Annotated in this window: 102 protein-coding genes and 6 pseudogenes (2 of these 108 cut by a window edge); 53 read left to right on the top strand and 55 right to left on the bottom strand. The window is 40.3% G+C overall.

Annotated elements, in window-relative coordinates:
- The 5 genes from ACX27_RS03305 to ACX27_RS03285 all read right to left on the bottom strand — a co-directional run.
- A protein-coding gene (locus ACX27_RS03305) for an alpha-amylase family glycosyl hydrolase (protein WP_062288384.1) crosses the window boundary here: on the bottom strand, window positions 1-614 show its 5' end (the start). Its footprint begins 1,405 nt before the window's first position; the window shows 614 of its 2,019 coding nt (coding positions 1-614); its start codon is at window positions 612-614; its stop codon lies off the left edge, out of view.
- 281 nt (window positions 615-895) lie between these two features.
- A complete protein-coding gene (locus tag ACX27_RS03300; protein ID WP_062288380.1) occupies window positions 896-2,233 on the bottom strand; it encodes an ANL family adenylate-forming protein in 1,338 nt (445 codons plus the stop codon).
- A complete protein-coding gene (locus ACX27_RS03295; protein WP_062288377.1) occupies window positions 2,233-2,568 on the bottom strand; it encodes a hypothetical protein in 336 nt (111 codons plus the stop codon). Before ACX27_RS03295 ends, ACX27_RS03300 begins: the two co-directional genes overlap by 1 nt.
- Window positions 2,552-3,682 (bottom strand): cysteine peptidase family C39 domain-containing protein, encoded by a 1,131-nt coding sequence (locus ACX27_RS03290; protein ID WP_144427389.1) that lies wholly within the window; start codon window positions 3,680-3,682, stop codon window positions 2,552-2,554. Before ACX27_RS03290 ends, ACX27_RS03295 begins: the two co-directional genes overlap by 17 nt.
- A gap of 38 nt (window positions 3,683-3,720) precedes the next feature.
- Entirely contained in the window at window positions 3,721-5,052 is a 1,332-nt protein-coding gene (locus tag ACX27_RS03285; protein ID WP_062288372.1) for an alpha/beta hydrolase, read from the bottom strand.
- 722 nt (window positions 5,053-5,774) lie between these two features.
- Here ACX27_RS03285 and ACX27_RS35610 point away from each other — a divergent pair.
- The 4 genes and pseudogenes from ACX27_RS35610 to ACX27_RS35595 all read left to right on the top strand — a co-directional run bounded on the left by ACX27_RS35610 (window position 5,775) and on the right by ACX27_RS35595 (window position 7,803).
- Window positions 5,775-6,798 (top strand): annotated as a pseudogene (locus ACX27_RS35610) (ABC transporter transmembrane domain-containing protein).
- Window positions 6,767-7,222 (top strand): ATP-binding cassette domain-containing protein, encoded by a 456-nt coding sequence (locus ACX27_RS35605; RefSeq protein WP_418006698.1) that lies wholly within the window; start codon window positions 6,767-6,769, stop codon window positions 7,220-7,222. The pseudogene ACX27_RS35610 and the gene ACX27_RS35605 overlap by 32 nt, the downstream one beginning before the upstream one ends.
- Window positions 7,209-7,391, top strand: coding sequence for an ATP-binding cassette domain-containing protein (locus ACX27_RS35600; protein ID WP_418006696.1), 183 nt, complete (start codon window positions 7,209-7,211; stop codon window positions 7,389-7,391). Before ACX27_RS35605 ends, ACX27_RS35600 begins: the two co-directional genes overlap by 14 nt.
- Before the next feature lie 130 nt (window positions 7,392-7,521).
- The gene (locus tag ACX27_RS35595) at window positions 7,522-7,803 is read left to right on the top strand and encodes a hypothetical protein (protein ID WP_418006694.1); all 282 of its coding nucleotides are present in this window, start codon (window positions 7,522-7,524) and stop codon (window positions 7,801-7,803) included.
- A gap of 185 nt (window positions 7,804-7,988) precedes the next feature.
- Here the strand turns inward: ACX27_RS35595 and ACX27_RS03270 are convergent, their stop codons facing one another.
- From ACX27_RS03270 to ACX27_RS03255, 4 genes are all read right to left on the bottom strand, one after another.
- The gene (locus ACX27_RS03270; RefSeq protein WP_062288364.1) at window positions 7,989-9,746 is read right to left on the bottom strand and encodes an NAD+ synthase; all 1,758 of its coding nucleotides are present in this window, start codon (window positions 9,744-9,746) and stop codon (window positions 7,989-7,991) included.
- Between the two features lie 106 nt (window positions 9,747-9,852).
- Window positions 9,853-10,599, bottom strand: a complete 747-nt coding sequence (locus tag ACX27_RS03265) for an NUDIX hydrolase (RefSeq protein ID WP_062288361.1) — start codon at window positions 10,597-10,599, stop codon at window positions 9,853-9,855.
- Window positions 10,560-11,159: a nicotinate-nucleotide adenylyltransferase gene (locus ACX27_RS03260; protein WP_062288359.1), complete on the bottom strand. Its 600-nt coding sequence runs from the start codon at window positions 11,157-11,159 to the stop codon at window positions 10,560-10,562. Before ACX27_RS03260 ends, ACX27_RS03265 begins: the two co-directional genes overlap by 40 nt.
- A gap of 4 nt (window positions 11,160-11,163) precedes the next feature.
- Complete coding sequence (locus tag ACX27_RS03255; protein WP_062288356.1) at window positions 11,164-12,561, bottom strand: nicotinate phosphoribosyltransferase; 1,398 nt, start codon at window positions 12,559-12,561, stop codon at window positions 11,164-11,166.
- A gap of 410 nt (window positions 12,562-12,971) precedes the next feature.
- Here ACX27_RS03255 and ACX27_RS32680 point away from each other — a divergent pair, with 410 nt between their 5' ends.
- Window positions 12,972-13,115: a hypothetical protein gene (locus ACX27_RS32680; RefSeq protein WP_162491111.1), complete on the top strand. Its 144-nt coding sequence runs from the start codon at window positions 12,972-12,974 to the stop codon at window positions 13,113-13,115.
- A gap of 205 nt (window positions 13,116-13,320) precedes the next feature.
- On the opposite strand, the gene ACX27_RS03250 is transcribed toward ACX27_RS32680, so the two are convergent.
- Together ACX27_RS03250 and ACX27_RS03245 are read right to left on the bottom strand one after the other, a co-directional pair.
- Complete coding sequence (locus ACX27_RS03250) at window positions 13,321-14,307, bottom strand: zinc-dependent alcohol dehydrogenase family protein (protein ID WP_062288353.1); 987 nt, start codon at window positions 14,305-14,307, stop codon at window positions 13,321-13,323.
- Window positions 14,308-14,408: 101 nt separating this feature from the next.
- Window positions 14,409-15,197: a dienelactone hydrolase family protein gene (locus ACX27_RS03245; protein WP_062298109.1), complete on the bottom strand. Its 789-nt coding sequence runs from the start codon at window positions 15,195-15,197 to the stop codon at window positions 14,409-14,411.
- 234 nt (window positions 15,198-15,431) lie between these two features.
- Here ACX27_RS03245 and ACX27_RS03240 point away from each other — a divergent pair, with 234 nt between their 5' ends.
- Entirely contained in the window at window positions 15,432-17,537 is a 2,106-nt protein-coding gene (locus ACX27_RS03240) for a M3 family metallopeptidase (protein ID WP_062288351.1), read from the top strand.
- Window positions 17,538-17,675: 138 nt separating this feature from the next.
- Here ACX27_RS03240 and ACX27_RS03235 read toward each other — a convergent pair whose 3' ends face one another.
- Window positions 17,676-19,394, bottom strand: a complete 1,719-nt coding sequence (locus ACX27_RS03235) for a purple acid phosphatase family protein (RefSeq protein WP_083468657.1) — start codon at window positions 19,392-19,394, stop codon at window positions 17,676-17,678.
- Window positions 19,395-19,777: 383 nt separating this feature from the next.
- On the opposite strand from ACX27_RS03235, the gene ACX27_RS03230 reads away from it, so the two are divergent.
- From ACX27_RS03230 to ACX27_RS03220, 3 genes and pseudogenes are all read left to right on the top strand, one after another.
- Window positions 19,778-23,680 carry a CHAT domain-containing protein gene (locus ACX27_RS03230; RefSeq protein WP_158507337.1) on the top strand — a complete coding sequence of 1,301 codons (3,903 nt, stop codon included), beginning with the start codon at window positions 19,778-19,780 and terminating at the stop codon, window positions 23,678-23,680.
- A gap of 411 nt (window positions 23,681-24,091) precedes the next feature.
- A pseudogene (locus ACX27_RS03225) lies at window positions 24,092-25,026 on the top strand (LysR family transcriptional regulator).
- Between the two features lie 72 nt (window positions 25,027-25,098).
- Entirely contained in the window at window positions 25,099-26,166 is a 1,068-nt protein-coding gene (locus tag ACX27_RS03220; RefSeq protein WP_062288342.1) for an anthranilate phosphoribosyltransferase family protein, read from the top strand.
- Window positions 26,167-26,410: 244 nt separating this feature from the next.
- Here ACX27_RS03220 and ACX27_RS03215 read toward each other — a convergent pair whose 3' ends face one another.
- From ACX27_RS03215 to ACX27_RS03190, 8 genes are all read right to left on the bottom strand, one after another.
- Window positions 26,411-29,158 (bottom strand): two-partner secretion domain-containing protein, encoded by a 2,748-nt coding sequence (locus ACX27_RS03215; RefSeq protein WP_062288339.1) that lies wholly within the window; start codon window positions 29,156-29,158, stop codon window positions 26,411-26,413.
- Between the two features lie 95 nt (window positions 29,159-29,253).
- Window positions 29,254-29,349 carry a PEP-CTERM sorting domain-containing protein gene (locus tag ACX27_RS35590; protein ID WP_418006831.1) on the bottom strand — a complete coding sequence of 32 codons (96 nt, stop codon included), beginning with the start codon at window positions 29,347-29,349 and terminating at the stop codon, window positions 29,254-29,256.
- Window positions 29,350-29,407: 58 nt separating this feature from the next.
- Window positions 29,408-29,776, bottom strand: coding sequence for a hypothetical protein (locus tag ACX27_RS03210; RefSeq protein WP_144427388.1), 369 nt, complete (start codon window positions 29,774-29,776; stop codon window positions 29,408-29,410).
- A 58-nt stretch (window positions 29,777-29,834) separates the two neighbouring features.
- Entirely contained in the window at window positions 29,835-30,053 is a 219-nt protein-coding gene (locus tag ACX27_RS03205; RefSeq protein WP_062288331.1) for a hypothetical protein, read from the bottom strand.
- A gap of 119 nt (window positions 30,054-30,172) precedes the next feature.
- Entirely contained in the window at window positions 30,173-30,589 is a 417-nt protein-coding gene (locus ACX27_RS34800; protein ID WP_256364399.1) for an IS1 family transposase, read from the bottom strand.
- A 27-nt stretch (window positions 30,590-30,616) separates the two neighbouring features.
- The gene (locus ACX27_RS34795) at window positions 30,617-30,892 is read right to left on the bottom strand and encodes an IS1/IS1595 family N-terminal zinc-binding domain-containing protein (protein WP_256364366.1); all 276 of its coding nucleotides are present in this window, start codon (window positions 30,890-30,892) and stop codon (window positions 30,617-30,619) included.
- A gap of 160 nt (window positions 30,893-31,052) precedes the next feature.
- Window positions 31,053-34,574 (bottom strand): WD40 domain-containing protein, encoded by a 3,522-nt coding sequence (locus ACX27_RS03195; protein WP_062288328.1) that lies wholly within the window; start codon window positions 34,572-34,574, stop codon window positions 31,053-31,055.
- 535 nt (window positions 34,575-35,109) lie between these two features.
- Window positions 35,110-37,551: an ATP-dependent Clp protease ATP-binding subunit gene (locus tag ACX27_RS03190; protein ID WP_062288323.1), complete on the bottom strand. Its 2,442-nt coding sequence runs from the start codon at window positions 37,549-37,551 to the stop codon at window positions 35,110-35,112.
- A gap of 229 nt (window positions 37,552-37,780) precedes the next feature.
- On the opposite strand from ACX27_RS03190, the gene ACX27_RS03185 reads away from it, so the two are divergent.
- The 5 genes and pseudogenes from ACX27_RS03185 to ACX27_RS35585 all read left to right on the top strand — a co-directional run.
- On the top strand, window positions 37,781-38,077 hold the full coding sequence (locus ACX27_RS03185) for a DUF3288 family protein (protein WP_062288320.1): 297 nt from the start codon (window positions 37,781-37,783) through the stop codon (window positions 38,075-38,077).
- A 203-nt stretch (window positions 38,078-38,280) separates the two neighbouring features.
- Entirely contained in the window at window positions 38,281-39,444 is a 1,164-nt protein-coding gene (locus tag ACX27_RS03180) for a restriction endonuclease (protein WP_062288317.1), read from the top strand.
- Window positions 39,445-39,795: 351 nt separating this feature from the next.
- Window positions 39,796-42,111 (top strand): heavy metal translocating P-type ATPase, encoded by a 2,316-nt coding sequence (locus ACX27_RS03175; protein ID WP_062288314.1) that lies wholly within the window; start codon window positions 39,796-39,798, stop codon window positions 42,109-42,111.
- Between the two features lie 12 nt (window positions 42,112-42,123).
- Entirely contained in the window at window positions 42,124-42,384 is a 261-nt protein-coding gene (locus tag ACX27_RS03170; RefSeq protein ID WP_062288312.1) for a hypothetical protein, read from the top strand.
- A 37-nt stretch (window positions 42,385-42,421) separates the two neighbouring features.
- Window positions 42,422-42,752: pseudogene (locus ACX27_RS35585) on the top strand (GAF domain-containing protein); the annotation flags it as partial.
- A 98-nt stretch (window positions 42,753-42,850) separates the two neighbouring features.
- On the opposite strand, the gene ACX27_RS03165 reads toward ACX27_RS35585, so the two are convergent.
- On the bottom strand, window positions 42,851-43,075 hold the full coding sequence (locus ACX27_RS03165) for an MbtH family protein (protein ID WP_062288309.1): 225 nt from the start codon (window positions 43,073-43,075) through the stop codon (window positions 42,851-42,853).
- Window positions 43,076-43,392: 317 nt separating this feature from the next.
- Between ACX27_RS03165 and ACX27_RS03160 the strand changes: the two genes are divergently transcribed.
- The 3 genes from ACX27_RS03160 to ACX27_RS03150 all read left to right on the top strand — a co-directional run bounded on the left by ACX27_RS03160 (window position 43,393) and on the right by ACX27_RS03150 (window position 46,238).
- A complete protein-coding gene (locus tag ACX27_RS03160) occupies window positions 43,393-43,917 on the top strand; it encodes a DNA methyltransferase (RefSeq protein ID WP_062288306.1) in 525 nt (174 codons plus the stop codon).
- Window positions 43,883-45,106: a site-specific DNA-methyltransferase gene (locus ACX27_RS03155; RefSeq protein WP_062288303.1), complete on the top strand. Its 1,224-nt coding sequence runs from the start codon at window positions 43,883-43,885 to the stop codon at window positions 45,104-45,106. Before ACX27_RS03160 ends, ACX27_RS03155 begins: the two co-directional genes overlap by 35 nt.
- Before the next feature lie 151 nt (window positions 45,107-45,257).
- Window positions 45,258-46,238 carry a hypothetical protein gene (locus ACX27_RS03150; RefSeq protein WP_062288300.1) on the top strand — a complete coding sequence of 327 codons (981 nt, stop codon included), beginning with the start codon at window positions 45,258-45,260 and terminating at the stop codon, window positions 46,236-46,238.
- A gap of 61 nt (window positions 46,239-46,299) precedes the next feature.
- On the opposite strand, the gene ACX27_RS03145 is transcribed toward ACX27_RS03150, so the two are convergent.
- Together ACX27_RS03145 and ACX27_RS35580 are read right to left on the bottom strand one after the other, a co-directional pair.
- A complete protein-coding gene (locus ACX27_RS03145) occupies window positions 46,300-46,524 on the bottom strand; it encodes a DUF6887 family protein (protein ID WP_062288297.1) in 225 nt (74 codons plus the stop codon).
- Complete coding sequence (locus tag ACX27_RS35580; RefSeq protein ID WP_418006690.1) at window positions 46,524-46,700, bottom strand: DUF6888 family protein; 177 nt, start codon at window positions 46,698-46,700, stop codon at window positions 46,524-46,526. Before ACX27_RS35580 ends, ACX27_RS03145 begins: the two co-directional genes overlap by 1 nt.
- Window positions 46,701-46,757: 57 nt before the next feature.
- On the opposite strand from ACX27_RS35580, the gene ACX27_RS35980 reads away from it, so the two are divergent.
- Entirely contained in the window at window positions 46,758-47,018 is a 261-nt protein-coding gene (locus ACX27_RS35980; RefSeq protein ID WP_470381958.1) for a PIN domain-containing protein, read from the top strand.
- On the opposite strand, the gene ACX27_RS31490 is transcribed toward ACX27_RS35980, so the two are convergent.
- The 12 genes from ACX27_RS31490 to ACX27_RS03090 all read right to left on the bottom strand — a co-directional run bounded on the left by ACX27_RS31490 (window position 46,929) and on the right by ACX27_RS03090 (window position 58,551).
- On the bottom strand, window positions 46,929-47,726 hold the full coding sequence (locus ACX27_RS31490; protein WP_062288294.1) for a hypothetical protein: 798 nt from the start codon (window positions 47,724-47,726) through the stop codon (window positions 46,929-46,931). The two genes, ACX27_RS35980 and ACX27_RS31490, sit on opposite strands and share 90 nt — an antisense overlap.
- A 194-nt stretch (window positions 47,727-47,920) precedes the next feature.
- A complete protein-coding gene (locus ACX27_RS03135) occupies window positions 47,921-48,148 on the bottom strand; it encodes a type II toxin-antitoxin system HicA family toxin (protein ID WP_062288291.1) in 228 nt (75 codons plus the stop codon).
- On the bottom strand, window positions 48,141-48,350 hold the full coding sequence (locus ACX27_RS03130; RefSeq protein ID WP_062288288.1) for a type II toxin-antitoxin system HicB family antitoxin: 210 nt from the start codon (window positions 48,348-48,350) through the stop codon (window positions 48,141-48,143). Before ACX27_RS03130 ends, ACX27_RS03135 begins: the two co-directional genes overlap by 8 nt.
- Before the next feature lie 65 nt (window positions 48,351-48,415).
- Entirely contained in the window at window positions 48,416-50,188 is a 1,773-nt protein-coding gene (locus ACX27_RS33275) for a 4Fe-4S dicluster domain-containing protein (RefSeq protein WP_235526476.1), read from the bottom strand.
- Window positions 50,154-52,145 carry a pyruvate:ferredoxin (flavodoxin) oxidoreductase gene (nifJ, locus tag ACX27_RS33270; protein WP_235526475.1) on the bottom strand — a complete coding sequence of 664 codons (1,992 nt, stop codon included), beginning with the start codon at window positions 52,143-52,145 and terminating at the stop codon, window positions 50,154-50,156. Before nifJ ends, ACX27_RS33275 begins: the two co-directional genes overlap by 35 nt.
- Window positions 52,146-52,624: 479 nt before the next feature.
- The gene (locus ACX27_RS03120; RefSeq protein WP_062288285.1) at window positions 52,625-53,062 is read right to left on the bottom strand and encodes a YidH family protein; all 438 of its coding nucleotides are present in this window, start codon (window positions 53,060-53,062) and stop codon (window positions 52,625-52,627) included.
- Between the two features lie 21 nt (window positions 53,063-53,083).
- Window positions 53,084-53,665, bottom strand: coding sequence for an SCO6045 C-terminal-like domain-containing protein (locus ACX27_RS03115; RefSeq protein WP_062288282.1), 582 nt, complete (start codon window positions 53,663-53,665; stop codon window positions 53,084-53,086).
- A gap of 361 nt (window positions 53,666-54,026) precedes the next feature.
- Window positions 54,027-54,872 (bottom strand): MbnB/TglH/ChrH family RiPP precursor modification enzyme, encoded by an 846-nt coding sequence (locus tag ACX27_RS03110; protein WP_062288279.1) that lies wholly within the window; start codon window positions 54,870-54,872, stop codon window positions 54,027-54,029.
- Between the two features lie 3 nt (window positions 54,873-54,875).
- Window positions 54,876-55,967, bottom strand: a complete 1,092-nt coding sequence (locus ACX27_RS03105) for a TIGR04222 domain-containing membrane protein (protein WP_235526474.1) — start codon at window positions 55,965-55,967, stop codon at window positions 54,876-54,878.
- Entirely contained in the window at window positions 55,922-56,857 is a 936-nt protein-coding gene (locus ACX27_RS03100) for a TIGR04222 domain-containing membrane protein (RefSeq protein WP_062288273.1), read from the bottom strand. Before ACX27_RS03100 ends, ACX27_RS03105 begins: the two co-directional genes overlap by 46 nt.
- 387 nt (window positions 56,858-57,244) lie before the next feature.
- A complete protein-coding gene (locus ACX27_RS35575) occupies window positions 57,245-57,604 on the bottom strand; it encodes a VOC family protein (RefSeq protein WP_418006686.1) in 360 nt (119 codons plus the stop codon).
- 155 nt (window positions 57,605-57,759) lie between these two features.
- On the bottom strand, window positions 57,760-58,551 hold the full coding sequence (locus tag ACX27_RS03090; protein WP_062288270.1) for an ion transporter: 792 nt from the start codon (window positions 58,549-58,551) through the stop codon (window positions 57,760-57,762).
- 84 nt (window positions 58,552-58,635) lie between these two features.
- Here ACX27_RS03090 and ACX27_RS03085 point away from each other — a divergent pair, with 84 nt between their 5' ends.
- Window positions 58,636-59,067, top strand: a complete 432-nt coding sequence (locus ACX27_RS03085; protein WP_062298105.1) for a nucleoside deaminase — start codon at window positions 58,636-58,638, stop codon at window positions 59,065-59,067.
- A gap of 215 nt (window positions 59,068-59,282) precedes the next feature.
- Window positions 59,283-59,411 (top strand): hypothetical protein, encoded by a 129-nt coding sequence (locus ACX27_RS34790; protein ID WP_256364380.1) that lies wholly within the window; start codon window positions 59,283-59,285, stop codon window positions 59,409-59,411.
- Window positions 59,412-59,430: 19 nt separating this feature from the next.
- On the opposite strand, the gene ACX27_RS03075 is transcribed toward ACX27_RS34790, so the two are convergent.
- Window positions 59,431-60,093, bottom strand: coding sequence for a response regulator (locus ACX27_RS03075; protein ID WP_062288267.1), 663 nt, complete (start codon window positions 60,091-60,093; stop codon window positions 59,431-59,433).
- The gene (locus ACX27_RS03070; RefSeq protein WP_062288264.1) at window positions 60,090-61,304 is read right to left on the bottom strand and encodes a sensor histidine kinase; all 1,215 of its coding nucleotides are present in this window, start codon (window positions 61,302-61,304) and stop codon (window positions 60,090-60,092) included. Before ACX27_RS03070 ends, ACX27_RS03075 begins: the two co-directional genes overlap by 4 nt.
- 220 nt (window positions 61,305-61,524) lie before the next feature.
- Between ACX27_RS03070 and ACX27_RS03065 the strand changes: the two genes are divergently transcribed.
- The 4 genes from ACX27_RS03065 (at window position 61,525) to ACX27_RS03050 (ending at window position 64,138) form a co-directional block, all read left to right on the top strand.
- Window positions 61,525-62,037, top strand: a complete 513-nt coding sequence (locus tag ACX27_RS03065) for a Spy/CpxP family protein refolding chaperone (RefSeq protein ID WP_062288262.1) — start codon at window positions 61,525-61,527, stop codon at window positions 62,035-62,037.
- Window positions 62,038-62,293: 256 nt separating this feature from the next.
- Window positions 62,294-62,926 (top strand): ubiquinone biosynthesis protein COQ4, encoded by a 633-nt coding sequence (locus ACX27_RS03060; protein ID WP_235526473.1) that lies wholly within the window; start codon window positions 62,294-62,296, stop codon window positions 62,924-62,926.
- A 169-nt stretch (window positions 62,927-63,095) separates the two neighbouring features.
- Window positions 63,096-63,377, top strand: coding sequence for a regulatory protein SipA (gene sipA, locus ACX27_RS03055; protein WP_062288259.1), 282 nt, complete (start codon window positions 63,096-63,098; stop codon window positions 63,375-63,377).
- A 203-nt stretch (window positions 63,378-63,580) separates the two neighbouring features.
- On the top strand, window positions 63,581-64,138 hold the full coding sequence (locus ACX27_RS03050; protein WP_062288255.1) for a peroxiredoxin: 558 nt from the start codon (window positions 63,581-63,583) through the stop codon (window positions 64,136-64,138).
- A gap of 222 nt (window positions 64,139-64,360) precedes the next feature.
- On the opposite strand, the gene hisA is transcribed toward ACX27_RS03050, so the two are convergent.
- From hisA to ACX27_RS03035, 3 genes are all read right to left on the bottom strand, one after another.
- Window positions 64,361-65,134 carry a 1-(5-phosphoribosyl)-5-[(5-phosphoribosylamino)methylideneamino]imidazole-4-carboxamide isomerase gene (gene hisA / locus ACX27_RS03045; RefSeq protein WP_062288252.1) on the bottom strand — a complete coding sequence of 258 codons (774 nt, stop codon included), beginning with the start codon at window positions 65,132-65,134 and terminating at the stop codon, window positions 64,361-64,363.
- 255 nt (window positions 65,135-65,389) lie between these two features.
- A complete protein-coding gene (locus tag ACX27_RS03040) occupies window positions 65,390-65,713 on the bottom strand; it encodes a DUF3593 domain-containing protein (RefSeq protein ID WP_062288249.1) in 324 nt (107 codons plus the stop codon).
- Entirely contained in the window at window positions 65,710-66,057 is a 348-nt protein-coding gene (locus tag ACX27_RS03035) for a DUF2499 domain-containing protein (protein ID WP_062298101.1), read from the bottom strand. The genes ACX27_RS03040 and ACX27_RS03035 overlap by 4 nt, the downstream gene beginning before the upstream one ends.
- A gap of 182 nt (window positions 66,058-66,239) precedes the next feature.
- On the opposite strand from ACX27_RS03035, the gene csaB reads away from it, so the two are divergent.
- From csaB to ACX27_RS03000, 7 genes and pseudogenes are all read left to right on the top strand, one after another.
- Window positions 66,240-67,277: a polysaccharide pyruvyl transferase CsaB gene (gene csaB, locus ACX27_RS03030; protein WP_062298100.1), complete on the top strand. Its 1,038-nt coding sequence runs from the start codon at window positions 66,240-66,242 to the stop codon at window positions 67,275-67,277.
- 399 nt (window positions 67,278-67,676) lie between these two features.
- On the top strand, window positions 67,677-68,477 hold the full coding sequence (locus tag ACX27_RS03025; RefSeq protein WP_062288246.1) for a PD-(D/E)XK nuclease family protein: 801 nt from the start codon (window positions 67,677-67,679) through the stop codon (window positions 68,475-68,477).
- A 107-nt stretch (window positions 68,478-68,584) separates the two neighbouring features.
- Window positions 68,585-69,220 carry a GNAT family N-acetyltransferase gene (locus ACX27_RS03020; protein WP_062288244.1) on the top strand — a complete coding sequence of 212 codons (636 nt, stop codon included), beginning with the start codon at window positions 68,585-68,587 and terminating at the stop codon, window positions 69,218-69,220.
- 48 nt (window positions 69,221-69,268) lie between these two features.
- Window positions 69,269-71,603 (top strand): annotated as a pseudogene (gene recJ, locus ACX27_RS03015) (single-stranded-DNA-specific exonuclease RecJ).
- Between the two features lie 16 nt (window positions 71,604-71,619).
- Window positions 71,620-72,054, top strand: coding sequence for a transposase (locus tag ACX27_RS03010; protein WP_158507336.1), 435 nt, complete (start codon window positions 71,620-71,622; stop codon window positions 72,052-72,054).
- On the top strand, window positions 72,047-72,274 hold the full coding sequence (locus ACX27_RS03005) for a hypothetical protein (protein WP_062288237.1): 228 nt from the start codon (window positions 72,047-72,049) through the stop codon (window positions 72,272-72,274). Before ACX27_RS03010 ends, ACX27_RS03005 begins: the two co-directional genes overlap by 8 nt.
- Before the next feature lie 86 nt (window positions 72,275-72,360).
- Window positions 72,361-73,818, top strand: a complete 1,458-nt coding sequence (locus tag ACX27_RS03000) for a protein adenylyltransferase SelO (protein WP_062288235.1) — start codon at window positions 72,361-72,363, stop codon at window positions 73,816-73,818.
- A gap of 117 nt (window positions 73,819-73,935) precedes the next feature.
- Here ACX27_RS03000 and ACX27_RS34785 read toward each other — a convergent pair whose 3' ends face one another.
- Complete coding sequence (locus ACX27_RS34785) at window positions 73,936-74,058, bottom strand: hypothetical protein (protein WP_256364379.1); 123 nt, start codon at window positions 74,056-74,058, stop codon at window positions 73,936-73,938.
- 837 nt (window positions 74,059-74,895) lie between these two features.
- On the opposite strand from ACX27_RS34785, the gene ACX27_RS02995 reads away from it, so the two are divergent.
- Complete coding sequence (locus tag ACX27_RS02995) at window positions 74,896-79,599, top strand: PAS domain S-box protein (protein WP_062288232.1); 4,704 nt, start codon at window positions 74,896-74,898, stop codon at window positions 79,597-79,599.
- Complete coding sequence (locus ACX27_RS02990; RefSeq protein WP_062288229.1) at window positions 79,596-80,579, top strand: response regulator; 984 nt, start codon at window positions 79,596-79,598, stop codon at window positions 80,577-80,579. The genes ACX27_RS02995 and ACX27_RS02990 overlap by 4 nt, the downstream gene beginning before the upstream one ends.
- A 100-nt stretch (window positions 80,580-80,679) precedes the next feature.
- Here the strand turns inward: ACX27_RS02990 and ACX27_RS02985 are convergent, their stop codons facing one another.
- Window positions 80,680-81,723 (bottom strand): glycerate kinase, encoded by a 1,044-nt coding sequence (locus ACX27_RS02985; RefSeq protein ID WP_062288226.1) that lies wholly within the window; start codon window positions 81,721-81,723, stop codon window positions 80,680-80,682.
- 37 nt (window positions 81,724-81,760) lie between these two features.
- On the bottom strand, window positions 81,761-82,093 hold the full coding sequence (locus ACX27_RS02980; RefSeq protein ID WP_062288223.1) for a DUF565 domain-containing protein: 333 nt from the start codon (window positions 82,091-82,093) through the stop codon (window positions 81,761-81,763).
- 529 nt (window positions 82,094-82,622) lie between these two features.
- Here ACX27_RS02980 and ACX27_RS02975 point away from each other — a divergent pair.
- Complete coding sequence (locus ACX27_RS02975) at window positions 82,623-83,249, top strand: hypothetical protein (RefSeq protein ID WP_062288220.1); 627 nt, start codon at window positions 82,623-82,625, stop codon at window positions 83,247-83,249.
- A gap of 193 nt (window positions 83,250-83,442) precedes the next feature.
- Complete coding sequence (locus ACX27_RS02970) at window positions 83,443-85,365, top strand: ArnT family glycosyltransferase (RefSeq protein WP_083468655.1); 1,923 nt, start codon at window positions 83,443-83,445, stop codon at window positions 85,363-85,365.
- A 359-nt stretch (window positions 85,366-85,724) separates the two neighbouring features.
- Here ACX27_RS02970 and ACX27_RS02965 read toward each other — a convergent pair whose 3' ends face one another.
- From ACX27_RS02965 to ACX27_RS34780, 4 genes are all read right to left on the bottom strand, one after another.
- Window positions 85,725-86,135, bottom strand: a complete 411-nt coding sequence (locus ACX27_RS02965) for a slr1601 family putative cell division protein (protein WP_062288217.1) — start codon at window positions 86,133-86,135, stop codon at window positions 85,725-85,727.
- A 495-nt stretch (window positions 86,136-86,630) separates the two neighbouring features.
- The gene (locus ACX27_RS02955; RefSeq protein ID WP_062288210.1) at window positions 86,631-87,074 is read right to left on the bottom strand and encodes a hypothetical protein; all 444 of its coding nucleotides are present in this window, start codon (window positions 87,072-87,074) and stop codon (window positions 86,631-86,633) included.
- A gap of 183 nt (window positions 87,075-87,257) precedes the next feature.
- The gene (locus tag ACX27_RS02950; RefSeq protein ID WP_062288206.1) at window positions 87,258-90,242 is read right to left on the bottom strand and encodes a valine--tRNA ligase; all 2,985 of its coding nucleotides are present in this window, start codon (window positions 90,240-90,242) and stop codon (window positions 87,258-87,260) included.
- Window positions 90,243-90,252: 10 nt separating this feature from the next.
- Entirely contained in the window at window positions 90,253-90,375 is a 123-nt protein-coding gene (locus ACX27_RS34780) for a hypothetical protein (RefSeq protein WP_256364378.1), read from the bottom strand.
- Window positions 90,376-90,406: 31 nt separating this feature from the next.
- Here ACX27_RS34780 and ACX27_RS02945 point away from each other — a divergent pair, with 31 nt between their 5' ends.
- From ACX27_RS02945 to ACX27_RS02925, 5 genes are read left to right on the top strand one after another with little or no spacing between them, the layout of a single operon-like run.
- Window positions 90,407-90,775 carry a GxxExxY protein gene (locus tag ACX27_RS02945; RefSeq protein ID WP_062288202.1) on the top strand — a complete coding sequence of 123 codons (369 nt, stop codon included), beginning with the start codon at window positions 90,407-90,409 and terminating at the stop codon, window positions 90,773-90,775.
- A gap of 57 nt (window positions 90,776-90,832) precedes the next feature.
- Window positions 90,833-92,095, top strand: a complete 1,263-nt coding sequence (locus ACX27_RS02940) for an MFS transporter (protein ID WP_083468654.1) — start codon at window positions 90,833-90,835, stop codon at window positions 92,093-92,095.
- Window positions 92,096-92,099: 4 nt separating this feature from the next.
- Window positions 92,100-93,089, top strand: coding sequence for an N-acetylglucosamine kinase (locus tag ACX27_RS02935; protein ID WP_062288197.1), 990 nt, complete (start codon window positions 92,100-92,102; stop codon window positions 93,087-93,089).
- Window positions 93,086-93,829, top strand: a complete 744-nt coding sequence (locus tag ACX27_RS02930) for a hypothetical protein (protein ID WP_062288194.1) — start codon at window positions 93,086-93,088, stop codon at window positions 93,827-93,829. The genes ACX27_RS02935 and ACX27_RS02930 overlap by 4 nt, the downstream gene beginning before the upstream one ends.
- Before the next feature lie 6 nt (window positions 93,830-93,835).
- Window positions 93,836-94,381, top strand: coding sequence for a DUF1349 domain-containing protein (locus tag ACX27_RS02925; protein WP_062288189.1), 546 nt, complete (start codon window positions 93,836-93,838; stop codon window positions 94,379-94,381).
- 386 nt (window positions 94,382-94,767) lie between these two features.
- On the opposite strand, the gene ACX27_RS02920 is transcribed toward ACX27_RS02925, so the two are convergent.
- From ACX27_RS02920 to ACX27_RS02910, 3 genes and pseudogenes are all read right to left on the bottom strand, one after another.
- Complete coding sequence (locus ACX27_RS02920; RefSeq protein WP_062288186.1) at window positions 94,768-95,010, bottom strand: hypothetical protein; 243 nt, start codon at window positions 95,008-95,010, stop codon at window positions 94,768-94,770.
- A 155-nt stretch (window positions 95,011-95,165) separates the two neighbouring features.
- Complete coding sequence (locus ACX27_RS02915) at window positions 95,166-95,714, bottom strand: phosphate-starvation-inducible PsiE family protein (RefSeq protein ID WP_062288183.1); 549 nt, start codon at window positions 95,712-95,714, stop codon at window positions 95,166-95,168.
- An 86-nt stretch (window positions 95,715-95,800) separates the two neighbouring features.
- Window positions 95,801-96,728 (bottom strand): annotated as a pseudogene (locus tag ACX27_RS02910) (tetratricopeptide repeat protein).
- Window positions 96,729-97,009: 281 nt separating this feature from the next.
- On the opposite strand from ACX27_RS02910, the pseudogene ACX27_RS02905 reads away from it, so the two are divergent.
- A pseudogene (locus ACX27_RS02905) lies at window positions 97,010-99,046 on the top strand (elongation factor G); the annotation flags it as partial.
- A 113-nt stretch (window positions 99,047-99,159) separates the two neighbouring features.
- On the opposite strand, the gene ACX27_RS02900 reads toward ACX27_RS02905, so the two are convergent.
- The gene (locus ACX27_RS02900) at window positions 99,160-99,669 is read right to left on the bottom strand and encodes an Imm1 family immunity protein (protein ID WP_062288178.1); all 510 of its coding nucleotides are present in this window, start codon (window positions 99,667-99,669) and stop codon (window positions 99,160-99,162) included.
- Window positions 99,670-100,276: 607 nt separating this feature from the next.
- Here ACX27_RS02900 and ACX27_RS02895 point away from each other — a divergent pair.
- A complete protein-coding gene (locus ACX27_RS02895; RefSeq protein ID WP_083468653.1) occupies window positions 100,277-101,299 on the top strand; it encodes an IS4 family transposase in 1,023 nt (340 codons plus the stop codon).
- A gap of 696 nt (window positions 101,300-101,995) precedes the next feature.
- Here the strand turns inward: ACX27_RS02895 and ACX27_RS32210 are convergent.
- Entirely contained in the window at window positions 101,996-102,718 is a 723-nt protein-coding gene (locus ACX27_RS32210) for a glutathione S-transferase family protein (RefSeq protein WP_158507335.1), read from the bottom strand.
- 104 nt (window positions 102,719-102,822) lie between these two features.
- Window positions 102,823-103,959, bottom strand: coding sequence for a cob(I)yrinic acid a,c-diamide adenosyltransferase (locus tag ACX27_RS02885; protein ID WP_062288172.1), 1,137 nt, complete (start codon window positions 103,957-103,959; stop codon window positions 102,823-102,825).
- A gap of 287 nt (window positions 103,960-104,246) precedes the next feature.
- Between ACX27_RS02885 and fraC the strand changes: the two genes are divergently transcribed.
- From fraC to ACX27_RS02865, 4 genes are all read left to right on the top strand, one after another.
- Complete coding sequence (gene fraC / locus ACX27_RS02880; RefSeq protein WP_269465095.1) at window positions 104,247-104,801, top strand: filament integrity protein FraC; 555 nt, start codon at window positions 104,247-104,249, stop codon at window positions 104,799-104,801.
- Between the two features lie 45 nt (window positions 104,802-104,846).
- Entirely contained in the window at window positions 104,847-105,878 is a 1,032-nt protein-coding gene (gene fraD / locus ACX27_RS02875) for a septal junction protein FraD (RefSeq protein ID WP_062288169.1), read from the top strand.
- 141 nt (window positions 105,879-106,019) lie between these two features.
- A complete protein-coding gene (locus ACX27_RS02870) occupies window positions 106,020-106,727 on the top strand; it encodes an ABC transporter permease (RefSeq protein WP_418006676.1) in 708 nt (235 codons plus the stop codon).
- A 191-nt stretch (window positions 106,728-106,918) separates the two neighbouring features.
- Window positions 106,919-108,238, top strand: coding sequence for a 2Fe-2S iron-sulfur cluster-binding protein (locus ACX27_RS02865; RefSeq protein WP_062288165.1), 1,320 nt, complete (start codon window positions 106,919-106,921; stop codon window positions 108,236-108,238).
- Window positions 108,239-108,334: 96 nt separating this feature from the next.
- On the opposite strand, the gene ACX27_RS02860 is transcribed toward ACX27_RS02865, so the two are convergent.
- Window positions 108,335-108,934, bottom strand: a complete 600-nt coding sequence (locus ACX27_RS02860; RefSeq protein ID WP_062288162.1) for a pentapeptide repeat-containing protein — start codon at window positions 108,932-108,934, stop codon at window positions 108,335-108,337.
- 245 nt (window positions 108,935-109,179) lie between these two features.
- Window positions 109,180-110,064 carry a carbohydrate ABC transporter permease gene (locus ACX27_RS02855; RefSeq protein ID WP_062288145.1) on the bottom strand — a complete coding sequence of 295 codons (885 nt, stop codon included), beginning with the start codon at window positions 110,062-110,064 and terminating at the stop codon, window positions 109,180-109,182.
- A 24-nt stretch (window positions 110,065-110,088) separates the two neighbouring features.
- Here ACX27_RS02855 and purN point away from each other — a divergent pair, with 24 nt between their 5' ends.
- From purN to ureC, 7 genes are all read left to right on the top strand, one after another.
- On the top strand, window positions 110,089-110,769 hold the full coding sequence (gene purN / locus ACX27_RS02850) for a phosphoribosylglycinamide formyltransferase (protein WP_062288140.1): 681 nt from the start codon (window positions 110,089-110,091) through the stop codon (window positions 110,767-110,769).
- Complete coding sequence (locus ACX27_RS02845) at window positions 110,766-111,689, top strand: urease accessory protein UreD (RefSeq protein WP_062288137.1); 924 nt, start codon at window positions 110,766-110,768, stop codon at window positions 111,687-111,689. The genes purN and ACX27_RS02845 overlap by 4 nt, the downstream gene beginning before the upstream one ends.
- A gap of 22 nt (window positions 111,690-111,711) precedes the next feature.
- Window positions 111,712-112,014, top strand: a complete 303-nt coding sequence (ureA, locus tag ACX27_RS02840) for an urease subunit gamma (RefSeq protein ID WP_062288134.1) — start codon at window positions 111,712-111,714, stop codon at window positions 112,012-112,014.
- Window positions 112,015-112,065: 51 nt separating this feature from the next.
- Complete coding sequence (locus tag ACX27_RS02835; protein WP_062288131.1) at window positions 112,066-112,851, top strand: hypothetical protein; 786 nt, start codon at window positions 112,066-112,068, stop codon at window positions 112,849-112,851.
- A 37-nt stretch (window positions 112,852-112,888) separates the two neighbouring features.
- Window positions 112,889-113,194 carry an urease subunit beta gene (locus ACX27_RS02830; RefSeq protein WP_062288128.1) on the top strand — a complete coding sequence of 102 codons (306 nt, stop codon included), beginning with the start codon at window positions 112,889-112,891 and terminating at the stop codon, window positions 113,192-113,194.
- Between the two features lie 46 nt (window positions 113,195-113,240).
- Window positions 113,241-113,915 (top strand): Coq4 family protein, encoded by a 675-nt coding sequence (locus ACX27_RS02825; RefSeq protein ID WP_062288125.1) that lies wholly within the window; start codon window positions 113,241-113,243, stop codon window positions 113,913-113,915.
- A gap of 222 nt (window positions 113,916-114,137) precedes the next feature.
- On the top strand, window positions 114,138-115,343 hold the 5' portion of the coding sequence (gene ureC, locus ACX27_RS02820) for an urease subunit alpha (protein ID WP_062288122.1). The gene runs 501 nt beyond the window's last position; 1,206 of the gene's 1,707 nt are visible here — the first part of the coding sequence; the start codon lies at window positions 114,138-114,140; its stop codon lies beyond the right edge, outside the window.

The following is a 115,343-nucleotide window of genomic DNA, read 5'->3' as shown; positions in this document are numbered from 1 at the left end:
TAATCTATCTGCTCAATAACGCCCTGAATTGTCCCACCATGACTTGCATGAGGTGATGTTGGATCGTAGTTGACCGCACTCATCCCAGCACGACTGTTGTCTGCACTGCGAGCAAATCGATCAATGATGATTGAGTAAAATAAACGTGCTTGCCAATCATTGGGACTAGATGTCATTGCTAACTTAGGTTTTGGCCCATAGAGAGGTTGATGATTCACATAGCCCAAAAACTCAGAGGGGATTTCTGTTATGGAACGGGGTGCTTCATCACATACAAATAAAAACTGCGATCGCTTACTTGTATGTTCATTACCCAAGGTATCCACATAACCTAATTTGTAGCGATATCCTCCCCCATTGATGATTGGAGGGAGGACGATTGAGAACATTTTGAAGCCATTTTCGTTCACACTTTCAGTTTGTGTTGTGATGCGATCTACATCGCAATATCCTTGACCATCATTTAACTCATAGACTATCTGACCATAGTCAGGGTTTTTAGATAAGTGAATGCCAAATCTGATACAGATTTTTTCGTTAGTTCTAAATACCCAAGTACAAGGTGCAATACTAGGGTCTAGATGTACTTCACAATATTCATCAAAATAGCGCATATAAGATTTCTATGAGTTAAAGAAGGTACGGTGGTAGACAGTTTATTTTTAGTGAAGTTATTAGTATTGGCTTAGATAGCTAATCAGTATCCACAAATTGCTACAAATGTCCAATTTTTATCACCGCAAATAAATTTTTTGTTATAAATTTCTCAAGCAAAAGAAAATATTTAATGTTATGAGAATTATTAGTAAATTTTTCACCAAGTTTGTAGATTGGTTTTTATTACTAATTGTGATTGGTTTATCTTCTGCTATTTAGATTCATTTGTCTCTAAAAACTAACGGTTTTTTTTGAAGCGATCGCTATGTAGTCTTTCCTGAACCAGTGTTATCCGCATAGGAATTTTATAGGACTCTAGCTTATCTTGACAAAAGGCTTTTAGCCTAGAGCGAAAATTCCGTAAAGTTTCATCGGTTGTCAGGCGAACCTTCGCAGTAACTATATTTCCAGTAATCGGATTTGCTTCTCCTTTGACAGACACCTCTACCACACCTTCCATAGCCTGTAAAACACTCTCTACTTCAGATGGATAGACTTTTTGTCCACCAACGTTAATCAATTCGGATTTACGTCCGAGAATCCTTAACCACTCACCGTCAATTTCCACCACATCTCCAGTCATATACCAACCATCCAAAGTAAAAGGTGCTGGAGCATTCAAGTAACCAAGCATGGCGCTTTTGGCTTTAATTTCCAGCATTCCGTTAATAATCCGGGTTTCATATCCTTCCCCCCCTACCTTGAACCAGAGAGAATCAGATGAGCGTGATTTTGAACGCATGATACCGAGTTCAGTGAGTCCGTAAGTTTGCTGAAAGCGGATGTTGGGAAAAAGCTGGTTTAATTTGTTGAGGACGCTTTGTGGCATTACTTCTGTTCCATAGGTGACAACTTCTAAGGAAGACAGATCGTATCCTTGGTGAACGCCACTCAGCAGCAGGAGTGTGAGAAAGGTGGGTGATGTGGGTAATACCTGTACTCGATGCTTGGCGATCGCATCTGCTACTTTTTCTGGAGAGCGATCCAACGGTATAACAGCACATCCTCCATTCGCCAGAACATGTAGCAAGGTATTGATACCGCCAATATGGTCAAATAGTAAAAATAGCAGTGTCTTCTGAGCAGGTCGTAGAGTTTGGAACTTCTCTATGATGAAGACGAAATCATGAATAGCAGCTTTGCTCTTACCTGTAGAACCGGATGTGAAAATGATCAGTCCTGGATGTTGGCGATCGCGCAATTGCCACAATAGCTCATGTTCGGCTTGAGTTCCAGTTTTTTCAATGCTCACGCGATCGTCTGCATCTACTTTGACGAGCCATTCTACTTCTGCTATTTGACGCAACTCAGCCCGGCTGGTTTTCATCTCTGCTGTTAATACTGCTACCACGCACTGATGCTGGAGCAATGACAATAACAAGGCGACAGCATTGGGTGAAAAATCCGCTTCTAAGGCAACAACCGCACCTTTCTCAACAATCTCTTCCTCTAAGCGTTTCTGCCAAAATTGAATCAGTTCTTTAAGTTCACCATATAGCAACGAGCGATCGCGCCAGATCAGTGCCTCAGCATCTTTGGTTTGATCGAACCTGTCTAGCAAAAATTCGATAGCCATCAGATACCCCCACAGACGGTAGCATTGTTAATACAATTAGTTATGTAATCAGTTAGTGTGCCTACAGTAGCCAATGGATTGGTGCTGCTGAGTGTAATTTCGGTAATTTTCCTAGTTAAATTAAGAGTAATTCCTAACTCTGCCTCAATATCTTGCTCAATCGTTACCAGCAATGAGGTAAGTCCTAACGAATCAATAAACCCACCCCCGGCTAGAATATTCGCCGCCTCACCTTGTTCAATTTGGATGCGACCCCAGCCTTGGGCGGTTACTTCTTCAATACAGGCTAGGACAATCTCCTGAACAGTTTCCCTCAAATCAGCTCGTTCTGGCATTTAAGATTTCCCCCACGTTTGAGTTGTTTAACCAATCTTGAATCTGAAGGTGAAACTCGTTTTCACGCTTGATCGTCCCAGCCAAAAAATTGATAAATTTGTGGATTTGCTCATCTTTGATCGCAGACTTTTTGCGGACAAGAGTGAGAAATATTCTATAAACCTCTTCCCATAAATCAATTACTACTAGCATCTCATCAGCAATTTCTGAAAGAGAAAAATTCAGATGTTGATTCATATCCTGGAGCAAATCTCTGAGATAATAGCGACTCCAACGCATATCAAAGAGACATTTTCCTAAAGATTGAAGAATTTCTCCTGTAGTGGAGTAGTAGGAATTAAAAGCTTCATAAATATAATTGCTCAAGGCTATAGATGATAAATAAATCCTACCGGGTCTAGTTCTTGTCCGTCCTTCTAAAAAGGCAGTATTGACCCGATTGAGAATTTTAATTGCTATATTCTCCAGACTTTCGTTTTGATAATCTGGGTCAATTGTCACGTTGACAATGCCATAACTAACAAGCAAGGACAAGCCTCTAGCTTTGGTAAATACATCAAACTGGATATTACCGCGCCAAAATTTTTCTAATGATTCCAGGGGAATATTACCAAAAAATTTGTTTGGTATCGGATCGTAAAGCAAAACTTCGTCAGATCCTAATCCAATCACACATACATAGTGATCGGCAATCTGAAAATCACCGCCTAAAGCAGAAGTAGTCCGTGGTTGGAGATAATTGGGATTGTGGAAATCTGGACTGTATGGCAGTTCGTAGGTAGTTCCGGAAATAATTACTGGTTGATTGCGTTGGATACGAGTCCTAATTTGAGCCAGTCCTTCTGCAAAAGAAGATACACTGGTGATTGTTAACTCAAATAAGTCTATTTCCTCTTTAAATAGCTTTTCTGTACGAGTAATGATAGGATTCGGCATTACATCAGCTGTTTGCACACTAAAGACAGGAACACTCCAAAACTCGGAATTAGCTACTATACTGAGCATACTTTTACCTGTATTGTGATGCAGATGCAAATCCACTAACGGGTACTTACACGGGTAATAATGAGGAACTTCTAACCTCAGTTCTGATGTTAGGGCAATTCGATCCATATAATTTTTCTACTATTATGAAATCTTAAAATTGCCAATTAAAACTTAGACCAGCGTTCAATCTTATACTCTATTTCTGTATCATATTGTGCTTGTAATAACCGTAATGGCATCGGTGAACCGTCCTTTTGTCGCTCAAAGTTACGCATCCCACAGCTAAAAAAATCTTTTAAGGCAAAACCTCTTGGTAAAGTATATTTACCCTCATATATATTTTTACTGGTTTGCTGTAAGGCCAATGTGCCAAAATGTATCTCTTCAACCTGTGGTGTTTCTTCTGGAACATGAGCGCGTAGATGAAGTTGTACCTGATCGGGAAGACTGGATACAACTTTGTAAGTACGGGATGTTTTTAAACCTTGAGATAAGAAGGATACTTGAGTTATACCAGGGGAAAGCCCAGTCATCCGGTTGCCCTGCTCCACAGACAGAATTTCTGGTTGCTCGATATGATAATTACCAGTGAGATCCGTATAACGTAATCCGGTGTCACACTCCACAATGGGATTGACTGTTAGCGGTTTACTTCCTATACCTAGAACGTTATCACCCTGTAATTCTACTGAGACTGTCTGACATTTTTTACCAAAAAACAGCAGCAGTGGGTTCTTCAGGCGTTTACCCCAGAAAATGTCCCGGTGAGCAGCATCCGGTTCAAGGTAGTAAAAAAAATCAGTGTTAGGTATACAACCTTGAGTTAACAGTACATCAACCAAGTCTCTTACAGGAGGGGTAAAAATTCCTTCAGCATCACCAACATCAATCCAGAGCATAAACTCTGGTTTACGCATCGGCCAAGAGTACAGCCAAGTATTAGTATCAAAGCTACGGACAGCAGGTGAAAGCATACCTACCTTGCCAAAAACATTGGAGTGGCGTTCGGCAATGTTATAACTGGCGGTTGCACCAGCACAACAACCAATCATAGCAGTGTGAGAGCGATCGCTAAAAGTTCTAAAGTTTCTATCTATAAATGGCTTCACCTCTTCCACAACAAAGCTTTCATAGGTATGACCATTTAAAGATTGATTTTTAAACAAGCCTGCATAGTGCCAGTAATCAGATTCTACAGTAGCGCGGACAGCAGCAATACCGACAACAATAATTTCATCAATTAAATCAGCATCAAGAAGTTCCTCAATTGTTTCATGCACCATCCAAGATTCACCATCTAATTTTTGTGGCTCAAATAGGTGCTGTCCATAGTGCATATAAACAACAGGATAACGCTGTATAGAATTATTTGTATAACTGGGTGGTAGATAAATATGTAAATTGCGGCTACTAGCTAAAACCTTGGAATGTAATTCAATTTTTTCTATCTTTCCCTTAATTCGTTTTTTAATGTTTTGCTGACATTCTAGGTTCATAGATTGTTGATAAATTATTGACTATTAATCATTAGTTTAAAACCATAATATTTCAGAATTTTCCTAAGAAGGCAAGGACAGTTAAGACAGTTAAGACAGTTAAGCAAAATTTTAATAAAAACTTAATAATTGTAGGCTATATATAAAAAAAAAGAATAGAAACGGGTGTGTGTAAGGATAAAATACCTTACACACAGTACACACAGTGTATTTAAATTAGTCATAGTAAAAAAGTCTTAACCCACAGACTTAAATATGATATAAAGTAAAAATCTTGGCTTCCTTAATTCTAATTACCAGCACTAGACAAGGAATTTGCTAATCAAAATGAACATTATCTTGATCTAGCAACTGCGTTGCATAGCATCAGGTTAGACTTGTGTTATTGCTCATCGTAGCAATAGTTGATGCTGGCGTTCAGACAAGTTTAGTTCGTACACAAACCAGAAAATTAACATTATATACAATTGGTGATAGTGTAGAACTGATGTTTCAGACTTCTGAAAATTCAGTATTACACAAAAAGGTCACAATTCTTAAAAAAGTAATCGCTGCCTACTGTAATTTCTAAGTTGTTATTGGCTGCTTTAAGCCACAATTACACATTAAGTAATATCAGCTAAAGAATTAGCCATAATTATAATTTTTATGGGATATTAATTAGCGATTATTTAATAATAACTGTTAAATTTAATTAGAATAAATTAGTTAATTTTTAAAATATGATGCCGCAAGTTGTTCAATTTCGCTCCTCAACAAATTCATTTTCAGGATTTTTTCAGTTTTGGGAAGATATAAAAGTGATTGTTGGGCCTTACTGGTATCCAACAAAGCCAGAGGAAAGAGCATTCGCTGATGTTATGCGTACATGGGGAATGCTAATTCTCTTAATCTTACTAATTATTGCGGTTGTAAGTGTAAATGCTTTTAATAGTTTTATTAGCCGTTACATGGTCGATGCTCTGATTCAAGATAAGGATTATTCAAAGTTCATTAATAATTTAACTATTTATGGTATCGGACTGTTTGTATTAGGATTTTTAGCAAGTTTTTCTAGTTTTATTAGAAAAAAAATCGCTATTGATTGGTACAAATGGTTAAATAACCAAATTTTAAGTAAATATTTAAGCAATCGTGCTTATTATAAAATTAACTTTAGTACAGATATTGATAACCCAGATCAACGCTTATCTCAAGAAATTGAGCCTATTGCTAGTAATGCTGTCAGTTTTTCAGCTACTTTTTTAGAAAAAATAGTAGAAATGATAATTTTTTTTAGCAGTTCTTTGGTCAATTTCTCAACCGATAGCTCTTGTCATGATTGTTTATACGTTGATAGGTAATGTAATTAGCTTATATTTAAATCAAAATTTAAACAAAATTAATCAAGAGAAAATCGCATCTAAAGGCGAATACAATTATTCTTTAACTCATATTCGGAGTCATGCTGAATCTGTAGCTTTCTTTCAAGGAGAAAAGCAAGAATTAAATATAATTGAGCGCAGATTTAATAATTTTATTAAAAAAGAGGAAAATAAAATTAATTGGGAAAGAAATCAAGAAATTTTTAACAAGGCATATCAATATGTGATTCAGTTATTTCCTCTTTTTATACTTGGGCCATTATATATTAGAGGTGAAATTGATTTTGGTATGATGGGACAAGTCGGTTTAGCTGTTAATCTTTTTGCTAATTCTTTGGGAGACTTAATAAATGAATTTGCGACTTCTGGCGGATTTTTTTAGTTATGTTGAACGTTTAAATGAGTTTTTAAATGTTATAGAAGAAGTCACTAAAAAACCAGAGAATGTAAGTACTATTAAGACGATAGAAGAAAACCACAACCGTCTAGCTTTTGAGCATTTCAGTTTACAAACACCTAACTATGAACAGCTAATTGTCAAAGATTTGTCATTGTCTGTTCAGCCTGGAGAAGGTTTGTTAATTATAGGGTCTAGTGGTCGAGGAAAAAGTTCTTTATTAAGAGCGATCGCAGGTTTGTGGAATGCAGGATCTGGCCGTATAGTACGCCCACCGCTAGAAGAAGTTTTATTCTTACCTCAACGTCCCTATATAATTCTAGGAACTTTGCGAGAACAGTTACTCTATCCACATACAGATCGTAAAGTGAGTGACACAGAACTCAAAAAAAGTTTTGCAACAAGTTAATCTACAAAACTTGCTAAATCGAGTAGAAAACTTTGATGCTGAAGTTCCTTGGGAAAATATATTATCGTTGGGAGAACAACAACGTCTGGCGTTCGCACGTCTATTGGTTACTTATCCTAGGTTCACCATATTAGATGAAGCTACAAGTGCCTTGGATTTAAAAAAATGAAGAAAGTTTATATCAACAGTTACAAGCAACAAAAACAACTTTTATTAGCGTAGGACATCGAGCAAGTTTATTTGATTATCATCAATGGGTTTTAGAACTTACACAAGATTCTAGTTGGCGACTTTTGACCGTGCAAGATTATCGCAATCAAACAACGGCTCAGAACTCCACTGAGAATACTTGTATTACTGAAAATAGTTTGCATAATAATGAATACCAAATTCAATCATTAAAATTAGCTCAACAAACTACAAGTGAAGGATTTTCTCATAAGGAAATGAGCGAACTAACCTCATACACCATTAAAACTATTAGAAGTAAAGCAAGCAAAGGAGAGAGTATTGCTGCTAACGATGGCTTTACCTACCGCTATGACAAAGATCCTCATATCCTGAAATGGATCAGAGTTTAGTCACAAGAGGTATGGGAGCAGGGAGCAAGGAGGAAGACTGATATCGTGTCCGGTAAAAGACTGAACATCAAGACCGCAGGGAGCAGGGGGAGGAAGAGTTTTGTCTTTCTGCACAGATGTGTTGAATCATAACTGATTTGCCGGACATGATATGAGACGGAGCTTTTACTCTGCTTGCTTTTCTTTTAGCCTTTGAATGGCAAGGTATTAGTAGAGACAGGTATGGCTTGATAAGCATTTTTGATGGTTACCCAGCTACTAGCAATTGGCATTCGCCAGCCTGTACCAAAGGCGCGGTCGGTAATTTTCAAGCCGGGGGGTGCTTGACGGCGCTTAAATTCGGCACGGGCAACCATTTGAATTACTCGGTCTACAATCATGGGGTCGTGGCCTGCTTCAACTATTTGGGCGGCTGATTGATGGTCATGAATGAAGCGTTGCAAGATGTCGTCTAAAACTTCATAAGCTGGGAGGGAATCTTGATCAACTTGGCCGGGTTTGAGTTCAGCACTGGGGGCTTTGGTGAGGATATTTTGGGGAATAATTTCAGTTGGGAGTGCTGAGTGCTGAGTGCTGAGTGCTGAGGGATGGGAGTTTAACCAGTGGCAAATTTTATAAACGCGGGTTTTTGGAACATCGGCGATGACTGCTAACCCGCCGTTCATGTCGCCGTAGAGGGTACAGTAACCGACGGCCATTTCTGATTTATTGCCAGTGGATAATAAGAGATAGCCAAATTTGTTAGCGATCGCCATTAATAAGTTACCGCGAATCCGCGATTGAATATTTTCTTCGGCAATGCCAAATTCTGTGCCAGCAAACAAGTCAGCAAGGCTATGATCAAAGCTTTGCATTAATTCGCCTATCGGTAAAATAGTGGTTTCAATGCCTAAATTGTTACCTAATGCCAAAGCATCACTAACAGAATGTTCGGAACTGTAAGGTGATGGCATCAGGACACCGAGAACATTTTCTTTACCTAATGCTGCTGTAGCGATCGCAGCGACTAATGCTGAATCTACGCCACCACTTAAACCTAATACTACTTTAGAAAAGCGACATTTTAAGGCATAGTCCTGCACACCCAAAACCAAAGCTTGCCAGACTTCCTCTTCTTCTGATTCGCACTCAGGTGTTAAAGAACTTAACTGTAAATCTCGTGTTTTCTTGTTAAAGTCCACATTTACTAAGTCAGTGGCAAAACCACGGGCGCGACACATAATTTCGCCTTGACCATTCAAGGCAAAACTATAACCATCGAATATTAAATCATCATTACTACCGACTTGGTTAACATAAATCATCGGCTGTTGAAAACGCACCGCGCTATGTTTCAGCATTGATTCTCGAAACTGCGGTTTGCCTACGCTGTAAGGTGAAGCAGATAAATTAACAATTAAATCTACGCCTAAAATTGCTAAGTCTGCAATAGGATTGACAGCATAACTACGTTTACCCCAAAATTCTTCATCATTCCATAAATCTTCGCAAATAGTTACGCCAATATGAATATCATCTAAAGTGAAATGATTAGGTTGTAACCCTGGTTCAAAATAGCGGTCTTCATCAAATACATCATAAGTTGGCAACAGCCGCTTATAAAAAACTTGTTTGATTTTGCCCGACTCTAATAAAGCAATACTATTAAATAAACTTTTACCGCCAGTAATATGGGATTTGGTATTTGGTTCAACAGTGCCGACTAACACAGCTAGTTCCGGTGGTAAATCTCTGGCTAATTGTTGTAATGCCGTACTCATAGCCGAGACAAAACTAGGATTTAATAATAAATCTCTGGGTGGATAACCACACAAAGAAAGTTCTGGGGTTAATAATAAACGTGCGCCTGATTTTACTGCATCTTGGGCAGATTCTAGAATCTTTTGAACGTTTCCGGGGATGTCACCAATGGTTGGATTAAGTTGAGCGATCGCAATTTTCATATTTGTCCTTTGTTCTACCCTGCGGGAAGCCGCAGAAGCGTCTATGTCATTAGTCATTTGTACTTGGTTTTTTACAAATGACTAGTGACTAATGACTAATGACTATTTAAATAAACACCAAAGGTTTATCTTTAAAGGGTGCAAAAGCTTCAGCGTCGAATTTATATAAACTAGCTGGGCGGCCTGCACCCCGTGATACCTTTACTCCGGTATCGCACAAAAAACCTAACTTGAGTAGTCGCGCCCGAAAATTAGAGTAATCAGAAAAGTTCTCGCCTAACACGGTTGTGTATAGTTGATACAAATCGTTTAAAGTAAACATTTCTGGTAAAACTTCAAAGGCGACTGGGCTGTACTCTAACTTATTTCGCAGTCGTCTATGACCGTAAGTTAGCAGTTGATTATGGTCAAAGGCTAACTGTGGCACTTGCTTGACGGGATACCAAGCAATTCCCGCGACTTTATCAGCAATTAATTCGGCTTCTTCAAATCTGACGAGGGCAAAATAACTCACTGATAAATAACGCACGCCATAACTATCGGTTGCTTCTCTGGGGTCGCGGTTTGGCCCGCCAAAGGTATACAACTGTTCTAAATAAAGATTGTTGACTCGGATTTTCTCTGCCATGATGCGATAGGCAGCATCTTCTAAAGATTCGCCTTGACGCACTAACGTCCCAGGAAGACTCCAATAATTTAAAAATGGTTCTTGCTGTCGCATGACTAAGAGAACCAAAAGTCGATTTTGAGCAGTGTCTACAGAAAAAATTACATTATCCACACCTACCTTAAAATCAGCCAAAGGTTGTTGATTTAGCGGAGTTGGAATCTTTTTGTGGTTGCGTCCTGGCATTTGTACAAATGCTGTTGATGAATATAAGCAACAATGGGAGCTATGAGTGCTTCAGTATCTCCATGCTCACGATAAGCTGTTGAGGATACATTTAAACCTGTGAGGGTAGCGATCGCAATTTTTCCTCTCAGCTTTTCGATTGCCTCTAAGCTAGATTCTTCTATCGCATATCCTGGTCGTGGCACAATCAGTAGTTGCACTTGCTGTAATAAATCTTCAATTTTATACCAGCGTGGTAGTTGATTGATCAAATCTGAACCAATAACTAAGGTGTATTCCGCTTCTTCACCCCAATGCTGTTTGGCTTTTTCCACAGTTTCTAGGGTTCGCCAGCTACTTAAATCCTGTGTCACTGCCACGTTATGCCTTGGCGCATCCATATCGGCAATTAACAACCGCAGCATCGCCGCCCGATGTTCTAATTGTGTTTGATGGGACTTAAAGGGATTATCCGCCGCCCACACTGCCACCCAATCATAACGTTCTGACAACCACCTTAAAATCTCTTGATGCCCAGCTGTTGGGGGATCGGCACTTGTACCAAATAAAGCAATTCTCATGATCTTACTTTGCGCCCTTTGCGTTCTTTGCGGTTAGTTCCTTCGTCTCTTCAGTCAACTTTTGCAACCCAGCCGAAATATCCACCGGCAAAGCCAGAGGATTTGATATCTGCCTTGTCTCTTCTGGCAAACTAGCGATTGTTATGGCGGTTCGTTGGCGAATTTCTGCCAAAGTTTCTGGCAATTGCATTCGTTCGCCTTGCTTCATGACTAATTGCAGCAAAGGTGTTTCTGATTGCGGTGTTTCTGTGATTAATCCCAACCTATCAGCTTTTACCTTGCCACCGACAAATGACCGAAAAATCTGCTTGCGTCCGGGATAAGTTACCTTACCGCTAGACTGCTTCATGACTGGAACGCCATCAATTTCTACTAGCTTGTAAACCCCGTTGACAGGCTTACCCGTTACCAGTCGCGTTCCCAAACCGTAACCATCAATTACCGTCCCAGCCCCTTTAAGTCTGGCAATTTCCCATTCATCTAAATCACCACTGGCAACAATCGGCACATTTGGTAACAGCGATCGCACTTGTTTGGATAAGCTTACCAAATCACCAGAATCCAGTCTGACTCCTGATAATTCCATTTCTCCAGCATTCACTTTTGCTGCCAACTTTTCCGCCGCCGCGATGGTATCGTAAGTATCAATTAACAAGGGCGCACCGGGAAAATAGCGATGAAATGCCGTAAAAGCTTCGGCTTCACTGCCTTCCATCGCTGACAACGCCATGACCAAGGCGTGAGCCATCGTACCACTTGGCTGTTGACCTAGTTGTAGTGCGGCTAACACATTCGAGGTAGCATCTAGCCCCCCGGCTAAAGCTGCCCGTGCCGCCCACAACGCCCCTTGGGGACTGAATGCCCGTCTTGTGCCGAACTCTAAAAGTTTGGCTTTTTCCCCAGCCACATCACGCAAACGGGCGGCTCTGGTGGCAATTAAAGTTTGATAATTGATTGTATTTAAGAGGTAAGTTTCTATTAGTTGGGCTTGCCAAAGTGGCGCTTCAATTCGCAAAAATGGCTCGTTAGGAAATACGGCTGTGCCTTCAGGAACTGCCCAAACATCACCAGTGAATTTAGCTTCAGCCAATAACGACCAAAAGCGATCGCTGGCGTGGGCGAAAATTCCCGTCGCCTGGAGTGCGGCAATTTGAGAATGAGTAAAACTTAACTTTTCTAAATATGCCAGAACTTGCTCTAAACCCATTGCAATGAGATAGCCAAAATTTTCTGGCGATCGCCTCACAAATAGCTCAAAACTAGCTTGTTTTTGTTCTAATCCTTCACCGACATAACAAGCTGCCATTGTTAGCTGATAAAGGTCGGTTAGCAAGCTGTAATCAGCCGCAGAGATTGTCAAGTCTTGGCGCTGGTAGCTGCCCAAGTCTGGGATAGTTGCCATGTAAGAGCGTCCTTACAAGAATGCTGCTTTTTTATTATGGTAGAATTTACCATAAATAATGTCAACTACTCCACGACAGAGAAGCTCTTGGCTTCATTAAATCAACATAATCACCGCAAAATAATTATATTTTATACAAATATTTAATCTTTTTTAATAGTTTATTCTTTGTAAACTAACTTCTTTAAAAGACTGATATTTCTCACACAAAAGAGCTGAATTAGGAGTTTTGTTATAATTGAAATTGCAGAGAAACTTTAAACTTTTTCGGCAACCTAAAGTATTGCAAAGCAATCTGAAAAACTATTGCATAAATTCTCAATATATTGAGAGTCTGAGCGATGAGAAAATATCGAATTAAAGTAGAGAGATAACTATCTAACTGACTCAAAAATAAGGAGTCTAAGAGTATGGCTATTTCCCAAATCATTGCCAGGATTACCGAGTATATCTCTGAAGCCGCAATGCGAATTTTTGGCCCTACAGATGATCAATATCCTAATACTGGGGTACAACCTTTTACGGGTGAACCTTATAAAAAAAGGTATGAGTGATGTTTGGTAGAAGATGAAATATTTAGATATGAGTGAGGTCAAGGCTTAAGCCACAAGCTTGAGCCTTTTTATTTGGTAGATTTCAAGAATTACGCTGGAGATTGGGTGTAGGGGTAAAAGGGTATGGGGTGTAATGGTTTTGAATAAATACACCCCTACACCCTCACACCCTTAAACCCATTCTGAACAGACAATCTTTGTTTTTTTAATCAACTACTAAAACTGCTGAACCTTCAATTTCGCCATTACGAAGGGCGTTCAAAGCTTCATTTGCTTGGGTGAGAGGAAAAGCATTCACTTCTGTTTGAATCGGAACTTTGGGTGCTAAAGCGAGAAATTCTTCGCCATCTTTGCGAGTTAAATTAGCAACAGAACGTAACATTCTTTCTTCCCAAAGAATTTCGTAAGGAAAAGAGGGAATATCACTCATGTGAATACCTGCACAAACTACAATTCCACCTTTAGCGACTGCGCGTAAAGCTGCTGGGACTAATTTACCTACAGGCGCAAAAATTATCGCTGCATCTAAAGGTTCTGGTGGTAATGTGTCGGAGTCACCAGCCCATGTTGCGCCGAGTTGCAGAGCAAATTCTTGTCCGGTGATATCTCCAGAACGAGTGAAAGCAAAAATTTGCCGACCTTGATAGCGGGCTAATTGAATTAAGATATGGGCAGATGAACCAAACCCATAAAAACCAATTTTTTCAGCATCGCCTGTCATACTGTAAGCGCGATAACCAATTAAACCACCACATAATAAAGGCGCAGCTTGTAAATCAGGAAAGGTAGAATCTAAGGCAAAGCAAAAGCGGTGATCAGCTACAGTATATTCTGCATAACCACCATCTAGGTTATAGCCAGTAAATTCAGCAAAATCGCAGAGATTTTCTCGTCCTGAGCGACAATAACGACAGCGATCGCAAGTATGACCCAACCAAGGCACTCCCACCCGTTGACCGACATAAAATTTATCAACCTTTGCCCCAATTGCCTCGATAGTGCCGACAATTTGATGTCCAGGTATTAAAGGTAATTTGGGATGAGTCAATTCTCCATCAACTATATGTAAATCTGTGCGGCAAACAGCACAAGTATGAACCCGAATCAAAACTTGTTCTGCATTGGGTTGAGGTATTGGTAACTCAGCTAAACGTAGAGGTTGATGTGGTGCATCTAAAACCATTGCACGCATAATTAAGGGAGTTGGGAGTGGGGATGATTACTCACTATATAGCTCAGGATGAAAAATTTTTCTTCTATCTCTGGCTTACAAAATTCCCACTCCCAACTTCCCTATTTACGAAAGATTTCGGCAAAAAATTGTCGCATATTTTCCCAAGAACGTCGGTCAGCAACGGGGTTATATAATGCTCCTTTTAGCTGACCTTTATTGTCTGGGTTAGTAAAGCTATGTACTGTACCACCATAAGAAATTAATTGCCAGTCTACATTTGCTTGGCGCATTTCATTTTCAAAAGCTTGGACTTGTTCTGCTGGGACAAATGGGTCATCAGCACCATGCAATACTAAAACTTTGGCTTTGATATTTTTAGCATCGTTCGGGTTTGGTGTATCGAGGTTGCCGTGAAAACTGACGACTCCGGCAATATTAGCACCACTACGGGCAAGTTCTAATACTGTACCACCGCCAAAACAATAACCGATCGCCGCAATTCGGTTAGCATCAGTGAGCGGATTTGATTGTAATACTTTTAACCCAGCTAAGGCGCGATCGCGTAACAATTTTCTATCGTTCCGATAAATGGTAGCTTGCTTACCAGACTCTTCAGGAGTCTTCGGTCTAATACCTTTACCATAAATGTCAGCTGCAAAGGCAACATAACCAAGTTTTGCTAACTGTTCTGTGCGCTGTTTGGCATAAGATTGTAGTCCATTCCATTCATGTACTACCAGAACCCCAGGACGCTTGCCTTTAATTGCGTCATCATAAGCTAGATAGCCTTGTAAAACTGTATTGCCTTGTTTATACTCAACGTTTTTGGTTTGAATTGCTGCCAATGTTTGTGTAGCAGTCAATACCACAGCCACAGGTGCAATTAATGCAGAAAGCAGTAATTTCATTTCAGGACACCCAGTAAAATAATCATCTGGGATGATTATGCCTGGAAAGTAGACAATAAATTTGTCATTAGTCATTTGTTATATTTTCCCATTGCTCCCTGCCCCCTGCCGTGTTTCCTCTTCCTATTCCCTACTCCCCAATTCGGTTATTTCGGCATTCTGGCAACGCTAAAAATCGCAGCGATCGCTACATTAGAAGTATATTGAGATATTTATCAGCATTGATACAACGCTATGAGTGCAGCCACTATTCCCCAAAATCCCTTGCTTAAAGGTACTGGCTTACCGCCATTTACTGAGATTCAAGCAGAACAAGTAATTCCAGCCTTCCAGCAGTTATTAAAAGAACTGGATGAGGAACTTGCTACCTTAGAAGCTAATGCCCAGCCAACATGGAGTGGTTTAGTCGAACCCTTAGAAAAACTTACCGAACGGCTGACTTGGAGTTGGGGTATAGTCAGTCATTTAATGGGAGTCAAGAATAGTCCCCAGCTGCGCGAAGCTTATGAAACTGTCCAACCCGAAGTGGTACAGTTCAGCAATAAACTTGGTCAAAGTCAAGTTATATACAACGCCTTTAAACAATTCCGGGCGAGTGATACCTGGGCAACCCTAGAACCAGCCCAGCAACGTATTATCGAAACTGCTATCCGGGATGCGGAATTATCGGGTGTAGGCTTATCAGGGGAAGCCAGAGATCGGTTTAATGCCATTCAAATGGAGTTAGCAGAATTATCGACAAAATTCTCTAACCATGTATTAGATGCCACCAAAGCATTTAGCTTAAACCTGATAACCAAAGCAGAAGTTGACGGCTTACCCCAAAGTTCCCTCAGTTTAGCCGCCCAAGCTGCCCGTGCGGCTGGTGAAGAAAACGCCACCCCCGAAAATGGCCCTTGGCGCATAACATTAGATTTTCCTAGCTACGGCCCTTTCATGCAGCACAGCACCCGCCGAGACTTGCGGGAACAGCTGTATAAAGCTTATGTCACCCGTGCTTCTTCGGGTGAGTTAGATAATAATCCTTTAATTGCACGAATTTTAGAGTTACGCCAAGAACTAGCCAATTTATTAGGCTACAAAAACTTTGCTGAATTAAGCCTTGCTAGTAAAATGGCTCCCAATGTTGCAGCAGTCGAAGCACTGTTAGAAGAACTGCGGAGTGCAAGCTATGATGCTGCTGTCAAAGAGTTAGCCGAACTCAAAGCTTTTGCCGCTACCAAAGGCGCAGCAGAAGCCCAAGATTTAAAACATTGGGATATTAGCTTTTGGGCAGAACGCCAACGGGAAGCAAAATTCTCCTTTACCACGGAAGAATTACGTCCTTATTTCCCCTTACCCCAAGTTTTAGACGGCTTATTTGGACTAGTGAAGCGGCTGTTTGGTGTAACTGTCACCCCTGCTGATGGACAAGCACCCGTTTGGCATGAAGATGTGAGATATTTCCAAATTGCTGACGAAACAGGTAAACCCATCGCCTACTTTTACTTAGATCCTTACAGCCGTCCTGCCGAAAAGCGTGGTGGTGCTTGGATGGATGTCTGCATTAACCGTAGTAAAATTAATGACAATGGTGCAACATCTGTGAGGTTGCCTGTAGCTTATTTGGTGTGTAACCAAACGCCGCCAGTTGATGGTAAGCCGAGTTTAATGACATTCTATGAAGTAGAGACATTATTCCACGAATTTGGTCATGGCTTACATCATATGCTGACCCAAGTTGATTACAGCAGCGCAGCCGGGGTGAATAATGTCGAGTGGGATGCTGTGGAACTACCAAGCCAATTTATGGAAAACTGGTGTTATGAACGCCCGACTTTGTTTGGTATGGCGAAGCATTATGAAACTGGTGAACCATTACCAGAGCATTATTACCAAAAACTGTTAGCCGCACGTAACTATATGAGTGGGAGTGCGACACTGCGGCAAATTCACTTCAGCACTGTGGATATAGAACTGCACGATCGCTATCTTCCTGGTGGTGATGAAACTCCCGCCCAAGTGCGCCAGCGTATAGCCAAAACTACCACAGTTTTACCACCCCTACCCGAAGATTCTTTCTTGTGTGCCTTTGGGCATATCTTTGAAGGTGGTTACGCCGCAGGTTACTACAGCTATAAATGGGCTGAGGTGCTGAGTGCGGATGCTTTCGCCGCTTTTGAGGAAGCTGGTTTAGATGATGAAGCCGCCGTTCAAGCCACTGGTAGACGCTACCGTGATACTGTGTTGGCGCTGGGCGGTAGTCAGCATCCAATGGAAATCTTCAAAGCCTTCCGGGGACGGGAACCTAGTACAGTTTCGCTGTTACGGCACAATGGTTTGCTAAATACAGCAGCTTAACAAGATTGTCTGTGGAGACTGGGTGTGAGGGTGAAAGGGTATAGGGTGTAAGGGTTTTGAAGAAGTACACCCCTATACCCCTATACCTCTACACCCTCCTCCAAACCCTTAATTTTTCGTTTTTTGCTTAAGTCCTATTTACAACCGAAATTCATCAAACTTGATCACTTCTGAATCTGGTTTGCGCGTATCAAAAAGATAGCTACTTACTTTACCTGTGCTGGTATCAAAAATACTAAAAACAGTAATATTATTACTAGCTATATAAGGCATTGGTTTACCATCTTCACCTAATATTGGTGCGATGCTGGGCATCACAGGTTCTAAACCGTTGGGGTCGCCAATGTCAACATATTTTTCTTGATAGTTGGTGGGAACTTCTCGCTTTCTTTCGCCCCAAGCAGCACCATAAGTATTACCCACATTTGAGGTTTCTAAAAAGTGCATTCCCCCAGGACTAACAAAGCGATTCCATAAATGGGAATGTCCATAAAAGACCAATTGTACATTAGCAGCTTCTAGTAAAGGGACGACATCACGGATAATATAGTCAGCGTTTTTGGGATATTTGTAACGCACAGATGTAACTTTGCCTTCCTGATTGCGATCGCTGATTTGTACCGGGTCGGTGTAAGCTGGCACTATATTATCGCCCAGGGTGTGGGGCGGGTGATGAAACATCACAACTTTGTATTTTGCTTGCTGAAATTCTGGACTGTTGAGTTCTGCTGCTAACCAATTATATTGTGTACTACCTTTGGCAATTGGCTCATAAATTATCTGCCCATAACCCCAATTTTCTGGGTTATTTAAATCTTTTTCTGCTTCTCGATATCTACCTGTATATTTTTCATCTAATTTGGGTGTGCGCCACATATTTGTGATGTATAAAACTATTAAACGCACATTACCAAAGCTAACTGCATAATATCTTTTACCGCCTGATTTACTTTCAGGTAAGCTCAATATTTCTTCGTAGGTAATTGTATTAAAAGAATTATCTATTAGTGATTTGCCACTATACAGTTTTTGAGCAACAGCACGGGGAAATGTATCATCAAATTCATCGTTTAAACTGTTTTTTCTGCCAAAACGCCCCATGACTTCATGATTACCAATGCAGCTATACATAGGTGCATGTTGAATTATTTGTCCGCCTGTGTAAGTGACTTTCACGCCATCATGCTGCATTTCGTATTGAGCATGACCTTGTAAGCCAGGAAATAAAGCATTACCCCGATTATCATCAAACCATTCCGAGGCGCGATCGCTCACATTAACTAAATCACCAGCAAACCACACTGCATCTACTCTTCCCACTGTCTCTACGACTTTTTGCAAGTTGGCGGCGGTCATCGGTTTGAGTTGATGGTCAGAAGTTAACAGGATTTTGAGTGGTGTCCCCGGTTCCGGTTTGGCTGTCAGGGTAAAAACATCACTGCTAACAGTTGCGCCGTCTTCTGTTGTACTGCTAACTCGATAATTCACCCGCACCCCTGGCGTTAATTCTGTCACCTCCGCTTCATGTCGCCAAATATCACGTTTTGTCGGTTGTTGATAAACTTGTCCGTCTTGGGTTTGCTTCCCAACTCTGGATTTTTGGTCTTCTCTAATGCGACTGAGTTTAGTTGTCGTGGCTTTAGCAGTTTGCTGCAAATTTCCCCCATAAGCCACTGTATGCTGAGTCCCGGCAAACTCAGTAAACCACACTACTCTGACTGAGTTTGCCGTTGGTAGTTGCAAAAATGGATCTGTCAACAGTTGAGGCGCTACGGTCATCATAGTTTGCCCAAAGGAATGCACGCTTACCAAGGTAAAGCATAGAACAAACAAAAGTACAGGCTGGAGAAATTTCATGATTTGTCCTAATGGGAATGTTCTGCGACAAACGCGGGTGCGTGGTAATTCACTTTGTGATTATAGATTTGTATGAGTTTATGAATTGGCGCAATTTGTGGTGATGTCAGCGAATAAACACCAGCCTGATTAATCATCTGTTTTAATTCTGCTGCCCACTGACCATAGAACCCCCGATAGTGCCTTGGGATAATTGAATTATCATTCTTATGTGGCGATATTTATTTACAAAGATGTATTGACAAAAATTACTTATTCTTGAATTGTTACAAATGATGTCAAATAACCTTATGATAAAAAACAAGTTTTTAGCTCGAAATTTGCAAAGAACTCAACAGAATGGCAAAAGAAATACATTAATTCTCTGGCTTAGGTGCAGTGTTATGAGAAGTTTAATTATATTCATCAATCTACTTTTAATATCAGAGTTTCTTGGGGTGTTTCCTTTAATTGCTTTAGCACAGTCATCATCTCAACCATCTCCTAGTACGCAACCACAGCCACCAACAGAAGCAGAACCAAAGGTACTTGTCTCAGAAGTAGTAGTAAAAGGCGCACCAGAAAATTTAGAAGATTTAGTTTACAAAACAATTAAGATTAAACCAGGTAAAACAAGTACGCGATCGCAATTACAAGAAGACATCAACGCCATTTTCGCTACAGGGTGGTTTTCTAACGTCAGAGCCGAACCAGCCGATACTCCATTAGGGGTACGTGTAACTTTTATTGTCAAAACTAACCCCGTTTTAAAAAAAGTAGAACTAACTGCTGTACCTCAAGCTTCTACCATACTATCGCCACAAGTCGTTAATAGCATTTTTAGTAAAGATTACGGTAGCACTTTAAATTTAAATAAATTGCAAAATAATATCGCGCAGTTATATAAATGGTATCAAGATAAAGGCTATATCTTGGCAAGTGTAGTTGGCCCGCCACAAGTTGATGACAATGGTGTTGTCAAACTAAAAATTGCTGAAGGGGTAATTGAAGATATTCAAGTTAAATTTTTAACAGACGACGATAAAGAAATAGATAAAGATGGTAAACCCATTGAAGGGAAGATTCCTGCAAAATTGATTATAGAAGAGTTTAATATTAAACCGGGACAAGTATTTCTAAAATCGGTAACACAGCAACAAATAAAGCATTTATTTGATTTTGGCTTATTTAAGAATGTAGAAGTTGCCTTTGAACCAGGTAAAGATAAAAACAAATTCATCGCAATTATTAAAGTTAAAGAAAATGAACTAGCCGAGAAGCTAGGTGAGAAATTTTTTGTTAATCAACAAGCTTTAAATAAAGCCCAAGCTAACAAGGATGAATTAGGAATTGCAAATGCTACCAACAATATTGCTAATATTTATGCTGACTTAAAAGAAAAAGATGACCAAAAAAAGGCTATTCCTAAATATCAAGAAGCCCTGAAGATTTTTCAGCATAAGCAAGATTTAATTGGACAAGCTAAAGTTTTGAATAACTTAGGTAATACATATAATAAAATTCAAGAATATAAACAGGCAATTGAAAATTACAATCAATCACTCATTCTGTTTCAGAAATTAAAAATGCCATTTTGGGAAGCTTTGACTTTAAATAATTTAGCTCTAAATTATCGAGAGCTAGATGAAAAAGAAATGGCGATGGAAATATATACCAAAGCACTGAAAATGTGGCAGAAGTTTAGTAAAAATCCTAGCCTAGCTAAAATTGGAGTTAACAAGACAGACGAAGATTCTAAATCAATTAAAACTAGTTCTCTATATTTTGGAATTGCTACATCTAGTACTAAAGGTACTAGTGGAATTTCAGGCGTACAAATAGGTAATAGTGAAACTTTAGAATACTTACCTCTTCCAGATGTGCGTCTTTGGGAAGCTGAAACACTTTTCAATATTAGTGGTATTTATCAAGCTTTTGCCGATTATCAACAGGCTTTGTATATTTTCAGTGATGCCGAAAAAATTTGGGGAGCTATTAATTTTGAAAAAATAGTTGACGCTCTTCAAATAGAGGATAAGAAGGATACTAAGAAGTCATCTTTGGCTTTATTAAGGACATTACCAGAACTACCAAAAATTAGGTTATATAATGAAGTAGATAAACCAGAGATAACAGCTAATAATCTTAACAATTTTATCCTAAAACTGACTTCGTTACTATCTAATATAGAACCCGAAAACAGTGATAAAATCACACAATTACTGCCAGCATTTTTACCGTTTTTTAATTCAGCTTTAACATCAGAAGAAGATGGTAGTAACAATGATAAATTTGCTGAAAATATCTGGCCGAAATTTAGACCATTACTAAAAGAATTTCTACGTGAATTTAATCAAAATCCTAAACAACCTTATGCTCAATCTATTAATAATTTATTATCTGCTGCTGATGCTTATTTTTCCAAAGATAATCAACTAAAATTAGAAGCAATAAACATACTAGAAACAGAATACCAATCTTTAGAAAAAGCTTACCCACAATTTACTCAGTTCTCTGGCTTCGTTATCTCTTACTTAGGTAAAGAAAAAGGAAAAGTTTTAACTGATGTAGGAAGAAACACTGAAGCTGTAGCAGCATACCAAAAAGCTTTGTCTGCACCACCATTTCTTGGCGTTAGCTTGAATAACGATAGACAAGAAATACTATATTTAATTGGTAAATCTTATTTAAAAAATCGTCAATATCAGCAAGCAGAAGAATTTTTTAACCAATCATTAACTGAAGCCCAAGCCAATAAAAAAAATATCCAAAAAGCTGATGTTTACTTAGGTTTATCTATGTTAGAACGCGAACGTGGCAATTTTCAGAAAGCACAAGCACAAATAGAAAAAGCAATTGCCACGGTTGAATCAGAAGGCGCTCAAATTGAGAATGCTGAACGAGAAGAAAAAGATAAACCTGTACTGAGAATAACAACATATCGGTCTTATACTAGTTTAGCTAAATATTTAGAATCAAAACAAAATTATTATGCGTTTTATGTGGATTTATTAATGAAGTTACATCAAAAAAATCCGCAAGTAGGTTATGATATTCAAGGTTTTCAAGCTAGTGAACGCTCTCATGCTCGCAGTTTATTAGCGATAATTAATAGAACAAATCAAACTTCAAGATTGGGCAAACAAAATCAAAAAGAATTAGATGTGCGAGCAGTTGAATTAGCTAAACCAGTAGAAATTAAGCAAATTCAAAAACAAATTTTAGATGATGACACCTTACTTTTAGAATATCTATTAGGAGAAGAGCATAGTTACTTATGGTTAGTTAGTAAAACTGGTGTTAGCAGTTATCAATTACCCAAGATTTCGGAAATAGAGCCTTTAGCCAGAAAATTTTATACAGCAGTTTCTTCTCCCAATCCATCATTGCGCGATCGCCAATCATCCCAACAGTTGAGTCAAATACTTTTGGGACAGGTTGCAAATCAACTAGGACAAAAACGCTTATTAATCGTGGCTGATGGCATCCTCCAATATATTCCTTTCAACGCTCTCCCTCATCCCAATTCTCCAGCAGACAAACCCGAACCTTTACTGGTTAAACATGAAATCGTTGGTTTACCCTCAGTTTCTACTCTGGCTGTGATTAGAAATAGACAAAATTCTCGCAAACCCAGTAAAAGTTTAGCTATATTTGCTGACCCAGTTTTTAGCCGCAACGATGAACGATTAAAATCGCGCTTCACCAAGTCTAACGATGAAGAACTCTATGAGCGATTAACCGGTACACGCCAAGAAGCTGACGAAATTCTGTCGTTATTTCCAAATTCGCAAAAATTGGTCAAATTCGACTTCGCAGCGAATCGTCAAGCAGCTATCAACCCAGAGATTAGTCAGTATCGCTTTGTGCATTTCGCTTCTCACGGGATTCTCGATAGCCAAAGACCAGAAAGATCGGGTATGGTCATGTCTGTAGTGAACGAAGTAGGGGATGTCCAAAGAAGCTTGTTATCTATTCCTGATACTTTTAACCTCAAATTATCTGCTGACTTGGTAGTATTAAGCGGTTGTCGTACTGGACTAGGAAAAACTGTTAAAGGCGAAGGTTTAGTCGGACTCACAGGCGGTTTGATGTATGCCGGTGGTAAAAGTGTTGTGTCTAGTTTGTGGGACGTAGCTGATGAAGGTACGGCATTGTTGATGTCCAAGTTTTACTCGGCAATACTACAAAAAGGCTTAAAACCCTCATCTGCACTGCGACAAGCCCAACTAGAGATGTGGCGAGATCCTCAATGGAATGCGCCTTATTATTGGTCTGCGTTTGTCTTTCAAGGGGAATGGAATTAAGAGACTAGGAAAAAAAGGCAAAAGTTAAAAGTTAAAAGTAAAAAGAAAGAATAGCAATACCACAAGCCTTGTAGTAATTTCTTATGGTCTGTTTATCAAGAAAGGCAGAGGGTAGAGGGCAGGAGGCAGAAGGAATGCTGTCCTCTGCCCTCTGCTGCGACCAAAGGGAGCAAGGGTTTAAAAACCCCACTGAACGAGAGTTCAGTTGCTCTAAATCAGGAGGGGTCGAATCCCCTTCTGATTTGTCCCTTCTGCCCTCTGCCTTCTGCCTTCTTCAATGAGATCACAAGCAAAAGTTAAATTTCTATTAAAATATGTCAATTGTTAGCAGATGTAGCAAACTCTACTAAATTTTGGAAGGAAAACCGTTAACTTAATGAGAGCCGTAAATGTAATTCAGGCTACATTCACATGCGACTAGAACAGTTGCAAGCTTTTTTGGCGATCGCAGACAGTGGCAGCTTCCAACAAGCCGCCCGACAATGTGGTGTTACTCAATCGACTATCAGCCGCCAAATCCAAGCGTTAGAGGCTGATTTGGGTGTGGAATTGTTTCACCGCAACACTCATGCTAAATTAACCTTGGGCGGGGAACGTTTATTACCGCGTGTCCGCAAGATTTGTCAGGAGTGGCAAGTTGCGACCCAAGAATTAGCAGATTTAATGGCGGGTAAGCAACCAGAGTTGTGCATTGCTTCGATTCATTCTCTTTGTGCTTCTTACTTACCGCCAATATTACAAAAGTTCTGCCGAGATTATCCTGAAGTCCAGTTGCGGGTAACATCTTTGGGGAGCGATCGCGCCCTGAAGGTTCTCAAAGATGGTTTAGTAGATTTAGCGATCGTGATGAATAATCGCTTTTTAACCACTGGCAGAGAAATGGTGGTGGAGGTTTTATACGATGAACCAATCGAAGTCCTCACCGCCGCCAACCATCCTCTTGCCCAATATGAACGCATCCCTTGGTCAGATTGGTGCGTTATCCCCAAGTGGTATTTAAAGATGGCTATGGAATGCAGCGGTTAGTCCAAGATAAATTTGAGCGTTTAGAAGCCACACTCCATGCAGCTTTAGAAGTAAATACCCTAGATGCGTTTCGTGGTGTAGTGCGTCAAGGTGAATTAATTGCCTTACTCCCGACTTCCGCATTAGTCGAGTCGCGTCACGACTCAACTTTAGCTGTGCGTCCTTTAGCGAATAATCCCTTAGATAATTCTGGCTTGACTCGTCGTGTTGTTATGGTCACAACCCAAGACCGCCTGCAAATTCCCCCGATTAAACATTTTTGGGAACTGGTGTTAGAAAATATTCCGCCGCAATCAAAAGAACAGCGATCGGCTTCCTGAAGTATGATTAGTCAACAGTCCATAGTCAATGGTCAATAGTTTGTACCATTGACAAATGACCCGTGACCAAATATGAGCAATATCTTCAGGGAACTACTAAAAAAGGTAGGCAGTGGTAATCACACAGGCGAAAATTTAACTCGTGCGGAAGCTGCGATCGCTACTAAAATGATTTTGCTGGGAGAAGCAACACCAGCCCAAATCGGCGCATTCTTAATTGCCCACCGCATCAAACGACCAACGGGCGAAGAGTTGGCAGGAATGTTAGATGCTTATGATGAACTAGGGCCAAAACTCCAACCGATCAACGCTACATCTCCTGTAATGGTGTTGGGAATACCTTATGATGGCAGAACGAGGACTGCACCTATTAGTCCCGTCACAGCTTTAATTCTCGCGGCGGCTGGACAGCCTGTGGTAATGCACGGTGGCGATCGCTTTCCTACCAAATATGGTTTACCTTTAATAGAAGTGTGGCAAGGTTTAGGTGTTGATTGGACTGCTTTATCTTTGCCTCAAACCCAGGCAGTCTTTGAACAAACCAAAATTGGCTTTATCTACACCCGTCATCATTTTCCCTTAACTAAAAGCATTTGGGAATACCGCGACCAACTCGGTAAACGTCCACCCTTTGCCACAATGGAATTAATTTGGTGTCCTTATGCTGGGGATGCTCATTTAATTGCTGGGTTTGTCCACCCACCGACAGAAGGAATGTTTCAAGCAGCTTTAGAGCTAAGGAAAGAGAAAAACTATACCTTAATTAAAGGGTTAGAAGGTAGTTGTGATTTACCGCGCGATCGCACTGCAATTATCGCTTTATCAGCATCCCCAGATTTAGAAAGATTATTTCTTTCACCTCACGATTACGGGTTTACCACCAAAAATGTCCCTTTAGGAACTACTGAAGAACTAATTACGCAAATTCAAGATGTTCTACTCGGAAAACCAGGGGAATTAACGCAAACAGCCTTATGGAATGGGGGATTTTATCTCTGGCGGAGTGGTATTTGTTCAGATATGCGATCAGGTATAGCCAAAACAGAAGAACTATTAACTAACGGTACAGTCGCCGCCAAACTTCAAGAACTCAGCCAAATCGTTAAGTCAGCCTCAGAGAATACCTTGCAACATATTTAGTTACTCGCCAACTCTGGCGCGAAAACAAAATTAGGACTTACACAGACTCTACGATTTCTTGGTGTTCTTGGCACGTCAGTGAGGGAGTAGGCAAAGCCGCCCAATGCACTGCTGACGCTCCTACGTCGCTACCGCTACGCTAACACCGCTTGCACGTCTACGATAAATTAACGTCAGTTCGGGCTAAGATGATGTCGTTGTTAGTTGTAGAAAAGAATTAACCTAGATTTGTAAGCTTTGGCAATCAGGATTTTGAACAGCTATTAGAAATCAATCCTATATACTGAGGTGTATTACTAGGAGCATTTGCCAATAGTGTTACCTCACCTTTGTTATTAAACACCCAACCATTAGCAGGTAAATTGGCTAATACATTGTTAGTGTTGGGCTGAACATTAGAAATAGCGATCGCTGCTCTTTGATTCGTCACGCTGCTAATTTTAGTTAGCCGAGTATCTGACCATACTACATCGCTACTGAGTTCTGCATTAGGGCTAGGAGGTAAACCACCACGCCCTGTAACAACAAGCTCGCTACCCTCCTTAGGATTAGCAGCACAACCAGAAGCGATCGCCTGTGAAGCATCTATCACACTTGTAGGTAAATTAACTAACCCACGGCTGGGGTCTATATCTGGCGTATTAATAGTTACATTTCCAGCAAAACCAAATTCTGAACTAGCATCAATATTATTTGCTGTTTCGCCTGGTTTGGATCTACCTACTTCAAACCCAAAGATATTATTGGCTGTAATGTTAATATTGCCACCTCGACCTATAAAGGCAGTAGCAATAATGTCATTATTTTGTTTGGGAACTGCAACTACAAAACCATTAGAGGCATCGATATTGATATTTCCACCATTAGCATTGTTGAAAGCTTGAGCAGAAATCAGGCTTTGATTTTGTAAAAACAAAAGTTTTAAGCCCTGCAAAGTGATATTAGCCCCCTCTTTGGCGTTAGTTTCAGCAGTTAAATTACCTCTATTCAGGCGCAGGTCATTAGTTGTAATAGTTAAGTTACCAGCAGCACCAGAACCTACACCATTAACTGTCACGCGTCCTCCATCTCCAACATAGAGTCTAGGAGTTGTAATGTTTAAGTTACCTGCCTTTCCTGATGCTTCTGCTTGAGTAAACAAGGTACTAGGTACAACAGTAGAACCGATCATTTCTGTACCAGTAACCTGAACAAAATCTTTAGCATTTACAGTTAAAGTTCCACCAGGGCCTTCACCAAAAGAACCTGCTCTAATTGCGCCGCCATCTTGAACTACTAACTGTCTAACATTTAAAGTTGCAGTTCCCCCTTGACCAGTCCCAAAGTTATCTGCTGAAATTCTTGCTCCCTTCTCGACAGTGAGCCGCCCAGTAGTAATATTTAAATTGCCGCCATTCTCAGTGGCTCCCCGTTCTGCGGAAACCAGAATGTTGCTTCTACTCAAATCGTCTGCTGTCGATGCAAACCCACTCAAAAGGACAAAATCGCCAGCATCAATAGTTAAATTTCCACCGCTACCACCACTGCGAGCCGAAGTGGATATCTGCGCTCCTCCTAAAACATTTAACTTCTGCGTCTCAATTATCAAATTTCCACCATCACCTGTGGCTCCTTGTTCAACTTGAGCAAATAAGCCACTAGCTTGCAAATTATCAGGAGTCCTACCTTCAACTGTCACTAAGTCAGATGCTGTTACTCTTAAATCTCCCGCATCACCTGCACCAAAAGTTGAAGTTGAAACTTGCGCTCCATCCTTAAGAATCAAACTTCCAGTTTCAATTGTTAATGTACCTCCTTTCTGAGTAGCGTCTAAATCAGCTACAGCAAAAAGACCGCTAGGAACATTAAAAATTGGCGAGTTACCTGTTATTTCTACTGATTCTGTGGCTCTTACATTTAAATTTATTCCTCGACCTGTACCATACGTAGTTGTTGAAACTTGCGCTCCTCCTTGAATAATCAAGCGTTTAGTAGCAATTTCTAAACTTCGACCTTCGCCTGTAGCTTCACCCTCAACTTCATTAGCTAGACTAGTGATAAAAAAGTCTGCTGGATTCCCCACTAGTTCTACTTGCTCGGAAGCATTTACTTGTAAATTCCCTGCTTGACCACCAGTTCCAGCCAAGGAGCTAACTTGACTACCTTCAGTAATGGAAACTAGCCTTCCCTGAATTTTGATGTCAGCACCCATTAAATCACTAGAACCAATAAAAGCTGCTTGATTTAAAGTAATGTCTTGAAAGTTCTGCACACCTGCGTAATCTAACATCCAGCCTTTCTCTATGGGAGTCAGACTAACTACACTATTACCAGAAACACTACCCAACTCAATTCTCCCTCCCGGTGTGGTTAAGAAGCCTCCTTCTAGGGTTACCTCACCACCCACAAGTGCTAAAGTTCTTCCTGCTGGTATCTGAAGCCCAATTGGGTTGTCATCTAAGTCTAGTGAAGCAGCTTGATTGACAATTCTACCGGGCGTTTGATTAAATATTAGACCTATTGGTCGGCTGATAGTTAGCAGAGGTGTAGTTCCGTTTGTTGTGGTGTTAAATACAGTGCCATCAGCAAAGGCCAATTTACTAGCGGTAGTTGCAATAAAAGAGCCACCAACATCAAGTGAAGCGTTGGGGCCAAAAATAATTCCATTAGAGTTAAGCAAAAACAAGTTAGCTGCTGGATTAGTGCGAATTAACCCATCAATGTTAGAAATAGAGTTACCTGTGACACGACTAATGATGTTCTCGACAGTCACAGCGTTATTGAAATAAGCAACGCCACCTGTAGGTACAGAAAATTGCTCAAAGCTATGGAAAAGATTGTTACCTACTCTAGTACCACCTGTAATTTCACAATCGAGACAATTAGGCGGAACGATAGAGTTTTGAGGTAAAGAGGTATCTGGAATAATCTGTGCTGTAGTTGGTTGAGTTGTTAACAGACATAACAGAAAACCTCCGGTAGAAGCCCAGATTCTGAATGAAGATATGTGCATGACTTTGAGCAGCTTTAGCTTTATAAGAATGAATTGTGAGTTGTGCTGTTAATACAACAACCTAGACAGGTAGCGTTGGTTGACTGCGGTTTAGTTTAAACTTGTTTCTTTTTCAGCTTGAATAGCAACCCTATACTCACAGCAGCTAAAGCCCCAAGAGTGGCACTAGGCTCAGGGACAGCATTTGGTATGTCTCGCTCAAAACGATTTTGGATGAGAACGTCGTTACCAAATAAGCTGATAGTACCATCAGAAAAAAATTTCGGTACGACGGGTTCTGCCTAAGAGATTTTGCTCCAATATATAAGACAAGTTGTTGATCGCTTCATTCGGATCAATTCCTAAGCTGGCAAAGTCCAAGCGGTAACTTAACAATGATTCAGTTTCTCCTGGACGAATAATACTATATGCAATAGTGTCTCTAATACCTCCATCTTCAAATTCAAATACTGAATCATTTTCAATAAATTCTGCCCGTAAATCTGCATCAAATGGAATGAACCCAGCATTTGGAACAAAGGGTATATCTGGATTAAAAATCAAAAAGCCAGATTCATCTACAGGAAAACCACTATCGTTAAAACCAGAACCAGGAGGGCAATTAGGTTGAAAATCCAACGGAGTAACACCAAGACAAATTTCTCCCAACCCTTCTACATAGTCTTGTATGGCTCCTTTAAAAAAGACCTAATCTTAGGTTACTGACTGTATCAGTTATTGCACTACCATCTCTGGCTGTATCAACTAAATTGAACTGAGCGATCGCATTTTGTTGGTCTTGTCCTGTTTGAGAGTATGTATTAGCTCTGAGTCTTCTTTGTGCTGCGGCTGGTTCTACAAAACTTAGAATTACAGGAAATACTGACAAAGTAATAGCAAACGCTAATTTGATCATTGACATTTTCACCAGGGCTATAAAAACTGTCTTGAATGTAAAAGAGAAAAGCTAGATTTCCGTCAAAACTGGAAAATCGTGATGTTGGTTTTTTGGGCGTTGCTGAATCACAAGATGAATTATGCGATCGCTATATCCTCGCGGGGGCTTTGCTCCCGCATTGGAATACAACGATGCTGGAGATAATAAACTAACAATCTAATAGAGAGTTCCAGCATTTCTACTGACTTAGAATAACAAAAAGTCTTTCTATGTAATCGGGCTAAATAATGTCTTAATCTGCTATTTTCACCTTCTACTCGTGTCATATAAGTTTTACACACAAGATGGTCTTCTTGATTAATAAAACATGGATAAACCGGATAGCCATCCGTTACATAAAAATATGAGTTCCACGCTTTAATCCTCTGCCACAACTGTTGAAAAGTTTCTGAACTTCTATCTCCTAAAACCCATCCTAAAATCCCCGAAGTCTTGTGGTTGACTACACTCCATACCCAAATTTTGTTTTTTTTGACCCGACAAAAGTTTCTAATTCATCAATTTCAGTTATTTCAGGTATTTCAGCTGTTTCGGGATGTTCTGGTAACTGACCACCCATTTGTTTCACCCAATAAATTACTGTTGTATGATGTACTTTTTTTTACTCTTTCTATGGCACGGAAACCAGAACCATTAACATACATTTCTAAGCATTCTCGTTTAATTTCGTCACCATAACCCTTTTGATTGTGATATTCAATAAATTGACGACCACAATCTGCACAAATGTAGTTTTGTTTACCTCTTTGTCTACCGTTCTTACGGATATGAGAGGAATTACAACGCGGACATTCCATGAAGATTCACCCTAATTCATATTCTCATTATGCAACGCCAAATTTTGAGTTGAGGTTGTCAATGGTCAATAGTTCAAAAATGAATGATTTTTTACTAATGACTTTTGACAAGCATCACCTTGATTAAGTATTTTATTGGCGTAAGTTTTAGTTATTTGAACTACACAACTACTGCGCCTAGTCTTTTTAAAGTAGCAATAGTCGCAGCCGTTAAACCTGTAATTCCTCTAATATTCATTCCCTCGTAAAATTTTTTAGCTTTCAAAGTGTTTAAACAATCGCTTGTATTGATGTCCCAAAGTCGAATGGTTTCATCAGCACCACTACTGGCAAGAATTCGATTATCTGGACTAAAGGCGAGTGACCAAATCCAAGCTGAATGTCCATATAATGTTGCTTGACATTCACCTGTGTCAACATCCCATAATTTAATTGTGTAATTAGGACTGCTACTGGCTAAAATCTTGCCATCTCGACTAAAAATAACTGCCTTCACTAGACCATTTTCACAAACCATGAATGTATGCAAACAAGTACCTGTACGAACGTTCCACAGCCTGACTGTCCCATCATAACCAGCACTTGCCAGCAGTTCACCATTCGGACTGAAAGCGATCGACCAAACCCAATTTGTATGACCCTCTAATGTTTGTTTGCACTCACCAGTGTTGACATCCCATAGCTTGACTGTCTGATCCCAAGCACCACTAGCTAACAGGGTACCTTGAGGACTAAAGGCAACTGATTGAACAGCAGCACGATGCCCCAAGAAAGTTTGCAAAGCCTGGCCAGTATTAACATCCCACAACTTCACGGTTTGGTCATTACTACCACTAGCTAACATTTGACCATCTGGACTAAAAGCTATTGACCAAACTACAGCAGGGTGTCCCAAAAGAGTTTGCAGAACTTGGCAAGTATTAACATCCCACAACTTAACTGTGTGATCATCACTGCCACTAGCCAAGGTCTGACCACTGGGACAAAAAGCCACTGAGCGAACGGCAGCACGATGTCCTGGGAGAGTTTGCAACACTTGACCAGTATTGACATTCCACAACCTCACCATTTGATCATCACTGCCACTAGCCAACATTTGACCATCTGGACTGTAAGCAACTGACAGTACTTGACTAGTATATCCACTGAGAGTTTTTAGACATTGACCAGTGGTAACATCCCATAGCTTCATCATTTGGTCATCACTACCACTAGCCAGGAAGTCACCTTGGGGACTAAATACAACGGAAAATACAAAGGTTGAATGCCCATGAAGAATTTTCAAGCATTGACCTGTATTCAAATCCCATAATCTGACTGTATGGTCAAGGCTACCGCTAGCGATGAGATGACCTTGGGGATGAATGACTACTGACCAGACAGCAGCATGATGTCCTTGTAAGGTTTTAATACATTCTCCAGTGTCAATATTCCATAACTTCACTGTCTGGTCATCACTGCTACTGACGATTGTCTGTCCATTAGGATTGAGAGTCAGCGACCTGATACCATCACTATGTCCCCGCAAAATCTTGATACATTCACCAGTGTTGACATCCCACATCCGAATTGTGTCGTCATCACTACCACTCACAAGTTTCTGTCCATCCAGAGTAAAAATTACACAAATTATCCAACTTGTATGTCCATGAAATGTTTGCAAGCATTCACCAGTACTAACATTCCACAGTTTGATAGTGCGATCATTACTACCAGTTACTAGTGTTTTTCCATCTGGGCTAAAAGTAACTGTCCAAACTTCGTGTTCATGTTCTTGTAAAGTTTTCAGGCATTGACCAGTATGAGGATTCCACAATTTCACGGTATGATCACTACTACTACTGGCTAAAATGCTACCATCAGGACTAAAGGCAAGTGATGGTACCCAGTTAGTGTGACCTTGAAAGGTGAGAACTTGCTTGCAGTCGGTAACTTGGTATAGGCGAATTTCGCCATTAGTATCACCCATTGCTAACAGTTTGCCGTTGGGGCTAAAAGCGATGGATAAAACGCCGCCAAAGGTTTCAGCAAAAACAGACTTAGTTAAATCAGCGTTTTGAAAATTAACGTTATGTAGTTTTACATTCCGCAAGTCTGCTTGCCAAACAGTGAGTTGGGAAAAATCAAAACCAGTTAAATCTGTCTGTAATTGACACAACAAATGGAGAATATTTCCACCTGTATAACCGGGTTCTTGTGATGCTTCTTCTCTGAGTCTGGCTAAAATTTGAATTAATTTGTTTTCAATACTTTTTTTGCTTCTTAATGCAGTCAGTAGAGCATCAATTACTGGTTTCAGAATCAGGCGAATTTGGGTTTCTCTGATGTAATCTTTAGCACTTGCTTTGATTAAAGCATGGCATCTCAAAAGTTGAATATGATCAGTGACAATTTCTTCACAAACTTGTTCTATTAATATCTGAGTCACATATTCCATGACCACAGGTTGTAAGGTAAAAGTGGCTGTGCTTTTTTCTACTAGCGATCGCCTCACCAAAGATTCTATAGCCTCTAGCAATTTTTGTGGTGGCACTGGTGATACAATATCTTCTCGCAAGTCTGAGAGTGTCACTGGTTCACGATTAATTGCTAACCAGTACATGATTTCTTTTTCTAAATCTGACAACCGCTCAAACTGCTGGTCTAAAATATCTCTAATATCGCCAAAAACCACTGTATTTTGCTGTAAAAACTCACTGACATTACCAGCAAATACATCCTCAATTGTTGTCGCTACTATTTTCAAAGCCAGGGGATTACCACCATAGGATTCAATCATGGCTTTCCATTCCTCTTCGGCGGCTGACAGTCCTTTGACTTTTAAAATTTCCTGTCCTTCAACTACCTTTAACCCACTGAGTTGTAAGGAACGTACTGGTAAGGCTTCACCTTCTAATAATGCAACTTCTTGGGGTTTTTCCCGACTGGTTAAGATTAAACAACTTTGGTGAGTAGCTTCTCCTAAACGTTTAAACAACTCACCATAACCTTCATATCCTTCTCGATATTTGCCGGCTCGGCTACCATAACGTAATATTGACTCGGCATTGTCCAGAATTACTAGACAGCGATGATTTCGCAGATAATCAATTAATCTGGAGATGCGATCGCTTAAACTTTCTGGTAAGTTCGCTTCTGTTTCTTGCTCTTCCGATAAAAATTGCAGTAATTGATTGATGATAGCTTTTACAGGTGGAGCTTCGCGGAGCGATCGCCAAATTACATATTCAAAGTCTTCCTGAATCTGTTGCGCTAATTTTACAGCCAGCGCCGTTTTACCAATACCACCCATACCTAACAAGGCGATAAATTGGCAATGTTCATCTAAAATCCATTGCTCTAATGCAGCCAGTTCTTCTTTACGCCCATAAAAAACTGGTAAAAAACTTGCGTCTCCCCAATCTAAACGAGTATTGGAGCTTAAATAATCACTTTCATTGATTTTGACATCAAAAACTAAGAATAGCCTTTCCAGAGTTTTTTTATCAACTCCACCTTCTCGATTTAGTACTTTAGATATAGTACTAGGATGTAACCCAGAAAGTGCGCTGATATCTTCTAATGTGTAGCTATTGCCGAAATTTTCTTGTGCTTCTGACTTACGTTTTGCCTCCTGAAGTTTTTGTAAACCTCTAGTAGTAAGTGCAACACCACGCTTACGTCTCCAATTCTGTAAAACCATGTATTAAAACTGTATTAACTATCACTTATCCCTGATATTTTTGGCTTGTAAAAAAAGAATGTTAATAAAAAGTCAGCACTTAAAAGCCAGAATTTAAACGCAATTCAGAATGATTCATTGATTGACACAGAATAATTTTACTGAATCTGCCAAGATTCGGACTCCTGGATTCTGGCTCCTGAATTCTTATGAATGTTATGATTTCAACTTATACACAAAATCTTGGCTTAAATATTTTGAGAATATGCCAGTTTTATGAACTTGAATAAAACGCCCTGATTTGGAAATAGTGGCAAATTATTCTGAATGTATCAAAATACAATTCAAAAGCTATGGTTTATGCGGAATGATGTTATACACACAAGTAAGTAAATTAAACGTAATTTCGGCTGTATCCTAGCATATACTATGACAATACTCCCTAAGAGAATCTAGAGTATTATTTTTAATTTTGACTCAGTTAGTATCCAACGCAAAAATCCCCTGGTTGATTTACCAAGGGATTTTTGAGTGTCAAACTATGATATGAGAAAGATTAACGAGCGTTTGCCAACAGTAACTCTCGTGTATCTGATTTGCGAACTTTCACTTGGCCGTCATCATCGACATCGACAATTGCTGTGTCGCCATTGCTAATTTCGCCAGATAGTAGTGCTTCCGCTAGAGAATCTTCTAACAGGCGCATAATTGCCCTACGTAAAGGTCTAGCACCATAGCTGGGGTTATAACCTTCATTGACGACCAATTCTTTAAATGCTTCTGTCACTTGCAAGGTGATACCTTTTTCTGTCAAGCGATTAGCAACCTCGCGCAGCATAATGTCAGCAATGTGCTTGACTTCATCTTTACTTAGTTGAGTGAAGACAATAATCTCGTCAACTCGGTTGAGGAATTCTGGACGGAAGTAAGTTTTGAGTTCCTCATTGACTAAGTTGCGGATGCGGTGATAGCTGGCTTCGGCTTGATTATCAAATTCAAAACCTAAACCACCGCCACCTTTTTCAATCACCTTAGAACCGATGTTAGAAGTCAGGATAATCAAGGTGTTCTTGAAGTCAACTTTCCGACCTTTGGCATCAGTCAGATGACCGTCATCTAAGATTTGCAGCAGCATGTTGAAGACATCGGGGTGTGCTTTTTCGATTTCGTCGAACAGCAGCACTGTGTAAGGTCTGCGCCGCACGGCTTCGGTTAGTTGTCCGCCTTCATCGTAGCCGACATAACCTGGAGGCGAACCAATTAGCTTAGATACGGTATGACTTTCCATAAATTCGGACATATCTAAGCGAATCATCGCTTCTTCTGCACCGAAGAAGTAAGCTGCTAAGGCTTTGGCTAATTCTGTTTTACCAACGCCTGTGGGGCCGGAGAAGATGAAACTGGCAATGGGACGATTGGGATTTTTTAACCCGACTCTAGCTCGGCGGATAGCGCGAGATACAGAGGTAACTGCTTGTTCTTGACCGATTAAGCGTTGATGCAGGGTGTCTTCCAGGTGTAACAGCAATTCTGACTCAGATTCGGTGAGTTTGTTGACTGGGACACCAGTCCAAGAGGCGACGATTTGAGCAATGTCTTCTTCGTCAACAATGGGTTGAGGAATATCTTGCTCTTGGTGAATTTGCGCTTCCAGTTCTAATTCTTGGTCGCGCAGTTCGCCGGCTTTGTCGAAGTCTTGAACTCTGACGGCTTCATGCTTCGCTTTGGTGACGCTGGTCAATTGACGCTTGAGTTCTTTGTTGCTGGAGATTTGTGAGTTCCGCAACCGGACACGAGAACCAGCTTCGTCAATTAAGTCTATGGCTTTATCGGGCAGGAAGCGATCGCTAATATAACGATCTGACAACTGCGCTGCTGCTAATACCGCCGCATCGGAAATTTCGACTTTGTGATGTTGTTCGTAAGCACCGCGCAAGCCGTAAAGAATTTGGATGGTTTCTTCCACAGAAGGTTCACCAACCAAAATTGGTTGAAAACGGCGTTCTAAAGCGGCATCACGTTCGATGTGCTTGCGGTATTCATCCAGGGTGGTTGCGCCGATACATTGGAGTTCACCTCGTGCTAAAGCTGGTTTGAGGATATTGGCTGCATCTAAGCCGCCTTCTGTGCCACCAGCACCCACAAGGGTATGAATTTCATCAATTACGAGGACGATGTTACCGACAGAGCGGATTTCGTCCATGATTTTTTTCAGGCGTTCTTCAAAATCACCACGGAAGCGAGTTCCTGCCACTAATAAGCCCATATCGAGGCTAATTACTTGTTTATTCAACAACAGTTCAGGAACATCTTGGTTAGCAATGCGTTGTGCTAAACCTTCTGCGATCGCAGTTTTACCAACTCCTGGTTCACCAATCAACACAGGATTATTTTTCGTGCGGCGACCGAGAATTTGAATGGCACGCTCAATTTCTTTTTCCCGACCAACTACAGGGTCTAGCTTGCCTTCTTGGGCGAGTTTGCTGAGATTTCTGCCGAACTCTTCTAGGGTAAGTGCTGGTTGGTTGCGGCGGGGACTACTACCACCTACAGCCACATTGGTATCTTCACCCAAACGACGTAAGACGGTAGTGCGGATCAGTCTGAGGTCAACCCCCAGATTTTGCAATACTTTCGCTGCCACACCTTCACCCGCTTCAGTTAAACCTAAAAGTAAGTGTTCAGTGTTGATGTAGTTATGTCCTAGACTATGAGCTTCTTTAAACGATTGCTCGAAGAGGTTTTTGACTTTCGGTGTAAAAGGAATTTCTGGCGGTACAAAGCCAGAACCTCTACCAATAATTTTTTCAACTTCGCGTCGTGCTTCTTTGAGGGTAACGCCCAACTCACTCAGCACTTTGGCAGCAACTCCCGTTCCTTCTCCAATTAAACCCAGGAGAATTTGTTCAGTTCCTACGAAGTTGTGTCCCAGACGACGTGCTTCCTCCTGAGCTAACATGATAACTTTAATGGCTTCGGAAGTGAAGTGTTCAAACATAGCGGGTTCTTGCTCCCTTGCTGCTTGGACTTGGGGTGATTGAGGTTCACCCTCGTTAAAACTTTTTGTATTTTCTTAAAGACAATGTATCTTTACTTATGATTGACTGGCAGTGGTGAGAGCCGTATGAGTTAAGGTGTGTTTGCCCTCATCTTTTATTATCTGGCGATGGGAGGAATCTCAACTCTAGACGCAGAATGAATTAAGAATCCGACTAAAGGTATAAACTATGGCAGAACAGCACGGAAGTAAAGACCAACAACATCCACTTTACAACCGCGATCGCCCCCTTATTGATATTTTACTCGCTCAAGAAGCAACAGACTATCATTTGGCAGAATTAGCCCGGTTACGCATCCGTTATCAAGGCTTTCCCGGCGCACGGGACATCCAAAAAGACCTAGATAAAGTTTTGCAACAATGGGGGTTAACCGAATCAGAACTTTTCGCTAAAACCCGCCAAATCCACGACGTAGGGGGGATTTACAAAAGTCGCGGTAAGAAAGAAGAACAAGATTGGAATTAGGGCTGAAGTTGGAAGACAGTGGCGACAAATGAGGTGATGGTACACAAACAAGAGGCGAATTTTCCCAGAGTGACATTGCTACTACTTGTCATTAGGATATCCGTTTAGCGTTAACAAAAGTCAAAATGCGTCGACCTTGACAGGCTATTTACTAGTAAAACATTTGTACTAAAATATTGAGGTATTTCTTTGTGAGTTGAAGAATGAGTAGTAAATTGACTAAAGAGGAGTGGCTAACTAAAGCTGCTATTAAGGAACGTGGTTGGACAGATGGTGCAATAAAAATGTTTTTAGGCTCACCGGAAGAAACCCGAAAAAACCCTCATTATAGTTCAGGATCTCCAATGCAATTGTGGCGTATGGCAATGGTCTGTGCGTCTGAACAAAATCCAGAATTTATAGCCTGGAAAACCAAGCATGATTGTCGGCGTGAAAGCTTAAAGAAGCGTGCTATTGAACAGCACCAACAACGGCGATCATTGTTAATTGAGTGGGTTGATTCATTAGCCATTGAAGTTCCGAAATATTCTGAAGAGCAACTATTTAAATTTGCTGTTGAAAACTATAATAATCTTTGGTCAAATCGGGGGAAGTTTGAGAAACTAATTTATCAAGATTTCAGAACACTTGAACCTGAATTTTTACATCGAATCACTGTCAATGCCTTGCTTCACGTTCTTTCTGATTACGAATATCACTTAGCACAAGTAGAAGGGCTTACAGGAGCTTCAGAAGCTAGGAGTAAACTAAAAAGAAGAGTTCTAACTTCAATTCACAAAGCCTATCCAAATGTAACTTACCCAGAGCTTTGGGATTGGATAGACGTAACATTTCCTGAATTAGAACGAGGAACTAAACATTCTCCGATTGTTGCTGCTATCACTAATCTGTCTAAGCAACTTGCTCGTCTTATTGCAAATGATCCAAGAGGGCTAGAAGATATAGAATGGCGGGATATGGAAAGAATGCTTGCAGCAGTATTTCAAGGTTTAGGTTTTGATGTAACTCTTACTCCTTCAAGTAAGGATGGTGGAAAAGATTTAGTTTTAGAGTGCATTGTTAAGGGTGATAAATGTAGTTATCTGGTAGAAGTTAAACATTGGCGCTCAGGTCAACGTGTTGGCAAAAGATATATCAGTAATTTTATTAATGTTGTTGCACGTGAGAATAGAGATGGAGGATTATATTTAGCAACCTATGGATATAGTAGTGATGCTTTTGCGGCTTTGACAGAAGTTGAGCGACAATCAATAAAACTTGGTGTTGACAAAAAGATAATTTCTCTCTGTCGTACCTATATTAAGTCCGAATCTGGAATTTGGTTAGCTCCATCAATGCTTTCTGATTTACTGTTTGAAGACGTGTAATGCAAGCCTTATAATCGCCATCTTTCATAACTTGTATAAACATCGCTGCATAATTAATAGGAATTACGCAAAAACTATCTCAAACTCTCATTTCTACGTGAACTCCCGAAGTTTGCAAGGGCGTGGGGAACCCGCGTACACAACTTCTCTCTGCGTCTGGAGTGGTTCATTTTTCATACTTTTGTGTAACTCCTAATTACTGAGAAAAGTATGTTGGTGGAACAAAACAAACTCAAAAAAGCAAAACTCCCACCTCCCGCACTCATAAAAATACTGCCAACAACCCCTTGACTCTCCAGTTGACTAGAGGCTTCAAGATGAAGATAGTCGTTAGCTATTGGGGTGAGTCAAATGGAGAATGCCACATTGAAGCTGCGCGGGATGAGTTGCGCCTCCTGTGCCAAAAATATTGAAGATGCTATTAGTGCTGTCCCTGGTGTAAATGAATGTAGTGTGAATTTTGGCGCAGAACAGGCAACAGTTAATTATGATTCCAGAACAACAAATTTACTAGCCATCCAAAATGCAGTGGATGCGGCTGGCTATTCTGCCTATCCCTTGCAAGAACAAAATTTGATGGCGGGTGAAGATGACGAAGAAAAAAGACATCGCCAGCAAACATTCCGTGATTTGCAGCGAAAGGTAATAGTAGGGGGAATAATTGGCACTTTACTACTGATTGGTTCATTGCCAATGATGACAGGGTTGCACTTACCTTTCATTCCTGTATGGTTGCATAACCCTTGGTTGCAATTAGTCCTGACTACTCCTGTACAGTTTTGGTGCGGTAAAAGTTTTTATCTCAATGCTTGGAAAGCTTTCCAGCGTCATACTGCCACAATGGATACTTTAATAGCGTTGGGTACGAGTGCAGCATATTTTTATTCCCTATTCGCCACAATCTTTCCCAACTTTTTCATTACTCAGGGATTGATGCCAGATATATATTACGAAACTGCGGCGATTGTAATCACCTTAATTTTATTAGGGCGGTTATTTGAAAATCGTGCCAAAGGGCAAACTTCCGAAGCCATCCGTAAGTTGATTGGTTTACAGGCAAAAACTGCGCGGTTGATTCGCAATGGACGAGAAATAGATGTACCGATCGCACAAGTACAGATTGGTGATGTGGTGCTGGTGCGCCCTGGGGAGAAAATTCCGGTTGATGGTGAAGTAATTGACGGGAAATCTACAGTTGATGAAGCGATGGTGACTGGCGAAAGTGTTCCTGTGAAAAAGCAACCAGGAGATGAAGTTATTGGCGCAACCATCAATAAAACTGGTAGTTTCCAATTTCGGGCGACAAGAGTAGGAAAAGATACGGTATTGGCGCAGATTGTCCAATTAGTACAGCAGGCGCAAGGATCAAAAGCGCCCATTCAAAGATTAGCAGACCAAGTTACAGGCTGGTTTGTACCGGCGGTAATTGCGATCGCTATTCTCACCTTTATTATCTGGTTCAACATCACAGGTAATATCACCTTGGCGTTGATTACCACAGTCGGAGTATTAATTATTGCTTGTCCTTGTGCCTTGGGTTTAGCCACACCAACCTCAGTTATGGTAGGCACAGGTAAAGGTGCAGAAAACGGCATTTTAATTAAAGGTGCAGAAAGTTTAGAATTAGCCCACCAAATTCAAACAATTGTCTTAGACAAAACAGGCACAATTACCCAAGGTAAACCGACAGTTACAGATTTTGTCACAGTTAACGGTACGGCTAATGGGAACGAAATACAGTTAATACAACTAGCCGCCTCTGTAGAACGCAATTCTGAACACCCACTAGCAGAAGCAGTGGTGAGATATGCTCAATCTCAAAATGTAACCCTTGCAGATGTTCGAGATTTCGCCGCTGTAGCTGGTAGTGGTGTGCAGGGTATCGTTGCAAATCGTCTGGTGCAAATTGGTACACAACGCTGGATGAAAGAGTTAGATATTATCACCGCAGACTTGCAACCAAATCAAGAACGCTTAGAATACTTAGGTAAAACAGTAGTTTGGTTAGCAGTAGATGGTGAAATCCAAGGATTGATGGGGATTGCTGATGCGATTAAACCGACTTCACCTCAAGCTGTGCGAGCCTTGCAAAAACTCGGTTTAGAAGTTGTGATGCTCACAGGTGATAATCGCCACACCGCCGAAAGTATTGCCCGTGAAGTTGGTATTACAAGAGTATTAGCAGAAGTTCGCCCTGAACAGAAGGTAGAAGCAATTAAGTTGTTGCAAGGGGAAGGGAGAAGGGGGACGAAGGGGACGAGAGAGAATTACTCAGCACTCAGCACTCAGCACTCAATTGTAGCGATGGTTGGTGATGGGATTAATGATGCACCAGCCTTAGCTCAAGCCGATGTGGGAATTGCCATTGGTACTGGTACAGATGTAGCGATCGCAGCTAGTGACATCACCCTAATCTCTGGTGATTTGCAAGCCATCGTGACAGCAATTCAACTCAGCCGCGCCACAATGCGTAATATTCGCCAAAATTTATTCTTCGCGTTTATCTACAACGTCGCGGGTATTCCCATCGCTGCTGGAATTCTGTTTCCGATCTTTGGGTGGTTGCTCAACCCAATCATTGCAGGTGCAGCAATGGCTTTTAGTTCAGTTTCTGTAGTCACTAATGCGCTGCGTTTGCGTAACTTTCGAGCCAAAGTAATTGGCTAAGGAGAAGTAAATATGTGGACTAGCAAGGCAATTATTAGTAATCTCGTTAGTTGCGGATTGATGTTGAGTTTAGCTTGCGGTGTAGCGAGCGCCCAAATCCCTAACTCAACAGAACCACCAAACACTCAGTTCCGCCGCATTGAGCAACCACTTTTAATTAAAGGTGCAGTCACAGGAATTGGTTTGGCATTAATTAGTTTAGAAATCTGGTGGTTTTTGTTGAGCAAGCCTAAGATATCGAGCGATCGCGTTCACAGTAAACTAACTAAGTGATTACACTGAATAAATCAATGTCCATCCCCAAAATTAAATACAAACTATTCTCAAACCACAATTACTCAATATTTGTCAAGCTGTACCTAGAAGAATTATCAATTATGTCAAGAATACTCAAGAAACTGTTGTGATTAATAACTGTCAAACAGATATTCCGGGAGTGATGGATCAATATTTGCTAGAACATCAACCAAAAAGTATATTATGTACACCAATTATTAACCAAGGGAATTTTATATTTAGTAAATAAACTCACAAGTGGTGTATTTACTAACGAGCAGCTACAAGTAATTAATTTACTTTCTTTCCAAGCAGCGATCGCATTAGAAAATGCCAGACTTTATCGGCAAGCTCAACAAGCAATTCTCATCTAGGCAAAAGGACTGAGTTTATCATTCAGTTACCTTTATAAGAACCCATAGAAATCAGGTGCGTTAATGAAATGTAACGCACCATACTGGACTCACTGGTAGCCCATTTCTTCCATTTTCTTACGCAAGCTCAAAGGTCTCATGTCTACCCATACCTCTTTAATATATTCCAAACACTCTGCCTTAATACCTGTTTTACCCGCATCTCTCCAGCCTAAAGGATTTTCTCTATCAGCTGGCCAGATGGAATATTGCTCTTCATGATTAACTACAACTTTGTAAATTGTTGTATCTTCAGTTTCTCTATCTATAGCCATAAGTGTTTTCCTTTTGTTTTTTTTTGTAAGAAATGATGACTACATATTCTATCTTTCTTAACAGAAACGCAAGGACAGTTAAGACACTTAAGAAAATTAACTATTAAGAAAAGTTACAATTATCAAATAAATTGTCATAGTAAAGACCTTTATTCTGCCGTATTTTTAGATGACTGAAACCAAGCAAAATATCTTTTTTAGATATATCTGCTATCCTTCATATACAATTACGTCAACACCTTATTAAAAAGTTACATTTATCGATACACTAGCATCTAGCTTTGATAAAGATACTGCTATACATCTAACCATAACTTATGGAAAACTCACAAATAAATTTAGAGTTAACTAATTATCATCACAATGCCAATTTCAGTTTCATATTAAATCCTCATTTTTCAGAGCTAATTAATCTTAATAAACAACCTAAAACAATAGATGAACCATTCTCAAAGGATATCACGGCTGGTAAAAATTCTTATGTTTATGACGCTCATACATATCATACTAAAGTTCCACCACAAGGAATTAAACCTTTAATTGAACATTATACAAATCCTGGCGATGTCGTCTTAGATCCTTTTTGTGGTTCAGGTATGACTGGAGTAGCAGCAACAGAACTCGGACGCAAAGCTTTATTATCTGATCTATCGCCAGCAGCAGCTTTTATTGCTTATAACATTAATACTCCTATTGATCCTGGTCGTTATCTCAATGCGGTTAACACTCTTTTAAATCGTGCAGCACAATTACAAAAAAAAGCTATATACCACTCACTGTCGAGAATGCGGTTCAGAAGCAAATGTTTTGTATACTGTTTGGAGCTACGGATTAATTTGTAATCATTGTCAGCAAGAATTTATTTTTTGGGATGTTGGACGTGATGAGAAACCTTCTGTTAAAGAAAGTAAAATCAAAAAAGAATTCAACTGTCCTCACTGTAATTCCTTACTTAAAAAACGTAATCTCAAACGAACTCAACGTTACCCTGTAGCTATTGGTTACAAATGTTGCGGACATCGCCTAAAAGAAAGTTGCGTGCCTTTGGACTCTTTTGATCATCATCTTATTGATTCAATAGAAAGTTCATTAATTCCCGAAAATCTTTGGTTCCCACAAAATAAGATTCCAGTCGGAGTAAATACCCGTCAACCCATCTCTGCTGGTATTAATACAATCGACCAATGCTATACCCATAGAGCTTTATATGCAATGGCATTTCTCTGGAATGAAGCATCTAATTGGCCAGATAAAGAAATTCGAGAAAAGCTTTTGTTTACATTAACATCTTTATACCAACGTGTAACAGTTTTTAGTGAGTTTCGATTTTGGGGTGGTAGTGGTAATACGGCTAACTTTAATGTCCCAACTATCATGAATGAGCAAAATGTTTTTCAAACTTTTCAAAGAAAAGCTGCAACAATTAGTTGGTATTTTCGAGAATCTGCTCACATTCCTCGCACTGTTCAAGTCAGTACCCAGTCTGCCTGTAGCCTTAGCCAATTACCGAATAAATCTATTGATTATGTGTTCACAGACCCTCCGTTTGGATCGAACATTAATTATTCGGAAATGAATCTTATTTGGGAAAGTTGGCTGCAACAATGGACGGATAATACAGAAGAGGCGATCGTCAATTCTGTTCAAGGTAAAAGTTATGAAGATTATCAGAATCTTCTCACTAAAGCTTTTATGGAGATTAAACGAGTACTGAAAGATAAGAGTTGGTTAACTGTTGCATTTCATAACTCATCGGAAAAAGTATGGATGGTAATTCAAAAAGCTTTAGCAGATGCAGGTTTTGAAATTAAAGGAACTCAAATTTTCGATAAAAAGCATGGCACATTTAAGATGTTTGTGTCAGATAATGCTGTGGGCTACGATTTAATATTGCATTGTCAAAAAATTGACAATATTCAATTATATCCACAAAAAAACATACAGATAAATCAAAATAATGACCAGATAGTACAGCAAAATATAATTAAATTTATCAAAAAATATTTGGCTCAAGAAAAAAAGTTTTACTAAAAGCTTTCTCCATGTTGCACGTCAACCTGAGTTTGATTATCGACGATTATATTCTAAGTGGTTAGCTACAGCTATCAAAGATAGCTTAATTTCGATTAATTTTGAATCATTTCGAGAACTCGTCGATAAAATTAAGTTAGAGAATACACAGATGCACAGACCTCGAACACTACCAGCCTTTACCCAAAAAGAATATGAAGATGCTCAGACATATCTTGCTATTAAAGTAGCTTATATGATGGGGCGAAAGTTTGAAGAGGGAGATTGGGCAGATGTTTACTGTCGTGCAAAAGGAATCCCCAAGGCTGGGTGGTCTAATTTAAATATTGATGTGATGTATGATCTTCTGGGCGTAGAACATAAGATGCTTTGCTATCGATCAAAACCTGATTTAAGAGATGCTTGTGGTACAACTTTAATGCACCCCGCAGCTACGCGCTCAATCCGAATTCCAGTCGATGATCAAGATCCAAATCAAGTTATGCGTAATGTCCTAACACAATATGGTGAACTGATCAATCAACGGAGAAATAAAGTGAGTCAGCAAGCTCAATCTTCTGGTATTCCTGATATGAGAACTGGATGGTTGCTGTGGCAAGAAAGCTTACGACAGTTTTTATATTTTGAAGAAGAAATGCTCATTCCTAATCCAGATGATTACTATGCAGAATGGAAACCTTCAGGTGGCGGTTCCAGGAAACAAAGTCAAAATTTATGGATTTATGAAAGAGAAACTGGCAAGAAAAGATATTCTGTCACAACATCAGCAGGTGCTAAAATTCAACCTTACTTTGATATTCCATCTCCAATTGATCCCAATCTTTACATCTTCACTGTGATTGGAGAAGTTTTGAATACTGGTTTAATCAGAGTTTGGTTAACAGAATCAACCAAGAGAGAATTAGAGCGACTAGTGGGTTCACTAGATACAAAAATTGTTAGCGAAACAATTTTGAGAGTTGTAGGTCAATTAAGTGAAATCATATCATCAGACACTGATGATTTTGAAATAGGCTACCCCATCCTTCTGACTCAAGATGCTTATGCCGCATTACAAGAAAAGCTGCCAGGAGTTAACGACGACCACTGTTTTAGATTGCTGACTCAATATCTAAGACACAAAAATGATTGAGAGGTTATTTGAAAAGTCATTCATATCCCTCATAACCGGACTTGCAAAAGCTAAACTGAACTTAAGCTTTTGCGTCGCCGTTATTATCTGCGGCTTGCATTTTCTCCATAATTGCTGCTTGAATTTTGGCATCAAAATCAGGATCGTCTACAGTCGTAATTATCTTGTGTGGATGCTCATTTAATCTATCAAGATAAGCCCGAAATGCCAGCTTGTCATCACGATGTTGTAGAAAGTATCGTCTCAATTCTTCATCAGACATAGCAGCATAGTTAACCTGACTCATCAAAACACCTCACCGTTTGGTGTAATCTGGAACTCTAGATTTTCAGCGTTTCCAGCCAAAATATACAAGTTATTTGTGCGCTCATCAATGCAAACAAGATGTATGGGCTGAAGCAAAATATATGTTAGCCAATAGCTAAGTCGATATAAACCTCTCAGTTGGGTATCTGTTGGCATTCAAGGCACTCACTTCACACACCGCTTATTCTACACTCCTTTAAAATTGGAGAGTAAATGACCCTCAACAAAGTTCCAGTTATTATGATTGTTGTAAGTGATACTTCACCAATTACAAACTTGGCAGATATCAAGCAGTTAGAATTGCTGCAAAAACTTTACAATCAAATTATTATTCCAGTTTTTATTCAAATAAATATCAGGTGCGGTAAATTTCATCAACACACCCTACTGGATTTTGGTGTCGTCATTATTTTTTACACGTTTTATACCGTGATAGGATATTGTGTCGCCAGATTTGCTAATTTCATAGATTGACCTTGGTCTTGTTAGTTTTTGTGTCAATTTAGAAGATGCATCTGGTGTGGTTGCATAGAATGCACGAGCTTGTTCTTCTGTTTTGTGCATAAAACAAGAAAAAGTGTTCCATCCCACTCCATCCTGCATTCTGAGTATTACCGATGCTAAAAGGCTTACATTTTGTCCTTTACTAATAAGCGCAATCGAACAGAGTTCAGTAATTGTGTGAATTCTACAACCTTCACCATCGAGTGAATTTATTTTGTAGGGCAACACGTTAGGTCTTGGATCAACAATTCCCCTGAAGACTTCTCTCTCAAAAAAATAGTAAATACCTCGTGCTACATATGACATCCACTGTGATAATATATCTAATCTAATTCCTCCTGCCTTCCCTAATGAATTTCCAGTTTGTGTTCCATATCTTGCCATCACAAGCGTAAGCAGATCGATATCTGAGATGGCTTTAGGATTTTTTAGCGTTTGTTGAGCTTTTATAGCTGCTTCCAGATTAGTCGGGTGTCCGTAAAGAGCAAGAATTTCGTTGTCCCAAATAGACTTCTGATTATTGCAGGTTTTGCATACATCAATAATGGCAGCATCTGCGTTCTCGTTTTTACCTCTTCTTTTATATAGAGATTTTGCTGGAAGGTGTTCTTTATTGAATTCAATGTACGGCTTCTCTTGGCAACAATAAGGACAGAGTTTATGTATGGATGGTTTCATAACGCTACTTTCTTATCAGCAAGATAAAAGCAATTATTCAGTAGATTATTTTGGATATAATCAGCATAACTGCATTAGTATACAAAAATTTTTCATACAATTACCTAATACTCGGAAAAATTACTGTGTAATTAACCTAACTTTTTACCTATGTCCACCAGAAGACTCTTACTAGACAACACAGTTGTTAGACCTCATAGGTTATCAATAAACTCTTCGACTGTAACTTGTGCTTGCTTAAGAATGCCGCTCAAAGTACCAACCTTCAATTCCTGATGCACAGGGACAACGCAGCCTATTTCACCTTCTGCGATCGCCTTTTTCATCACAACATGACTACCTGTTTGACGAACTTGCTCAAATCCTAACCGCTCCAGGGCGCGAATTGCTTCTCTGCTTGAGATTCGTGGTAGCTTAGGCATAACTGACTTCAATGCTAGTCACAAATCTAGGAGATGTTTCAGGTAGGGGAAATTCTTCTAAGTAGAGCTGCGTCGCTTCTTTCAAACCCGCGATCGCTTGTTCAATTGTCTCTCCTTGATCTACCGTGCCAACTTCTGGACACTCAGCTATATACACATCATCTTCTTTGTAAAGAATCACTGTAAAGCTACGAGTCTTCATTAGATTTTAGTTCCAAACCCTTTTCTGTCTAGCATAACATCACCCTTTTCCCATCAAGGTGATTCCTAAAAATTCCTGTCTGCCAGATATTGATACATTTGCCAGCGTGCATCAACTTCGGCTTGTGCTTGTTCTAACAACTGCTTGGCAATTTCTGGTTTACTCTTGGTGAGCATTTTGAAGCGATTTTCTTGATACATTGATGCTTCTACAGATTGCGTTGGAGGGCGCATATCTAATTGTAAGGGGTTCTTACCTTGTTCTTTTAATAGGGGATTGTGGCGATACAACAACCAACGTCCTGATTCTATCAAGGCTTTTTGGTGATTCATTCCGGTGGTCATGTTGATGCCGTGGGCGATGCAATGGCTGTAGGCAATAATTAATGATGGGCCTTCGTAAGCTTCGGCTTCTAAAAAGGCTTTGAGAGTGTGGTCATCTTTTGCGCCTAAAGCTACACTGGCTACGTAGACATTACCGTAGTTCATGGCCATTAAGCCTAAGTCTTTTTTGGGTGCAGGCTTACCACTGGCGGCAAATTTGGCTACTGCTGCTTTGGGGGTGGCTTTGGAAGATTGACCGCCAGTATTAGAATATACTTCTGTATCCATTACCAAAATATTGACGTTGCGACCACTGGCTAACACATGGTCAATACCGCCAAAGTCAATATCATACGCCCAACCATCACCGCCGATAATCCAGACGCTTTTCTTAACTAGGTAATCTGCAATTGATTTTAAATTGATAATTTTAGATTTTAAATTAGCGTCGATCGCAGCAGTTAAAATGTGATCTAATTTATCTTTTAATAAGGCAACTCTTTCTCGTTGTTCCCAAATATCTGCTTCATTTTTTTGTTCGGCACTGAGTATGGCATGAACGAGATTATCGCCGACTTCACTGCTGAGTTGTTGTAATAATTCGGCGGCAAATTCGGCTTGTTTATCTATAGATAAGCGATAACCAAAACCAAATTCGGCGTTATCTTCAAATAAACTATTCGACCAAGCGGGGCCGCGTCCATCGGCATTGGTTGTCCAAGGGGTGGTGGGGAGGTTGCCGCCGTAGATGGAAGAACAGCCTGTGGCGTTAGCAATAACTGAGCGATCGCCAAACAATTGGGTTAATAATTTTAAATAAGGTGTCTCACCACAACCAGCGCAAGCACCAGAAAATTCAAATAAGGGTTCTTGTAATTGTTGTTGACGAATTTGGTTTAATTTTAAATTTCTCCGGTCGGGATTAGGTAAGTTTAAAAAGAAATCCCAGTTTTGCTTTTCTTGTTCTCTTAAAGGGAGTTGCTGCGCCATATTAATGGCTTTTTTCGTTGGTTCAGATTTACTTTTAGCAGGACAAATATTTACACAAATAGCGCAACCTGTACAATCTTCGGGGGAAACTTGAATAGTAAACTTTTGATGATTAAAATCTTTATCTTTGGCATTCACCGACTTAAAGGCGGATGGTGCATTAGCTAATTCACTTTCTTGATAAACTTTGCCACGGATAGCACTGTGCGGACAAACCATCACACATTTACTGCATTGTACGCAGACATCCGGTTCCCAAACGGGGATTTCTTGGGCGACGTTGCGTTTTTCCCACTTGGCTGTACCTGTGGGGAAGGTTCCATCTGCTGGTAAGGCACTGACAGGTAAATCATCACCTTGCCAAACCATGATTTTACCGAGGACTTCTTGGATAAATTCGGGCGCACTCACAGGTAAGGAATTGGTCGAGAATAGTTCTTCATCTAGCCATTTACCTTGTTCGGCGGTGGGGATATTGACTTGATGCAGATTATCCAGGGTCATATCGACCGCTTGCATATTCATGCGGACGATATCTGCACCTTTTTTTACTGTATGTCTTTTCGATCGCCTTTTTAATTTTGGCGATCGCTTCTGCTTGTGGCAATACCCCGGCTAAAGCAAAAAAGCACACCTGCATAATTGTATTGATGCGTCCCCCCATGCCACTTTCACGGGCGACTTGGTTGGCATTAATTACATACAATTTCAGTTGCTTCTCTAAAATTTGCTGTCGCACTTTGAGGGGGAGATTTTGCCAAACCGTTTCTTTATCAAAAGGACTGTTTAACAAAATGGTTGCCCCAGTTGCCGCCCCTTGCAGCACATCCACCTTTTCTAGAAATACCCAGTGGTGACAGCCAATAAAGTTAGCTTTGTCTATCAGGTAGGTAGACCGTATCGGTTGCGGCCCGAACCGCAGGTGAGATACGGTCATGGAACCGGATTTTTTCGAGTCGTAGACAAAGTAACCTTGGGCGTAGTTATCGGTTCCCTCGCCGATAATTTTGATGGAGTTTTTATTCGCCCCCACCGTACCATCGGAACCCAAGCCGTAGAACATCGCCCGGACGACGCTATCGGGTTCGATGGAAAAGTTGGGGTCAAAGGAAAGGGAAGTGTGGGTAACATCATCGTGAATACCCACAGTGAAATGATTTTTTGGTTTTGGTTGAGATAAGTTGTCGAAAACGGCCTTCACCATTGCGGGAGTAAATTCCTTGGAGGAAAGACCGTAACGACCACAGATAATCATCGGTGGGACTTGATCTCGACCACTGCCACGGGCAGCGACAATTTCTGAGGGAACCTCATCTCTACCGCTACCACGGGCAGCGACAATTTCCGAGGGAACCTCATCTCTGCCACTACCACGGGCAGCAACAATTTCTGAGGGAACCTTGTCTCTACCACTACCGCGTTCAGCATAGATTTCGTGGATAGCTGCGACCACATCGAGATATAGTGGTTCGCCTGTGCTACCTGCTTCTTTGGTGCGGTCTAAAACCGCGATCGCTTGTACAGTTTCTGGTAACATTTGCACAAACCTTTGGATATCAAAGGGACGGTAGAGGCGTACTTTCACCACGCCGACTTTTTCCCCACGGGCGTTGAGATAATCAACTGTTTCATGGACGGTTTCACAACCAGAACCCATGATGACAATTACCCGTTCCGCATCTTCAGCACCGTGATATTCAAAAATGCGGTAATATCTACCTGTGCGATCGCCAAATTGATCCATGATATCTTGGACAATCTCTGGACAGGCGTTATAGTAAGGGTTTGCGCCTTCCCGCGATTGGAAATAAACATCTGGGTTTTGGGCAGTACCCCGCAACACAGGGCGGTCTGGGGTTAAAGCACGGGCGCGGTGTTCTAAGATTAATTCGTCGGGAATGAGCGATTTAATATCGTCATCCGCCAGTAATTTCACCTTCTGCACTTCATGAGAGGTGCGGAACCCGTCAAAAAAGTGCATAAACGAAACTCTGGATTTGAGAGTCACTGCATGGGCGATGAGGGCTAAGTCGTGACTTTCTTGCACTGAAGCGGAACACAACAAGGCAAAGCCAGTCGCCCGCGCCGCCATTACATCACTATGATCGCCGAAAATGGATAAAGCGTGAGTAGCCAATGAGCGTGCAGCCACATGAACAACTGTGCTAGTGAGTTCCCCCGCAATTTTGTAGAGGTTAGGAATCATTAACAATAGCCCCTGAGAAGCCGTAAATGTGGTACTCAGAGAACCTGTTTGTAATGCCCCATGAACTGCGCCAGCCGCACCACCTTCACTTTGCATCTGCACAACGCTGGGAACCGTACCCCAAAGATTGGGACGACCTTCTGCTGACCAAGCATCCGCCCATTCACCCATCGCGGAAGAGGGGGTAATAGGATAAATAGCAATTACTTCATTTAATTTGTAAGCAACACGGGCAACAGCTTCATTCCCGTCGATGGTTGCAAAGGTTTGACTCATAATTGTAGTCCTAGCCTTTAAACGGCACTATCAGACAGCGTTGTGGTACTAATTAGAAATAGTTAAAGCCTGGAAGTTGGTGATTCATGTTAGCTGTATCCAACTGGAAAATCCAATATGTATAGGTAGGATTATCCCTGGTTAGGATAATATTTGATTGACCACTTGCTGGCTTTAGAGTTGACTCTAAATAGTGATTGTATGCTCTTAGTATCTCATCCGAAATACTTTATTTAATAATATCTATTAACGATGTACTCAAGGGCAGGAACAATCTCTATTCAAGACTTTTCAATAGATGCTTTTGATTTGTGGGGGTAGAGGTGCGGGGACTGATTTGAGTTTTCAAAACAGTTTTATCTGCCTAATTAATCTATTCTAAAATTTTAGCGGCTGATATTTAAAAGCACAAAATTAATTTGAAAAATATGCCAATAGTCATAATTTAAATATGTCTATGGTCACAAATAAATCATTAATTATTCTGGGTTAATATTTTTAGTCTGGGGCTGGGGTGGTATGGAAGATGGGCGTGGTGTCAGATGATTGCGTAAAAATAATAAAGGAATACTCAGTAAACCTAAAATCATCACCACTGCTGTGAGAATCCACACTGCTAAACGATTGGGTTGATAATCTCCCCGTTCAATTTGCCAGAAAACCTGATTATATCGCCACGCGGCTAAGGCGATCGCACTTACTCCCACAATTACTAAAGCAACTCCTAAATTTTCCGAGTTAAATAGGGGATGAACCACAGGTTCCTGTTGGGTAATGGCTGTATTTAATTGGCGTAAAAATAGACCAAACCTTGCAATAGCAAAACCAAAACCAATTAAGGCAATAGAAGTTCTCAACCAAGCTAAAAAGGTTCGTTCATTGGCTTGATGTTCTCTCTGGCGGTCTATTTTGTTCATTAGTCAAGTAATATACAACTCCTAATACTCTCCGCGCCTTTGCGTCTCTGCGTGAGATAATATTATATGACGTAACTGCGATCGCTCCGACCAACGCCACCAGATTGCCAAAGTTGGTTTTGCAGTAAAATCACGATGGATGGCGTAACGCAACCAACAAAATTTTAAACAAATCCCTGGTTCATAAGTTAACAACCAGGTTTGTTCATACCTGACTAAATCACCTATCCAAGCAGGTGCTAAATTTTCATTTTGCGCCACCTTAATCATAAAGTTAGCAAAAGCGATCGCATCATCCCGATGTTTTTTAATTCCCGTCGGTAAATAAGTTTCCGCATATCGCCAAAACAAAGTATTAAAATTTTTCCCCAACACCTTAGCAGTGCGCGGTAATAATTCCCGTATTTCCCCTAACCGCTTCCACTTCAGAGAATTAGCAAATATATTGACTTCCTGTGATGAAACTTCAGCTAACTGCTGCACTTCAGCATCACTCAAACCAAACTCCACACCCACTGCTTGGGGGTTGGCAAAAAAACGCCCTCGAAATTCAGTATTGGTGTAAAGCTGGGCTAAAACTTGCTGGGTTTGTGCTAACCCCATCTTTGATAACTCCTAAGCTGTTAAGTATTTAATTTGTGGTGTTGCTAATTACGAGGATGATTTTTGTCTCACGCATTCGCCGCTAGGCGTTCCGCTTGCGGTAGACGCAAAGGCGCAAAGAGCAAGAGTTTTAAAAGTGGAATTTTATGATCTCATCCCGCATTTATGCAAAGCCTAATTTGTATATATGACTTACGCAAACTCTACGATTTCTTGGCGTTCTTGGCGACTTGGCGGTTCGATAAATTAGATTTTTTGACGATTTTTGTGTAAGTCCTGTATGGGAATTACGCAACAACTCTCTCAAACTCTCTTAACTTCGTGTCCTTTGCGTCCTTTGCGGTTCGTTTTGTCATCAATATTATTCCCCACTCCCACCCCAGCAACTTGGTATGAGAATTTCTCGTGCTGTCTGCAATTCTTGGACTATTTCTGTAAACGGAGGTAAATTTTCATCCCGTTCTAACACTATCCCTTTCACGGGAATACGGGCTACCACTTCCGCCATTATTTGCCAAACTTCCGCAGGAGTTGACTGGGAATGACTATCAATTAATACCCCATCATGCCAATGTCCGCCGACGAAATGCAACTGCACAACACGTTCCCAAGGTAAATCATTGAGAAAATCATGCACATCATAACCATAATTCACTGCATTGGTATGTAAATTCGTCACATCCAACAGCAAACCACAGTCAGCACGTTCTACCACTTCCGCCAAAAATTGAGCTTCGGTCATCTCTGCACCAGGAAGTTTTACCATATAGGTAATATTTTCCAGAATTAACGGCACATCAACAAAGCGCCGCACTTCGGCAATATTGCGACAGAGTATATCTACCGCCTCTTTGGTGTAAGGTAAGGGTGATAAATGCCCAATATCCACACCGCCAGCTTTGGTAAAACAAATATGTTCACTCCACCAAGGCGGGTTAAGTTGTTGAATGAGTGCAGCAAGTTTGCGTAAATAATCTGTATCTACACCTTCTGCACTACCCAGCGACAAATTAATGGCGTGGGGAATTATCGGAAAATGTGCAGCCAGTATTTCTAACTCTTGTTGTTTTTGTACTGGTGCATCCAGATAATGTTCCGCCACAATTTCCAGAAAGTCCACTTGTTGACGGTTGAGAAACAAATCACTTTTGAATGGTTCTCGAAAACCCAACCCGACACCCAAAGTAGGAAGTTGAGATAACATCATTTTTTAGTCTCCACCACAACCGCCACAACCACCACCACAGCAGGAACCGCTACAACCACCACTACAACCACCACCGCCACAGCCACCAGAACTACTATTTTGTCTACTGGCGGTATTTATCACAGGTACAAAAATATTTTGATATCTGTCGTAGCGACTTCCAGCGAGTAACTCAAAGCCATAAAGTGCGACAGCCAATTTGTATTCCAATTCCGAAGGAATACCAATTTCTACTTTTTGTCTTAACTGCGCGAAGGTTACTTCTGGGATATCAGCTTGAATTTTCGGTTTTAATTGTCCAAATGTGGTTTCGAGTTGTTTGAGGTAATTTTTCCCCAGCGTGCTAAGACGAGGTATTTGAGAGAGACTATGGAGAAAATAAACCGAAAATATTCCCACAATGATGAGATAAGCGACATTATGGGAATCATCTAATAACGCTACTACCAATTTAAAGCCACCTAGCATCAGAATGATAGAAATCCCGATAAAACTAACTAACTCTTTTCGGACTTGCATTTGTTCAGAAGTTAGTAGTTGTTCATTTTGTAATTGCTGTTGATAAACTGTGCAGTGCGGCTGCAATTTTCTAGCTAATAACCATCCAGATGTTCTTGGTGTTGTTGGTGTAGTGAACCAATCAAATGCTTCACGTTGTATGGTTGTTAGCAGAGATACATCAGGATGATTTTCTGCTTGTTGGATAGAGTCTTCCGTGATTTGTAAATAACCGCGCTGTGACAAGTCCATCACTGCTACCTTTGCTACTCCCATTTCTTGAGAACGCAAGTAAGCGATTTTATAAGGATCTGGTTCAGAGGGAATGAGGGGTAAAGGTTGATTTCTCGTATGATCTTGCATAAACCAGCGACCAACTAACGCCGTGATGATGACAACAGCACCATAAAATCGCAGAAAATCAACGTTATTCATGTCTGTGATGATGTTAGCGATCGCCACCACTAAACAAATTACCAGTAAGATAATGAATAACTTGAGTATTAGCGATTTTATAACTGTGCTTGGTACAGGTTTAGTTAACATTTTCTCTAACCACCACAACCACCACAGCCACCACCACAACCACCACCGCAAGAACTACCGCAGGAACTCCCGCTACTGCAAGAACTACCGCAGGAACTACCACTACTACATGAACTACTAGACGAACTACTGCGGCTACTTCTCGTAGAATAAACTGGCGGAAAGAACGCTTTATAGTAAGCATCGTAGGCAGTTCCAGCCAAAGACTCAACACCAAATAGTGCTAATACTAGTAAGTTGTTGTTGACAATAGAAGTTTCGCGCAGTTTGTTGAAGGTGGTTTGCAGTTGTTGCAGATACCTTTTTCCCAAATGGCTGAGAAACTTGTGCTGACTCACATACCACAGCAGATAAATAATGGACGACACACCCATAATTATCAAAAAACCAACGTTATAGCGTCCCTTACCCAAAGCTATCAGCAACTTATAGCCACCCAAGCCAAAAATTAGCATCGCACCAACCAAGCCGACTTTAATATTCCATTCTTGCCACTTCGCACCATACAGCAGTTGTTCATCACACAACTTTTCTTGATAAGAATTGCAGAATAACTGTACACACTGAGTCGCTAACCACAGAGATGTTTTAGCTGTAGCAGGTTCAGAAATTTTCTCAAAAACTTGCCGTTCGACTAGTTGTAAATTTGAGATGTCAGGATGGTTAGATGCTTTACTGATAGTCTGTTCGCTGACTTGCAAATAACCCTGCTGAATCAAGTTGAATAATACTAAATGAGCAATTCCTGTGGCTTGAGAACGCAAGTAAGCGATTTTGTAAGGATCTGGTTCAGCCGGAATTAAGGGTAAAGGCTGATTTTTTGTTGGATCTTGGACTAAACGCTCACACAATAACAAAGTTGCGGCAATAACAATACCATACAATAGCAGAAAGTTCGGCCCATACATATCTGCAATAAAATTATGCAGTAATGTATCCATTACTTTTACTCCTTGTTAGGAAATGCCTAAAGTTAGGAACAATTAATTGTCAAAATCTCGGTAGCGGTTGTTTAATTCATCTCGCTTTTTCAACTCTGAAATGTATTATATCACACTCAGTTTTAGCCACCACCGCAGCCACTACCGCAAGAACTTTCGCCAGTTTATAACCATCTAAACCTAAAATAATTCAACGTGCCAGTTGCGTAAGTCCTGTCGATATACAAGCCTTGCTTCCATAAAATACTCCTCTCCAACTGGAAGCTTAAAGCCAACTTTCACCATGCCACAAAGCATCATAGGCGGCTTCGGTACAATGTTTTTTTATTTGGCCATCCTGGTGTCTTGATCCGCCGTATTGCGTCTATCGTAGAGTGCAGTTAGTGGTTAAGTCGAGATTAGTTCAACCGTGTGTCCATCGAAATCTCTGACGACCGCCCGCCGTCCCCATTCTGATTCTATGGGTTCTGACACGATTATGGCAGCAATCTTTCGTAGTTCCTCAACAATCCCGTCAACATTCGCGACAGTGAATCCAAATCGAGTATTTGCAGTCGAGTCATCTGCGGTACGCTGCGGATAGATTTCAAATGTTAAACCATCGATCAAACAAGCGAAGTGTTCGGAACCCTTACCGTGCGAATGGCGAACAAATGTTAACCCAACCGTTACGTAGAAGGTCATGGCTCGATCAATATCGGATGAACGTAGTACAAGTAAATTCAGTCTGGTCGGTTCTTCGTGCATTTCAGCCAAATAACTATTGGTTATATGGAAAGTTTTCGTATAATCTTTTTCTCAATCCTAATATATTAAGTATGACAGAGTATTAAACTGGCACTTTTCTATTAACTCTCCATAAAATATACGCAGGAACCAGAAAATTTAGGAAAATTGTAATTTTACTCGCCACTTTTAATTCTCAATTTTGTTCCACATCTTTTACAAAAAGCCGCATCTAAATCATGAAAAGCTAACCCACAGACGGAACACACCGTTTCTACTTGATTAGCATTTTTTACCAACCGCTTAATTAAATCTCCCACTTGCCAAGGAATTAAGGTGACACCTGTTAAAATCATTAACACTGTCAACAGCCTTCCCGCTTCGGAAATTGGTGTGACATCTCCAAACCCGACAGTCGTCATCGTGACAACAGAAAAATAAAACGCATCCAAAAATGTAGTGTAAACTTGGGGGTTTACTGGATGTTCAACTTGATAAATTAACCCCGAATAAATAAAAATAATTGCAAATAATGTAAACAATATCCGCACGAAGATTAAACTATCTTCACTGCTGACACTGGCAAACAAAAACTTCTGATCAATAAACCTAATTAATCTTAAAATCCGAAACCATCTCAGGAGGCGAATAAAGCTGATATCTACTGCGCCTAAGAAAAATGGCAATATCGCCATTAAATCTAAAATGGCATAAAAACTAAAAACATACTTCAGCTTGTTTTCAGCACTCCAGAGGCGAATTATATACTCTACCGCAAAAATTACCAGGATAGCAGTATCTATAAAATCAAGCTGCAATCTAATATTATAAGGAATATTATAAGTTTGGGCAACAAAAATTCCTGACGAAATTAGCACTAAAGCCGCAATTGTCAGATTGATAAATTTTCCAGTAGGTGTTTCCAAGTCTGTTAAGTAAAATTCTGTTTTTTCTCTACTTATTAACATATTTATTCGACCTTTAAAACTTTTACTGAAATTTCATCTATATGGAATATGATTGAGCCTGATTTTTCACTAGTAATAACAACAATGAACCAAGAATATTTTATGCGTTTAGCTCTGGAAGCTGCCAAAAAAGGTGATTGGCCTTATGGTGCAGTAATTGTCAAGGATGACGAAGTTGTTGAAGTAGCATATAATACTGTACAAACAGATAGTGACCCATCTGCACATGCAGAAATAAATGTGATTCGCAAATTAACAACTAAACTCAAAAATCCTTCTTTAGAAGGTTACAGCATATATACGACTTGCGAACCTTGTCCGATGTGTGCAACAGCTTGTGTGTGGACAGGTATATCAGAAATTATCTATGGTGTTTCCATTCAAGATTTAGTCTCGATACACCAGTCACAGATTCATGTTTTTTGCGAAGAAATAATAGCCAAGTCTTTTAGAAATATCAAAGTGACAAAGGGTGTGTTAAAAGATGAATGTTTGGCTTTATTTATACAGAGTTAATTCTCGTAATAATATCAGGTGCTAAATGTCAAAAATAATTGGTTTAGACGGATTAACAGTAGCAGAAGTCAATCAAGAGTTAGCTAACGGTGCTAAATTTGTTGTTTTTCTTTATTGCTTTTCGATAGTAATTTTAACATTTAAACGTAGCTCTAATATCTATTTTATTAAATCTGGGGAAAATACTCTGAAAAAAAAGCTTAAAATTTACTGTGATGTCTTTATTTCTAGGCTGGTGGGGTATACCTTGGGGCATTATCTATACAATTCAATCTGTGGTGACAAATTTGCAAGGTGGTAAAGATGTCACGCCACAAGTAATGTCGGCGCTGCGACAGCCATAATTTTGAGATGAATCGAGAGTTAATCAGACTCATTTAAATAAGATAAAAAGGTATTAGCGATGATAGCAGCCTGGGTGCGATCGCGCAAACTCAAGCGATTCAAAATATTCGTGACGTGATTTTTCACCGTCCCTTCGGAAATATATAATTCTTGGGCAATTTCGCGGTTACTCGCACCTGTCGCAATTAACTTTAAAACTTCTTTTTCTCTGGGTGTGAGTTCAGTTAAACTCGGTGGTACGGGTTCTGATGGTGTGGGGATACCATGCGGAAATTGATTTAATAGTTTCTGCACAATTCCTGGCCCCAATTGAGTATAACCTTTATGAACAGCGCGAATTGCCACAGCTAATTCTTCTGAGGGTGTATCTTTGAGTAAATAACCCATAGCACCGTGTTGTAATGCAGCCGAAACATATTCATCATTATCAAAGGTAGTAAGAACTAAAATTTTAATATTCTCATAATGTTGATGAATTTCTTTAGTAGCTGCCACGCCATCCATAATGGGCATTCTAATATCCATTAATACCACATCTGGTTGTAATTTTGCTGCTAATTCCACAGCAATTTTACCATTTTCGGCTTCGCCAATAATTTCTAAATCCGCTTCCAATTTTAGTAATTCTTTTAGTCCTTGGCGGATTAAGTTTTGGTCATCTACTAATAATACTTTAATCATGGCATTAAACTCAATAAAGGAATATCGACGGTAATTTGACAGCCAAAATTGGGACTAGTATGAATATTGAATTCTCCACCCAATGCTAAGGTGCGATCGCGCATACTTTGTAAGCCAAAACCAGTGGTATTTTGCTGAATATCAAACCCTCTGCCATTATCTTGCACCATCAACCGTAAACTATTTTTATTACTAGTGAGGGCGATAATTACTTCTGTTGCTTGTGCATGTTTAGAAATGTTCGTTAATGATTCTTGAATAATCCGATATAAGGCAATATTAATATCTGTTGGCGGAGGATAATCTAAATTAATAAAACAACTTGGACTAATACCATTAGCGCGATGAAAGTCCTCTAAAAGTACAGATATTGCCTGTTCTAAAGTTTTTTCTTGCAAGGGATTAGCCCGCATAGTCGAAACTGACTGGCGCACATCTTTTAAAGCTTTAGAACCTAATTCTTTGGCTCTAGCTAAAAATGTTTGAGCTTTTTCTGGGTTGGCATTCCATAATTTTAAAGCGGTTTCTAATTGTAAATTTAAAGCAGTTAAAGAATGTCCCAAAGAATCATGAATTTCCCGTGCGATGCGTGTACGTTCTTCTAGGGTGGCTTGATTCTCAATTCGCAAAGCATATTGGCGGAGTTTATCATTAGCGATCGCCAGTTTTTCTCGACTCTGTCGTTCAGCTAAAACTGTATTCATTAATAATAAAACGAAAACCAAACTTAACCCAAATAATAATGCTGTATTGAATGTAATAAACCGAAACCGCTCTTGGGCTTGTGGTGGTAAAGCCTTGGGTAAGCGGGAATTTAAGGTAATTAAAAATAAACCAAAAGATAAACCCGTCACAACTAAACGCCCTGATAGTTGAAAAATTAAACAACTACGGGTTACTAAAATCAGATAAATGAATGGAAACAATCGCGCCACTCGCCCACCAAACATCCCCGTAATAAATAATAATAAAATTTCAATCGCTGTATAAATTATTTTATTGATCGGTTTACCTGTGGGGATTCTTAAACCCATAACACCAAAAATAATCAAACAGCCAATGGTCAGTTCAGGAAATTGATTGGCGTGACTAGCAAAACGCGGTGAAGATTCAGGAAAAGTAGATGATGAAATGGCAAGAGTGAGCAATATCCATTCTAAATACAGTAAAAACCGAAAGGGATGATTGTGAATTTGAATAGTTTGATTCATAGCAATATGAGATTTAGAGTGTTACTAGAAAATGGCGAGATTATACTTAATCCCGCCTTTTGTTGTCACTTGAATTTACTAATTATTGTTACTCAAATAGCAGAAAAATAAAGCATGACTAAAGTCATGGGTCTAAACATGACTTTCTCCTCATGTGATGAATAAGCGTAAATTCCTATGATGATGGCATCCTCAAACGGAACAGAAAACAAGGTACAAAATGAAACTCAAATCATTATCATTCATTGCTGGTGCGATCGCTCTGACTCTGACAACAACTTCCTTAGCGGTGAAAGCTCAAGCCTTCTCTCATTCTCCTCTGTTAGTAGCCCAAGCAGAAGGACAAGGCCGCTGGCAAGGTAAAAAAGGCCCTTGGGCAGAATTAGGTCTAACTGACGCGCAAAAGAGCCAAATTGAGCAAATTCAACGCAACACCCGCACTCAAATTGAAAATGTTTTCACTCCAGAACAAAAAGCCAAAATCAAAGCAGCAATGGAAGCACGCCGCGCCGAAAGACAAGCAAATCCAGGACAGCGTGTCGGCCGTCGAGGTGGTAAGAAGTTTGCTGATTTGAATTTAACAGAAGCGCAAAAAACCCAAATTCGGCAAATACGTGAATCTTCCAAACAACAAATTGAAGCTGTTTTGACTCCCGAACAAAAAACCAAACTTCAGCAATTACGTCAAGAAGGTAAAGAACGCCGTCAACAACGCCGCCAACCTAATACCTAATTCTGGCAATTCAGCCTTGAAAACACGACTAGTACAGCACGGCGTAAATAAACAGACCATAAGAAATTGCTAAAAGGCTTGTGGTATCAATATTCTTACTTTTTCCTTTTGACTCTTGCGAGTGACGCTCCTGCGTCGTTAACGCTGCGCTAACGCCAGTTGACGACAGTTGCCTCAAGTCGGGAGACCCTTTCAGCAGTTCCTCCTGGGGGAAACCCCCAAGACCGGACTGCTTCACCACGGCACTGTCTCTTTTATGCCGGGGAACCCGTCCACCGCACTGGCTCACTTTTTACTTTTGCCTTGTTGTACTAGTTATTTAGCCAGGGTGGGCATTATTCTCCCACCCCATCAATCTTTTAATCTCAAAATTATGCAAACTGATATTGCTTCCTCCAAATCTACGCCTCCTATCCAACAATTTTTAGACAAACTCGATCGCATTACAGAAGCACGCGGCAAAAATGTGCCACAAATTGTTTATCTAGAAAAATTGCGATCGCTACCTGCTGGCAGTTTTGGTCAAGCTTGGGTTGATTTCCTCGATGCACACAACCTCAAACCTTTCACTACAGGTATTCGCCGCAAACAACTTCATGATGGCGTTCACGTCCTCACTGGGTACGGTGCAGACCCCACAGGCGAAGCAGAAGTACAAGCATTTTTATTAGGCGCAAAATTCGGCGTATTTAATGTTCTATTAGGCTTAGGACTATTAAGAGTTATTTATAAAAATCTGGATTCTCGTCAAGAATTTACTTGGCAAAGATTATGGCAAGCATATCAGCGCGGTCGTCACTCCAACTTTGACCCAGATACTTGGCAACCTGAATTAGTTTGGCACTTACCACTAACTGAAGTACAAGCAATATTTTCTGTTAGCAAATAAATTTTTAACTTTTGATTTTTGACTGACTCAGGCTTCCTTGCAGAAGATGGCGAGAGGAGAGACGTTCTATCTCCTTTCGCATTCCCTAATTTCCTTCCCGACTAATAACAAAATTGGCAACACCTTTAGGATAAAGTTAGGAGTTAATCAAACTTCTAGCTTTTTTTATATGACCAAAGAATTTGCTATTGGTAGCAAAGTCCGAGTTGTGGCGCTACCACCCTACGTCAAAACCGCCGATCCCATGCCAATGTTACGTCCACCAGATGTTATCCATTTGGGTGAAGAAGGTATAGTTCTTGACCGCCGTCCGGGAGGTTATTGGGGTATTCGCTTTACCAGAGGTGCTTTTCTTCTCGATAGCCAATATATCGAAAGCACAGATCCCTCTAGCGAATCTGAGTCAGATCCAGGGAACAGAGAACAAGGAACAGGGAACAGTGCAGACTGATGAAGAGAATTCACATCTTGCACCTAGCGACTGAAGTCGCGGCTACACAGACAAAACCCTTAATTTTCTTTTAGTCCGCGTAGGCGGACTACCCTGCGGGAAGCCGCTTGCGCGTCTACGTTTTTATAGCCGCGAATTCCATTCGTTGGGGCTAGGTACTTACAGAGGTAAACTTATGTAAAGTTGTAATTATAGTTTGCACCATGATTTCGCGGCGCAATTTTTTGAGTCTATTATTTGCCAGCTGTTTTACTCTCATTTGTTGGCTCAACTTTTCACCTGCGGCTAACGCGCTGGGTGGTAAACTACCAGCAGTAAATCAACCTGCACCAGAGTTTACATTGCCCACAAATACAGGCGACGGCAAAATCTCTCTGACTGATTTGCGTGGTAAGTGGGTAGTACTTTACTTTTATCCCAAAGACTTTACCTCTGGTTGCACAATTGAGGCGCGGCGTTTTCAGCAAGACTTACCTAAATATTTGGCAAAAAATACGCAAATAATTGGCGTGAGTGCTGATGATGTCGATTCTCATGCTGAATTTTGCGATTCTGAGGGATTAAAATTTCCACTTTTAGCTGATACAACTGGCGCAGTTAGCAAAGATTATGGTTCTTGGATTGGTTTTGTGTCGATGCGCCACAGCTTTATTATTGACCCAGAAGGTATCTTGCGCGAGACGTTTGTCAAAGTTAATCCCTCGGTTCACAGTCAAGAAGTGCTAGCAAGATTAGAACAATTACAATCTTCAGCTTCTTAGAAGATGTGTTTCCCATAATTCACATCTTGCACGGAGGCGACTGAAGTCACGGCTACACAGACAAAACCCTTGATTTTATACGCGGTTCAACACATATAACCTGATATCAAGTTGTAGAGACGTTGTATACAACGTCTCTACTGGGGTGGGGAATAGGAAGACTATGTTTTGAAAGCAACTTAGTATGAGTGTGTTTAGCTGCGATTTTGCATCCAGCTATTTTTAAGCAAAGGAAGAAAAGCCAAGATTTGGTGGTATATCTTGAATGCGTCCTGGGCCGATCGCTCGTAGTGCTTCTTTGAGTAAAATATCGCCAGTATACAAAGCGCGTCCCACAATTGCACCTGTGACACCTTGTGGTTCTAAGGCTAATAAACTCAACAAATCAGTTACCGAACTCACACCACCAGAAGCAATTACCGGGATGGAAATCGCATCGGCGAGTTCGCGTAATGCTTCAATGTTGGGGCCACTAAGAGTACCATCACGGTGAATATCAGTATAGATGATGGCTGCTGCACCTAATTCTTGCATTCGCACCGCGAGTTGGGTAGCTAAAACTTCCGAGGTTTCTAACCAACCACGGGTGGCTACTTTCCCATTTCGCGCATCAATACCGATGATAATTTGTTGGGGAAATTCTTGGCAGAGTTCTTGGACTAGCTGTGGTTGTTCGACTGCGACAGTTCCCAAGATTGCCCATTGTACACCCAAGTTAAACACTTGCTGCACACTAGAGCGATCGCGTAATCCTCCACCGATTTCAATTGGTACTGATATGGCTTGAGCGATCGCTTCAATTGCTTTCAAATTTACTACTTTACCTGCTTTTGCTCCATCTAAATCAACCAAGTGCAAGCGAGTTGCACCTTGATCTACCCATTGTTTAGCAACATCAACAGGATTCTCACTAAAAACTTGGGATTTTTCATAGTCTCCCTGATACAGTCGCACACAACGACCTTCAAGTAAATCAATTGCTGGTATTACATCCATTTGTTTTTCCTTGGCTAATTTTAAAAAAATGAGGAGTAGGGAAAAAAGTTTGAAGTGTGAAGTATGAAATCAAATTAGACCTCTTGCACGAATGTTTTATGAATGAAATTGATAACTGTACAAACCAGATTTTTCAACTCAAACCATATATAGCCTGCGTGGTGCGCCAAGCGCAGCGCAAGCGCGATAGGCAGGCTTTGTTTTTATAGCCCCAGACTTCCAGTCTGAGGAGATAATTGGATTCACGCAAGAGGTCTATTCTTTAGCCTTCTTGCCTCCTGCCTCCTGCCTCCTGCCTTTTAATTCCTTCACAGCTTGACGAAAACCAATCACAACCAAAATATTGGCTAAAGTTAAAAAGACTTCCGCACCCCCATGTAACCAATCGACATTTGCCAAAGCTTCGCCATAATGAACTTTGGCGTAAATACCGGCGGGGATGGTAATACCGACAAATACAAGTGTGCCGTAAAATCCATACAGTGCTAAACGGGGTACTTGTTGACTGCGGCTAAGAAACCACAAGAAACCCAAATAGGGAAACAGGGAAAGGGCAAACAGGGTTTCTTTTGAGATCATGGTTCTGATTTAATAGATGAGACTGCAACGTTATTTGTGACATTTTTGGCAGACTTGCTGGAACGCCAAATCCATACCGCAGCTGCCCAAAGTGTAAAATTACCAACTAAAGTCATGGTAGCTTGCAAAGTTACCAGCCATTCTAGAGATTCTGCATTGTCAAAATAATGCCAAGTGCAAGCACACATAGCACTCACCAAAGCTGGTAACATGGCTAGGGACAATCCCCACCAACTACGATTACCAGTGAGTTCGCCGTAAGTCCAGATTAACCAAATCGCGGCAATCCACTCAATAACGCTAGAAATGTGAATAATCCAAGTGGGAATTGATAGGGCGTGCATAAATAAGTCAAAAGTCAAAAGTCAAAAGTCAAGAGTCAAAAGTTAATCTTCCTCTGATTCTTTCTTCTGTTCTTCAATCTTCCCATAAGGAAATTCTTCTTTGATTGACAAGATGGCTGACATACTATGAACTGTTGAGAAAAAGTTGATATTCTAAAATCCAAATACTGAAGATGGGAACTATGCGGGCGTTGTTGTCTGGTTATTATGGCAAAGGTAACGGTGGTGATGAAGCTTTACTGGCGACACTTTTACAAATGTTGCCATCTCATGTTACGCCTGTGGTGCTTTCTGGCAATCCCGAAGAAACGCGCGATCGCTACAATGTAGAAACTTACAATCGCATGGCTATACTACCTGTGCTGCAAGCTTTACGTTCCTGCGATGCTTTTATTTGGGGTGGCGGTAGTTTAATTCAAGATGTTACCAGTACCATTAGCCCTCTGTATTATGGGGGATTGATGACATTGGCGCAAACAATGAATTTGAAAACCATTGCTTGGGCGCAAGGGATCGGCCCTTTATTGCGTCCCCAAACGCGCTGGTTAGCCAGACGCAATTTTGCTGGTTGTACCAAAGTTAGTGTCCGCGATCGCGCCAGTGCGGCTTTATTATCAGATTGGCAAATTCCCCACATCATCGCACCTGATCCTGTTTGGGCGCTACAAGGAAAGCCAGTCCCCGGACTTGCCGATTTACCTGCGCCGCGAGTTGCTGTAACATTGCGATCGCACCCTCAACTCACACCAACACGCCTAGCTAACCTCACCAAAGCATTAGTTGATTTTCAAAAAGCTACCCAAGCATTTATTTTATTGCTGCCATTTCAAAAAAGTGAAGATTTAGGCATAGCCCAAGCCATTCAACCCCATCTAGCTGATGTTAGTCAAATATTGTGTCTGGAAGATCCACAACTATTAAAAGGTGTATATCGTGGTGTTGAAATGGCAATTGGAATGCGGTTACACAGTTTAATTATGGCTGCGGCTGAAGGTTGTCGCTGTTTTGCCTTGAGTTATGATCCCAAAGTCAATCGTTTAATGGAAGATTTAGCAATACCTGGCTGGGATTTAGAAAATTTACCAGATGACCCAAATATTATCAGTAAAACTTGGCTGGAATATTATTCCAATGGTAAACCACTTTTGCCAGAAAAAATTCAATCTTTAGTAGATAAAGCCTTAATGCACCGCGAACTATTGAGTGAAGCTTTAAGTTAAAGTTTTGGGTTGAAATGAATAGAGACGATTTGATGTATGAACGTACCTCTGAAAACTTACAGCAAGCTCTTGATATTTATACTCATAAAGGTAGAATTTTATGCGCCGTATGTGGTTCTGAGGTAATAATCATCTGTTATGAAGATACAGAATTACAAATAAAACATGAATTAAAGCCTGGATTTTATTGCCCAGTTAGCCCAAAACATATATAGGCAAAATTTGTCATGTTGAGAAGTGTAATTTAAAAGTGATTGAAATTCTATGCGATCGTCTAAACTGTCGCATCTTTGAACCAAAAATTAATCATTTTATTTATTAAAGTCAACTCAATCTTAAAATTATTACAAATATAATAAGATTAGCCAGGGCGATCGCGGCTAAATCTATAATAGAACAATGCTATCAAATTCTCCTAATTTATTAAGACTATCGCAAGGACAACTCAACTTACTAGAACGTTGTCCCCGCCAGTTTCAGCATACATATTTAGAGCAACTCAATTCTCCCGCAGATCCAGAACACGAAGAAAGGCAAACTTTAGGTAGTCGGTTTCACTTGCTAATGCAGCAGCGAGAAATAGGTTTACCAATTGATAGTTTATTAAAAGCCGATCCTCAATTACAAAAGTGGATGTCTGCTTTTGCTAATGCTGCACCAGACATTGTAACGCCTACAACCAATAGTCAAACCTTCCGCGAAAGCGAACACTACCGTACCTTACAAGTTCAAGATTATTTACTAACTGTTATCTATGATTTATTAATTGCAGATAACCAGCAAGCACAAATTTTAGATTGGAAAACCTATCCCAAACCACCAGATAAACGTAAATTAGCCCAAAACTGGCAAACACGCCTTTATATGTACGTATTAGCCGAAACCAGCGAATACTTACCAGAAAATATCTCAATGACTTACTGGTTTGTTCAATCTGAAGGTAGACCACAAAATATAAAATATACGTACGATAATCAGCAACATCAGCAAACTGCAAAAGAACTCAATCAGCTATTAAATAATCTAACTACTTGGCTAAAACTTTATCAAAAAGGTCAACCATTCCCACAACTCATCGAGACTAGTAAAGCCTGTAATTACTGCCAATTCGCTGTTCGTTGCCAACGTACACCATCAACTGAAGATACAGTAACATATCCATTACTAAATATTGATAACATTCAAGAAGTCACACTTTAAATTAAAGTTGTCTTGCTGTAAATTTCTGCGCCTTAGCCTGAACCTAAAGATTCTTATTATCTAACTAAATTACCAAAAATTTGATATTTCTGATTAATAACTTAATTATGACTACATTTGATACAAGCGACGCAATTTATGTCCGCGAATTAGGAATTGATGATATCGCTCCTGTATATCATTTGGGTGAAGAATTATTCACTAGTGATTTATATCCATATCTATATCGCACTTGGGACGAGTGGGAAGTAATTGGACTTTACAATACAGATCCAGAATATTGCTTAGTTGCTGAAACTAGTGGAGAACTAGCAGGATTTATTTTAGGAACAATAATTACTAAAGCATCTTGGACTTATGGTTATATTTTGTGGCTAGGAGTTAACCCAAAATATCAGCGTCAGGGAGTAGCAGACAAGCTAGTTGATAAAGTCGTTTCTCGCATGATTGAAGATGGTGCAAGATTCATGTTAGTAGATACTGACCCCACCAATGTAGCAGCAGTGAAATTTTTTAATCGCAAAGGTTTTGGTAATATTCGTGAACATATTTTCCTATCGATGAATTTAAGTAAACACCCACATTATGGTAGGCTAATTGATTACGAACATCAAAAAGCAGAAAGAGCAGGTTACAGGCGATCGCGTCCGACAATTCGCCCCCGAAAATCTGATGGCGTTGCTAATGAATTAGTCCTCAATCCTTTAGTAAATGAACCTCAAATCATTGAAGATCAAAAATAGAAGATCCAGAAAATAACAAATGACCAATGACAAATGACCAATGACAAAATGCAGTGGATTTTAGCCCCAACTGAACAACCTCCAGATTGGTTTATTGCAGCAGTCAAGCAGTACACACCTGCATCTAGTGGATTATATGCAGCACAATTATTGTGGCAAAGAGGCATTCAAGATTCTCAACAACTAGCCACTTTTGTTAACTATCAAACTTATCAACCTGCTAGTCCCTTTGAATTTGAGGAAGAAATGCACCTAGCAGTAGCTAGATTACAACAAGCACGTAATCTCGGCGAAAAAGTTGCGATTTGGGGAGACTTTGATGCTGATGGTATCACTTCTACTGCGGTCTTATGGGATGGCTTGGGGCAATTTTTTCAGCAACATACACAGTTAACTTATTACATTCCCAATCGCCTCAGAGAATCTCATGGACTGAATAATTCCGGAATTGAGAATTTAGCAAGACAAAATTTTAAATTAATAGTTACTTGTGATACAGGTAGCACAAATATTGATGAAATTATCTACGCTAAAAAGTTAGGTATAGATGTCATCGTTACCGACCATCACACTTTACCAGCAGAACGTCCACCAGTTACAGCAATTATCAACCCTCGTTATTTACCAAGCGAACATCCGTTATTTCATCTTTCTGGGGTAGCAGTTGCTTACAAGTTAGTAGAAGCACTTTATCAAACTCTGCCCAACGTCCCGCAAGATGCACTGGAGAATTTATTAGATTTAGTCGCAGTCGGGTTAATTGCTGACTTGGTACAACTTAAAGGAGATTGTCGGTACTTAGCACAATTGGGAATCCAACGTTTACAAGCAGACTTTAAACAACTACCAACAGCGCGACGCAGGCCTGGTGTAGGGCGATTATTAGAATTGTGCCAAAAAAGTGGCGATCGCCCCACAGATATTTCCTTTGGTTTGGGGCCGCGCATCAACGCAGTTAGCCGCATTCAAGGCGATGCGAGTTTTTGCGTAGAATTACTGACTAGCCGCGATGCCAAACACTGCAATCAATTGGCTGAAGAAACAGAACTTGCCAACACTCGCCGCAAGTCATTACAAAAAGATGTGCAAGCCCAAGTAGCCCAAAAACTCACTCAATTAGATTTATCAACAACCAGCGTCATCGTCCTCGAAGATCCCCAATGGCCAGTCGGTGTATTAGGCTTAGTTGCCGGACAAGTAGCCCAAGAAACAGGCCGTCCCACAATTTTGTTAAGCACAGAAGAGAGCTTAGATAATTCTGCTCCCCACTCCCCACTCCCCACTCCCCTAGCCCGTGGTTCAGCCCGCTCCATCAATTCTGTCGATTTATATCAACTAGTTAAAGACCAAGCACATTTATTACATCGCTTTGGTGGACATCCCTACGCTGCGGGTTTGAGTTTACCAGTCGAGAATATTCCTTTATTTACCCAAGCAATTAATCAGCAGTTGCGGCAATCTTTGGGTAGTACAGAATTGATGCCTACAGTTCAAGCAGATTTAAAAGTTACCGTAGCAGACTTGGGCAAAGAATTATTCTTAGAACTGAAACTACTAGAACCTTGCGGAATGGGCAACCCAGTCCCCAAACTACTCATTCAAAACTGCTGGTTTGAAAACGCTTGGCATCGCAATCAGCAAGACTGGCAAGGAAAGAAAGTACAGTACATTAAAACAGATTTTGATATTCGGGATGACTCTACTAAAAATCCTTTTCCTGGTGTGTGGTGGGGACATTATAAAGATGAATTACCTGTATGCAAATCTGATTGCATCGTCGAATTAGATTACAACAGTTTCAAAAAAACGCTACGAAATCAGATTAATCGCCGTCCGTCCCAGCAATAACTCAGAACTCAGTCAACAATATTCAACACAAATTCTCGACTGGCGCAATCTCCCAATTCCCCACTCCCCACTCCCAGATTCCCCACTCATCCTCGAACAATGCCCTACTAACTGGGATGAAATACGCATTTGGTGGCAACGCTCACTTTTCAATCATCAACAATTAGCCCTAGCTTGGTCTAAACCTCACCTACAACCACCACAAGAAATTTGGCAGACTCTAGTTGGCATAGCTAAATATCTGAGTCGTACACAGCAGTTAGTTACCCGCACACAACTACTAGGAAAATTAGGTATAGGCGATCGCAGCTTACTACTAGGCATCAAAGCTTTAAAATATTGCGGATTTATAGCTACCAGACAAGACCGTTATTTAAGAATAAGCCAAAATCCCCAAACAATTTCACCCAACCTAGCAGATACAGCAGTTACTCAATTTCTGTCCGCAGTCAGCGAAGAACAGTTTCAGCAACAGTACTTTTCTGAAGTCCCTTTCTCTACAATTGTGGCGCTTGTTAATCGACCTCTAGTATGAAGAGATGTTTGAGATTTTGCAGTTGCCACAATTTACGCCATACCGTCAGGTAATGAGTAAATTTGGCATCGGTTCAAGTCCACAAGCTTTACTCATCAGTCAAATTTACCCAGTTACGAAGTTTGAATCGCTTGGTCGGTTTAAACGGCGGTTGGGAATGGCACAGGATGAAAGTAGCAGTGGTGATAAAGAAACCATGAATACAGGTTCTGGTTCTAAGCTTTGCAGGTCACAGCTGTATTTGTGGATTTTGGATATCATTGCCCCCGAACACGCTAGGCCAAAAAATGAGTTTGGTCAAAAACTAGGGGAATTTTACGATCAGCGTAAAGCTCAATTTCAGGACAATCCCGAACTGTGGAAAAAGAAAGCCGTTGCTAGATTACAGGCCGAGGCACTCCGGGAATTGAAGCGCTCGCTCGCTCTCTCAGAATTTGCTGTCAATGGTTAGCAAAGAATTAGCACCACAACTAGAAGCTACACTCAACCTAACCATGCAAACTGTACAAATGTCACTCGCTGCTAACATCGCATCTGGTGATATCGCTTCTGGAGTCAAAGACAAAGAGGTGAAAAAGGGTTTTGGCAATTTGATTATTAATCAAACTGCTGCTTATGGTTGTAGGCTGCTGTTTAAGGAGTTGAAGAAAACAGTGCAAGCAATATCATAAACCTACTACTCCCGATGAAGGGGAGTTTATAATTTATCAATTATCTCGCTAAAGTGAAGAGAATAATCCTTTTAAATTGGCGCGTAATGACTCTGGCTGAAACTCCCAACCAAGAAAATTCTCTTAATCCTTTACTCACCCTCAACTACGAACCAGCCTTAGAATCTTTGGGTGATGATTACTACGACGAAGTAGCCGCAGAGGAATTCCCCCAACATATTTTGCGCTGGCGGAATGATGCACTGTTATCTGATTTAGGGCTAAATCCTCAAGCCGTGACAGATGAGGATTTTATTACAGCCTTTGGCAAATTTCAAGGACGCAAACCTTTATTAGCACTGCGCTATCACGGTTATCAGTTTGGTACCTATAACCCGCAACTAGGTGATGGTAGAGGCTTTCTCTACGGTCAAGTCCGCGCTACCAATGGCGAATTATACGATTTCGGTACGAAAGGTTCTGGTAGAACACCTTACTCTCGTGGTGGCGACGGAATGCTGACACTTAAAGGCGGAGTGCGGGAAGTTTTAGCTGCTGAAGCACTACACCAAATGGGAGTCCGTACCTCACGCTGTCTTAGTATGATTGAAACTGGTTTATCTTTGTGGCGCGGTGATGAACCTTCTCCTACCCGTTCTTCAGTCATGGTGAGAATGAGTAGTTCTCACATTCGCTTCGGTACTTTTGAGCGGTTTCATTATTTACAGCGTCCTGATTTAACTCAAAAGCTATTAGACCATGTAATTGAATATTACTATCGCCACTTAGTCAACCAAACAGATAAATACGCCTTATTTTATGCAGAGTTAGTCAAGCGAGTTGCTGAACTAGTGGCACAGTGGATGGCTGTCGGTTTTTGTCATGGTGTGCTGAATACTGACAATATGTCGATTACTGGGGAAAGTTTTGACTATGGCCCTTATGCTTTCATCCCCACCTACGACCCCTATTTTACTGCTGCATATTTCGACTATTACAAACGCTATTGTTACGGTTATCAGCCAAGCATTTGCCAATGGAATTTAGAAATGCTGCAAGAACCATTAAAGGCAATTATTAACATAGCTGATATGCAAGTGGGATTAGCCAGCTTTGATGATTATTATGGTGCAGAATATCGCCGTTTGATGTTGAAAAAGTTAGGTTTTGAGCAGTTAAACCATCCCGAAGTTGATGAGCTTTTAGAATTAACAATTGCCTTTTTGAAAGAAAGTCAAGTTGGTTATCATCTATTTTTCTTTGAAATGGCTCGGACTTTTTCTGCTAAATGGCGAGATGACCCAGCCTGTGTACTCAATAATTCAGAAATTGCACCCGCTACAGGAACTTCAGTAATTTTTGATAATTGGTGCATCCTCTACCATAAAATCTTAAATCATTTTGATTTAGATGAGATGGGAAATATAGCCAATAATTTATCTCAGCATAATCCTAAAACTGTACTTCTTAGACCTGTAATTGAATCAATTTGGCAACCAATAGTTAATGCAGACGACTGGCAATATTTTAGGGATTTGATTCATCAAATTCAAACTAAGCAATAGAAGTAAGTATTCATAATACAGAAGTCAGAAGTGGTCACAGTGTAATGACACATAGTCTAGAAAAACCTTGATTTACCAAATATTCTGGATTCTGAACGGCAGTTGACGACAGTTGCCTCAAGTCGAACCAGCGCGTTGCACTGAACTACTTGCGGTGGATGGGTTTCCCGGCATAAACAAAGTGGTGTTAGCGCAGCCATAGCGACGCAGGAGCGTCACCCGAAGAGAGGTTCCCTCCATTGTAGCGACTGGCGTGGGAGACCCTTTCAGCAGTTCCTCCTAGGGAAAACCCCTAAGATCAGACTGCTTCACCACAGCACTGTCTCCTTTACGCTGAGAAACCAGTCCACCGTACTCCCTCCTTCTGATACCATTTCACGAAAAACTAAAATCCTTGCTAAATCTAAGTTTTTTAATTGCTAATTGTGAATTGGTATGACTTCTGAATTCTTACGCCTACACAAGTAAATCCGGAAATCAAACCGGATGCCTATATGTATATTGTTATTAAAGCTACAGTATTTTCCCAAGTAATAAGGTAAAAAGCTAAAAATTAAATACAAAATTTATTGTTATGTTTTCTAACTCACAATCTTTAAATTTAGGTATGATAAATACGAATACTTTAATAAATTATTTGGTAGTAGAGCTAGACATCAAGAATATTTTGTATCGTTGATTTTGGTTTTAGAATGTTGAATTTGTCATTCACATTTTTTGCTAAATTCAACAGCAATTATCAAGTTAATAAACTCAATTTTCTCAGTTTAATTGATGGAATTAGTCAAATATATGGTTAACAACATGATAGAGTTGCAAAAATGCTGACTCTAACAAAGATGAAAAATATCAGAAAATAATAAACTTTTGTTAAAATTTGTTTATTCAAAATAAATTATTTTATTTTTTCAAGGGAAATTAGAATCAAAAATGTAAGCAAAATTTAATTATTTAATTACAAAAATACAGAAAAGTTCTATTTAAAAAAAATGTCGATATTGTAAAATAAATATTCATAATTTTAATTAACAGTAATAATCATTCCAACAAATGCTGAAAGTGCTAGAGGATGAATAAGTGGTTAGGCAGCACAGATATCATCAATTTCCAGCAAGAGAAATTTTCAGCAAACGAGAGTTGCTGCCATTACTAGTGGGGATTGTTGTATCAATTGCAGTATTTGTACTTTGGCAGAGGCTAGTGGTTGAGGAGCAATATCATATTCAGCAGATGGTTCAACAACAAGCGATCGCCATTAAAACCGAATTAACTGCCCAAGTAAATATGCGGATTCTGGCACTAGAACGCATGGGAAAACACTGGCAACTGCAAGAGGCTTTAGATCGGAAAAATTGGCGAACTGAAGCAGCCGCGTACATACAAGATTTTGGTGGCTATCAAGCCTTGGGATGGATTGAGCCATTATTGCGTCTGCAATGGACTGTACCCGAAGTCAGTCATAAAATCGCCCAGAATTTAGCAACCAGCCAAGCACCTCAAATTCGCATAGCACTAGAAACAGCACGCAACAGCCGCCAAACAATTTTTACACCAACATTTGAGTTTTTTGAAGGCAAGCCAGGATTTTTGGCTTACTTACCCCTGTGGATTGGCGAGCAGTTTGATGGCTTGATCGTAGGTGTTTTTCAAGTGCAATCCTTAATAAATTCAATATTGCATTTACCCCAAGGTTATCAAATTCAAATATTGGAGAATGGCAAGTTAATTTACGGACAGAATTTATTACCAGCACAGCTATTAGATTGGCAAAAAACAGTCAGTGTGGAATTATATGGAGTCAACTGGCAACTGGTAGTTTATCCTTCTTTAGAATTATTGACCAACTTGCGATCGCCACTGCTATTAGTTGTTTTAGTTGCTGGGCTAATCATTGCTGGCACATTAACATTATTGATTTATTTTGCTCAAAGTAGTGAACGACGCAATCAGCACATAGCCAGCATTAATCAAGAACTAGCCAACCGCATTTTTGAGCAGAAAAAAACCGAAATTGCCTTACGCGCCAGTGAAACCCACCTCAGAGAATTACTCGAAACTGTCAAAGTCATTCCTTGGGAATTCGATATCAAAACTTGGCGATTTATCTATGTAGGGCCACAGGTAGAAACTCTATTAGGTTATCCCATCGAAGAATGGTATCAAGAAAATTTTTGGTTAAATCATCTGCATCCCCATGATCGAGAACAAGCGATGGGAATTTACCAAGAAGCCGTAGCCAAGGGAGAAAACAGGGAATTTGAATACCGAATGTTAACCACCAATGGACGAGTTGTGTGGTTGCGAAACATTGTGAATGTGGTCAAAAACATTGGAACCCCCGTGATACTTAGGGGGTTTATGTTTGAGATTACCGATTTAAAACTGGTAGAAGAAACATTGAGATTACGGGAACGTGCTTTAGCGGCCGCTAGTGATGGGATTACAATTGCAGATGCGAGACTTCCCAATCAACCAATTATCTACGTCAACCCAGCCTTTGAAATGATCACAGGCTATAGTGCGACAGAAATTATTGGCTATAACTGTGCCTTTTTGCCTGGTACAGATCCCCAACAACCAGCCATTCAACAACTGCAAGCATCGATGAAAACAGGTAAGAGTTGCCAAGTCTTGTTGCGGAACTACCGCCAAGATGGCAGCTTATTTTGGAATGAATTGAGTATTTCCCCAATTCACGACGAGACTGGCAGGCTAACTCATTTTATTGGCATTCACACCGACATTAGCGATCGCAAACAAGCCGAATTAAATTTACAGCGCCAAGCCCTGATCTTTGAAAATATGTACGATGGCGTAATCATCACCGATTTAACTGGCAAAATTATCGACTGGAACGGTGCTGCTGAGTGGATGTTTGGCTATAGCAAAGCGGAAATTTTAGGCAAAACCACTAGTATTTTGTATACACCAGCCGCCTTTGCCAAAGTAGTACCCCAGATTTTGCCAGATATTCACCAACATGGTCGTTGGTCTGGGGAAATCGAATTTATCCGCAAAGATGGCGGTCAAGGCATTTGTGAAACCACAGTGATTTTCTTACAAGATGAACAAGGCGAACCCATTGCCATTGTGAGTTTTAACCATGACATCACCGAACGAGTGTTAGCCCAACAAGCCTTGCAACGACAATTGCATCAAACACTGCTATTAAAACAAATCACCCAGCAAATCCGGCAAAGTTTGGATAGTAAAGCCATCTTTGCCACCGCAGCCGTCCAAATTGGCCAAGCATTTCAAGTGGAACGTTGCCTGATTCACGCTTATATTAGTGAACCTACACCCCACATACCCTTGGTTGCAGAGTATAATAATTTTCCCACCTACACTTGTCAGGAAACAGTGGAAATTGCTGTCATTGGTAATCCCCATGCCGAACAGATGATGCGTGAGGATAAAGCGATCGCTTCTGATAATGTATATGCCGATCCTTTACTTCAACAAGCACAAGAAATATGTCGTAACATGAACTTAAAGTCCATGTTAGCAGTCCGCACATCATATCAAGGAGAATCTAACGGTGCGATCGGCTTACATCAGTGCAGCTATTTTCGCCAATGGACAACCGCAGAAATTGAATTACTAGAAGCCGTAGCGGCCCAAGTCGGTATTGCCCTCGCTCAAGCCCATTTATTAGAACAAGAAACCCGCCAACGCCAAGAACTCTCCCTAAAAAACTCTGCCCTAGAACAAGCAAAACGTCAAGCCGAAGCCGCCAACCGCGCCAAAAGTGAATTCCTGGCCATGATGAGTCATGAAATTCGCACCCCTATGAATGCAGTCATTGGGATGACAGAACTGTTATTAGACACAGACTTGACTCCCCAGCAGCGCGACTTTGTAGAAACAGTGCATACCAGTGGTGATGCTTTACTTACCATCATCAATGATATTCTTGACTTCTCCAAAATCGAATCGGGCAGATTAGAACTCGAAGAAAAACCCTTTGACTTAAAAGCTTGTGTTGAACAAGTCATCGATATCCTCGCGCCCAAAGCCGCCCAAAAACAAATCGAACTAATTTACCTCATCCATCCCCAAGTTCCCACACAAATCATTGGTGACATCACCCGCTTGCGCCAAGTTTTGATGAATTTGCTCAACAATGCCATTAAATTTACTCAACAAGGAGAAGTTGTACTTTCTGTCTACGCCAACCACATAGAAACTCAACATCAGGAAACTAGCTGCACAATTCTCTTTAGCATCCAAGATACAGGTATTGGCATCACCCCAGAGAAAATGGCACGGCTGTTTCAACCCTTCACCCAGGCCGACCCTTCAATGACCAGACTTTACGGCGGTACAGGCCTGGGACTAGTGATTAGCCAACGCCTGAGTGAGATGATGAGTGGTAGTTTATGGGTGGAGAGTCGTGGCTGTATTGGTGGTCATCCCGATCCTGGATGGCAGAGTAACAAGCCTGTTTCTGCCACTTCCTTTGATGATGGTTCTACCTTCTACTTCACCATTACCAGCAAAATTGTAACCGATGCCGCATCACGAGAAATCACAACTGCTTTGACTCAGTTGGCTGGTAAGCGGTTGTTAATTGTGGATGCTCATCCTACCAACAGTAAAATACTCAGCTTGCAAGTGCAGTTCTGGCAAATGCAAACATACATTGCCGAATCTGGAGAGGCTGCTTTAGGTTTGCTGGCCCAGGGAATTCATTTTGATGTTGCCATTCTGGATCTACCGATACCGAATATTGACGGACTTCAACTAGCCCAGGCGATTCGTCAGCAGCCTGGGGGAGAGAATCTGCCCTTAATTTTGTTAACTGCTTTAGGCTCGCCAGAACTCAGTGCAGAATTTGATGATCTGGGGTTAGTAGTGTGTTTAACTAAACCAATCAAACAATCCCAACTCCACTATATTTTGACTCATACTTGTGGCGATCGCTTGCTGTTAGCCGATACTACTCATTCCCAGACTTGTGGGTGTGATGCTGATTTAGCTAAAAAAATCCCTCTGAGAATTTTAGTGGCGGAAGATAGCTTAGTAAACCAGAAAGTAGCAATATTGATGTTGCAAAAAATGGGCTACCAAGCAGATGTGGTGGCAGATGGGCGAGAAGTGATTCAAGCCTTGCAACGTCAACCCTATGATGTAGTGTTGATGGATATTCACATGCCAGAAATGGATGGACTAGAAACCAGTAAAATTATTTCTCAGCAATGGGCAGCGAGTATTCGTCCTTATATTATTGCGATTACAGCCAACGCGATGCGCGGCGATCGCGAAGCTTGTTTGGCGGCGGGGATGAATGATTACATCAGCAAACCCATACAAATGGCAGAGTTAGTCCAAGCCCTGAGTAAATGTCAGCCCGGCAAATTAATTAAGGCACCAGCAAGACAAATCCAAAATTTCAGTCCACGCCAACCCAAAACACCAAATTTAGACATATCTGCAATTGATCACAAAGTTTTGCAATCTTTGCGTCAGATGTTAGCCGGAGATCAGGTGGCATTAACGGAACTTCTGCACTGTTATTTTTCCGAAGCCCCTAAACTTATACAAGAAATTCAAGCATCTGTGGTAACTGAAGAAGCCGAAACTTTGTGGAAGACTGCTCACAAACTCAAGTCTAGTAGTGCTTCTGTGGGCGCAACCAATCTTAGCCAACTGTGCAAGCAGTTAGAAGCTAAAGGCAGAAGTTATGATTTTTCAGGATGTGCAGACATCTTGTCACAACTTCAGCAAGAGTATGAGCAAGTCAAAACAGAATTGCAAGTGGAACTGGAGGCGGGATTGTGACAAACATCTTTCAAAAAAACCAATCTCTAGTTTTAATTGTTGACGATGAACCGTTTATCCGTACCCAACTACGACTGGCTTTAGAGCGAGAAGGCTATCAAATCGCTGAAGCCCGTGATGGTGTGGAAGCATTAATTTTGTTTGAGCAGCTGCAACCCCAGATAGTATTACTAGATGCCATTATGCCCGGTATGGACGGATTTGAGTGTTGTCTGCGGTTGCAATCTTTCGAGCAAGGCAAGCATACACCAGTATTAATGATTACGGGATTGGAAGATCAAGAATCAGTTGACCATGCCTTTGATGCAGGTGCAATTGATTATGTTACTAAACCAATTCACTGGCCTGTGTTGCGTCAACGAGTCAAACGCTTGATTCAACAATCTCAGCTACAACAACAACTAGAAGCCGCTAACCAAGAATTACAAAGATTAGTCACAATTGATGGTTTAACTCAAGTTGCCAGCCGCAGAAAGTTTGAAGAATATTTTTCCCAAGAGTGGCAGCGGATGGCACGAGAGCAATTACCGTTATCTTTAATTTTATGTGATGTGGATTACTTTAAATCTTACAACGATACTTATGGACATCGGGCGGGCGATCGCTGTCTGCAAAAAGTAGCACAAGCTATCAAAGATAGTGTAAAACGTCCCGCCGATTTAGTTGCTCGTTATGGTGGTGAAGAATTTGCTGTCATTCTACCTAAAACCGAGATTGAAGGAGCCATGATTTTGGCAGACAAAATTTGCTCCGTAGTGCGGCAGTTGGCAATTCCCCATTGCAATTCCCAAGTTAGTAGTTATGTAACCATTAGTGCTGGTGTCGCCGAGGATATCCCTCAACCTGGTTCTGACTTTCAAGAGATAATTTCTGCCGCTGATCGCGCTTTATATCAAGCCAAAATCGAGGGACGCGATTGCTTTCGGCAGTCTACCAAGCAAGTATCTGCTAATTTTTCGCTTCCCCGTTGGGGTGCATGATATTTTTGTATGGAGGCAGAAGGCAGAAGGCAGAAGGCAGGAGGCAGGAGGTAAAAGGCAAAAGTAAATAGTTTATTACTCAGCACTCAGCACTCAAAACTCAGCACTCAGTTTGGTAAACTGCCCCAAAAGTCCGGTCTGGAGAAATTTCAATTACCACATCAGCAACTGAAGGCGATCGCAGCATCGGTTTGAGGAATAATTCTGGATGGAGCGATCGCCAAAAATAATTGACAAATTCTTCAATCTGTGAGTCACTCATTCCTGATTTACCAGCTGCTACCATCTGTTGTTCTGCTTGCTTGCGCCATGTTAAGGAACTGCGATAATCGGTAGGATACAACAAAATCAAACTATCTAAGCAATCCCACAATGGCAGATAATTGCTCAGTTGCTGATTCATATCACGAGCAAATACTTTGTCTGTATCGGTAATTATTGGTGGCGGCGTGTTCTCAAATGCTTTGGGGTCGATGGGTCTTACACCGACAAACCAACCTTCAAATAATACGATATCTATATTGGTAACAATTTCGGGAGTGGTGCGATCGCCTGCACCTGCATAAAGGGATTTCTCAAACCGAGGAACAGTAACCGAAGTTTCGCCTTGACGAATTTGTTCTAAAACATTTAACCCCAAATCTACATCATGGGTTCCTGGTGGCCCCCGCCAACTCAAGCGGGGGTCTTGCTGTAATAAAATTAAGCGATCGCTGTAAGTTTTATATAAGTCATCTAATGACCAACTTAAACTGCGGTATCCCAACTTTTGGAGAATTAAGGATAAAACTTGGCACATAGTAGTTTTACCTGTCCCTTGGACTCCTAAAATTCCTTGAATCAAAGGACGGTTGAGGCTTTGACGGTGTGCAGCTAATTTCATTCCCAGAGGTAGCCATAAATCCCACAACACCACTAACATGGCTTCATAGTTGGCACGTAAGTTAGTTCGGTAAAATTGCCGAAAATCTGGCAGTACAGATTTGAGTAACTGCGATCGGGCTTGGATCATCATATCCACATTTGCTGATGTGATCCCAAACGCTTGCGCCCTTGATATATCACCTAGTGCTGCGGCTTTTGCTTGCTGCCAAGTTAACTCTGATATCTCCTCTGCTATAATTTCCCCCAGCCAAGAATACATCTATAATTTTCCTCAAAAGCAGCAATGACAAATTTTTCTAGGAGCCTAACTTGAAGGCTTCCACAAACAAACTGTAAGTAAACCCTACTTTGAGAATATTCAAAGATTCTACCCAAAGCGCCCTTCTAGCAAAAAAGCCCCGACTGTAAAATATTCTGCTAGTAACCTCGGTTAACATCACTAAAAATGCGGCGACAAAAATATCTAATTCTGCTTTTTGTCCTGCTATTGTCGAAATAGCTGTGCCTAAGAAAAAGCCAAACAAAAAACTAATAATTAATAGCGATAATCTACGCCAAGGATTCCGAAATATTTGTCTGAGACTACTAGCAATAGCATCTAATAAATTATTAATTCGAGTATTTTGCATTTATCAAACATTCTCAATTATTCAGATTAATTGAATATTATCGGAATCCGGTTTGATTTCCTCATAGTCAGGGAGTAGGGAGTCGGAGTGGGAAGGAATAAAGGCTGAATAGAACAAGTCTGCCATCCTAAATCAGGAATTGTTAAAAAATGTAAATATTTTTTCTCCCAAATCTCTCAGGATTTAACAATAGACATCTTGTTGTTCAGATTACGCCCCAGTAAATAACTTTTATATGTAATTATACTGTTTCATATTTATATTTATGTAATATCATTTGCTTAAAATTGAGAACCCACGGGAAAAATTCACGGAACAATCACATATAGCCAGCGTTTTTCAGTAAAATTAAAGTAATCATTCATGCCAAGGGTGATTTCAGATAAATGATAAGTAGGATACATTACATCACGCCATTTCACGAGAATCTATTGTAGACAAGTCAGCAAATTTCTTTCTTCCTCAAGGTAGAGAATAGGCTAAGATTTGGCCAAGACTAAACAAATAATTATTTCTAACAAATATCAAAATGAAATCTCAGGTGTATCGTAAGGCTGCTATTACGGCTTTGAGCTTGGGGCTGCTTGGCTTGCTGATGGGATGTTTAGATTTAAGTGTGTCATTTGAGACTACAAATCCTGATACATCTGATACAGCATCTACTAATACCTCGCAGTCAAACAGAGATTCAGAATTGCCAATTTTAGATGCTACAACTACTCCGACAAATGTTTCTAATAATACAACAATACCAATTAACCAAGTAGAACCAAGCACTAGCCAAGTCGAGGCTATTTTAGTTAATCGTCCGAACGGGGCTGGTAATGCCAAAAACCAAGGTACTTTGCGGATGAGTAATCAAACTGATCAGCCTGTGCGTCTAGCTTTGTTAGCAAGGCAATTAAAAGGTAAAAGCCCAACTAGTAGTAAGAGTGATATTCCTGCCCATTGGGATTTTGCACCACAAGAAGGCAGTAGTAAAGGTTTGCTGCTTTCTTTACCTAATGGCAATCTGAAGCTAGAAAAAGGAGATATTTTAGTCGCGTTTGCTCAGGATGGTTCTCGACGCTACTGGGGGCCTTATGTTGTGGGGGAAAGTTCCTTACCAACTTGGAATGCTGAAACGAAAGAATGGCTGTTGGTACTTAGTCCATAGTCAAAAGTCGATAGTCTATAAATGATAGTGTTTAGTTGATGACTGTTTGGTGTTGCTAGATCCCCGATTTCTTCAAGAAATCGGGGATCTGAGCCATTCACTGTTCCCTGTTAAGAACAAAATCCCTCTTTTTAACGACTAATAACTATTGACTGTTGACTGTTGACTCATAACTATTGACAAATAACCACAAATGAGGATGAAATTGAGTACTTTCCACGTTGTTGACCGATGGTTCAACAAGATAGCACAGCGTCCATCTCTAGTAGTGACTTTATCAGTTTTGTGGTTGATGCTGATTGGTTGGATAGGCTATGGGTGGAATTTAGGCAATGTTGGCTTAGTGGATGAAACAGAACCACTGTTTGCGGAAGCATCCCGACAAATGTTTGTCACTGGTGATTGGATTACACCGTTTTTCAATGGTGTGACTAGGTTTGATAAACCTGCTTTAATTTACTGGTGTCAGGCACTTGCCTACTCAATCATAGGTGTCAATGAATGGGCGGTACGTGTTCCCTCAGCGATCGCAGCAATTGCGGTTATCAGTTTGGCTTTTTATACTGTACAGTGGCATCTGGCAAAGCAAGACGCAGCCGAGCAGATTCAGCGTCCTACCCGTCGTTACATTACAGCTGCGATCACATCTGCTGTCATGGCACTCAATCCTGAGATGATTGTCTGGGGTAGAACAGGTGTCTCAGATATGCTACTAACTGGCTGTATAGCCTCGGCTTTGTTATGTTTCTTTCTGGGCTATGCAAGTAAAGCGGGGAGCAGGGAGCAGGGAGCAAAGGAGAGCGCCCTACTCCCTAATAAATGGTATTTAGCTTGTTATGTTCTCATTGCTGGGGCAATCTTAACTAAAGGCCCGGTGGGTATAGTTTTACCGGGGATCATAATTTTGGCTTTTTTGCTGTACTTGGGTAAGTTCCGCGAAGTTATGCGCGAAATGCGGCCACTGCTGGGGCTGCTGATTATTTTTGCTTTAGCAGTTCCTTGGTATGCCTTGGTAATTTGGCGCAATGGTTGGAATTATATTAATTCGTTTTTTGGATATCACAACATAGACCGTTTTACAGAGGTAGTGAATGGTCATTCAGCCCCTTGGTATTTTTATTTCTTGGTAGTCTTGTTAGGTTTCGCACCATATTCTGTGTATTTACCCGCAGCCTTTGTGCGACTGAAATTTTGGCAGCGATCGCAATGGCAAAGTCAAGAACGCTCTCAGCAATTAGGTTTATTTGCTGGCATTTGGTTTTTGGGCGTGTTTGGTTTTTTCACAATTGCTGTTACCAAACTACCTAGTTATGTTTTACCCCTAATGCCAGCAGCTGCGATTTTAGTCGCTTTATTTTGGAGTGATTACTTTCCTACACCATCTGCATCCAGTTCTCGCACTCCGCAGAAATTCTTCTGGTTCAGTGGCTGGGCAAATGTTGTTTTATTTTCAGCGTTATCTGTAGCGATGTTTCAAATCACCCAGTTACTAGGTAACGATCAAGCAGCACCTAACTTTCGCCAAACTTTGGAAAATTCTGGGATTGTAGAACTAGGGGGTTATATTTGGTTATTAACTGCCATCAGCGTGGCATTTTTATTAATCACTCGACGTTGGCAAGGAATTGTTAGTGTAAATTTGTTGGGGTTTGTGGCATTTCTAATTATTGTTTTGATGCCTGCAATGTTTTTGATGGATCAAGAACGACAAATGCCTTTAAGAGAAATTTCTGCTGTTTTGTCTCAGGTAAGACAACCAAACGAAGAAATTGTCATGGTTGGCTTTAAAAAACCCAGTGTTGTTTTCTACAGTCATCAACAAATTAACTTTATAAAATTGACTAGCGAGGCTGTGGTTTATATCCAAAATCAAATCAATACTTCTCCTAAATCACATTCATTGTTGGTTTTGGCAGAACATAGAAACCTTGTCAGAATTGATTTACAACCTGATGATTATGAAAATTTGGCTTCTAAAGGTGCTTATCAATTGATTAGAATTTCTTTAAAAAAAAATGCAACCAAAAAAGCAAGATATTTCCATCGTACCCGAACAGAAAGCTCCCCAAATTATTTAGGACTTACGCACAAAATTAAAAATCAAGGGTTTTGCTGAGGGTATAAGGGTGTATGTATCTACAACCCTTACACTCCACACTTAATATATACAGAAAATCTTGGTGCTTAAGTCCTATTAATTTTTTGTATTTTTGATGTATATACATCTATATAGGCAAATATTTATATAAATAACTGCAAAAGTCAGAAATCAGAATCTAGATAGAAATTTTCATATAGCAGTCCTAAATGAATGACAAACATCTCTACCTTGTCTTTTTTATTCACCTATCAAATAGGATTGCTATGGTCTAATAGTATTAGTTATCAAACTCTCTCGCCATTTTGACTTCTGGATTCTGAATACTTGCTAAGAATGGCAATCATCCCAATTCCTCACATCCAGCAAAACTTTGCTTAGGGTAAAGAATTGATGACATCAATTTCTTTGCCGTCCTGATTTACCAATACAATTGGGCGCTGATTAGGTGCAAATCTATATCCTTGTTGTTCGGCAATTGTTTTTGTTTGGCGGGGATCAAAGTTGCGAACAAATTCTGCCTGTAAAGTACTCACACGTCCTTCCATAATTTTGACTTCGGTGCGAACCTCACGCAACCTTTCTTGCTGTGACCAATGATAAGGCAGAAGTTGTGTTAGGGCGGATGCAGCGGCTCCCAAAATTGCTAAATTCACTCCTATCTTGAATGTGGTTTCAATCGCCATTATTTGATGAGAACGTTGACGAAGATGCCGCTTTGGTCGAGGAGTAGTTCGAGGCTGCTGTATAGGTTGTAACGGCTGTCTTGATGGTTGGAAGGCGTTCATAATACTAAAAATAACTTTACTGGGAACAAGTTAATCAACAGTCTACTGCGGCTAGTTACAGCATAAGTTAGCTGTCATATTACTTCATTTTTCTGAGATTGCTACACGTATGCTTATTGTTAAAAAAACAAGCTTACATACGTAAGTAATTGATGGGAAACAGTTTGCTGTACTCAGCTATCATTCTGAAAAACTGCACCTTGTATCCCAGGATTATTCATCGTTTGTGATTTTATGTCAATTACCAGACAAGATGTTAATGGTTATTACCCCATACAGCTAATCCAGCAGAATTCAGGAGCCAGAATTCAAAATAACAGTTTACTTCACACTGTCAATAATTGGTTGTGATTATGAAGACTGCTAAAAATTAAATTATTCAAGAATGGAATATTGTTCAGTGGAAAACCTTGAACTAGTACCGCAGCACAATTGCAAAATATAGAAGAAACGCCTTTTCTTTCTTGACACTCCTTTGTTTCTGGAAAGCATTCTTCAGCTACCAGCAGTTTCATCGTTATGGTATCCGTTTCTTTCGCGCTTGAGACTTTCTTCTAAAGCTTGAATTTGTTCTCGGCGGGCTTCTAATTCTAAAGAACGACGCGCTAAATCTTGATTTTGCAAAGTCAGAGATTGTCGCCACTGTTCAGCGCGTTCTGCTTCTTGTTGTAAGAGTTCTGGGGTAATGCCAGTGGTGAGGTAGGATTTGACTAAATTCATTACCCAATTACTAGCTTCTTCTAATTTGTCGATTTCACCGGTGGCAGAAAGTTCCACTAAAACCAGTAAGCCTTCGCTCATAGTTTTACCTTTCCCCAGCAAAATAAAAGCTTCTTCTGGAATAATTGCCCAGAGTTTATTAGTATCTTGACGTGCTAACAAACGCAACTGGTACTGGTCTAAAAATTCGTTTTTATGTACCTGAGCTAGATATAGCATGATCGTCTTTTTGCTCCAGCTTACAATTAAAAATTAAAAAATAAGTACAAAAATGTATATTAAACAACAAAATTAAAATATTGATTTTGTCTTGAAAATCATCGGGCAATGGGTAATGGCTGAGATTTTGGTGATGACTCTGCCATTACCCATTGTCGTGATGCTAGATCATTCAGGCTATGTTTACTGTAATGCCTGGAGGCGATCGCGCAAAATTTCGGCTTGTTTCTCAGCTTCAGCTAAGGCATCTTTCGCTCCTTGCACCACGTCGGCTGGAGCTTTATCCACAAACTTAGGATTGCTTAACCTGCCTCTGAGAGACTGGGCTTCAGCTTCGACTTTACTGAGGTTTTTCTCTAATTTGGCACGTACAGTTTCAATGTCAACAACACCAGTTAGGGGAATGACAACTTGAACTGTACCAACTACCCCAGCAATGGTTTGTTCTGAGGCTTGTACTGGTTCTGCAACTGCTGTGGGCTGTTCTGATACAGTATTCACTGGTTTAGGTTTGGCAAATAATATACTACGGGCAATAAACCACATACTATAACCTAAACCCACAAGTTGAAAGAAAGTACCAACTAGGGGAATTTGATTAACTGTGTTGGCTACAGCCAAACCAACTCGCAGAAAAATTAGCCCCACAAATATTAAGCCAATTGTTTTCCAACTCCAACGAGATTTTGCGGGCGCTAAAGTTTGGCTTTTTTGTTCGCCGGCAATGGTTAAAGTTTCTACTTTGGCTAAATCTTGAATATAAGCTTGCCCAGCCTTCAGGATTTGCTGTTCTTGAAAATTACCTGTTTGCAGATTTACTTTGACTTTTGCCCCTGGCTTAACATCCGCCTCTGCCCGTAAATTGCGAACTGTGCGGATAGTGCCAATTAGCAATTCAAACTGTGCTTCTAAAGCAGTATCAATCAAGTCGGCATTTACTTGGGGATAAGCTTGTAAAGCCAAAGTTTGCGGTGATTCTGCGGGTTGTTGGGTAAGGGTTTGCCAAATTTCCTCAGTGATGTGGGGCATAAAGGGATGCAGCAGCTTTAAAATCCCTTCCAGCACGTAGGCGAGGATTTGTTGGGCGGTGCGGCGGGATGTCGGATCTGCACCTGGTTGTAAGCGAGATTTCACCAACTCAATATACCAATCGCAAAAATCGCCCCAAATAAATTCGTAAATTCCCTTGGCAGCTTCGCCTAAGCCGTAGTTGTTGATGTAACTGGTAGTTTGATTAATAACTTGATGATAGCGAGAAAGAATCCAGCGATCGCTTAGTTCAGTCGCCACGGGTTGACCTAATTGTGCCGGGGTTTGTCCATCCAAGTTCATCATCACAAACCGCGCCGCATTCCACAACTTGTTGGCAAAGTTGCGCGAAGCTTCTACTGAGGCTGACTCATCAGTTTTGCGGTTGTATTCTAGGCGAATATCTTGACCAGCACCTGCCACTTCCTTAACCAAGGTGTAGCGCAGGGCATCAGTGCCGTATTTATCAATCAAAATCAACGGGTCAATCCCATTATTCGCCGTTTTCGACATTTTCTTATTGTTTTCATCCCTGACCAAACCGTGGATGTAAACTGTCTGGAACGGCATTTTTTCGGTGAAATGACCCGCCATCATTGTCATTCTGGCAACCCAGAAAAAGATAATGTCAAAACCTGTAACTAAGGTAGTCGTCGGGTAATACTTAGCTAAATCGGGGGTTTGTTCCGGCCAGCCCAAAGTGGAAAACGGCCACAGCCCCGAAGAAAACCAAGTATCTAATACATCTGGGTCTTGTTGTAGCTGGACATTTTCGCCAAATTGGGCTTTAGCTTTTTCCCAAGCTTCATCAGCAGATTTAGCCACCACAAACGGCGTAGTATCGGTAATTTGTCCGTCTGTTTCACTCACAGCGTACCAAGCGGGAATTTGGTGTCCCCACCACAACTGTCGAGAAATACACCAATCTCGCAGACTTACCAACCAATCACGGTAAACCTTTGTCCAGCGTTGGGGAACAAACTCAGGAGAATTTTGCTGGTCGAGGAATTGTAGGGCGTTATCTGCTAGTGGGCGAATTTTGACAAACCATTGAGTCGAGAGGAGAGGTTCAATGGGAACTTTACCGCGATCGCTATAAGGAACGGTATGCTTATAATCTTCTACCTTGACCAAAACCCCATCCGCTTCTAAACGAGACACGACATTTTTTCTCGCCACAAAACGGTCTTGTCCTTGAAACTCCCCAGCATTAGCGTTGAGAGTCCCATCCTTATTCAAAATATTAATAAACGGCAGATTGTGACGCTTACCCATTTCAAAATCATTGGGATCATGGGCTGGTGTCACCTTCACGCAACCAGTCCCGAAAGATGGGTCAACCAACTCATCGCCGATAATCGGAATTTCGCGCTGCATAATTGGCAGAGTTAAAGTTTTACCAATCAAATGCTTATATCGCTCATCATTGGGATTCACTGCAACCCCAGTATCACCCAACATCGTTTCCGGTCGAGTCGTCGCCACCTCCACATAACCAGAACCATCTGTTAGCGGATAGCGAAAATGCCAGAGATTACCATCAACCTCCTTTGATTCCACTTCCACATCCGACACCGCCGACTGCGTAGCCGGACACCAATTCACCAAATATTCGCCACGATAAATCAATCCTTCATTGTAAAGACTGACAAAAGCTTCCACCACAGCTTTCGATAAGCCCTCATCCATCGTGAACCGTTCCCGCGACCAGTCCACCGACACACCCAAGCGGCGTAACTGATTCACAATTGTTCCCCCAGACTCCGCCTTCCACTGCCAAGCGCGGTTCAGAAATTCCTCACGCCCCAACTCAGCACGAGTTTTACCCTCTTTTTTGAGTTGTCTTTCTAATATTGTGTGGACAGCAATACTAGCGTGGTCAGTACCTGGTAGCCACAAAGTATTACGTCCCTGCATTCGGTGATAGCGTACCAGAACATCAATTAGCGCACTTTCAAAAGCGTGACCCATGTGCAGACTGCCAGTGACATTCGGCGGCGGAATCACGACACAGTAAGGTTCGCCACTGTGATTAGGGTCAGCTTTATAAACTTGGTTTTCTTCCCAGAATTTTTGCCACTTAGCTTCAGTGGTAAAGGGATCGTAGAGACTGGGAAGATTCGAGATAGTTGCGGTCATGCTGGGAAAATTAACTGTGGAAGAACTTTAATAAATTTTGCCACAGGGTTGGAGAGGGTTTGATGGAAACGAACCGCCAAGATGAGCCAGTGTGTTGGGCGGCTTTGCCGACTTGAAGCAACTGGCGTGCCAAGAACGCCAACAGAAGAGAACCAAGTCAAGAGTTGGATAGACTTGTCTACGCTGTGATTGGAGCAGCGATAGAGGTACATCAGATTTTGGGGCCAGGGTTTTTAGAGGAGGTGTATCAGGAGGCATTAATTATAGAATTTTTAAAGCGAGGAATACCTCATGAGTTTGAAAAGTACGTAACAGTTTATTACAAAGGTCATGAAGTAGGCAAAGGTAGACTAGATTTTTTAGTTGCAAATTCTCTAATTGTGGAATTAAAAGCAGTCCAAAACCTAGCCCCCATTCACGAAGCACAAGTTCTTTCTTACCTAAAAATGACCAAATATCGTCTAGGACTCCTCATAAATTTTAATGTCCCTCTTCTCAAAGACGGCATCAAACGCATTATCCTTTCTTCTTAATCTCTTCTTGGCGTTCTTTGCGTCTTGGCGGTTCGTTTAAAAAATTATTCTCATCCTATGTCACGCTCCCCCTGGCTTTACATCCCCACTTTATATTTCGCTTCCGGTGTACCCTACATCATCATCAACACCGTCTCCGTCATCTTTTACAAAAAACTCGGCGTAGACAACACCCAAATTGCCGTGTGGACAAGCCTCCTCTATCTCCCTTGGGTCATTAAAATGTTCTGGGGGCCAATTGTTGATACTTACTCCACCAAACGCACCTGGATACTCTACACCCAACTCGCAATGTTCTGTTGCTTGGGTTTCGTTGCCTTTTGCTTACAATTGCCAAATTTCTTTTTTATCTCCCTCACCGCCTTAACAGTGGGAGCATTTATTTCTGCAACTTATGATATTGCTACAGATGGCTTTTATCTATTAGCTTTAACTCCCGAACAACAAGCCTTTTTTGTGGGCATTCGCTCATTATTTTATCGAATGGCGGTGATTTTTGGTTCAGGACTATTAGTTGTTTTAGCTGGACAATTGGAAGGCTATCTCAAGAATATTCCCTTAAGTTGGACTTTAGCCATTGGTTTTTCGGCTGTAGTTTTAGCAATACTGTCTCTTTTTCACCGTTTCAGTTTACCCTTACCTGATTCCGATCAGCCACGGCAACTACAAGCCACAGATAAAATCCCATTCTGGACAATTATTAGTTCCTATTTTGCCCAAGAAAAAATTCTAGTGATTTTAGCATTTATCTTGCTTTACAGATTTGGCGAGGCAATGCTTGTTAAGTTTGCTTCTTTATTTTTGTTAGATAAACCAGAGGCGGGAGGATTAGGTTTATCGACCTCAGAGGTGGGTTTAGTATACGGCACATTCGGCGTAATTTCACTCATTGCTGGCGGTATTTTGGGAGGATTGGTAATTGCCAAATATGGCTTAAAAAAATGTTTATTCCCGATGGCTTTAGCCTTGAATTTGCCAGATGTATTTTATGTCTATATGGCTTATACTAAACCTTCTATCAGCCTAGTTTATCCATTGGTTTCATTAGAACAGTTTGGTTATGGTTTTGGGTTTACAGCTTTTAGTGTGTACTTAATGTATGTTTCCCAAGGGGAATATAAAACATCCCATTTTGCTATATCTACTGGGATTATGGCTTTAGGTATGATGTTACCAGGAATAGTTAGCGGTTATTTACAACCGTTATTAGGATATCCATTATTCTTTAGCTTGGTGTGTTTGCTGACGATTCCAGGAATGATTGTTTTATTTTTCATCCCTTTAAAAGCAGAAGCACAAAAAAGAGCGATCGCACATTAATACCATGAATTATGTCTTGGGAATAGATGGTGGTGGTAGCAAAACCTTATGTATTTTGATGGATGCTGAATGTCAAGTACTAGGTCGCGGTGCAGCAGGCGCATCTAATTATCAAAGCATAGGTGTTGCAGCAGCAATCCAATCAATTCATTCTGCTATTCAAACAGCAGCAAGTGAAGCCTTAAAGTTCACAAATACAATCCAAATCTCTGCTATCTGCTTAGGTTTAGCTGGTGTTGGACGTTCTGGAGATATTGAAATAGTTAAAAGTATGGTGCAGGAATTACAAAATAGTCAATTCCTACCTATTACTTGGGATGTACAGCCAGCTAATATTGTAGTTTGTCATGATGCTTTGATTGCTTTAGTTGGCGGAGTTGGTCATGATGTGGGAATTGTTGTAGCTGCGGGTACTGGTTCCATAGTTTTTGGTCGAAACCATCAAGGAGAAACTAAAAGAGTTGGTGGTTGGGGATATATTTTAGGTGATGAAGGTAGCGCCTATAAAATTGCTGTTGCTGGTATGCAAGCAGCATTAAAATCTTATGATGGGCGTGAAATATCCACGAGTTTAGTACCAAATTTTCAACAGCATCTTGGTTTGCAGAATATAGCAGAATTAATCGAAGTCATATATCGGCGTGGATGGGGAGTTAAAGAAATCGCATCTTTAGCACCAATTGTAGATTTAGCAGCAGCTTCGGGTGATGAATTAGCTAATAATATAATTAATAATGCTGTTAAAGAATTGGTAACATCTACGTCTACAGTTATTAATGCAATGTTTATTCCTAACTCAGTTGTTGAAATTGTAACTACAGGTAGTGTATGGCGGGGTAAATCTCAAATACATGAAAAATTTACCACAGCCATAGTTAATCACTTTCCCCAGGTAAAAGTAATGTTTCCAAGGTATGAACCTGCTTATGGTGCTGGGTTGTTAGCTTTACAGAGTTTATCTATATCCCATGAAAAATTTAATTCAGCTATATGAATAGCAAAAAACTAAGTAAAGCCCAATATTATACTTACGAAGCCAGAACTAAAAATCTTGGATGGTTGCATCGCACGATTGAGTTATTACATCAAAATCCAGAACGAGGAAGATATGAAGAATTTGGGGAATTATTTACCAATGAGACAATAGCAGCAGCTAGAAAATTACTTGAAATAATAGAAACAGCACAACCAGATTCAGAAGACATTAGCAATTTATATAATTTATTGAAATTTTATAAAGGTGTCCGTAATTCTGATTGGGATAACCTTTGCGTTTATATTGAAAATTGGCATTGGGTTGCTAATATTTGGGATAATTTTGATGGCAGACGGGAATTAAATTTATGGGATAAAGCAGAATATAAGCTTTATTCCATTGCTCAACCGTTAATAGCAGAAGGTAAATTTGTTCGACAGTCTTCTAGTATTGACAGCTATGGTCATGTATGGTTAACAATCGAGCCTATAATTGCGAACTCACACATTGAAATTGTATGGCGAATTGATGATGAAGAAATTATTCCTTCTGAGTGGATACCAGCAATTTTTGAGGGCATTATTGATGGCATATTTGATTATTTCCATCAAACTAATTTTGCTCTCACTGCTATGAAAGTTGTTATTAATAATGGTAGCTATCATCCAGTCGATTCTAAAGAGATGGATTACCGTATAGCTGCAAAAATAGCTTGTCGGAATGCTATAGCAAAAGCTGAATTTGTTAGTGATAGTTGAAAATTTATGACTCAAATGACATGGTACAATGAACCTTTTACCTGGAATCAACAAGTAGAATCTATTTCTGTAAATGCAGGAGCAAAAACAGATTTCTGGCAAAAGACTCACTATAATTTCATCCGTGATAACGGCAACTTTTACTATCAGGAAATCAAGGGGAATTTCACAGTTGAGGTCAAAATTATCGGAGATTATCAGGCTTTGTATGACCAAGCCGGATTGATGATTAGAGAAAACGAAAATACTTGGCTCAAATGCGGAATTGAGTATGTTGGAGGTGTACAGAATGTCAGTGCTGTAGTCACCAGAGATTATTCAGATTGGTCGGTAGTTCCTTTGTCAAAACAATTAGTTGCTTTATGGTTGCGGGTACAGCGTCGTTTAGAAACATTAGAAGTGCAATATTCTCTAGATGCTGAGAATTATCAAATGCTGCGACTAGCATATCTTACCCATGCTGAAACAGTACAAGTGGGAATAATGTGTGCTTCCCCACAGGGAGAAGGTTTTTCAGTTGTCTTTGAAAATTTCAAAATTACTCAACCATAGCACAATTACTAAGTAAATATAAATAAATGAATCTGACTCTGTTTAATGACATCTTACAAATTGAATGGGAATGCTATGAGCAATTATATCGTGTCCGGTAAAAGACTTATCATCAAGACCGCAGGGTGCAGAGGAAAGAAGAGTTTTGTCATTCAGCACAGATGCGCTGAATCATAACTGATTTGCCGGACATGATATTTATTACTGGCACTAAATCTCTGTAATACTTTTATAATTCCCCTCAACCATATCACAGCAGTTTTGACAGTCTAGGTAAAGGTGCAACTTTCTGGTTTACCTTACCTCTTGCTTGAATCACCAACACTTACTGCTTCGCCGTAAGTGTTGGCTTCCTGTATCATTGGCTGTTGCCACGTTAGAAACAATTACATTTTGCCGTGTTGCAATACCTGTTGAAGATGGCGGCGAACTTCTTGTGCTTGTTCTATATCAGACTGGCGCAGTCTTTGGAATAATTCTACACAAGGTTGAGAATTAGCTTGTTCTGCATCTTGGATGTATTGATCATAAGCTTTGACAGCTTCAGCCTTATTATGTAATACGGTAACAAAATCGTATTCGAGGTTGCTAATAGGTTGTTGAGATTGTCCGTTACCTGTAGTAGTCATATATTGACCTCATTTAAGTTTCTATTTTATTTCTACTCACCATAAAAGCGCGGTTCATCTCCCCAAAAGCGTAGAAAAAAGCACAAAGGCTGCTGACGCAGCCTTAAATAAAAGTTGGATTTTTATTACCACAGAGTTATCACCTATTGGGTAATTTATGTCAGTGGTTGATGTTCATTACACTTATGTGAATAGCGAAATTCTTGTTCTGGTTGTTTTTCTCTACCCCCTTGATAGACAATGGGACAGAATTTCGTGTTAGCACTTATGCAGTCCATGTGTGGTGTTTTGGCACAGACTAATAGTAAACTGCCTAAGATGAATAACAAACCACAAATGGCGGCTGTTTGAACCCAAGAAATTTCTAAAGCTCCGTGAACTACTACTTCTCGCAGAACTGAGACAATTGTAACTTCGACTGCTACGCCAACAGAAATACTATGCTCTTGCAAGTAAATCATTAATAGTCGAAATAACTCGACTAAGATTAAGACAAAGAGAATTTTGGCAGTTACTTGTTTATAGTCTAATGTGTAGGTTAGGGCAATAATTATGCTCCATATCTGCATAATCATGACTGCAAATAAGCTTAAGCACAAGACAATCACAAGTAAGTCTTGAAAAGCTTCCATATTCCGAGCAATTGAATGTCGATCCAGCCAGCGATCGCAAAATAAAAAGCGACTTTTGAAGCGTTTTTGCATTGGTATGTTCCTATGAGGTCAATTTCACACCACACCAGCTAGTCTACCCATTTCTTTTATTGTGACTTAATATTAAGATTCGCGCCTCAGCGTGGTTGGTAATTTAAATTTTGTACTTGTTGCAACAGTTTTTCCGAATTTTGTACCCACTGAACATTTCCTTGAGCTTTATATAAATCTCTGGCATATTGCAGTACTTGTGCAGCTTCGGCATATTTTTTTTTGCTGCATAAATACTAACCCTGCACCATAATAAGCGTTGGGATAATTAGAGTTAGATTCGGCAGATTTTCTAAAGGCGGCTAAGGCTTCGTTTAATTTCTTTTGATTAAACCAAATTGTTCCTAAATTATAGTGAGCTTCTGCATATTTAGGATTAAGTTTAATAGCTTGGCGAAAGGAGTTTTTGGCTTTATCGAGTTTACCTTGTTGCAAATAACATATACCCAGATGATAGTGAGGCTCTGGTGCATTCTTACTATATTCTGCGGCTTTTTTAAAGGATGCGATCGCTTGTTCCCAATTTTGTTGCTGTTGTTTCACCAAACCCAAGTTATAGTGTGCAAAACCCAGCTTGGGATTTAATTCTATCGCTCTTTGTAAATAATCATTTGCCTGTTGGACATTATTACCTTCTAACAAAGCACCGCCTAAATTGGCAAAGGCCAGAGCAAACTGAGGATCGGCTTGGGTGGCTTGATAAAATGCGTCGGCGGCTGGCTTTAATTGCCCGCTTTGCCTATATGCTAACCCCAGATTGTAATGGGCTGCGGCTAATCTTGGTTCTAGCTGAATGGCTTTTTGGAAGGATGCGATCGCTTCTTGCACTCTTCCTGCTTGAATTAACTGTAACCCTTGATTTAACCAATCTACAGCCGCTTGATTGAATGATTGTGCCAGCAATATATCAGGCTTTGCAGGTAAAGCTGTGGGCGTGAGCCAAAAAATACTACCACCCAATAATGTGAGATTTATTAACCCTATTATGGGATATTTATAGAATAATCGCGTCATTTTTCGCTAATTCTAATTTAGATTAAGCTAATAAAAAGTTTTGTCTCGCTGTTAGTTTTAACAAATATTTTAACTTTTCCATTAAAGTTTGATTTGCTTAATATTTCTTAAGCTAAATCTTACGACTGGCTACAATTTTTTTTATCATCTGATTAAAAGGAGGATAATTACAAATTAAAGACGGGATGATTCTCTGTTAAGAGGAAGCATATTTATCCCGAAAAAATACATACAGGTAGTGCAGGTAAGCATAACTTACCGCAAGGGAGGTTGTATGAGCGAAAAAAGTCAACACGGGTTCGCGGAACGTTGCAATTGTCGGCCCTTATTTAAGTGGAAAAACTACCTTACTTGAAAGTTTATTGTTTGTGACTGGTGCGATTTCTCGCAAAGGCAGCGTTAAGGATGGTAACACAGTTGGAGATAGTGCAGCAGAATCGCGCGATCGCCAAATGACTGTAGAAGTTAGCGCCGCCAGTACCGACTATAACGGAACTCGGTTTACCTTTATAGATTGTCCGGGAAGCGTAGAATTTACCCAAGAAACTTACAATGCTTTGATGGGAGTTGATGCAGCAATTGTAGTTTGCGAACCCATACGCGATCGCGTCCTCACCCTAGCTCCTCTATTTAAATTCTTAGACGATTGGGAAATTCCCCATATTGTCTTTGTCAACAAAATGGATCGAGCAAATATTCATGTTCTCGAAACATTACACGCCTTAAAAGCAGTTTCTAGCCGTCCGTTGGTAGCGCACCAATACCCCATCATGCAAGGGGAACAATTAACAGGCTTTATTGATATGGTGAGCGAACAAGCTTATCAATATCATGCTGGCGCACCAGCCGATCAAATTCCCTTCCCCGAACATCTCAAAGCCGAAGAACATACTGCACGAGCCGAAATGCTCGAAGCTTTAGCAAATTTTGATGACCACCTCCTGGAAGAATTATTAGAAGATATTGAACCACCCCAAGAAGAAATTCTCAACGATTTAAAAATGGAACTAGGAGCAGACTTAGTAGTTCCTGTCTTCTTTGGGGTTGCAGAACAAGATTATGGCGTAAGACCGTTATTAGAAGCATTGCTACGGGAAGCACCAGAACCAGAAACCACCGCCGAACGACGTTTAAAAGCAATCAACAGCAAAGCACCTTTAGCACAGGTATTAAAAACTTACTACACTCCCCAAGGCGGTAAACTTTCCCTAGTGCGAATTTGGCAAGGTAAATTAACCGATGGGATTGTCCTCAATGGTGTGCGTGCGGGTGGACTTTATCGCTTGATGGGACAACAACAGCAATCTGTGAATGAAGCTGTGGCTGGCGAAATCATTGCTTTAAGCCGGATGGAAGGCGTAAAAACAGGTGATACCCTCTGCACAGAACCGCTAAAAACCACGCTCTCGAAAGCCGAAGAGTTAGAACCTGTTTATGCGTTGGCTATCACACCCGAAAAACGCAACGATGAAGTTAAACTCAGCAGTGCGATCACTAAACTACTAGAAGAAGATCCTTCCCTGGCTTGGGAACAACATGGTGACACTCACGAAGTGATTCTCTGGGGACAAGGGGAAATTCATTTACAAGTCGCTTTAGACAGACTGCGCCGCAAATATAACTTGCCCATGTCTACCCATCTGCCACAAGTACCTTATAAAGAAACAATTCGCAAACCCGTTACCTCTGTACATGGACGCTATAAACATCAAAGCGGTGGACACGGGCAATTTGGCGATGTCTTCCTCGATATCAAACCCTTACCACGGGGTGAAGGCTTCAACTTTAAAGAAACCATCGTTGGTGGCGTAGTTCCCAGACAGTATATTCCGGGTGTAGAAGTCGGTGTGCGGGAATTTCTGGCGCATGGGCCTTTAGGCTTCCCCGTTGTGGATGTATCTGTAACCCTAACCAACGGTTCTTATCACACAGTTGATAGTTCCGAACAAGCCTTTAAACAAGCCGCGCGTTTAGCAATGCAAACGGGGATACCCCAAGCTCAACCCACCCTACTAGAACCAATTTTGCGTGTACGAGTAACCACACCAAGCGAATTTACAGCCAAAGTACTGCAACTGCTGAGTGGAAGACGGGGACAAATTCTCGGTTACGAAGGCAGACAAGATTGGCAAGGCTGGGATAATATTTCTGCATATTTGCCCCAAGCAGAAATGCAGAACTTTATTGTAGAGTTGCGATCGCTCACTTTAGGCGTTGGTTCCTTCCACTGGGAATATGACCACCTGCAAGAAGTACCAGAAAAACTTGCCGAACGTGTGCTTGCTGGTAACAGTAATGGTAATGGTAACGGCAAGTAATATTGAGTAAAAAATGTCTTCTCTATTCAGAATCTTGGAGTGGTAATATTTATCACTCCAATTTCTTGTTGCACAACAGTTAATTTTTTAATAGGCAGGATGTTTACACATTTTTATACTAATACTAAAGATTCATCTTCTTGCCAAGTAAATAAGGATTCAAGTTCACCTGATTCAGCAAATGTGATTGCAGCTATTAAGCATTGGGGTAAATTAACGCAAATTTTCTGAGAATAATTTCCTGCTTGTCCACCTACGACTAATTTTTGCTCATTAGCAGAATCAGCGTTCTTGTTTTTTGTATTTATTAATGCTTGATAAAAAATAGATAAATTATTTTCTTTAACAGAGTTATCTGAGTTGAATATTTCATAATCAACAGGATGTAAAAGAGAATAAAAAATATCGTTATCTAAAGTGGCAGTAACAATATATTGACCATGATTACCTCCACCAATCATCATATAACTTTGATCATCAGCCTCTAAACTAACTAAAGTTTTACTTTTACCATCTAACTCACAAATAGCTGTTTTAATTTGTTGCCAATTAGGGTTTTCAATAACAGTCTCTTCATTTTTATTTCCTGGCCATTTATCTGTATATAGTTTAGATACAAACATTATTTGCTCCTTGTTTTTGGAACAGTAACTTTTAATATTCAGTTTTCATCTATTAGGCAAATTATCTATATCTATATTGTAAAGAGACTTAGCTCTACTTTTATTTAATTTACTCTTTTTCGCTAATATGCGAATAGCTTGCTCTAATTTCTGGGATGCAGGTAAACCGAACTTAAAAAACTCTTTAACCATATCAGATAAACCAGCATCACCTTTTTCAAGCCATTGAGTATATTCCTCAACAGTACAGTTGTTGATAAAGTCAATATTTTCCTTCTCCCAAGGTGATATTGAAAGGGAATCATTACTGATTATATTTTTTTATTGCTGTGGTGATATCTAAAGTTTGCAGATATTGATGCTTTTGTTCTTCTAGATATGCCTCTAATTCAGGATATTTACACAATTTAGCTCTAAATATATTTAAATCATTAAAATAGTGCGGGTCATTATTTATCAGTTTATGTTCTAATAAAGCTCTTTCGTATTTGCTAATATCAAGTTCTATAATTGAAGCCAGAAGTGTTGAATGTTAAGAAAAACCCGATAGAAATCGCCCAAAGTTTGGTAAAATTTGGGCGATAAACATAAATATATCTGTTTGATAGTGATTATAAATAGATTTCCTAAAATTGTCAAAGATATCCTGAGCCAACTGCCAAAAAATGATTATCCAGTCTTGAACAGCCGTCTGTTTGTCGAGTGCTGGCTATCTTATGTATTGGACAACAGCTTAACAAGTATGCGAGATGTGTTTAAGCGGTTAAATAATACAGGATATCCCGTAGATATTTCGACTTTCTCAAAAGCTAATTTGCATCGAAGTCAACAACCATTTCAAGAAATTTATGAAAAATTAAATAAGTTAGTCCAACAGGTAAATAACAAAAAATTACACGATAAATATGCTATTTGTCCAATTGATTCTACAATTATTACTTTGACGAGTAAGTTGTTATGGATTTTAGGATTTCATCAGGTAAAACTGTTTAGTTCGCTGAATTTAGCTACAGGAACACCTGAAGATAATTTCATTAATTTTGGGCATAACCATGATTATAATTTTGGTTCAAAAATGCTCTCAAATTTGCCAACGGATGCTGTGGGGGTAATGGACAGGGGGTTTGCCGGATTTAAATTTATCCAAGAATTAGTCCAGGACAAAAAATACTTTGTTCTCCGGATTAAAAACAATTGGAAACTCGAATTTCAAGAGTCAACTGGCTTAATCAAAATTGGCGCATCTCATGATGCTAATGCCTATAGAGTGGTGAGTTTTTGCGATTTAGAAACTCAAACCGAATTTCGGTTAGTGACTAACTTACCTGCTACGGGAGAAACGGCTGTTAGTGATGATGAAATTCGAGATATTTATCGATTACGCTGGAGCGTTGAATTGTTATGGAAGTTTTTGAAGATGCACTTAAAGTTGGATAAATTAATTACCAAAAACCTCAATGGCATCACTATCCAAATTTATACTAGCCTGATTGCTTATCTGATTTTACAGCTTGTCTCTATTCCTGAACAATGGGGTAATACATTATTAGATAAATTTCGCTATCTTCAGTCTTGTATGTGTCAGAAAATCAGTTATGTTCATTGGTTTGAAGAGATGATGTTATGTTGACATTTTTTGGCTTCTTAGAATCCGTGTAATTATTTATGTAAAGTTTTATATCATCATTCAACATTTCTGATTCTAAAGATAGAGGAAAAGTTGGCAGAGTAAAGATGTTATCAGTAATATGCTTATTTAATTTCCCCAATTTCCAATTTATAGCAAACACAAACCTCCACACCCTGTCAATTTTAATTGATGGGGTTTTTCTTTTGTAAATTAATTTAATTTATCTAGTTTTATTCATTTGATAGAAGTCCAATTGCTTAAAACAGGTTTATTTTAAAAACTAAGCGCATTTTTTTGAAAACGTAAAAGCAAAAAATTTTTAGGATAAAAAATTATGCAATTTCAAATTGAATGCAACAGTTTAAAAACTAAGCAAATATGCTTAATATGTCATCAACAGTTCCAGATGGGGGAAGCGAGATTAATTGTGTGTAGCAATCAGGGTGATAGTTACGGTGATGTTTGCCCTGAGTGCATGGTTAGAGGTGCTAATTGGCTCAGTAACCAACTCCGACAGATACCATTTTGCTGTTATTCTGAACAACGTGCTTCCTTGTAGAGTTGCTCAAACCCCGACCCCATAAGGAAGTTAGGCAGCACTGGCTCTCAAAAGCCTTAGTCTATCTAGCTTTTATCATCAAATTAAGAAATAACATTATTTTGGTTGCTTAAGAAGCCCTGCTTGTTCACCAATCACTAAACTTCCGAGTCGCTGAAAAATAGCTGATTCATACGCTCATAATGCTGGCAGAGATTTTCTAATTGCAGTACATAATCCACAATTGAATGTTTCAAAGAGGGCTTAATTAAATTACCGACGTAAGCATAAGCAGTTGCATCTAAAGTTGTGGGTTGTTCACCCATAAAAAATAATTTATCTGCTAAAAAATCGGAAAGGGCTTGGAAATCAGCAGTAATAATTTGATAAATTTCTTGATCGCTATGACGACCCATACCTTGATTGTAGAGTTGGGTGCAAATAGTTTCACAAGCATCTGCAACAATCAATTCACATTCTGCGGCTAGCACAACAGGACTCAATATATTAATTAAAGCTTCCCGGTAAACTTGCCAATTTTCTGGAACTTGGTAACGGATGTAAGCTTCTCCCCAGTAGATGTTTTCTTTAATCATCCGGCGAAAAGCTAAGGAAATGGCTCGCTCAGTAGGTGTTAAGTTTGCATCCAAGTCTATACCCGCTTCCAACTTAAACATTTCAATGATTAAAGTAGAATCACCTATGAGCTTTCCTTGGTACTCAATAAAGGGAATTTTGCCTTTGGGGGCGATGGCAAAGTTGAGTGATGTATCACTTTGATAATTTAACTTGGCCATACGCAACCAAGTTTCGAGCTTCATACAAGCTGGACTAAAGCTGGGTAGCCCCCAAAGCGGCGGTGTCTTGTATAAAGTAATCATTTCTTGGTGGTCAAGATAGTTGAGAACATCATCAACATCCCACCAAGCAAAATAGCGATCGCTAATCCGCCAGTTGCTAAATCCAGCACATTAGTATTATCCATTTAAAAATCAACTCCCCGTTTGAGTTCTACGCCGTGATTAGCATAGTGTTTGTGGCAGTATACCTCAGAGTGGATACTGGCTAAATCAAAATAAGCAGGTTGTTGTTGGCAACGTCCAGTGATAATCACTTCTGTGTCGCGGGGTTTGCGGAGTAAGGCTTGGACAATGGGTTCGACGGGGAGGAGTTCTAAATCGACGGTGGGGTTGAGTTCATCTAAGATTATCGTTTTATACAACCCAGAAGCGATCGCAGTTTTAGCAATTTCCCAACCGCGTTCGGCTTCGACATAATCTAATTCTTGCCGGGAATTCCGCCACACGATTGCATCTCTGCCACAACGTTGATGATCTACCACTTCTGGGTATGATTGTTGCAAGGCGGCGATCGCAGCATCTTCTGTATAACCACTCCCACCTTTGAGCCATTGCATAATTAACACACGGGTAGAACCGGGATGGTTAATCCCCCTACCAATGGCTTGTAAAGCTTTCCCCAAGGCGCTGGTTGATTTACCTTTACCTGCACCGGTATAAATTTCAATCCCCTCAATTAATAGCTGTTGGGCGATGGGGTGGTGTTGCGGTTTCATTTCCGAGTGTAAATCAGCAATTTCTAGCAATTTTTCTGGTGCGCCGCGTCCGGTGGCGATAATTTCTAATTCTTGGGGTTTAGCTTTTAATGTCCTTACCACTTCATCCACTGGTAGCAAACCCAAATCGAGGACGGGGTTAAGTTCATCTAATACTACTACCGAATATAAACCAGAAGCGATCGCACCTTTGGCAACATCCCAACCCCGCGCTGCTTCTTGGCGGTCGTAAGGGATAATTTCTTCAGCACTAAAAAATTCGGCTCTTCCCGTCCGTACCTGATCAATTAAATGAGGAAATCCACGCTGTAGGGCTGCGATCGCACCATCTTCATCATAATCACGTTCTGGCCCTTTTAAAAAGCGCAGCAGTAAAACGCGATTGTAATTATTTTGAGTATTTATTCCTAAACCAATTGAGCGCAGTACGACCCCTAAAGCCGCTTGGGATTTGCCTTTACCCAAACCATCATAAACGTGAATTTGACCTGTGAGTCGCTCAGAACGTGCTTGTGCTGTGCGAATTCCAATGCCGTTCCTTGTCATCTCTCAAAAACCTGTAACGTGGCAGTCTCTAATCTTACCTAACCTCTTACACTTCCAGATATAAAAAATCTCGGTTGGGTACTTCCATACAAGAGTTAGCAGGATATATTAACAGGGTAAATAGGGGTATACTGGCACACCAAGATGGTAAACAGCGATCGCCATCCCATACAGCACAATTCAGAATCAGCTCTCAGTTTAGCTTTGATACCTGAATGTGTGATTGCCTACATCAGCCTGATTATCCCCATTTTGTCCTTACCCTTTCACTGCAAACCTACCTGACTATGCTAAACGACATTTTTACTCTACCTACCCCACCGCGACTTTTGCCGATTGGCGTGATGTTGTTTAATTTGCTCTTTTTCCTGGTTGCAATCCCGATTGAAGCTTATGTTTTCAATTTTCGGTTAAAGTTTGACAAAAAAACCAGTATTTTTTATGCGATCGCCACTAATCTCTTTTCGGGAACTATTGGTTGGGTAATATTTTTTATCTTAGAACCGACGCTACCTCCAGAATTTAAATCGGAATTAATTAACTATGTATTTTTTAATAATTTTCGTTCTCCCACTACCCAAGCCACGTTAATTTTTACGACTTCGATTATTTTCTTTGCTACTTTTTTAATGAAATTTTTGTTGTTACAGCTTTTGGTATTTACCTTAAGAGAAGATGGTTGGAAAAAACCAGAAATTGTTGAAACATCTCAGCGCCGACAGCTACGGCGCAGCATCCCAGGAATCAAATTGCAAACTACTAACTTAGTTACTACAACATTAATCGCAAATTCTTTTAGTTATACCGTAATTACGATTATTTTGCTGATTCGCAATCGCTAATTTCTATTAATTATTTTGCCACATCCATAAATTAGGGGTAAAAAAATGAATGTCTTGTTTAAAGATTTTTTTGGCATAGTTAAAATTGTTGAAGATGTCTATGCCAGAGTCAGAAAAATTTTAGTTCCCTCTCAAGCCTATGCTTGGCAGACATTGATTTATTTGAGTGTGTTTTCGGGATTTTTATCTTATTTTGCTAATGGTTATATCAGAGATATCATTGCATTTTGTGGCTGGTTATTTTTAATTGCTGGTACAGCTTGGTATACCACCGATGATCCCATCAGAGTTCCTGGTACGTTTATGCCTGTGGGTGCATTAATTACAGGATTTTTAGTCAGTGTGTTTGCTTTTGGTAATCAGCAGGATGTAATTACACCCAGAACCATTGTGCTTTGGCCAACGATATCGGCTTTAATTACAGCAATTCCCGAATTTGTTGAAGGCACAGATACAGATTCTAAAGCGCAAATTCCTAAGCCAGAAGTGAGGCAAAAAATTCTGATTTTAGTTGCCAGTTGCATGATTTTAAGTTGCTGGCTGCAATTTTATTTTGTAATGGATAAATGGTTAAAAGAATATCCTAGTTTACTAGCCGATAATTTTCAACGTAGTACCTTTGTCAGAAGAACAGATATTAGCGAAAAAGTGCCAAAAAATGGCGTGATTATTTTGGATAAACTGCAACCGCTAGTAGAACAACAAATTGATGGCAGACCTTGGTCACAGGTAGAAAAATGGCTACTTGATGCCAAATTACAAGTAGGAAATTTAGGCAATCGAGTTATCGAAAAACACCTAGGACAATATGAAGAAAAAGCTTTGTGGCAAGTTGAACCGCGAGTGACGAATACAAAATCAGGCGGATATGTTTTAGACTTGCTGAGTATTTGGCGTGGCCCTAGTTCTAGTCAAAAAGGATATTATCTGAAAAAATCTTGTCGGATTGATCCAGTCGCAACGTCAACCAAAAAAGCCATTACAAGCACAAACCCAGAGGACAAAATTGCTGTCGGGGAAATAGAATGCGATCGCGTTAGTAAGTTTATTGCTGGTTCCCCGCCACCACAACAGTAATTTTGTGGGAGGGGGGACAAGGGAGACAAGGGAGAGTATATCCATGACAACTCAGCACTCAGCACTTTTAACAACCAATGAGAACTTTTGTAATTGCGAAAAATGTATTTCAGGAAGTAGTACGCGATCGCATTTTATATTGTGATTGGATTTTTATACTTTAGTGCTGGCGATCGCTGGCGAGTACTACCGGAATTTGCGGCGACTACTGAAAACAAGATGTTATTAGACTTTGGGATAGTGGCTATTAATGTCATTAGCTTAATTGTCGCCGTATTTATTGGTACAGGACTGGTGAAAAAAGAAATTGATAAACGCACTATTTTAGTGCTAATTGCCAAACCAGTCAGCCGCAGTGAAATTATTGCTGGCAAATTTCTGGGTTTGTCAGCAGTGTTGGCTGTGTTAATTACCACTATGACGGCTATTTATCTAGTATTTCTGCAAATAGAGAATATCCCTCATCCCACACTCAGTATTGTGATTGCTGGAGTTTTTCTGTTTTTACAGATATCTTTAATCAACGCTGTGGCGATTACATTGGGTGTTTTCACTAATGCTTTACTGGCGGTAACTTTAACCTTTGCTGTGTATTTATTGGGGAATATTAGCCAAGATGTGGTGAAATTTGGACGTTTGAGTCAAAACCCCACAATGGAACGTATCACCCAAGGGTTGTATCTCATTTTGCCAGATTTATCGCGCTTAGATTTAAAAAATGATGCGGTGTATGGAATGCAAGCCTTACCGAATGCAACTATATTAATCACAAATGCCGGCTATGGCGTACTTTATTGCATTATGCTGCTGGCGATCGCTAGTTTTGTCTTCTCCAAGCGGGAGTTTTAAATAGTAGTGAAATCAGAACTTGTTTGTAATTCTTAATTAATTCATGAGGAATTTCTAAAGTAAATCTAAAGAGAACTAAAGGGAATAAAAACGAACGGTAGGATGCTGATAATCTTTCGGTAAAACGACTGAAACCAGAATCTTCGCAGGTATATACCAACATAACTAAAAGTCTGAGGTAGAAAAGAACAATGCTGGAAAGTCTGGGAAGAATTAACCATCCATTCATCAGAAGCGTTGCCGCAGCAGCTACCGTTGGTTCAGTGGTTACTTTGTCTACTGCTATTATTATTGGGTTTGCCAATCCTAAAGATAAATCTGCCCATCAATTTGGTGTTTATTCCTCACTATTTGGCGCGGCGGCTGGTGCTATCTTCGGCTTGGTTTATACAGGTAAAGATAGTGAAGATAAATCCACTCCCGACATTTCCACAGCCGACAGCAATGTTTGGCAAGACTGGCGAAATTTTGTCGTGGTTCGCAAGGTAAAAGAAAGCGAAGAAATTACATCTTTTTATTTACAACCAGAGGATAAAGGTGAAATTCCCAACTTTCAACCAGGGCAATTTCTGACGATTAAACTTGATATTCCCGGACATAATAAGCCTGTAATTCGGACTTACTCACTTTCTGATTATTCTGAAAAGAGTGAATATTATCGTCTTTCTATTAAACGCGAACCTGCACCTAATGGATTAGATGTGATGCCTGGTATAGCATCTAATTTTATGCACGATCGCATTCACGAAGGAGCAGTTATTCCCGCCAAACCACCAAATGGTAAATTTGCGCTGGATGTGCATAAATCTACCCCCGCAGTCTTGATTAGTAATGGTGTCGGAATTACACCGATGATCAGTATGGCGAAAGCTTGTACTTGGCTAAATCCTCAGCGTCCGGTGTGGTTTATACATGGTGCTAGAGATGGTCAATTCCATGCTTTTCATGATGAAATTATGGCAATTGCCCAACAAAATCCTAACTTAAATGTACATATTCGCTACAGTCGTCCTAGGACGGAAGATGCAGGTAAATATCAAAGTGTGGGGTATGTTGATGCAGCGTTAGTACAGGAATTATGTCAACAAGAAGCGGAATATTTCTTATGTGGTTCAACTCCATTTATTCAGTCTGTTACTGAAGGACTTAAAGCGGCTGGAGTACCTAATAATAAAGTTTTCTTTGAATCTTTTGGGAACCCGATAAAAACTGAGTCACCAAAATCAACTCAAACTGCAACTCAAGGCGAAGAATTTGCAGAAATTGTCTTTGCTAAATCTGGTAAGACTTTAACATGGCAACCAAGCGATGGCACTATTTTAGAATTTGCCGAAGCTAATGATATTGATGCGCCTTTTAGTTGTCGGATAGGAGTTTGTGGTACTTGTATGTGTAAACTCCGTGAAGGAGAAGTGGCTTATCAAGAAGAACCAGGCGCAACAATTGATGAAGGTTCAGTGTTGATTTGTATTTCTCAACCCAGTAGCTCTAAATTAGTGTTGGATATTTAAAAAATTCCTGCGCTTGTAAATAAGCCTTAGCGACTGAAGTCGCAGGCTACAAAAACAAAACCCGCATAGACGGGTTTAAAAGTTTTAGCAAATCAATTAATGAATAATCATAATTTCGGGTTTATAAATTGTGCCTTCAGGCATAATTGTATGCCGGAGTTTGCTATAGATTATTTTTGTTTCCCAAAGATTGGCGTTTAATAAGTTGGCTTTAGTTAAATTAGTCCATGTCAAGTCAGCACTATGTAAATTTGCTTCGGTTAAATTAGCCTCTAATAATATGGCACCAGATAAACTAGCTGCTTGCAAATTTGCTCTGATTAATTTAGCTTCTATTAATGAGGCTTCAATTAATTGGGCATAGCTCAAGTCTGCTTCGGTGAAATCTACACCACACAAAGAAGCACCCCAAAAGTTACTGTTAGTACATTGCGATCGCCACAAGCAAGACTCACACAAATTAGCATAACTTAAATCAGCATTACTCAAATTTACTTCGGTTAAATCTGCTTCACTTAAGTCTGCACCAGTTAATTTTGCACCAGCTAAATTAGCACTGCTTAAATTTACTCTCCGCAAGTTAGCACCACTTAAATCAATTCCTCGCAAATCACGCCCACTGAAATCCTGCTGTTGACTAGATTTTTCGGGAATTTGGCTAGAGATTAATTCCTGTACACCAGCAAAATTTCTCATGTGACTCACCTCAGAGTGTCAATAATTGCAAAGCTCAATTGTGAGAGATACTGTATATCGAGATTACACCAATCAAGATAATTAGCTGAATGAGAAATCAAAAAATATTTGAATAATTCACGTAAAATAAGCTAAAAAATGTGTTTTTCACAACAAAAAATGCTGACATAAGTCAGGAAATAATCATAAAATATCCCCGACTTCTTGAAGAAGTCAGGGATCTTGTTACTCACTAATCAAAATAATTATTCTTCGCCCCAAGTTTGTAATTGGAAATACACTAAAACTAAAGTTACAGCTAACAAAACTGTCGCCGCCGCCGCCGCATAACCAAAATCAAATTGACCAAAGGCTTCTTGATAAATATAGTAAACTAATAAATTAGTTGAATTTAAAGGGCCGCCTCCAGTAATTACGTAAACTTGTTCAAAACTGCGTAATGTGAAAATTGCTGTGGTGATGGTGGCGAAAATTAAAGTAGGGCGTAATCCTGGTAAAGTTACATACCAAAATTGTTGCCAAGCATTTGCACCATCTAATTCGGCTGCTTCATAGCGACTGGGAGGAATTGCTTGCAACCCAGCTAAAAAAACAACCATATTAAAACCTAATTGTTTCCAAATACTTAAAATAATTAACACAGGCATTGCCCAAAAAATATCTCCTAGCCAGGGAATTGGTGCAATACCAAATGAATTTAAAAATCCGTTGATAGGGCCAGTGGTTTGAAACAGCCAGCGAAATCCTAAACCAGCAGCGACGAGAGAAATGATGGAAGGTAAAAAGTAGGCACTTCTTAACATTCCCCGCAAAGCTAGAGAACGATTTAATAACACTGCCAACCCCAAAGGAATAATTAAGCTGGGAATGACAGTCGCCAGGGTAAAATAAATTGTGTTGCCTAAAACTTGCAAAAAATCAGGGTTAAGTAGCAAGCGCCAGTAGTTTTTTAAACCTACCCAATAAGTTCCTGTAGATGTAAAACTACCAGCCGTGAAACTCAGGTAAAACAAATAGGCGATCGGCCAAATTACAAAAATTCCTAATAAAATTAATGCGGGTGCAAGAAAAGTCCAGGCGGCGAATGTATCATTATCTAACCATGATTTATTAGTATATATCTTTGGCATCTATTAATTTTCCTTGTTGCTGTTATGACCTTTCGCCCCGATTCTAGTTTTAGCTTGGTTTCTCCCCATATTAGCGATCGCCTACCACCTAGTGATACTCCGATTAAGCTAGGCATTCTGGCTTCTGGGAATGGTAGCAATTTTGAAGCAATTGCCCAAGCTATGGAAAATGGTCAACTTAATGCCCAAATTCCAGTTCTAATTTACAATAATCCAGGTGCGAAAGCAGCAGCACGCGCCGCTAACCGTGGTGTAGAAACTGTTTTATTAAACCACCGCGAATACAAAAATCGAGAAACTTTAGATCAACAAATTGTCCAGACTTTGCGCCAGCATGATGTTGATTTGGTAATTTTAGCTGGCTGGATGCGGCTGGTAACATCTGTGTTAATTGATGCTTTTCCTAACAGAATTATTAATATTCATCCGAGTTTGTTACCCAGTTTTAAGGGACTTCATGCGGTGGAACAAGCTTTGCAAGCAAAGGTAACAATTACTGGCTGTACAGTGCATTTGGTTTGTTTAGAAGTTGACAGCGGCCCGATATTAATTCAAGCGGCTGTGCCGGTGTTACCAGATGATACACCAGAAACACTCCATGCCCGGATTCAAATTCAAGAACATCGAATTTTACCACAGGCAATTGCGATCGCGGCAAGTCAAATCTCACACCAAACCGCAAGGCGGGAAATCGCAGCTAAATGATTGATCAACCACAAACAGCAACAGCTTGGCAGGGAAAACTGAACTTAGTATATGAGAATTGCCAAAATTCGACCCAGTTAATTTATAACCATCATCAAGCACCGCTCAAAGTGCAACGTCCGTTTTACCCAGAAGGTGAACAAGTCTGTCATAGTGTTATTTTACATACAGCCGGGGGTGTAGTGGGAGGCGATCATTTATCATCTCATTTTCACCTCAAACCCAACACCCAAGCTTTAATTACTACCGCCGCAGCCAGTAAAATCTACCGCAGTAATGGCTTGCAAGCTAGACAAACTATCGATATTCAAATTGATGCAGGTGCTTGTTTAGAATTGTTACCCCAAGAAACAATTTTGTTTAACGGCGCAGATTACCGCCAAGATTTACGGGTAGAATTAGCACCCGGAGCTTGTTTTTTAGCCTGGGAAATTACGCGCTTTGGTCGCAGTGCGAGAGGAGAGAAATTTTTACAAGGAAAATGGCGATCGCATACTGAAATTTGGCAGCAAGGTGTTCCATTATGGATAGACCGTCAATTTTTACCAGGGAACCCCGAAATTTTTCACAGTCCACATGGTTTATTTGGACAACCCATCGTCGGTAGCTTGATTTGGCTTGGCCATCCAGTCTCCTCAGAAATCATCGAAAAAGCACGTTCTCTCTTTACCCCTTACTTAGCACTCAGCGAAAAGTTGCGTGCGGGGGTTCCCCCCGTTGAGCAAACTTCGGTGACTCAGCACTCAGCACTCAGCACTCAGCACTTAGTAGGCGTGACACAACTAGAACATGGACTTTTGTGTAGATATCGCGGCGCTTCCACATCTGAGGTGCGAAACTGGTTTACAGCTGTTTGGCAGATACTACGAACATCATTTTTGAGTCGTAGTATATGTATACCCAGAGTTTGGCAGATTTAAACGAACGATAAAGGATGCAAAGATGCAACTTACGCCGCAGGAAAAAGATAAATTATTAATTTTTACTGCTGCTTTATTAGCGGAAAGACGCAAAGAAAGAGGCTTGAAATTAAATTATCCCGAAGCAGTGGCTTATATATCTGCTGCAATTTTAGAAGGCGCAAGAGATGGACGTACCGTTGCGGAATTGATGAGTTACGGCACAACTTTATTAACAAGAGATGAGGTGATGGAAGGTGTCGCAGAAATGGTACATGAAGTCCAGGTAGAAGCCACTTTTCCAGATGGCACAAAGTTAGTAACAGTACACAATCCGATTCGCTAGTCAAAAGGAATTATCATTTCATCTAAATATTATGCAATTAGGGCTATTGATATGACTGATAATTTTGAGAAAAGTCGCGATGAGAAAATCGATAAAATTATTGCTCATCTTAATCACCTTGAATCTCAAATTAAGCCTAAAGAATCAAAGTTTTCAAAAGTTGTTGAAACAGTTGAGAAACTGATGATTCCAATTGCACTAGGTGTTTTAGCATTCATAACTAGTCAAGCAGCTAATCAAATATCACAAGCACAACTCGAACTCGCTCAAAGCCAAAGTGCCAGCCAAGACGCAGAATTTAAGGATAATCTCCAGGTAAAATATATTGAGATATTTTATCGGGATATGAGTAGTACAGATAAAACAAAGAAAAAATCTGCTCTCTCTTTGCTGACATTAATGAAACCAGAAATAGCAAAACCTTTGTTAGACTGGGCTAAATTAAATATACCTGAAGAACTTCAAGGTGATGCTAAATCTGTTGCCAAGAATATTAATAATGAGATAGTTAATATTCTTGGTAAATATATGATTAATATTTATTATATTAATAACGATTCTAGTTTATCTAATGTAGCTCAAAATATTAAAGATGCTTTAACAAAATATGGATTAAAAGCAGACAGAATTGTTCTTAATAATAAAGGTGAAGACTTTTTTAGGGCTTTGGGCTATCCTACAGCTTATGAAATTCGTTATGATCCAGGCTCAGAAGATAATGCTGCTGAACTCTTAACAAAAGTACTACAAGAGAATTATTCAGCCTCTAAGCCATTTATCAAAAGGCCAATTGGCAGTGGAACTAAAAATTCTATTTCTATATTTTTAAGTAAATAATGTAAACTCTAATTCATAATCTAATAGGCATTTATTAATGATACCTGGAGAAATTATCACAGCAGTAGGTGAAATAGAACTAAATGCAGGTCGTCCGACTATAAAATTGCCAGTGGCAAATACAGGCGATCGCCCTATTCAAGTAGGTTCTCATTTTCACTTTTATGAAGTTAATTCTGCATTAATTTTTGATAGAGAACAAGCCAAAGGAATGCGTCTGGATATTCCGGCTGGTACAGCAGTGCGCTTTGAACCGGGGGATGAAAAAGAAGTCACTTTAATACCCTTTACTGGTAGTCGGCAAGTTTACGGATTTAATGCTAAGGTAAATGGCCAATTATAGTTAAGGCTTTCATGCCTTAATACCAAATATATCAAGGCAGGGTCAGATGTTTTTGAAAGATTTACGCGGTTTAAATCTAGAATTTTTAAATACATTAAAAGGTGCAATTACTTTATTTGTAGATCCTGGTCGTGCTGATGCAACTCCTGATATTGAAGATGGGGTGATTAACATCAAAGCAACCAAATTAGCAATTGAATATATCAAATCAAAACCAGAAGTAGCACAAATTATTCAAGAGCGTTATGTTGCACCACCTCCAGATATGGAAGCAATCAGCAAATGTCCTGAAGGTTCACTAGGATATGCTTTTGCTAAATATATAAAAGACACAGGTTTTGACCCCAACTACTACCGGGGTTTAAAAATCACAGATGACACCAGCTATATCCTGCACCGCCTCCGACAAACTCATGATATTTGGCATGTAGTTACAGGATTAGGCTTTGATGTCAATGGTGAATTAGGATTACAAGCATTTTGTTTAGCTCAAATTCGTATCCCCTTACCCATCATTCTCTTAGCAGGGGGATTAATGAGAACATTAATTAATGCACCAGAACAAATGGATAATTTATTAACACAAATTGCCATAGGCTATCGAATGGGCGCAAAAGCTAAACCCCTGATAGCCCAAAAATGGGAAGAAAACTGGGATAAACCCTTATCCCAATGGCGCAGTGAACTAGGAATTGAACCCACCTCAGTCTATATACCCTAAAACTCAAATCTGCTCTCAGTAGCTGGAGTGTTTCAGATGGGATTGAAGAAGAATTCAGAAGTCAGAATTCAGGAGTCAGAATCAATTAGTGGGGATTTTAAACCCATTGATTCATCCACCAGCGATGCAGTGATACCGAAGTGTCGCACAGAATTCAATTCTGAATTCTGGCTCCTGACTACTGAATTCCGTTTTGATAACAAATAATTATCAGGATTAGTTATGAGTTATAGAATGTCTCGCCGCGCCTACGCAGAAACTTATGGCCCCACAGTAGGCGATCGCATCCGTCTTGCAGATACAGAATTATTTATTGAAGTTGAACAAGACTTTACTACCTACGGCGATGAAGTGAAGTTTGGCGGTGGTAAAGTGATTCGTGATGGGATGGGACAATCGCCCATCTCTAACGCTGATGGTGCTGTCGATTTAGTCATTACCAATGCTTTGATTCTCGATTGGTGGGGAATCGTTAAAGCAGACATCGGTATTAAAGATGGCAAGATATTCAAAATTGGGAAAGCTGGTAATCCCTATATTCAAGACAACGTAGATATTATTATTGGCCCTGGAACCGAAGCTTTAGCTGGGGAGGGAATGATTCTCACGGCTGGCGGGATTGATAGCCATATACATTTTATTTGTCCCCAACAAATTGAAGTAGCGATCGCCTCTGGAATTACAACCATGATTGGCGGCGGAACTGGCCCCGCTACCGGAACCAACGCCACTACCTGTACCCCCGGCCCTTGGAACATTTACCGCATGTTACAAGCTGCTGATGCTTTTCCGATGAACTTGGGATTTTTGGGTAAAGGTAACGCCAGTCAACCCCAAGCATTAGCAGAACAAGTGCAAGCCGGTGCAATGGGTTTAAAATTGCATGAAGACTGGGGGACGACTCCCGCCACCATTGATACTTGTCTGAGTGTGGCTGATGAATACGATGTGCAGGTAGCCATCCACACCGACACCCTCAACGAAGCCGGATTTGTGGAAGATACCATCGCCGCCTTTAAAAACCGTGCCATTCATACCTACCACACCGAAGGCGCAGGTGGCGGACATGCACCTGATATTATCAAAGTCTGCGGTCAAGCTAATGTTCTCCCCTCTTCGACAAATCCCACCCGTCCCTATACCCTCAACACTTTAGATGAACACCTAGATATGTTGATGGTATGTCATCACCTCGACCCCAGTATTGCCGAAGATGTGGCTTTTGCGGAGTCGCGGATTCGCCGAGAAACCATCGCCGCCGAAGATATTTTGCATGACTTAGGCGCGTTTAGTATGATTGCGTCTGACTCTCAAGCAATGGGGAGAGTGGGGGAGGTAATAATTCGGACTTGGCAAACTGCCCACAAAATGAAAGTACAACGGGGAAGTCTAGAGGGAGATAACCAAGCGGATAATTTACGCGCCAAA

The sequence above is a fragment of the Nostoc piscinale CENA21 genome (genome assembly GCF_001298445.1).
GTDB lineage: Bacteria > Cyanobacteriota > Cyanobacteriia > Cyanobacteriales > Nostocaceae > Nostoc_B > Nostoc_B piscinale_A.
Note: the sequence above shows the minus strand (reverse complement) of the source record. Positions and strands in the feature narration are given on the sequence as shown.

What these genes read in the sequence shown, in the direction of transcription:
- ACX27_RS03110 (WP_062288279.1), bottom strand. Translation starts at nt 54,872, where the DNA reads ATGATGTTATCTCAACTTCCTACTTTGGGTGTCGGGTTGGGTTTTCGA.
- ACX27_RS35980 (WP_470381958.1), top strand. Translation starts at nt 46,758, where the DNA reads ATGACCCTCAACAAAGTTCCAGTTATTATGATTGTTGTAAGTGATACT.
- ACX27_RS03250 (WP_062288353.1), bottom strand. Translation starts at nt 14,307, where the DNA reads ATGCGTGCAATGGTTTTAGATGCACCACATCAACCTCTACGTTTAGCT.
- ureA (WP_062288134.1), top strand. Translation starts at nt 111,712, where the DNA reads ATGCAACTTACGCCGCAGGAAAAAGATAAATTATTAATTTTTACTGCT.
- ACX27_RS03070 (WP_062288264.1), bottom strand. Translation starts at nt 61,304, where the DNA reads ATGAATCAAACTATTCAAATTCACAATCATCCCTTTCGGTTTTTACTG.
- ACX27_RS02860 (WP_062288162.1), bottom strand. Translation starts at nt 108,934, where the DNA reads ATGAGAAATTTTGCTGGTGTACAGGAATTAATCTCTAGCCAAATTCCC.
- ACX27_RS03245 (WP_062298109.1), bottom strand. Translation starts at nt 15,197, where the DNA reads ATGAAATTACTGCTTTCTGCATTAATTGCACCTGTGGCTGTGGTATTG.
- ACX27_RS03085 (WP_062298105.1), top strand. Translation starts at nt 58,636, where the DNA reads ATGAACCAAGAATATTTTATGCGTTTAGCTCTGGAAGCTGCCAAAAAA.
- ACX27_RS02980 (WP_062288223.1), bottom strand. Translation starts at nt 82,093, where the DNA reads ATGCAAAATACTCGAATTAATAATTTATTAGATGCTATTGCTAGTAGT.
- ACX27_RS03145 (WP_062288297.1), bottom strand. Translation starts at nt 46,524, where the DNA reads ATGAGTCAGGTTAACTATGCTGCTATGTCTGATGAAGAATTGAGACGA.
- ACX27_RS02845 (WP_062288137.1), top strand. Translation starts at nt 110,766, where the DNA reads ATGATTGATCAACCACAAACAGCAACAGCTTGGCAGGGAAAACTGAAC.
- ACX27_RS03185 (WP_062288320.1), top strand. Translation starts at nt 37,781, where the DNA reads ATGGCAGAACAGCACGGAAGTAAAGACCAACAACATCCACTTTACAAC.
- ACX27_RS03115 (WP_062288282.1), bottom strand. Translation starts at nt 53,665, where the DNA reads ATGGGGTTAGCACAAACCCAGCAAGTTTTAGCCCAGCTTTACACCAAT.
- ACX27_RS33275 (WP_235526476.1), bottom strand. Translation starts at nt 50,188, where the DNA reads ATGAATATGCAAGCGGTCGATATGACCCTGGATAATCTGCATCAAGTC.
- ACX27_RS35580 (WP_418006690.1), bottom strand. Translation starts at nt 46,700, where the DNA reads ATGCCAACAGATACCCAACTGAGAGGTTTATATCGACTTAGCTATTGG.
- ACX27_RS34785 (WP_256364379.1), bottom strand. Translation starts at nt 74,058, where the DNA reads ATGGAGGGAACCTCTCTTCGGGTGACGCTCCTGCGTCGCTATGGCTGC.
- ACX27_RS03025 (WP_062288246.1), top strand. Translation starts at nt 67,677, where the DNA reads ATGCTATCAAATTCTCCTAATTTATTAAGACTATCGCAAGGACAACTC.
- ACX27_RS03065 (WP_062288262.1), top strand. Translation starts at nt 61,525, where the DNA reads ATGAAACTCAAATCATTATCATTCATTGCTGGTGCGATCGCTCTGACT.
- ACX27_RS02865 (WP_062288165.1), top strand. Translation starts at nt 106,919, where the DNA reads ATGCTGGAAAGTCTGGGAAGAATTAACCATCCATTCATCAGAAGCGTT.
- ACX27_RS02900 (WP_062288178.1), bottom strand. Translation starts at nt 99,669, where the DNA reads ATGTTTGTATCTAAACTATATACAGATAAATGGCCAGGAAATAAAAAT.
- ACX27_RS03260 (WP_062288359.1), bottom strand. Translation starts at nt 11,159, where the DNA reads ATGAGAATTGCTTTATTTGGTACAAGTGCCGATCCCCCAACAGCTGGG.
- ACX27_RS02925 (WP_062288189.1), top strand. Translation starts at nt 93,836, where the DNA reads ATGACTCAAATGACATGGTACAATGAACCTTTTACCTGGAATCAACAA.
- ACX27_RS03220 (WP_062288342.1), top strand. Translation starts at nt 25,099, where the DNA reads ATGAGCAATATCTTCAGGGAACTACTAAAAAAGGTAGGCAGTGGTAAT.
- ACX27_RS03165 (WP_062288309.1), bottom strand. Translation starts at nt 43,075, where the DNA reads ATGGCTATAGATAGAGAAACTGAAGATACAACAATTTACAAAGTTGTA.
- ACX27_RS03000 (WP_062288235.1), top strand. Translation starts at nt 72,361, where the DNA reads ATGACTCTGGCTGAAACTCCCAACCAAGAAAATTCTCTTAATCCTTTA.
- ACX27_RS03060 (WP_235526473.1), top strand. Translation starts at nt 62,294, where the DNA reads ATGCCGGGGAACCCGTCCACCGCACTGGCTCACTTTTTACTTTTGCCT.
- ACX27_RS02855 (WP_062288145.1), bottom strand. Translation starts at nt 110,064, where the DNA reads ATGCCAAAGATATATACTAATAAATCATGGTTAGATAATGATACATTC.
- ACX27_RS02920 (WP_062288186.1), bottom strand. Translation starts at nt 95,010, where the DNA reads ATGACTACTACAGGTAACGGACAATCTCAACAACCTATTAGCAACCTC.
- ACX27_RS32210 (WP_158507335.1), bottom strand. Translation starts at nt 102,718, where the DNA reads ATGATTACTTTATACAAGACACCGCCGCTTTGGGGGCTACCCAGCTTT.
- ACX27_RS03175 (WP_062288314.1), top strand. Translation starts at nt 39,796, where the DNA reads ATGGAGAATGCCACATTGAAGCTGCGCGGGATGAGTTGCGCCTCCTGT.
- ACX27_RS03285 (WP_062288372.1), bottom strand. Translation starts at nt 5,052, where the DNA reads ATGAACCTAGAATGTCAGCAAAACATTAAAAAACGAATTAAGGGAAAG.
- nifJ (WP_235526475.1), bottom strand. Translation starts at nt 52,145, where the DNA reads ATGAGTCAAACCTTTGCAACCATCGACGGGAATGAAGCTGTTGCCCGT.
- ACX27_RS02970 (WP_083468655.1), top strand. Translation starts at nt 83,443, where the DNA reads ATGAGGATGAAATTGAGTACTTTCCACGTTGTTGACCGATGGTTCAAC.
- ACX27_RS02985 (WP_062288226.1), bottom strand. Translation starts at nt 81,723, where the DNA reads ATGTATTCTTGGCTGGGGGAAATTATAGCAGAGGAGATATCAGAGTTA.
- ACX27_RS03120 (WP_062288285.1), bottom strand. Translation starts at nt 53,062, where the DNA reads ATGAACAAAATAGACCGCCAGAGAGAACATCAAGCCAATGAACGAACC.
- ACX27_RS03290 (WP_144427389.1), bottom strand. Translation starts at nt 3,682, where the DNA reads ATGGATCGAATTGCCCTAACATCAGAACTGAGGTTAGAAGTTCCTCAT.
- ACX27_RS03040 (WP_062288249.1), bottom strand. Translation starts at nt 65,713, where the DNA reads ATGATCTCAAAAGAAACCCTGTTTGCCCTTTCCCTGTTTCCCTATTTG.
- ACX27_RS02940 (WP_083468654.1), top strand. Translation starts at nt 90,833, where the DNA reads ATGTCACGCTCCCCCTGGCTTTACATCCCCACTTTATATTTCGCTTCC.
- ACX27_RS03075 (WP_062288267.1), bottom strand. Translation starts at nt 60,093, where the DNA reads ATGATTAAAGTATTATTAGTAGATGACCAAAACTTAATCCGCCAAGGA.
- ACX27_RS34790 (WP_256364380.1), top strand. Translation starts at nt 59,283, where the DNA reads ATGTCTTTATTTCTAGGCTGGTGGGGTATACCTTGGGGCATTATCTAT.
- ACX27_RS02935 (WP_062288197.1), top strand. Translation starts at nt 92,100, where the DNA reads ATGAATTATGTCTTGGGAATAGATGGTGGTGGTAGCAAAACCTTATGT.
- ACX27_RS35605 (WP_418006698.1), top strand. Translation starts at nt 6,767, where the DNA reads ATGAATTTGCGACTTCTGGCGGATTTTTTTAGTTATGTTGAACGTTTA.
- ACX27_RS02950 (WP_062288206.1), bottom strand. Translation starts at nt 90,242, where the DNA reads ATGACCGCAACTATCTCGAATCTTCCCAGTCTCTACGATCCCTTTACC.
- ACX27_RS03035 (WP_062298101.1), bottom strand. Translation starts at nt 66,057, where the DNA reads ATGCACGCCCTATCAATTCCCACTTGGATTATTCACATTTCTAGCGTT.
- ACX27_RS03240 (WP_062288351.1), top strand. Translation starts at nt 15,432, where the DNA reads ATGAGTGCAGCCACTATTCCCCAAAATCCCTTGCTTAAAGGTACTGGC.
- ACX27_RS03215 (WP_062288339.1), bottom strand. Translation starts at nt 29,158, where the DNA reads ATGCACATATCTTCATTCAGAATCTGGGCTTCTACCGGAGGTTTTCTG.
- ACX27_RS02825 (WP_062288125.1), top strand. Translation starts at nt 113,241, where the DNA reads ATGTTTTTGAAAGATTTACGCGGTTTAAATCTAGAATTTTTAAATACA.
- ACX27_RS03195 (WP_062288328.1), bottom strand. Translation starts at nt 34,574, where the DNA reads ATGGTTTTACAGAATTGGAGACGTAAGCGTGGTGTTGCACTTACTACT.
- ACX27_RS32680 (WP_162491111.1), top strand. Translation starts at nt 12,972, where the DNA reads ATGGCTATTTCCCAAATCATTGCCAGGATTACCGAGTATATCTCTGAA.
- hisA (WP_062288252.1), bottom strand. Translation starts at nt 65,134, where the DNA reads ATGGATGTAATACCAGCAATTGATTTACTTGAAGGTCGTTGTGTGCGA.
- csaB (WP_062298100.1), top strand. Translation starts at nt 66,240, where the DNA reads ATGCGGGCGTTGTTGTCTGGTTATTATGGCAAAGGTAACGGTGGTGAT.
- ACX27_RS03265 (WP_062288361.1), bottom strand. Translation starts at nt 10,599, where the DNA reads ATGCCAGGACGCAACCACAAAAAGATTCCAACTCCGCTAAATCAACAA.
- ACX27_RS03150 (WP_062288300.1), top strand. Translation starts at nt 45,258, where the DNA reads ATGCACAGACCTCGAACACTACCAGCCTTTACCCAAAAAGAATATGAA.
- ACX27_RS03160 (WP_062288306.1), top strand. Translation starts at nt 43,393, where the DNA reads ATGGAAAACTCACAAATAAATTTAGAGTTAACTAATTATCATCACAAT.
- ACX27_RS34795 (WP_256364366.1), bottom strand. Translation starts at nt 30,892, where the DNA reads ATGGAATGTCCGCGTTGTAATTCCTCTCATATCCGTAAGAACGGTAGA.
- ACX27_RS03100 (WP_062288273.1), bottom strand. Translation starts at nt 56,857, where the DNA reads ATGGATACATTACTGCATAATTTTATTGCAGATATGTATGGGCCGAAC.
- ACX27_RS03205 (WP_062288331.1), bottom strand. Translation starts at nt 30,053, where the DNA reads ATGATCAAATTAGCGTTTGCTATTACTTTGTCAGTATTTCCTGTAATT.
- ACX27_RS03090 (WP_062288270.1), bottom strand. Translation starts at nt 58,551, where the DNA reads ATGTTAATAAGTAGAGAAAAAACAGAATTTTACTTAACAGACTTGGAA.
- ACX27_RS03190 (WP_062288323.1), bottom strand. Translation starts at nt 37,551, where the DNA reads ATGTTTGAACACTTCACTTCCGAAGCCATTAAAGTTATCATGTTAGCT.
- ACX27_RS03020 (WP_062288244.1), top strand. Translation starts at nt 68,585, where the DNA reads ATGACTACATTTGATACAAGCGACGCAATTTATGTCCGCGAATTAGGA.
- ACX27_RS03255 (WP_062288356.1), bottom strand. Translation starts at nt 12,561, where the DNA reads ATGGCAACTATCCCAGACTTGGGCAGCTACCAGCGCCAAGACTTGACA.
- ACX27_RS03300 (WP_062288380.1), bottom strand. Translation starts at nt 2,233, where the DNA reads ATGGCTATCGAATTTTTGCTAGACAGGTTCGATCAAACCAAAGATGCT.
- ACX27_RS03270 (WP_062288364.1), bottom strand. Translation starts at nt 9,746, where the DNA reads ATGAAAATTGCGATCGCTCAACTTAATCCAACCATTGGTGACATCCCC.
- ACX27_RS35575 (WP_418006686.1), bottom strand. Translation starts at nt 57,604, where the DNA reads ATGCACGAAGAACCGACCAGACTGAATTTACTTGTACTACGTTCATCC.
- ACX27_RS02955 (WP_062288210.1), bottom strand. Translation starts at nt 87,074, where the DNA reads ATGCTATATCTAGCTCAGGTACATAAAAACGAATTTTTAGACCAGTAC.
- ACX27_RS03180 (WP_062288317.1), top strand. Translation starts at nt 38,281, where the DNA reads ATGAGTAGTAAATTGACTAAAGAGGAGTGGCTAACTAAAGCTGCTATT.
- ACX27_RS03050 (WP_062288255.1), top strand. Translation starts at nt 63,581, where the DNA reads ATGATTTCGCGGCGCAATTTTTTGAGTCTATTATTTGCCAGCTGTTTT.
- ACX27_RS02835 (WP_062288131.1), top strand. Translation starts at nt 112,066, where the DNA reads ATGACTGATAATTTTGAGAAAAGTCGCGATGAGAAAATCGATAAAATT.
- ACX27_RS03235 (WP_083468657.1), bottom strand. Translation starts at nt 19,394, where the DNA reads ATGAAATTTCTCCAGCCTGTACTTTTGTTTGTTCTATGCTTTACCTTG.
- ACX27_RS31490 (WP_062288294.1), bottom strand. Translation starts at nt 47,726, where the DNA reads ATGAAACCATCCATACATAAACTCTGTCCTTATTGTTGCCAAGAGAAG.
- sipA (WP_062288259.1), top strand. Translation starts at nt 63,096, where the DNA reads ATGACCAAAGAATTTGCTATTGGTAGCAAAGTCCGAGTTGTGGCGCTA.
- ACX27_RS02915 (WP_062288183.1), bottom strand. Translation starts at nt 95,714, where the DNA reads ATGCAAAAACGCTTCAAAAGTCGCTTTTTATTTTGCGATCGCTGGCTG.
- ACX27_RS02830 (WP_062288128.1), top strand. Translation starts at nt 112,889, where the DNA reads ATGATACCTGGAGAAATTATCACAGCAGTAGGTGAAATAGAACTAAAT.
- ACX27_RS02885 (WP_062288172.1), bottom strand. Translation starts at nt 103,959, where the DNA reads ATGACAAGGAACGGCATTGGAATTCGCACAGCACAAGCACGTTCTGAG.
- ACX27_RS03170 (WP_062288312.1), top strand. Translation starts at nt 42,124, where the DNA reads ATGTGGACTAGCAAGGCAATTATTAGTAATCTCGTTAGTTGCGGATTG.
- fraC (WP_269465095.1), top strand. Translation starts at nt 104,247, where the DNA reads ATGCTAAACGACATTTTTACTCTACCTACCCCACCGCGACTTTTGCCG.
- ACX27_RS02975 (WP_062288220.1), top strand. Translation starts at nt 82,623, where the DNA reads ATGAAATCTCAGGTGTATCGTAAGGCTGCTATTACGGCTTTGAGCTTG.
- ACX27_RS02965 (WP_062288217.1), bottom strand. Translation starts at nt 86,135, where the DNA reads ATGAACGCCTTCCAACCATCAAGACAGCCGTTACAACCTATACAGCAG.
- purN (WP_062288140.1), top strand. Translation starts at nt 110,089, where the DNA reads ATGACCTTTCGCCCCGATTCTAGTTTTAGCTTGGTTTCTCCCCATATT.
- ACX27_RS03230 (WP_158507337.1), top strand. Translation starts at nt 19,778, where the DNA reads ATGAGAAGTTTAATTATATTCATCAATCTACTTTTAATATCAGAGTTT.
- ACX27_RS03130 (WP_062288288.1), bottom strand. Translation starts at nt 48,350, where the DNA reads ATGAAGACTCGTAGCTTTACAGTGATTCTTTACAAAGAAGATGATGTG.
- ACX27_RS03005 (WP_062288237.1), top strand. Translation starts at nt 72,047, where the DNA reads ATGGTTAGCAAAGAATTAGCACCACAACTAGAAGCTACACTCAACCTA.
- ACX27_RS03135 (WP_062288291.1), bottom strand. Translation starts at nt 48,148, where the DNA reads ATGCCTAAGCTACCACGAATCTCAAGCAGAGAAGCAATTCGCGCCCTG.
- ACX27_RS02930 (WP_062288194.1), top strand. Translation starts at nt 93,086, where the DNA reads ATGAATAGCAAAAAACTAAGTAAAGCCCAATATTATACTTACGAAGCC.
- fraD (WP_062288169.1), top strand. Translation starts at nt 104,847, where the DNA reads ATGAATGTCTTGTTTAAAGATTTTTTTGGCATAGTTAAAATTGTTGAA.
- ACX27_RS03295 (WP_062288377.1), bottom strand. Translation starts at nt 2,568, where the DNA reads ATGCCAGAACGAGCTGATTTGAGGGAAACTGTTCAGGAGATTGTCCTA.